This is a genomic window from Acinetobacter sp. BSP-28, assembly GCF_044130285.1.
GTDB lineage: Bacteria > Pseudomonadota > Gammaproteobacteria > Pseudomonadales > Moraxellaceae > Acinetobacter.
Window position 1 is genome coordinate 115343 of record NZ_JBIQOB010000005.1, and the last position, 86695, is coordinate 202037.

Annotated in this window: 80 protein-coding genes, 8 tRNA genes and 2 pseudogenes; 60 read left to right on the top strand and 30 right to left on the bottom strand. The window is 42.2% G+C overall.

The window, feature by feature from the left end; all coding sequences use genetic code 11:
* Positions 1–508: 508 nt before the first annotated feature.
* Entirely contained in the window at positions 509–679 is a 171-nt protein-coding gene (locus ACE01R_RS05240) for a hypothetical protein (protein WP_162622360.1), read from the top strand.
* Positions 680–705: 26 nt separating this feature from the next.
* Here the strand turns inward: ACE01R_RS05240 and ACE01R_RS05245 are convergent, their stop codons facing one another.
* From ACE01R_RS05245 to msuE, 4 genes are all read right to left on the bottom strand, one after another.
* Complete coding sequence (locus tag ACE01R_RS05245; RefSeq protein ID WP_395548650.1) at positions 706–1074, bottom strand: hypothetical protein; 369 nt, start codon at positions 1072–1074, stop codon at positions 706–708.
* Positions 1075–1583: 509 nt separating this feature from the next.
* Positions 1584–2999, bottom strand: a complete 1416-nt coding sequence (locus tag ACE01R_RS05250; RefSeq protein ID WP_395548652.1) for a PQQ-dependent sugar dehydrogenase — start codon at positions 2997–2999, stop codon at positions 1584–1586.
* A 314-nt stretch (positions 3000–3313) separates the two neighbouring features.
* Complete coding sequence (sfnG, locus tag ACE01R_RS05255; RefSeq protein WP_395548655.1) at positions 3314–4420, bottom strand: dimethylsulfone monooxygenase SfnG; 1107 nt, start codon at positions 4418–4420, stop codon at positions 3314–3316.
* Positions 4421–4455: 35 nt separating this feature from the next.
* On the bottom strand, positions 4456–5190 hold the full coding sequence (msuE, locus tag ACE01R_RS05260) for an FMN reductase (RefSeq protein WP_395548669.1): 735 nt from the start codon (positions 5188–5190) through the stop codon (positions 4456–4458).
* Between the two features lie 374 nt (positions 5191–5564).
* On the opposite strand from msuE, the gene ACE01R_RS05265 reads away from it, so the two are divergent.
* Entirely contained in the window at positions 5565–6215 is a 651-nt protein-coding gene (locus tag ACE01R_RS05265) for a response regulator (protein WP_395548685.1), read from the top strand.
* A gap of 99 nt (positions 6216–6314) precedes the next feature.
* Here the strand turns inward: ACE01R_RS05265 and ACE01R_RS05270 are convergent, their stop codons facing one another.
* Together ACE01R_RS05270 and ACE01R_RS05275 are read right to left on the bottom strand one after the other, a co-directional pair.
* Positions 6315–7082: a hypothetical protein gene (locus tag ACE01R_RS05270; protein ID WP_395548708.1), complete on the bottom strand. Its 768-nt coding sequence runs from the start codon at positions 7080–7082 to the stop codon at positions 6315–6317.
* 425 nt (positions 7083–7507) lie between these two features.
* Entirely contained in the window at positions 7508–10999 is a 3492-nt protein-coding gene (locus ACE01R_RS05275) for a PAS-domain containing protein (RefSeq protein ID WP_395548752.1), read from the bottom strand.
* Between the two features lie 182 nt (positions 11000–11181).
* Between ACE01R_RS05275 and ACE01R_RS05280 the strand changes: the two genes are divergently transcribed.
* The 3 genes from ACE01R_RS05280 to ACE01R_RS05290 all read left to right on the top strand — a co-directional run bounded on the left by ACE01R_RS05280 (position 11182) and on the right by ACE01R_RS05290 (position 14222).
* Positions 11182–11511: a DUF485 domain-containing protein gene (locus tag ACE01R_RS05280; RefSeq protein ID WP_395548760.1), complete on the top strand. Its 330-nt coding sequence runs from the start codon at positions 11182–11184 to the stop codon at positions 11509–11511.
* A gap of 4 nt (positions 11512–11515) precedes the next feature.
* The gene (locus ACE01R_RS05285; RefSeq protein WP_395548778.1) at positions 11516–13231 is read left to right on the top strand and encodes a cation acetate symporter; all 1716 of its coding nucleotides are present in this window, start codon (positions 11516–11518) and stop codon (positions 13229–13231) included.
* 295 nt (positions 13232–13526) lie between these two features.
* Entirely contained in the window at positions 13527–14222 is a 696-nt protein-coding gene (locus ACE01R_RS05290) for an ion channel (protein ID WP_395548821.1), read from the top strand.
* A 49-nt stretch (positions 14223–14271) separates the two neighbouring features.
* Here the strand turns inward: ACE01R_RS05290 and omp33-36 are convergent, their stop codons facing one another.
* Positions 14272–15159: a porin Omp33-36 gene (gene omp33-36, locus ACE01R_RS05295; protein WP_395549500.1), complete on the bottom strand. Its 888-nt coding sequence runs from the start codon at positions 15157–15159 to the stop codon at positions 14272–14274.
* A 1355-nt stretch (positions 15160–16514) separates the two neighbouring features.
* Between omp33-36 and ACE01R_RS05300 the strand changes: the two genes are divergently transcribed.
* Positions 16515–18224, top strand: a complete 1710-nt coding sequence (locus ACE01R_RS05300; RefSeq protein ID WP_395548840.1) for a diguanylate cyclase — start codon at positions 16515–16517, stop codon at positions 18222–18224.
* Between the two features lie 21 nt (positions 18225–18245).
* On the top strand, positions 18246–19946 hold the full coding sequence (locus ACE01R_RS05305) for a hypothetical protein (protein ID WP_395548841.1): 1701 nt from the start codon (positions 18246–18248) through the stop codon (positions 19944–19946).
* A gap of 99 nt (positions 19947–20045) precedes the next feature.
* On the opposite strand, the gene uvrA is transcribed toward ACE01R_RS05305, so the two are convergent.
* Positions 20046–22877, bottom strand: a complete 2832-nt coding sequence (gene uvrA, locus ACE01R_RS05310) for an excinuclease ABC subunit UvrA (protein ID WP_395548842.1) — start codon at positions 22875–22877, stop codon at positions 20046–20048.
* 245 nt (positions 22878–23122) lie between these two features.
* Here uvrA and ACE01R_RS05315 point away from each other — a divergent pair, with 245 nt between their 5' ends.
* Together ACE01R_RS05315 and ACE01R_RS05320 are read left to right on the top strand one after the other, a co-directional pair.
* Complete coding sequence (locus ACE01R_RS05315; protein ID WP_395549501.1) at positions 23123–23476, top strand: DUF1304 domain-containing protein; 354 nt, start codon at positions 23123–23125, stop codon at positions 23474–23476.
* A 64-nt stretch (positions 23477–23540) separates the two neighbouring features.
* Positions 23541–23882 carry a GlpM family protein gene (locus tag ACE01R_RS05320; protein ID WP_395548844.1) on the top strand — a complete coding sequence of 114 codons (342 nt, stop codon included), beginning with the start codon at positions 23541–23543 and terminating at the stop codon, positions 23880–23882.
* 162 nt (positions 23883–24044) lie between these two features.
* Here ACE01R_RS05320 and tenA read toward each other — a convergent pair whose 3' ends face one another.
* Positions 24045–24719 (bottom strand): thiaminase II, encoded by a 675-nt coding sequence (gene tenA, locus ACE01R_RS05325; protein WP_395548846.1) that lies wholly within the window; start codon positions 24717–24719, stop codon positions 24045–24047.
* Positions 24720–24957: 238 nt separating this feature from the next.
* Here tenA and ACE01R_RS05330 point away from each other — a divergent pair, with 238 nt between their 5' ends.
* The 4 genes from ACE01R_RS05330 (at position 24958) to ahpC (ending at position 28977) form a co-directional block, all read left to right on the top strand.
* On the top strand, positions 24958–26043 hold the full coding sequence (locus ACE01R_RS05330; RefSeq protein ID WP_395548847.1) for a DUF475 domain-containing protein: 1086 nt from the start codon (positions 24958–24960) through the stop codon (positions 26041–26043).
* A 148-nt stretch (positions 26044–26191) separates the two neighbouring features.
* A complete protein-coding gene (locus ACE01R_RS05335) occupies positions 26192–27556 on the top strand; it encodes an MFS transporter (RefSeq protein ID WP_395548848.1) in 1365 nt (454 codons plus the stop codon).
* Positions 27557–27607: 51 nt separating this feature from the next.
* Positions 27608–28198: a single-stranded DNA-binding protein gene (gene ssb, locus ACE01R_RS05340; protein ID WP_395548850.1), complete on the top strand. Its 591-nt coding sequence runs from the start codon at positions 27608–27610 to the stop codon at positions 28196–28198.
* A gap of 215 nt (positions 28199–28413) precedes the next feature.
* A complete protein-coding gene (ahpC, locus tag ACE01R_RS05345) occupies positions 28414–28977 on the top strand; it encodes an alkyl hydroperoxide reductase subunit C (RefSeq protein ID WP_395548852.1) in 564 nt (187 codons plus the stop codon).
* Between the two features lie 71 nt (positions 28978–29048).
* On the opposite strand, the pseudogene ACE01R_RS05350 reads toward ahpC, so the two are convergent.
* Positions 29049–29171, bottom strand: a pseudogene (locus tag ACE01R_RS05350) (LysR family transcriptional regulator); the annotation flags it as partial.
* A 9-nt stretch (positions 29172–29180) separates the two neighbouring features.
* Entirely contained in the window at positions 29181–29813 is a 633-nt protein-coding gene (gene ycaC, locus ACE01R_RS05355) for an isochorismate family cysteine hydrolase YcaC (RefSeq protein WP_395548853.1), read from the bottom strand.
* 307 nt (positions 29814–30120) lie between these two features.
* On the opposite strand from ycaC, the gene ACE01R_RS05360 reads away from it, so the two are divergent.
* The 3 genes from ACE01R_RS05360 (at position 30121) to ACE01R_RS05370 (ending at position 33561) form a co-directional block, all read left to right on the top strand.
* Positions 30121–30996: a pirin family protein gene (locus ACE01R_RS05360; RefSeq protein ID WP_395548855.1), complete on the top strand. Its 876-nt coding sequence runs from the start codon at positions 30121–30123 to the stop codon at positions 30994–30996.
* Between the two features lie 429 nt (positions 30997–31425).
* Positions 31426–32724, top strand: a complete 1299-nt coding sequence (locus ACE01R_RS05365; protein ID WP_395548857.1) for an FAD-dependent oxidoreductase — start codon at positions 31426–31428, stop codon at positions 32722–32724.
* Positions 32725–32727: 3 nt separating this feature from the next.
* Positions 32728–33561: an SAM-dependent methyltransferase gene (locus ACE01R_RS05370; protein ID WP_395548859.1), complete on the top strand. Its 834-nt coding sequence runs from the start codon at positions 32728–32730 to the stop codon at positions 33559–33561.
* Between the two features lie 80 nt (positions 33562–33641).
* Here ACE01R_RS05370 and ACE01R_RS05375 read toward each other — a convergent pair.
* Positions 33642–33717 (bottom strand) — tRNA-Thr (locus ACE01R_RS05375).
* Positions 33718–33857: 140 nt separating this feature from the next.
* Positions 33858–34085, bottom strand: a complete 228-nt coding sequence (locus ACE01R_RS05380) for a hypothetical protein (protein WP_291354094.1) — start codon at positions 34083–34085, stop codon at positions 33858–33860.
* 186 nt (positions 34086–34271) lie between these two features.
* Here ACE01R_RS05380 and ACE01R_RS05385 point away from each other — a divergent pair, with 186 nt between their 5' ends.
* The 3 genes from ACE01R_RS05385 to ACE01R_RS05395 all read left to right on the top strand — a co-directional run bounded on the left by ACE01R_RS05385 (position 34272) and on the right by ACE01R_RS05395 (position 35083).
* Positions 34272–34412: a hypothetical protein gene (locus ACE01R_RS05385; RefSeq protein ID WP_395548921.1), complete on the top strand. Its 141-nt coding sequence runs from the start codon at positions 34272–34274 to the stop codon at positions 34410–34412.
* A 62-nt stretch (positions 34413–34474) separates the two neighbouring features.
* Positions 34475–34696 (top strand): hypothetical protein, encoded by a 222-nt coding sequence (locus tag ACE01R_RS05390; RefSeq protein WP_395548929.1) that lies wholly within the window; start codon positions 34475–34477, stop codon positions 34694–34696.
* Positions 34697–34825: 129 nt separating this feature from the next.
* A complete protein-coding gene (locus ACE01R_RS05395) occupies positions 34826–35083 on the top strand; it encodes a hypothetical protein (protein WP_395548934.1) in 258 nt (85 codons plus the stop codon).
* A 378-nt stretch (positions 35084–35461) separates the two neighbouring features.
* Here the strand turns inward: ACE01R_RS05395 and ACE01R_RS05400 are convergent.
* Positions 35462–35551 (bottom strand) — tRNA-Ser (locus ACE01R_RS05400).
* Positions 35552–35672: 121 nt separating this feature from the next.
* On the opposite strand from ACE01R_RS05400, the gene ACE01R_RS05405 reads away from it, so the two are divergent.
* A complete protein-coding gene (locus ACE01R_RS05405) occupies positions 35673–37553 on the top strand; it encodes a potassium transporter Kup (protein ID WP_395548936.1) in 1881 nt (626 codons plus the stop codon).
* 686 nt (positions 37554–38239) lie between these two features.
* Here ACE01R_RS05405 and ACE01R_RS05410 read toward each other — a convergent pair.
* A pseudogene (locus ACE01R_RS05410) lies at positions 38240–38377 on the bottom strand (hypothetical protein); the annotation flags it as partial.
* Positions 38378–38632: 255 nt separating this feature from the next.
* Here ACE01R_RS05410 and ACE01R_RS05415 point away from each other — a divergent pair.
* Positions 38633–39739 (top strand): DNA/RNA non-specific endonuclease, encoded by a 1107-nt coding sequence (locus ACE01R_RS05415; protein ID WP_395548938.1) that lies wholly within the window; start codon positions 38633–38635, stop codon positions 39737–39739.
* A 69-nt stretch (positions 39740–39808) separates the two neighbouring features.
* Positions 39809–40054, top strand: coding sequence for a hypothetical protein (locus ACE01R_RS05420; RefSeq protein WP_395548939.1), 246 nt, complete (start codon positions 39809–39811; stop codon positions 40052–40054).
* Between the two features lie 71 nt (positions 40055–40125).
* Here the strand turns inward: ACE01R_RS05420 and aqpZ are convergent, their stop codons facing one another.
* Complete coding sequence (gene aqpZ, locus ACE01R_RS05425; RefSeq protein WP_395548941.1) at positions 40126–40815, bottom strand: aquaporin Z; 690 nt, start codon at positions 40813–40815, stop codon at positions 40126–40128.
* A 133-nt stretch (positions 40816–40948) separates the two neighbouring features.
* Positions 40949–41950 (bottom strand): AraC family transcriptional regulator ligand-binding domain-containing protein, encoded by a 1002-nt coding sequence (locus ACE01R_RS05430; RefSeq protein WP_395548943.1) that lies wholly within the window; start codon positions 41948–41950, stop codon positions 40949–40951.
* 105 nt (positions 41951–42055) lie between these two features.
* Between ACE01R_RS05430 and ACE01R_RS05435 the strand changes: the two genes are divergently transcribed.
* On the top strand, positions 42056–42652 hold the full coding sequence (locus ACE01R_RS05435) for a hypothetical protein (RefSeq protein ID WP_395548951.1): 597 nt from the start codon (positions 42056–42058) through the stop codon (positions 42650–42652).
* 375 nt (positions 42653–43027) lie between these two features.
* Here the strand turns inward: ACE01R_RS05435 and hisF are convergent, their stop codons facing one another.
* Positions 43028–43789 (bottom strand): imidazole glycerol phosphate synthase subunit HisF, encoded by a 762-nt coding sequence (gene hisF, locus ACE01R_RS05440; protein ID WP_300043432.1) that lies wholly within the window; start codon positions 43787–43789, stop codon positions 43028–43030.
* Between the two features lie 110 nt (positions 43790–43899).
* On the opposite strand from hisF, the gene ACE01R_RS05445 reads away from it, so the two are divergent.
* The 3 genes from ACE01R_RS05445 (at position 43900) to ACE01R_RS05455 (ending at position 46022) form a co-directional block, all read left to right on the top strand.
* The gene (locus ACE01R_RS05445) at positions 43900–44850 is read left to right on the top strand and encodes a homoserine kinase (RefSeq protein WP_395548962.1); all 951 of its coding nucleotides are present in this window, start codon (positions 43900–43902) and stop codon (positions 44848–44850) included.
* 14 nt (positions 44851–44864) lie between these two features.
* Positions 44865–45488 (top strand): DUF1294 domain-containing protein, encoded by a 624-nt coding sequence (locus ACE01R_RS05450; protein ID WP_395548998.1) that lies wholly within the window; start codon positions 44865–44867, stop codon positions 45486–45488.
* Between the two features lie 141 nt (positions 45489–45629).
* A complete protein-coding gene (locus ACE01R_RS05455) occupies positions 45630–46022 on the top strand; it encodes a DUF4870 family protein (RefSeq protein WP_395549016.1) in 393 nt (130 codons plus the stop codon).
* A gap of 310 nt (positions 46023–46332) precedes the next feature.
* On the opposite strand, the gene ACE01R_RS05460 is transcribed toward ACE01R_RS05455, so the two are convergent.
* Complete coding sequence (locus ACE01R_RS05460) at positions 46333–46692, bottom strand: helix-turn-helix domain-containing protein (protein WP_291354068.1); 360 nt, start codon at positions 46690–46692, stop codon at positions 46333–46335.
* A gap of 97 nt (positions 46693–46789) precedes the next feature.
* Between ACE01R_RS05460 and ACE01R_RS05465 the strand changes: the two genes are divergently transcribed.
* Together ACE01R_RS05465 and ACE01R_RS05470 are read left to right on the top strand one after the other, a co-directional pair.
* On the top strand, positions 46790–48121 hold the full coding sequence (locus tag ACE01R_RS05465; protein WP_395549099.1) for an APC family permease: 1332 nt from the start codon (positions 46790–46792) through the stop codon (positions 48119–48121).
* Positions 48122–48163: 42 nt separating this feature from the next.
* A complete protein-coding gene (locus ACE01R_RS05470) occupies positions 48164–49576 on the top strand; it encodes an NAD(P)/FAD-dependent oxidoreductase (RefSeq protein WP_395549103.1) in 1413 nt (470 codons plus the stop codon).
* Positions 49577–49665: 89 nt separating this feature from the next.
* On the opposite strand, the gene ACE01R_RS05475 is transcribed toward ACE01R_RS05470, so the two are convergent.
* The 5 genes from ACE01R_RS05475 to hisB form a co-directional block, all read right to left on the bottom strand.
* Complete coding sequence (locus ACE01R_RS05475) at positions 49666–50568, bottom strand: DMT family transporter (RefSeq protein WP_395549142.1); 903 nt, start codon at positions 50566–50568, stop codon at positions 49666–49668.
* A 67-nt stretch (positions 50569–50635) separates the two neighbouring features.
* Positions 50636–51367, bottom strand: coding sequence for a 1-(5-phosphoribosyl)-5-[(5-phosphoribosylamino)methylideneamino]imidazole-4-carboxamide isomerase (hisA, locus tag ACE01R_RS05480; RefSeq protein ID WP_395549173.1), 732 nt, complete (start codon positions 51365–51367; stop codon positions 50636–50638).
* 67 nt (positions 51368–51434) lie between these two features.
* On the bottom strand, positions 51435–52112 hold the full coding sequence (locus tag ACE01R_RS05485; RefSeq protein WP_395549219.1) for a 3'-5' exonuclease: 678 nt from the start codon (positions 52110–52112) through the stop codon (positions 51435–51437).
* Positions 52113–52221: 109 nt separating this feature from the next.
* A complete protein-coding gene (hisH, locus tag ACE01R_RS05490; protein ID WP_395549228.1) occupies positions 52222–52839 on the bottom strand; it encodes an imidazole glycerol phosphate synthase subunit HisH in 618 nt (205 codons plus the stop codon).
* A complete protein-coding gene (gene hisB / locus ACE01R_RS05495) occupies positions 52839–53432 on the bottom strand; it encodes an imidazoleglycerol-phosphate dehydratase HisB (protein ID WP_395549245.1) in 594 nt (197 codons plus the stop codon). The genes hisH and hisB overlap by 1 nt, the downstream gene beginning before the upstream one ends.
* Positions 53433–53528: 96 nt before the next feature.
* Here hisB and ACE01R_RS05500 point away from each other — a divergent pair, with 96 nt between their 5' ends.
* From ACE01R_RS05500 to ACE01R_RS05535, 8 genes are all read left to right on the top strand, one after another.
* Entirely contained in the window at positions 53529–53906 is a 378-nt protein-coding gene (locus ACE01R_RS05500) for an acetyl-CoA sensor PanZ family protein (protein WP_395549301.1), read from the top strand.
* 197 nt (positions 53907–54103) lie between these two features.
* A tRNA-Phe gene (locus ACE01R_RS05505) sits at positions 54104–54179 on the top strand.
* Positions 54180–54313: 134 nt separating this feature from the next.
* Positions 54314–54389, top strand: a tRNA-Phe gene (locus ACE01R_RS05510).
* A 271-nt stretch (positions 54390–54660) separates the two neighbouring features.
* Complete coding sequence (locus ACE01R_RS05515; protein ID WP_395549345.1) at positions 54661–55188, top strand: hypothetical protein; 528 nt, start codon at positions 54661–54663, stop codon at positions 55186–55188.
* A gap of 78 nt (positions 55189–55266) precedes the next feature.
* Positions 55267–55716, top strand: coding sequence for a hypothetical protein (locus ACE01R_RS05520; protein ID WP_395549373.1), 450 nt, complete (start codon positions 55267–55269; stop codon positions 55714–55716).
* A gap of 18 nt (positions 55717–55734) precedes the next feature.
* The gene (locus tag ACE01R_RS05525; protein ID WP_395549380.1) at positions 55735–56448 is read left to right on the top strand and encodes a hypothetical protein; all 714 of its coding nucleotides are present in this window, start codon (positions 55735–55737) and stop codon (positions 56446–56448) included.
* Positions 56449–56476: 28 nt separating this feature from the next.
* Positions 56477–57211 (top strand): class I SAM-dependent methyltransferase, encoded by a 735-nt coding sequence (locus ACE01R_RS05530; RefSeq protein ID WP_395549392.1) that lies wholly within the window; start codon positions 56477–56479, stop codon positions 57209–57211.
* 269 nt (positions 57212–57480) lie between these two features.
* A complete protein-coding gene (locus ACE01R_RS05535) occupies positions 57481–58011 on the top strand; it encodes a hypothetical protein (protein WP_395549407.1) in 531 nt (176 codons plus the stop codon).
* 95 nt (positions 58012–58106) lie between these two features.
* Here the strand turns inward: ACE01R_RS05535 and ACE01R_RS05540 are convergent, their stop codons facing one another.
* On the bottom strand, positions 58107–58790 hold the full coding sequence (locus tag ACE01R_RS05540) for a hypothetical protein (protein WP_395549409.1): 684 nt from the start codon (positions 58788–58790) through the stop codon (positions 58107–58109).
* A 398-nt stretch (positions 58791–59188) separates the two neighbouring features.
* Between ACE01R_RS05540 and ACE01R_RS05545 the strand changes: the two genes are divergently transcribed.
* Positions 59189–59461 carry a hypothetical protein gene (locus ACE01R_RS05545; protein ID WP_395549411.1) on the top strand — a complete coding sequence of 91 codons (273 nt, stop codon included), beginning with the start codon at positions 59189–59191 and terminating at the stop codon, positions 59459–59461.
* A 203-nt stretch (positions 59462–59664) separates the two neighbouring features.
* Positions 59665–60534, top strand: coding sequence for an SAM-dependent methyltransferase TehB (gene tehB / locus ACE01R_RS05550; protein ID WP_395549413.1), 870 nt, complete (start codon positions 59665–59667; stop codon positions 60532–60534).
* 240 nt (positions 60535–60774) lie between these two features.
* Here tehB and fadA read toward each other — a convergent pair whose 3' ends face one another.
* From fadA to ACE01R_RS05565, 3 genes are all read right to left on the bottom strand, one after another.
* Positions 60775–61947, bottom strand: a complete 1173-nt coding sequence (gene fadA / locus ACE01R_RS05555) for an acetyl-CoA C-acyltransferase FadA (RefSeq protein WP_166170684.1) — start codon at positions 61945–61947, stop codon at positions 60775–60777.
* Between the two features lie 12 nt (positions 61948–61959).
* On the bottom strand, positions 61960–64113 hold the full coding sequence (fadB, locus tag ACE01R_RS05560; RefSeq protein ID WP_395549415.1) for a fatty acid oxidation complex subunit alpha FadB: 2154 nt from the start codon (positions 64111–64113) through the stop codon (positions 61960–61962).
* A gap of 502 nt (positions 64114–64615) precedes the next feature.
* Entirely contained in the window at positions 64616–65665 is a 1050-nt protein-coding gene (locus ACE01R_RS05565) for an AAA family ATPase (RefSeq protein WP_395549417.1), read from the bottom strand.
* 190 nt (positions 65666–65855) lie between these two features.
* On the opposite strand from ACE01R_RS05565, the gene uvrC reads away from it, so the two are divergent.
* The 3 genes from uvrC to pgsA all read left to right on the top strand — a co-directional run bounded on the left by uvrC (position 65856) and on the right by pgsA (position 69256).
* Positions 65856–67655 (top strand): excinuclease ABC subunit UvrC, encoded by a 1800-nt coding sequence (gene uvrC / locus ACE01R_RS05570; protein ID WP_395549420.1) that lies wholly within the window; start codon positions 65856–65858, stop codon positions 67653–67655.
* Between the two features lie 110 nt (positions 67656–67765).
* Positions 67766–68560, top strand: coding sequence for an acyl-CoA thioesterase (locus tag ACE01R_RS05575; RefSeq protein ID WP_395549422.1), 795 nt, complete (start codon positions 67766–67768; stop codon positions 68558–68560).
* A gap of 108 nt (positions 68561–68668) precedes the next feature.
* A complete protein-coding gene (pgsA, locus tag ACE01R_RS05580; protein ID WP_395549423.1) occupies positions 68669–69256 on the top strand; it encodes a CDP-diacylglycerol--glycerol-3-phosphate 3-phosphatidyltransferase in 588 nt (195 codons plus the stop codon).
* Between the two features lie 922 nt (positions 69257–70178).
* Here pgsA and ACE01R_RS05585 read toward each other — a convergent pair.
* A complete protein-coding gene (locus ACE01R_RS05585) occupies positions 70179–70448 on the bottom strand; it encodes an oxidative damage protection protein (RefSeq protein ID WP_395549427.1) in 270 nt (89 codons plus the stop codon).
* 11 nt (positions 70449–70459) lie between these two features.
* The gene (gene argH / locus ACE01R_RS05590) at positions 70460–71890 is read right to left on the bottom strand and encodes an argininosuccinate lyase (RefSeq protein WP_395549435.1); all 1431 of its coding nucleotides are present in this window, start codon (positions 71888–71890) and stop codon (positions 70460–70462) included.
* Here argH and ACE01R_RS05595 point away from each other — a divergent pair.
* The 19 genes from ACE01R_RS05595 to ACE01R_RS05685 form a co-directional block, all read left to right on the top strand.
* Complete coding sequence (locus tag ACE01R_RS05595; protein WP_395549437.1) at positions 71881–73038, top strand: sensor histidine kinase; 1158 nt, start codon at positions 71881–71883, stop codon at positions 73036–73038. The genes argH and ACE01R_RS05595 overlap by 10 nt on opposite strands.
* Before the next feature lie 52 nt (positions 73039–73090).
* Complete coding sequence (locus ACE01R_RS05600; protein WP_395549439.1) at positions 73091–73831, top strand: LytR/AlgR family response regulator transcription factor; 741 nt, start codon at positions 73091–73093, stop codon at positions 73829–73831.
* Between the two features lie 106 nt (positions 73832–73937).
* A complete protein-coding gene (gene hemC, locus ACE01R_RS05605) occupies positions 73938–74855 on the top strand; it encodes a hydroxymethylbilane synthase (RefSeq protein WP_395549441.1) in 918 nt (305 codons plus the stop codon).
* 1 nt (position 74856) lies between these two features.
* Entirely contained in the window at positions 74857–75636 is a 780-nt protein-coding gene (locus ACE01R_RS05610) for a uroporphyrinogen-III synthase (protein WP_395549445.1), read from the top strand.
* Entirely contained in the window at positions 75633–76475 is an 843-nt protein-coding gene (locus ACE01R_RS05615; protein ID WP_395549447.1) for a hypothetical protein, read from the top strand. Before ACE01R_RS05610 ends, ACE01R_RS05615 begins: the two co-directional genes overlap by 4 nt.
* A 7-nt stretch (positions 76476–76482) precedes the next feature.
* Positions 76483–77676, top strand: a complete 1194-nt coding sequence (locus ACE01R_RS05620; protein ID WP_395549448.1) for a heme biosynthesis protein HemY — start codon at positions 76483–76485, stop codon at positions 77674–77676.
* Positions 77677–77687: 11 nt separating this feature from the next.
* Positions 77688–78116: an acyl-CoA thioesterase gene (locus ACE01R_RS05625; RefSeq protein ID WP_395549450.1), complete on the top strand. Its 429-nt coding sequence runs from the start codon at positions 77688–77690 to the stop codon at positions 78114–78116.
* A 144-nt stretch (positions 78117–78260) separates the two neighbouring features.
* Positions 78261–78587, top strand: a complete 327-nt coding sequence (locus ACE01R_RS05630; protein WP_395549455.1) for an H-NS family nucleoid-associated regulatory protein — start codon at positions 78261–78263, stop codon at positions 78585–78587.
* A 180-nt stretch (positions 78588–78767) separates the two neighbouring features.
* Positions 78768–79511, top strand: a complete 744-nt coding sequence (gspN, locus tag ACE01R_RS05635) for a type II secretion system protein N (protein WP_395549456.1) — start codon at positions 78768–78770, stop codon at positions 79509–79511.
* Entirely contained in the window at positions 79511–80350 is an 840-nt protein-coding gene (locus ACE01R_RS05640) for a type II secretion system protein N (RefSeq protein ID WP_395549457.1), read from the top strand. The genes gspN and ACE01R_RS05640 overlap by 1 nt, the downstream gene beginning before the upstream one ends.
* Positions 80351–80393: 43 nt before the next feature.
* Positions 80394–82640 (top strand): type II secretion system secretin GspD, encoded by a 2247-nt coding sequence (gene gspD / locus ACE01R_RS05645; RefSeq protein ID WP_395549459.1) that lies wholly within the window; start codon positions 80394–80396, stop codon positions 82638–82640.
* A gap of 69 nt (positions 82641–82709) precedes the next feature.
* Complete coding sequence (locus ACE01R_RS05650) at positions 82710–83411, top strand: FHA domain-containing protein (RefSeq protein ID WP_395549460.1); 702 nt, start codon at positions 82710–82712, stop codon at positions 83409–83411.
* An 86-nt stretch (positions 83412–83497) separates the two neighbouring features.
* Positions 83498–84169: a phosphoglycolate phosphatase gene (locus ACE01R_RS05655; protein ID WP_395549504.1), complete on the top strand. Its 672-nt coding sequence runs from the start codon at positions 83498–83500 to the stop codon at positions 84167–84169.
* A 116-nt stretch (positions 84170–84285) separates the two neighbouring features.
* Complete coding sequence (gene trpE, locus ACE01R_RS05660; protein ID WP_395549461.1) at positions 84286–85779, top strand: anthranilate synthase component I; 1494 nt, start codon at positions 84286–84288, stop codon at positions 85777–85779.
* A 98-nt stretch (positions 85780–85877) separates the two neighbouring features.
* Positions 85878–85953, top strand: a tRNA-Thr gene (locus ACE01R_RS05665).
* Positions 85954–86007: 54 nt separating this feature from the next.
* Positions 86008–86091, top strand: a tRNA-Tyr gene (locus tag ACE01R_RS05670).
* A 38-nt stretch (positions 86092–86129) separates the two neighbouring features.
* Positions 86130–86205: transfer RNA gene (locus tag ACE01R_RS05675), tRNA-Gly, on the top strand.
* 15 nt (positions 86206–86220) lie between these two features.
* Positions 86221–86295: transfer RNA gene (locus ACE01R_RS05680), tRNA-Thr, on the top strand.
* Between the two features lie 149 nt (positions 86296–86444).
* Positions 86445–86695 (top strand): GTP-binding protein (locus tag ACE01R_RS05685; RefSeq protein ID WP_395549464.1); only part of this gene is annotated, 251 nt, incomplete at its 3' end.

Below are 86695 nucleotides of genomic sequence, written 5' to 3' on the forward strand. Positions count from 1 at the left end.
AGAAAAACTAAAATTTAGTGAGTTTTTTTGTGAGTAATAATGCATTAACGTGGTTGGGGCTCTTACTTGGATTCCTACTCTATCCAATAATTATGTTCTTTCTGCTCGCTCAAAGACACAGTGGTTTAAACTATATTAATGATTTATCTAGTTTTAATAAAATAGTTGTTTTCATATCTTGTGCTTTAATATTTCTCATACCAACTTGGAATGAAAGATGTCTTATAGACAGTGAAGGGAAAAGCCCACATTGGTATCAAAGATATTTTGTGCCTTTGATATATTTCATAATTGGAACCATTTTTACAGGAATGTTCTTCATTTTAATTATTAGATAGCTTTTCCAAATGACCTCTATAGCTAAATTACTTTTTTATGATACATTCTTATAATTATAAGATATTGATATAATTAACTTTATTAAAGATATTCTTCGTAACATGCAAAATCAGTTTAGCTATATCTAACATAATGGCTGTTATACGAAATAAAAAAGGAAGGAAAGGCAGTGGGAGATTTTTTAATATTTATTGGACTAATCATCAGTATTGTAGGGACGTTTATTGGTCCTCATGTATTTCGTGAAAAAGTAAATAATCATATGGATGCAAAGGCAGCAAGCTTCTTAGGAATGTTACCTGGTGTCTTAGTTATGTTTGTTGGTTCTTTCTTTAAATAAAAAACCTATAGCCATCAAGTATATCTTTAGAGTGAATAGCCACCGATCTGACGATTTAAACGTCTTTTTAATACAAAAAATGAAATAAAGAGAATGGATAGGATTAATAAAAAACGTATTACATAAATCGGAAATACTAACGATTTCTCCCAGCGTTTACTTACATTCGGATCAGTAATAAATACAAAATTATCATCTGAAGTGGTTCTCTGAAAAATAATTTTTTTTATCAAAATATTAGATTTTGAAACTGAGTTAGTATCAATTATTTCGCCTTCTATTTTTATTATATTTTTCAATTGGTTGATCTCACAAAAACTCTCATTTTTACTTTCTAAATATGCACAATTAGCTATGTGTTTTTTCTTATCTTCAACCAAAATTAGAGATGTCATTCTCCCCTGTTTTATATCAAAAGCAGGACATTTTAAATGGTTTATCGCATAGACATTTTAATTGGTGAATAACATCAAAAAATGAGATTATCTTTATGATAATTAAAGAAATTTAAAAATTCGTATAATGGCCATTATGTTAAATAGAGGAGCATACTTAAGTACTTGTATATTATGTTTGTGATTGATCAATAAAAATTCAATTTGATCCTTTGTCGTGAGTTATTAATTCTTCCAGGGCCGAAAGAATCCACATATTTTACGAATGAAAAATGGCCGACTCTGTACGCTGTGGCGCACATCAATTTAAGGATTTTGCGGATGGGCGCAGCCGAGTTTTTTTCCTATGATGAATTCATACAGGAACAGGATGTTCCGGAACATAAAACAACAATAAAACGTTCAGACACCAGGATCGTGAAGCAAGACAGGAGTCATGCTTAACTACCCCATACGAAAAAGCCCGACAGGATGTCGGGCTTTTTTTATATCATTTTATTAAGCCACAATTACTTTGCTGCCTGTTCTACGGCAGGTGGTGAACCTACAGGCTCTTGGTGAGCAGAAGCGGGACTTATCTTTTTATTGATGGACCGATGATCAATCATTGCACCCATGGGTGATACACGCCAAATCATATTGCCCACATCATCAGCGACCAATATCGCTCCGAAACGATCAACCGCTACCCCAACAGGCCGTCCAAGTGCCTCACCTTGATCATTTAAAAAACCGCTTAATACATCTTGGGGCATACCCGAAGGTTGGCCATTTTGAAAGGGCACAAAAATGACTTTATAGCCGCTATGCGGTTTACGGTTCCATGAGCCATGCTGACCAATCACTGCACCACTGCGATATTGCGGCATTAATTGAGCCGTATAAAATGTCAGGCCTAAGGAAGCCGTATGGTTACCCAGAGCATAATCGGGCTTAATCGCACGTGCGACCAGCTCAGGGTTTTGAGATTTTACCCGCGTGTCTACATGTTGGCCATAATAACTATAGGGCCAGCCATAAAAAGCCCCATCTTGCACTGAAGTCAGATAATCGGGCACCAGGTCGTTGCCAATTTCATCGCGCTCATTCACCACCGTCCATAACATGCCACTCTGCGGTTGCCAGTCCATCCCATTCGGGTTACGCAGCCCTGTGGCAAAGGGTCGTGCTTTGCCACTGACGATATCAAACTCCATAATCAGAGCACGCCCGACTTCTTTATCGAAGCCATTTTCCGCCACGTTACTGTTTGAACCCACCGTAATATAGAGTTTGCTGCCCGCAGGGTTGGCAATGACGTTTTTGGTCCAATGATGGTTTAGGGAACCACCGGGTAAATCCAGGACTTTGCTGCCGCTTGCGGTAATTTGAGTTGCGCCTTTTTGGTAAGGAAAGCGCATTAAAGCGTCCGTATTGGCCACGTAAAGCGTATTGCCGACCAGTGCCATACCAAACGGAGAGTTCAGATTTTGTAGAAATATGGTTTTTTGATCAGCCACACCGTCGCCATTGCAATCACGCAGCAAACTAATACGGTTGGCACTTGGATGTGATGATCCTGCACGCTTCATCATCAGCGTCATGATTTTGCCTCTAATGCCCTTGCTGTCATCGGGTTTGGGCGGTGCATCGGTTTCGGCTACCAACACGTCACCATTCGGCAACACATACAGCCAGCGCGGATGATCAAGTTCTTTGGCAAAGGCTTGTACTTTCAGACCCGCAGCAGGGGTGGGCATAGTATCGGCAGGCCAGCCTTTGGCAGGAGCAATATTCACCGTAGGGAACAAACTTGATTTGGGTTCAGGCAGATGAGGTTGGGGGCCATAGCTGTCTGAAATTGGGGACCTGGATGGTGATGCGCATCCTGTTAATGCCAATACAATGGCAGAGCCCGCAAGGGGCAGTAAAAATTGAGCAGACATCTTTATTTCCAGCTTATTTTTTGTCGCTATCGCCTTACTTTAAAATTTCGTTCAGGCAGCCACCATGTTGTTCTTGTTTTTTCTGGTTGCCAATTGGTTATTGCCTTTGGGCGATGAGTTATGCCAGCCATGGCAAAAGAAACTTTTGATTCGCACGGAAGAGTGGATTGCTATTTTTTGCATGGAACTCTTCTATTTAAGCTGCAATTTCTGAGGCACAAAAAAATCCCCCAAGCCGAGCCTTGAGGGAGAATTGGAGATGCCATTTCATTATTATAGTTTGAGTCCGTGCAAGGTCTGTTTGATTACCGAGATTAAGCAGACTTAGGCGTAACAACAGCGAGCTGCTGCGCTTCCAGCTCACGGACCAATGGCAACACTTTTTGTCCAAAATATTCAACTTCTTCAATGAAATGCAAGAAGCCAGACAAAACCAGATCTACCCCCACTGCTTTCAGTTCAACAATACGTTCCGCAATTTGTTGCGGCGTACCAATCAAATTGGTTTTAAAGCCATCGTTGTACTGCACCAGATCTTCAAAGGTCGATTTTGCCCAGTTACCTTCACCCTCTGATGTTGCAGCACCCGCTTCACGGGTGGCATCACCAAAAGACTTCACGGCTTGCACATTGGCTTTAGCCACAATTTCCTGCAATACAGCTTGAGCTTCTTCTTCAGTATCACGGGCAATAATGAATGCATTGACACCAATTTTCACCGCATGGTTATTGGCTTTGGCTTTTTCACGGATATCATCAATTTGTTTCTTCAACTCTTCCGGTGTATTGCCATTGGTAAAGTACCAGTCTGATACACGCGAAGCCATATCTCGCGCTGCACGAGAGCTACCGCCCTGGAAGATTTCAATATGTGGTTTTTGCACCGGCTTTGGACTTAGGGTGTAATCTTTGAATTGATAGTATTGACCCTCAAAAGTGAAATTATCCTGTGTCCAGACACCTTTTAAGCTGCGAATGAATTCTTCTGAACGTGCATAACGCTGGTCATGTTCAGGCCATTCTTCGCCAATGGCATCAAACTCACCACGGAACCAGCCACTGACTACGTTAATGGCAATACGCCCATTGGTTAGGTGGTCAATCGTTGCCAATTGCTTTGCAGCCAGTGCCGGTTTCCAGGGACCTGGCAAAATTGCAGCGATCACTTTGAGTTTTTCCGTTTTCGCCAGGATGCCATGACTGAAGCTAACCGATTCGTGCTGGTTTTCTGCATTGTAACCGGCAGTAAAACGAATCTGGGTCAAGGCATATTCAAAGCCGCTTTTTTCTGCGGCTTGCGCCAAACGGACGTTATAGTCATAACTCCAGTCTGTGCGCTGTTCAATATTGCTCACCACCAAACCACCACTGACGTTTGGCACCCAATAAGCAAAAGTAATGTTTTTATTTTGTACTGACATTCTGTCTACCCTCAGGATGTAATTTTTTAGTGCTCTTAAGCCACCTGTGACTTCGGTGTTTTTTTGCTGTGCAGGCGCGCTTCGGCAGCATCCAGACTTGGCACAGCAGCAGAAGGAAGTACTTCTTCTTGTTCAATCTGTTTGTTGATACCCAGGTTCTGGTTGGCTTGCTGAGATTTCTCTTTCACGACTTCAGCACGTTGGCCTTTGGCAGGTGCCCACTCAAGGATTGGCAATGCACGTGCTACAGCAAGGGTAATGCGGTCACGCAGCAGTTCACTGTGAATGGTATATTCAGGGGTAAAGTCTCGGTCTGTTGCATAAACGCCGATTGGTAAAGTCTGTGCCTGGAAAAAGCTGAACAGTGGACGCAATTGATGTTCAAGCACCAAAGCATGACGCTCACTACCGCCAGAAGCTGCAAGGAGTACCGGCACATCGACCAGTGCAGTTTGTTCTACAAAGTCAAAGAAGTGTTTGAAAAGACCGGTGAACGAGGCACGGTAAACCGGTGTACCGACAATGAGGGCATCCGCTGCTTCAACAGCTGCCAAGTCATCTTGCACACGTTGCGGCAACTGGTTGCGGTAAATTGCACCGCCAAGTAAAGAACCGATTTCGCTAAATTTAATAAAATGAACATTGATTGGTGTTGCTTCACCTAATTCATCAATAATGGCTTGTACCAAAGCTTCGGTCTTAGAAGGATTGTTTAAGCCCCCTGATACAGCAACAATATTCAACGGTTTTTGCGCATTTAAAATAGACATTTTTGAATAACCTAAAACATAAAATCTCGGAATAGCTTTATTAATCAACAGCAGCTTTACTCTGTAAAATAAGCAAATCGAGAAAAGTTATCTTATTTTCAGATATCAAGAAAAAAGTTACTAAAATGTGCAGTTATCTTCTTTAGTACTTTGATTTTTATATTTATCTTCATTGTTAATAAGCATTTTGAATTAGTTGATAAAATTTATATCAAAATATGATTAGGTTTGATGATTTTGCGAAAAACCTTAAAAAAAGACGTTTTTTGAGAAAATAATCTCATATCAGATGAAAAAAGTTATTGATTGCATATCCTTAATAGTACTTGTGTGGTTAGAATAAGCTTAATGTGCACAAGATCCTCATGTTGCTTATGAATATTTTAATCGTTGATGATCATCCACTGTTTCGTCATGCCTTGATTCAAGCCGTTCGTTACAGCTTGCCGCAAGCGCAAATTCAGGAAACAGCTACAGTAAATGAGTTTTATGAACGCTTAGATAATGGGCCGGAACCAGATTTGGTTTTACTGGATCTCAATTTACCGGGAGCTTCAGGCTTTTCGGCTTTAGTACACGTTCGTGCACAATATCCGTCCATTCCGATTATTGTGGTTTCTGCGCATGAAGAAGTGTCGATTATTCAACGTGCCATAGCACATGGTGCGATGGGATATATTCCGAAATCTGCGCATCCAAGCCATATTGGTGAAGCGATCCGTCAGGTACTGGAAGGGGAAATCTGGTTACCGCCAAATTTACCTGCTAACATGAATTTTGACCCGCGTGCAGCAGATGAAACTGCATTAGCAGAACGTATCCAGTCACTTACACCGCAGCAGTTCCGTGTATTGATGATGGTGGCGGAAGGTTTGCTGAATAAACAGATTGCCTATGAACTGGACGTTTCCGAAGCGACCATTAAGGCCCATGTCACGGCCATCTTCCGTAAACTGAATGTACAAAACCGTACTCAGGCCGTATTGGCCATCAGTGCCCTGAATATCGAAGAAAAGAAAATGTAATCTGCTGCATACAGCATTGAATGAAGAAAAAGGCACTTGATTAAAGTGCCTTTTTTTTTGAGCAATGCCTTTCAATGTTAAAGCATTTAGCGCTTTACATTAGGCGACGCAGCTTTGTCTGGGGGTATTGTCGGTGCAAAATAAAGGATTTAATGCACATTGCAGGTCATCAATTTGCTCTTGAGTGACATAGGCTTTCTCTTTCAGATATTCAGCCACACTGTCATCGCGCAAACTTAAGAAGGCTGCATCATATACGCCTAAATCGACAAATAAAGCTGCCGTTTCCAGACTGTTAAAGCGGTCTAAATAGACATCACTGCCATATAGCAGAAAAATATGATCTTCATTGGCATGAGCATGGATTCCTAAGTGCTTTGCCAATTCCAGAGGTGGGGTTTTAATAAATAGCAGATCAGAGAGTTCATCAAATTGGGTAGTATCCAACAGATCCTGATTGGTTTTGACTTTTCCAAGCCATGCCTTAAATACCAGCACTGCACCACCACGCAATAACATGCTCCAAATCTGGTGACGTACTGTATCGGTTAAGTCCTTAGATTCGGCTGCTAAAGACTGGACCAGCTTGTCTTCCTGTTCAGCGAGGCGATCAAATAGCCCTAGGCCTTGCGGTTTATAGGCAGCCGGGCTAAAGACATCAAAATTCAACTCATCGAATACCTGTAAAGCAAGCGGAACAGCACTTTGATACAAGGTATTCAACGCCTGAATGTGAGTGTCCTTCAAGTGACTGGGTTTAAATAATTCGGTCCATTGAATTTCGGGTAACAGGGCATTGGCACCATATTGACGATAAAATTGTTGCGATTGATCTACGCCATGACTTCCGGCTTCAGAAATGTTCATCTTAAACTCCTGTATTTTCTATGATGATCAGTTTCTTAGGCAGTGTTTTGAGGCAGACTGATAGAGCGATTAAACTGATCACTTATTGCTCCCATATATGAGCCAGGACAAGGACAAACGGAATACGACTAAAGTTATATAATGGATTTTTATTGTAAAAATATTTTTAATAATAATAACTTGCAAAATTGTAACTAATTATACAAGTGTATATTTAAATTTTGATCCTATTTGCCATAGGAAATCCCGGGTTGGAGTTTTTGGCCAATAAAGCAGTGGCTAAAATAAAGAAATTGAGCAGTTTTGCCTAGAACGGAAAATAAATTGTCAGTGAGGTTAATAGATGGTGTATTTGTGTAATAAAAATGCCCATTTCATATTTGTGAAATGGGCATTTGATTGAGAGTGAGTTTTGAATAAGAAACTTAAGAACCGGAAATTTTTAAACCCGATAACCATGAACGCAGCGATGCCGGTTTTAACGGTTTTTTCAGCAGTACAATATTCAATTCTTTCAAATGCTGTGGCAGTTCAGGATCGGAATCTACGGTAATCAGTGCCACTGGAACCTGTTCCTGACGGTTCTCAATAATAAAATCGAGACCAATTTTATTATTATTCAAATGCTGATCGACCAGCCACACCTGAATATTTTCTTGCTGGATGAGTTCTAGAGCCTGTTCCGGTTCAGTGGCTTTAAAGACCTGATAGCCCCATTTGGTCAGCAATGTCGACATACCTTCCAAAATGGTTTCATCATTGTCCAAGCATAGAATCTTATAGGCTTTGCTCTTCAGTGGTGTCGCCTGCACTGGTGCTGCCACCACTTTAGGCGCATCCACGATTGGCACTTCAATCATGAAACAAGAGCCTTTGCCATATTCAGAATAGACATGTACCGGATAGTCCAGCAGGCTGGTCATGCGCTGTACAATGGCCAGGCCGAGTCCAAGACCTTGCTCGCCCCAAGGCGAAGTATGGCCGCAGCGCTCAAACTCCTGAAACAGTTTTATACGCTGTTCTTCTGCAATTCCTGGACCAGTATCCCAGACGCCAATACGGATATGGCGCGGTCTTTCGCTAGAGCGAAGTACCCCCACCACAACCTTGCCTTTAGCGGTATAGCGCAAGGCATTGCTGACAAAGTTTTGAATAATCCGGCGAATCCACTGTGGATCGGTATCGATCCAGAACTGTGCATCATGCACGCTGAATTTAATGCCACGTTGTGCGGCAATGGATTTAAATTGCAGCTCCAAATCACTTAATAAATCATGCAATGGATAAGGCTGACGTTTCGGCTGGATGGTACCGCCTTCCAGACGGGCAATATCCAGCAGGGCAGACAACATGCTTTCTGCTCCATGCAAGGCACGATCTAGCTGCTGCAGGGTCTTGCGGTCTTCATCCGACTGCACGCTTTGTTCTAAAGCTGTACTAAACAAACGCGCTGCATGCATCGGTTGCAACAGGTCGTGACTGGCCGCTGCAATGAAGCGGCTCTTGGACATATTGGCACGGTCGGCCTGTTCACGGGCCAGTTGCTGTTCAGAAAGTGCATCGGCCAGCTGTTGGGTCCGGTCTTGTACCCGTGCTTCAAGTACGGCTTCATTTTCACGGAAAGCGGTAATATCGGCAAAGGTGGTGACGAAGCCGCCGCCTTCAATCGGATTGCCGCGCATCTGGATGACACGGCCATCTTTACGGATCCGTTCAAATTCATGTGCGCTGCCCATGGCCATCCAGTGAATGCGTTTACGCACGTGTTCTTCGACCGAACCCGGCCCGCATTCACCGCGCTCGGCGTTATAACGGATCAGGTCGGCAATCGGACAGCCGACATAGACAATATCTTTAGGATAATCAAACAGTTTCAGGTATTGATTGTTCCAGGCCACTAGACACATATTTTCATCGACCACGCTCACCCCTTGGGTCATATGGTCAATCATGGTCATGATTAGGTTCTGGTTAAAACGCTGCCACTGAGATGCCTGATCCAGAATATTGGCGACCTGACCCAGGGCCAGACCATTATTCACCATCGCCGTGGTGAGTAGGGTACGAGCAGAAGCGGCACCAATCGTTCCCGCAAGATATTGTTCAGTGAAGCGCCACCACATGCCATTGGCATTGCTATTTTCATTCAGTATCACGTTGTTTTGGGCACAAAACTGGCGAAAAGCTTGGGTGGCTGGTCCTTCGCCGGTAATCCGTTTGGCTAGGGTAATTAAATCGCCAACTTTTAGACGAGCTACGTCCTGATGAGAGTAATTGATCTCACTCGAGGTACTGTGGGTCGGCAAAGGTTTGGTTTCATAATAGAAAAAACTTTCCGCCTGAATTTGTTCGGCAATACTGGGACGGAAAATTCGAGACACCCAGATATATAGCACGATATTCAGACCCAATGCCCAGGTCACGCCATGGGTGAGGGGAGCAAAAGATTGAAAACCAAACAGGGCTTCGGGACGTAACCAGTTCATTCCCAAAGGACCTGCAAGCAGGAATTGTTGGGTAAATTGACTATATTCAGCTGGCAGGCTACGCAGTACTGTAGGTAACAGCAAAGTATAAGCCCACATGGCAAAGCCGGCAATCAGACCTGCATATACGCCCTGTTTACTGCCACCACGCCAATACAGGCCACCAATCAATGCTGGAGCAAACTGTGCCACGGCACTGAAGGCCAGCAAGCCAAATACTGAAAGCTGGTCAATGTCATTAAAGAAATGGAAGAACAGGAAACCCAGCAGCATGACCGCTAAAATACACACCCGACGGGTAAATTTCAGCACCAGCGGCAAACGTTTGTCATGACGTGAGAGTATGCCGGTACGCCAGAGGGCAGGCATAATCAGGTCATTACTGAGCATAATCGACAAGGCCACGGAAGATACCAGCAGCATACCGGTAGAAGCAGAAAAACCACCCAGGAAGGCCAAAAGGGTCAACCATTCCTGATCATAACTGAGCGGTAATGACAGCACAGCAACATCAGGAATCGCAAGAAAATGCGGTGCGGCATGTAATGCCCAGCTGGCAATCGGAATAATGGCAAGTGTGGTCAGAATCAGATAAGTGGCAAACCAGCGACGTGCACCCCGAATATGTTTTTCATCCCGCAATTCAACCACCGCGACATGGAATTGGCGTGGTAAGCAGATAATCGCTAAAGCTGCGAGTAAAGTTTGTACCCAAAAGGTTTCCGGAACGCCAAACAGCTGAACCTGTTTAAAGGTATCAGCAACATCACTGGAAATTTGTCCCAGATTTTCAGGTGCATCAAAGACAAAAAATAATGCCACACACAGCAAGGCAAACAGTTTAACAAAAGACTCAAAGGCTACGGCCAGCATTAAGCCGCCATGCTGTTCAGTGTTGGCAATTTGCCGGGTACCGAAAATCATGGCCAAAATGGCTAAAATCCCCGTCAGGAAAAGCACACTATTGGTGGTGCCTTGTATGCCGGTATTCTGTTGCAATACCACCGCAGCACTCAAGGCGATGGCTCTCAGCTGCAAGGCTAAATAGGGAATAATCGCGATGACTGCAAGAATTGTGACTAAGGACGCCAAAGGACCGCTTTTGCCATAACGTGCAGCGACAAAATCTGCAATGGACGAAATGGCATGATGCTGACGTACACGGCCTAAACGGCGCCAGATATCATAACCCACACCGACAAAAATCAGGGGACCGAGATAAATTGGCAGGAAGATGATGCCTTCACGAACCGCAGCCCCGGTTGCACCGTAGAAGGTCCAGGATGAGCAATATACCCCTAAGGTTAGACTAAAGAGTAACATGCGACCGCGGGTACTGAGGCGACTCGCGTGTTTTTCACCAAAAAAAGCACAGATAAAAAGTAATGCGATATAAAGGGTGAGTACCCCGATAATGAGCCAACTATTCATATTGCCTACAGCATAAATTTATGTCGTAATAATACCCTATCTAATAATCTCAACGCTTTAATTGATCAAAATTTAACACCAAAGTCTTAATTACAAGAACCCAATAAGATTGTTAAGTTAGATAACGAAATAATTCGAATTAAAAAATAGCACCTAGGCTGGGTGCACACAGGAGCATGATTATGGATGAGGCACATGTAGAACGTATTCTACAGAATCCCAAATTTAAAGAAATGGTCAGCAGAAAAAGCAGATTAAGTTGGACATTAACAATCATCATGTTGATTGTTTATGTCGGCTTTATGCTTTTAGTTGGTTATAACAAAGAATTCTTAATGAGTTCAGTTAGCGGTGGCGTTACCACTTTGGGTATGCCACTCGGCTTGGGCATTATTGTATTGTCTTTCATTTTATGTGGTGTTTATTCGTATATTGCAAACAATAAACTAGATGCATTAAATGAAGAAGCAATGCGAGAAGTTGAAGCAATTGCGAATGAGAAAGGACAGTAATCAGATGAAATGGAATTCATTGAAAGCGAAAGCAGTTGCTGCTTCTACGCTACTGATGTCAGGTATGGCAATGGCGGGTCCGGATTTAGGTGCTGCTGAACAGCAAGCAACTAACTGGCATGCGATTATTATGTTCGCGATTTTCGTGGGCTTCACCTTGCTGATTACCAAATGGGCAGCAAGACAAACCACCAGTACTGCAGATTTCTATACTGCCGGTGGCGGTATCTCAGGTTTCCAGAATGGTCTGGCGATTGCCGGTGACTATATGTCAGCTGCGTCATTCTTGGGTATTTCCGCAATGGTATTCAGCTCAGGCTTTGACGGTTTGCTTTACTCACTAGGTTTCATGGTGGGCTGGCCAATCGTATTGTTCCTGGTAGCAGAGCGTTTACGTAACCTGGGTAAATTTAACTTGTCTGACGTGGTTTCATTCCGTCTGGAAGAAAAACCGGTACGTACTCTGGCTGCGTTCAGTTCACTGGTGGTCGTGGCATTCTATCTGATTGCACAAATGGTAGGTGCAGGTCAGCTAATCAAGCTTCTATTTGGTTTGAACTACAACATTGCTGTCGTGATTGTGGGCCTTTTGATGATGGCTTACGTGATCTTCGGTGGTATGTTGGCAACCACTTGGGTACAGATCATTAAAGCGGTGATGTTACTTTCAGGTGCAACCTTCATGGCTTTCATGGTAATGAAAGGCGTGGGCTTCAGCTTCACCAACATGTTTGAACAATCGATTCAGGTTTTCTCTAAAGTAAATGATATCAGCCTTGCAGAAGCAGGCAATATCATGGGACCAGGTAAGCTTGCAGCGAACCCGATTGATGCGATTTCTTTAGGTCTTGCGTTAATGTTCGGTACTGCTGGTCTTCCACACATCTTGATGCGTTTCTTTACCGTTAAAGATGCCAAAGAAGCACGTAAATCAGTGGTTGTAGCTACAGGTTTCATTGGTTATTTCTACCTTTTAACCTTCATCATCGGTTTCGGTGCGATCCTTTACGTATCAAACAACCCGCAATTCCTTGATGTTGCGAAAATGGCAGTGACTGGCAAGTTAGAACTTGTTGGCGGTAACAACATGGCTGCGGTTCACTTGTCTGATGCTGTTGGCGGTGACTTGTTCATGGGCTTCATTTCAGCAGTAGCATTCGCAACGATTCTTGCAGTTGTGGCTGGTTTGACATTGTCGGGCGCTTCAGCAATTTCGCATGACTTGTATGCAAACGTATTCAAGAAAGGTCAAACGACTCCTGAATCTGAACTACGTATGTCTAAAATTGCAACTTTAGGTCTTGCAATCTTTGCCATGATTCTAGGTATTCTATTCGAGAAACAAAACGTTGCCTTCATGGTGGGTCTGGCATTCTCTGTAGCTGCGTGTGCGAACTTCCCTGTACTGGTACTGTCTATGTTCTGGAAAGGCTTGACTACGCGTGGTGCAGTAATTGGTGGTGTAGTCGGTTTGGTTACTGCAGTGGTATTGATCGTACTGGCTAAAGCGGTTTGGGTAGATACTTTGGGTATTTCTGATACACCAATCAACCCATTCAATGGCCCAGCAATCTTTGCAATGCCATTATCGTTCCTATGCTGCTGGTTATTCTCTGTGACTGACAGCTCGGCACGTGCGCATGCAGAACGCAAAGCTTTCGATGCACAGTATGTACGTTCACAAACAGGTATTGGTATCTCTGGTGCGTCAGATCACTAAGATCCAGTTAATTAAAAAAGCCCCGTCAGGGGCTTTTTTATGGCATCGAGAATAAGGCAAAATTTGATTTTAAGGCTTATCTGAAAATAGATATTCCTTGTATCAATGTCCCTTCTGCAGAGCATAAGCTTGACTTCATCAACATTGAGCATGCCCAAATAACGGGTCTTTTCAATCATTTTCATACAAATGTTTCGCTTGCAGCATGAAGCATTCGTGCTAATTTGATTAAAAGGCGCATAAAAAATTGCTGAAAAAATTCAGTCATAAAAAAGGCAATATTCTGGAGCAGTAAATGCAGGCTATTATTGATGTGTGGAAGGTGTTTCGCTTATTGCCTTCAGCTTGGCTACTTTTATTACAATTTATCATTCTGATCTTATCTGTTGCAGTTAATTACAGCACGCCTTACCGTACGCTCACCTGGCTATTGGGAGTACTGGTTTTACTGGTGATTGCCAAAGTCATTCGGCAAACGCCCATGTTTACCATTTTGGGCTTAAGTTTTGTTAGTGGTGCCGTGATTTTTTCTTCCCTGATTTTATTAGGCATAGAAAATATCTGGATTCAGGTCATCGCCCATGGTTTTGAGGCTGCTGCTTATTTTAGCGCGGCCTATGGTCTGTTGCGTTATATGTTTGAAGACCGCTATTTAACCCAAGATGAACTGTTTGCTGCTGGTGCGGTATTTACGCTGCTGGCTTGGGGATTTGCTTTTTTGTATAACGTTTGCCAGTTGCTGGTGCCGGGAAGCTTTCAGAACCCGAATGTTGCAGGTTTACAAAGCTGGCTTGATTTATTGTTCTTGAGCTTTAGTCTGCAGTCTGCGACAGGTTTGTCAGATTTAATTCCCAGAAGTGCCCCAGCACGGGTATTGGCACTGCTGCAAATGTTTTGTGGGGTCATGTATCTGGCACTTATTGTGTCACGCTTAATTGCCTTGCAATATATTGCCCGTTTACCCAATCATTCTAAAGATAAAGACCAATAAAAAAGGACGCTTTATGCGTCCTTTTTTGAATTCTTTTTCTAATTAAAAATTAGAAACGGAATTTAGCGTTTACGCCAACAGTTTCTGTATCGTATACAGAACCTTTTTCAGCATTAGCATTTACGTAAGACGCACCAACTGCAACAGCAGGAGTGATGAAGTAATTTACGTTCGCACCCCAAACTGTAGGATGAGTGTTACCAGAAATACGAGCTTCAGCATAAGAACCACCTACGCTTAATTGTGGATTCAAGAACAAGTCAGTTTTGAAACCATAAGCCTTATATTCAGCAAATAACATGTTAGTTTCGAAACCGATAGACATGTTTGTACCATCAATTGCACCTACGTATTTAGTACGTGCAGTAAGCGCATCTTGGTCTTTACCAATTGTGTCAGATTCTAAAGCAGCTTTAGCAACACCATTGTTTAGGATGTTGAAAGCATCATAAGAAGTTTGGTTAGTAGCACTTGTATAACCTACAGCAACCAAGAAGTTAGGAGCTACTACAGCACCAAGTTCTAATGCATAACGGTCGCCGTGATCATCAGCTTGGTTGTTTTTGTTGTCAGTGATAGTGTTGCTATAAGAAGCGCTAGCATATACAGGAACAACTTTAGTTGGAACATAAGCTTCAGCTTTAGCCCCAATAGTGTGAGAAGTGAAATCAGAATTTTCTACATCAACGTCGTATTCACCGTAGTTATAAGCTACAGACACGTTAGACGCTTGGTTTAAGAAAGCTGCTTCAGCCAATGGACCTTTAGAAGAATCAACATTTTTAAAGTAATAAGTACCTTGTACAGCACCAGTAAAGTTTTTGTCATTTACAGTGTTGTCGATGTATTCTGATTGACCTTGTACTTCTACTTGGTACGCTTGAGCACCGGTCATGGCTAATAATAAAGCAGTGGCTAAACCGAGTTTTTTCATAATAATTTCCAGTTTTATTGCAAATGGATTAAACAATAAGCATTGTATTGTAACAAATCATTAAGTCAATGAACTAAAAGGACATTATTTTGTTTAATTTTTGTTATAAATAATATTTATGATTAAAAAATATACAATCAACTTATTTTATGACAACTCTAAAAATTGTTTCCAGAACAAATGAATATCGCATTTTCAGAACAGATCTTTTCAGAAATAAACAAAAAATCAATGGATTTTTACAGTGTAAAATCATATTAATTATTAATAATTAATTGTTAAATCCAATTAATATGTATTTTCATTACGTGAACTATTCACCATATTTCAGATATTTATTTGACTTTTGCAATAAAATCGTCACAAAATGAGTAGTATTTGATTAAAAAACAAACATAATAGTTTTTATTTTGTGATATATTTCGCAATAATTATCAATTGGTGTGATTGAATTTAAATCCTACTACTTTAATAGGCTTTACTTATCTGTTTGTTTTTATCATAATATCTCTATCAATTCATACTACATTGAAATAATGTGATGATGATCTGATTCTCCATAAACAAGTTTTTGTTTTTATATGCCCAACTTTCCCCAAGGTTGGGTTTTTTTTTATTTAAAATAAATTCTTAGCAAGAAAATTAACAAGACTAAAAACAAAACCCATTTCTAATCCTTAAATCGTTAATTTTTTAGTATAAGATAAATTTAAAATGCACCAATATAGTGCGATATTGATGATATTTTTAGTTTATTTATTAAGCTCTGAATATAAAAAACCCCAATTTTCAAAGAAAATTGGGGTTTTTCGCCAAAATCTTCGGAAAAATTAAATAATCTGCTGAGGAATATATTTAATTTGCCCTAATGCGGTGCATTATGCACCTATTTGTGGCATGTGTAAATGTTTTCTTATAACTGTCATTGAAATATTTTTAGCCATCTGTAATTTATACAAAATCCAAGAATGAAATTGGATAATTCATTTTATAGAGATTTACAGGTTGAAGCATCGATGGTTTGAATTAGATTGCTGGCTGATTTAACGGTATTTCCATGCTTTGCAAAGTTTTAAAGGGTGTCGTGAAAAATGATCTTTTATTGCAGGGGAAAACGGAGAGCAATTTGGCTGAGCCATATATAGGAGCAGTATCTAAAAACTTTAGTAAAAAATTTGAGCTTTTTTAACTTTTATTTGAAAAAATATTATAAGTAATTGATAACATAGAAATGTTTAAAAATTTTGATTAAATTTTAACTCTTTTTACATCAAAATCATGTAATATATACAACTGTATTTTGAATATGATTATCAAAAATGATTGGTCGGCTGTGTTATATGGAACGTATTTGATTCATGTACAGATTACGCTCGGAACATATCAGCCGACGACTGTTCTGGTCGATGATCATTATCACCTTGTCTCTTCTCTTTTTATCTGTTCCTTTAATTGTCAGTAGTTATCACAGCTATCAAAAAGCAGATCGTGTCTTAACTGAAATTTCTGCGCTACGTGCGGTTGCAGATTTAGCCAATAAAGTTTCACGCGAGAGAGCACCTGCCAATAAGGTGATGTCGAGTAATGCTGATGAACTTGCAGCAAATATAAAAGAATTAAAAGCTTACCGTAAAGAAGTGGACGTTCAGATTGAACAGACAAGCGCAATTTTAAAGGCCGCAGGTTTTACAGTTCAGGCTCAAGCATTATCTTCCCATTTAAAAGCTGCTCTGGCACGAGGCCGTAACGCGGTCGATGCTTATAGTGCCTTGCCTCGATCTGAACGGAGTGCAAAACAGCTGGATCAGGCGATTCAGCAAATGTTTAAGGCCTGGGATAGTTGTAAAGCAATTTTGGAAAATGTATTAACACATGCTGATGCTGAAGCTAAAGGAACTTCGGTTTCAGACTACTACACCCTGATTTTAATTTTGGCTGATTTGCGTGATCAGGCGGGTCGAACTGCATCGAATATTATGGCGGCTGTGACGTTTAAGGAAAAAATACCTGAAGATAATTTGGCTCGATCATCACAGACGCAACATCAGGCCCAGTATTTATGGGCTTTGGTGAATATCATACAGCCTGAACAGGATAAAACACATCAATATTTAGCATTGCATCAGCAAGTAAAAGCACAATTTTTAGATCGGGGTATTCCAATTGTTGCTCGCCTGATGAATGAAAGTATACACAATCAAGCATATTCCTTGACTGGTACGCAACTCACGGAAGCAATGGTTGATAAATTTGTAACAGTGGTCGATCTGCAAGGCTATATTTTGGATTACAGTGTTACGGTGGCTCAAACACAAAAGAAACAAGCCCAGCAAAAACTGATTTTAACTTTATCGGTAGCACTGATTTGTTTTGTAACAGTTATTTTTACCATGATCTATGCACGTAATCATGTTTTTATCCCTTTAATTAAAGCCAAAAATACCATTATTCGTCTGGCACAGCATCATGTTATAGAGACTGAGCGGGAACAATTATCTGCTGAGCCAGTCACGTTATTGAATGCTCTTAAAGAATTAAAGCGAGTGTTACAGCAGCGGGATGCGCTGGAATTTCAGCTCAGAAATATAGCCAATACTGATAATTTGACTGGTGTATCTAACCGTTTGGCTTTAGATGAATATATCCGTTATCTGGAGAATAAACCGAATCAATTGAAGCAAACTGGCTTAATTATTTTTGATATTGATGACTTCAAGCATGTGAATGACACTTTTGGGCATATTATCGGTGATGAGGTCATTAAACTGATTGCAGAAAAATTACAATTTAATGTGCGTACTTCGGATTTGATTGTGCGTTATGGGGGCGATGAGTTTTTGGTTTTAATTGAGCAAACCACTTTTCAGGATGCGTGGGTTATTGCAAATAAAATTCTTCAGGAGATTGGCAACGCTGAACTGTATATCGCTGAACTTAATCAGAATATTCAGGTTTCTGTCAGTGCTGGCGTGGCGGTTGGCGCAGCATCGTGGATGGCATTACTGGAAAAAGCTGACAAGTCTTTATTTCAGGCTAAGGCAAATGGCAAAAATAAAGTGGCGGGGTGATTTTAAGGGGGAAATTATTCTATGGATATTCGAAATAAAAGAGTTCGTTTAAAAGAGTTACTTGAACAAAATATAAGAAATGAAAAAATTGGAACAGCAATTGCGATTACAGGTTCGTGGGGTGTAGGTAAGACCTATTTCTGGAACAAGTTTTTAGAATCAGAATTGTCCGAAGAACGAATTTATAAAAAGGATAATGTCTTTAACCGAAAATATGCTTATGTTTCGCTATTTGGATTGGAATCCTTAAGTGATTTAAAAACACAGATTTATAGCAATATTGAAAACTATCACTCCTCAATTGAAGTTCCAAAATGGCTTAAGGGATTGCCTTCAATTTTTAAAGATACACGTATTAATCAATTAGGCATTAGTGCACCAGCCAAACTTATTGATAGTTTGATGTTCAATCAGGTTAAAGAAGCAATTATTTGTTTTGATGACTTTGAGCGTATGTCAAACAAACTTGATATAAAAGATGTAATGGGTTTGGCTAATCAACTGAAGTTAGAACGTAATTGTCAGGTTGTTTTGATTTTGGATGAGTCAAAAACAGAAGAAAAAAACAAAGAAAAATACACTGAATACAAAGAAAAATTGATAGATGAAACAATCAAAATTACATCTGTTGAGCCTTTGATTCGTGCGCGAGCAAAAGAGGAGAATATTGATGAGCCATTAATAAATCTGATGGTGAAATTTGCTAATGAATTAGAAATCCATAATTTTAGATTTTTTCAAAAAGTTATTAAATTATATAAACAATTTTTAGAACAATTACCAAGCGAAGTTGCTGAATCGACTAAAGAAATAATTTTGATTCGAATTTTACAAGGATATTTTATTGAGGATTTTGGACTTACATGTGGGTTAAGTTGGAATGATTTTACTTTTAAAATGGCTGTTAGAAGACAAATAGCTAAAAATAATGAGGCAAATCAAAGTGAAAAAGAAAATCTAAAATTATCCAAGCTTAGGAACATTTCATCTTCATTTGAGAGAGATGATTTATGGATGATTGAGTTTAAAAAATGGTTTGAACAAAGCAATAAAATAGATTTTGAAAGCTTGAAAGAGTTAGCTCAATCAGATTTGATAAATACTGAACAAGAAATGGTTAAGAATGGATTTTGGATATTGTGTAATGAGTTTTGGAATTACCAATGTGATGAAACTTTTATTCAAAGATTTTTTGAATCGAGCATTAAAAATATTGGTTTGCTGAGCTTAGGTAATTTAGATTTTGCGATAACTATTTTGGAACAATTAGGTGGGGAAGAAGAATCAAAAAAGTTAGAGAAAAAAGTAAAAAATTGGATATGTGAAAAACTTGAGCTCGATCGAAAATTCTTCAGAAGTATAAATTCTTTTAGACATGGTGAACATCGTTTTGGTGATTATATTGATGAGGTGCTATTAATAAACCCAAATATTGGAGCACCTTCATTTATTGATTCAATTTATGCATATTTTATAAATCAGCAGTATTCTGAACAGCATGAGTTTGTGATTGTTAATGCTAGTAAAGAAGAGTTGAGATACTTTATTGAGTTTGATTTTTTTGAAGATGAAAGATTTGTAAATATAACAATTGCACATTTAGTAGAGAAATTTTCGCAAGATAAAAAGCAGCTCATTATCGAAATTTTAAAAGAAAAGGGAAATAGGTCAGATTTCCAAAAAAAATATACAGATTATCTAATTTCAAGATTAGATAACTAAATCTCCCCTAACCCCTCTTTACGAAAGAGGGGGAGCCATCCTTCTTTAAAAAGTTGGAAAACTCCCTCCTTTTTTAAAGGAGGGTCGGGGTGGATTAAATTATTTCAACAACGGCTTCAAGAACTTCGCTGTATGTGAAACCTTAGATTTCACAACTTCTTCAGGTGTACCTTCAGCAATAATCTGGCCACCGCCAGCACCGCCTTCAGGACCCAAGTCAATCACCCAGTCAGCAGTTTTAATCACATCCAGATTATGCTCAATCACCACAATGGTATTACCCTTGTTGCGCAGCTCATGCAGAATGTCGAGTAGCTTGGCAATATCATGGAAATGCAGACCTGTGGTTGGCTCATCCAGTACATACAGCGTTTTACCAGTATCGCGTTTCGCGAGTTCACGCGCGAGTTTGACACGCTGTGCTTCACCACCAGAAAGGGTGGTCGCAGACTGACCTAAACGGATATAACCCAGACCCACTTGATTTAAAGTTTCCAGACGACGGTGAATCACAGGAATGGCATCAAAGAAATGCATCGCATCTTCAACGGTCATTTCCAGTACATCAGAAATGTTTTTACCTTTATAGCCGACTTCCAAAGTTTCACGATTATAACGCTTGCCATGGCAGGCATCACAAGGCACATACATGTCCGGCAGGAAGTGCATCGCTACTTTAATCATGCCATCACCCTCACAGGCTTCACAGCGCCCGCCTTTCACGTTAAACGAGAAACGTCCAGCGGCATAACCACGTGCTTTGGCTTCAGGCGTTTGCGCAAACAATTCACGAATTGGCGTAAATAAACCGGTATAAGTCGCCGGGTTAGAACGTGGCGTACGACCAATTGGGCTTTGATCAATGTCTACGACTTTGTCGAGGAATTGCAGACCATCAATCGAGTCAAACTTTTCGGCTGTTAATGTGGTTGCACCATTCAATTGCGTTGCGGCAAGTGGTAATAAAGTACGGTTAATCAAGGTCGATTTACCTGAACCCGATACACCGGTGACACAGGTCATTACGCCTAAAGGAATGGTTAAATCAACATTCTGCAAGTTATGACCGGCAGCACCCATCAGCTTGATTTGCTCTTCCGGTTTTGGCGGCTGGGTACGTTTTTTGGGCACTTCAATTTTTAATTTGCCTGAAAGATATTGACCTGTCAGTGAGTTTTCATTGGCTGCCAATTCTTCATAGGTTCCTTCGGCAATGATATGACCGCCATGCACGCCAGCACCCGGGCCAATATCAATAATATGGTCGGCGGCACGAATCGCATCTTCATCATGCTCAACGACTAAAACGGTATTGCCTAAGTCACGTAAGCGCACCAAGGTTTCAAGCAGACGATCATTATCGCGTTGATGTAAACCAATGGATGGCTCATCAAGGACATACATCACACCCATCAAACCCGCACCAATTTGTGAAGCCAGACGGATACGCTGTGCTTCACCACCAGACAGGGTTTCGGCAGAACGGGACAGGCTGAGATAATTCAGACCAACTGAAACCAGGAAGTGTAAACGCTCACGGATTTCCTTGAAAATCTTGTCGGCAATTTCACCTTTGGCACCTTCAAGATTTAAATCCTGATAATAGCTTTCGGCATCACCAATCGACATTTTGGTAATCTGCGCGATGGTCTTGTCTTTGACACGAACATTGCGGGAAATTTCATTCAGACGTGAACCGCCACAGGCATCACAGGCTGCATTCGACAAATATTGTGCTAAATCATCACGTACATAGTTCGATTCCGTTTCGCGGTAACGACGTTCCAGATGCGGCAAAATACCTTCAAAAGGTTGCACCCGGTTATGTTTACGACCGCGTTCATCGACATAACTTAAATCGACTTTTTCTTTGCCTGTACCGTAAAGGAATTTCTTTTTGGTCTCTGCATCCAGCTCATTCCACGGCGTATCTAGCGAAAAGCCAAAATGCGCGGCGACTTTTTCAATCATGCTGTAGTAATAAGGACGCTGTCTGTCCCAGCCACGAATCGCGCCCTGGCTAATCGAAATTTCAGTATTGGGAATCAGTTTCTCTGCACTGAAATGGCTGCGGGTTCCTAGACCATCACAGACCGGGCAGGCGCCAAAGGGATTGTTGAACGAGAACAGGCGTGGTTCCAGTTCGGCAACCGCACGGTCACATTCCGGACAGGAGTGCTTGGCAGAGAATACGCGCTCAGGTTGCTCGCCTTTCATCCAGGCCAAAATGGCAATATCGCCCCCTAGGCGCAGCGCAGTTTCAAATGATTCGGCAATCCGGTTACCCAAGTCATCACGTACTTTAAAACGGTCAACCACCACTTCAATGGTATGTTTTTTCTTTTTATCCAGTTCGGGTGGCGTATCAATTTCAACGATTTCACCATCCACACGTGCACGGACAAAACCCTGACTTTGCAGTTGTTCAAACAGGTTGCTGTATTCACCTTTACGTTCACGCACCACCGGTGCAAGCAGCATTAAAGCAGTACCTTCTTCCAGACTTTTTACCGCATCGACCATTTCAGATACGGTTTGCGCCACCATCGGCAGGTCATGTTCAGGACAATAGGGTGTGCCGACACGGGCATATAAAAGACGTAAATAGTCGTAAATTTCCGTGATTGTTCCCACAGTTGAACGCGGGTTATGGCTGGTAGATTTCTGCTCGATGGCAATTGCGGGACTTAAACCTTCAATCGAGTCGACTTCAGGTTTTTCCATTTGGGAAAGGAACTGGCGTGCATAGGCAGAAAGTGATTCCACATAACGGCGCTGACCTTCGGCATATAAGGTATCAAAGGCGAGGGATGACTTACCTGAACCCGAAAGCCCCGTAATCACCACAAACTTGTCGCGTGGAATATCGAGTGACACATTTTTTAAGTTATGGGTACGTGCACCTCGAATACGGATGTGACTTTGGCTCATGCAATGATCCTAGAAAATTCATCAAAAACTTATATATGATAGCGCATGAAAAATGTTCAAGCTTTATTTAATTAAAATAAAACGTCAGTCTGTGTCGGGCTGCTCAAGGATTTAAACTAAATACATGGGGAGAGCCTTTCACTGTACCTACAAGTCATAGATTTAGATATTGAAATTCAGTTTTTCGACCGATTCACAGTTAAAATGCAAAATATTGTCTGAAAATAAAAAATGGAAATCTCATGATTATTACAAAAGTTCTCATTGCCCTGATTGCGTTATTGCATATTTATTTTTTAATCTTGGAAATGTTTTTGTGGGATAAACCGATTGGAATGAAAGCCTTTGGCAATACTGCGGAAAAGGCAAAACTCACCAAGGTGCTGGCACAAAATCAGGGTTTGTATAATGGTTTTTTAGCAGCTGGCCTGATCTGGTCACTGTTTGCTCCAGTAACTTATGCGCTAGCACTGGCCAATTTCTTTTTGGGCTGTGTTCTGGTTGCAGGCATTTATGGCGCAATCACAGCAAGTAAAAAGATTATTTATATTCAGGCATTACCAGCCTTGCTTGCCTTGATTGTGGTGAATTTATTTTAAGTAAAAGATATTTTGCAGCTTAGACTATGCGGCTTAATCAATTGATTTGTTGGAATGGGTAGGCATGCTGGCTTTATTTTTGAAATGTGTTTTAGGGGCAGCAGTGGTGTTAATTATTTCCCTGCTTTCCAGAAGTAAAGCTTTTTATATTGCCGGTCTGGTGCCGCTTTTTCCGACTTTTGCCTTAATTGCCCATGTGATTGTGTCACAGCAGCAGGGTGCAGAGGCTTTGCGTAAAACGGCATTATTTGGTTTATGGTCTTTGATTCCCTATGCCATCTATCTGTTGATGGTTTATATACTAGCAACAAAAATGTCGATGTGGTCGTGTTTAGGTGTGGCAACGGTTTGCTGGATTGTAGCTGCGGCAGGACTGATTTATGGCTGGCAGATGTTTCAGCAGTAAAAACCAATCCCTCCCCTTGCGGACTCAAAATATATTTTGAGAATCCTCACCTTTTTCAAAGGGAGGAGCTTTTAAAATTCAGTCCCACTTTCAAAGCGGAAGTAAAATAACCTTGACCACAAATTGAAGGATAGGAGGAATTTTGATACGGACGATCGAATTTTATAATTCATCCAAACCCAACCACTGTCTTTGATCATAAGCGCTATCCCAGAACAGCCATTCCAGTTTGGCAGCCGTCGTATAGGCATGATGCATTTTCTCTAAAGTATCGGCATCGCAACGTGCTGCGACTTTATCAATTGTGGCAATCACATTGCGTACAGCCTCATTAAACTCTTCACCTGAATAGGTATCGACCCAAGCTTGGTACGGATTATTTTCTATAGAATTTTTGACAATATCGTTACCCACTTCTGCATAAATCCAGAAACAAGGCAGTAAAGCAGCCAATACTACCGGATAGCTTTCTGACCATGCCGTTGCGGTTAAGAAGGAAGTGTAATGATGACAAGCCAAAGTCAGTGGCGTGGTTCTAAATTCTTCTTGGCTAATGTCAAATTCCTGCATAAAGTCAGCATGCAGGCTGCGTTCTACCACAATGGCAATCTTGGCGGCATCTGAAAATTGCATGACATCCTCCGCTGTAAATGCTTTTGCAGCACAGACCGCCAGTGCACGGCCATAAGCCAGTAAATAATGCGCATCCTGAATTACATAATGACTAAAAATGTCTTTGCTCAAAGTCCCTTGTGAAAGTTCTTGGTTAAATGGCAGGGCTAAAGTTTTTTCGTATAAAGCCAAGTTGCGTTGCCATACATCTTGAGAAAAGCTCATGTCATCATCCTGTCGATGTTAAAAGAAGAATTTACAGAAGGCGGGACTATAACAAGAGTTTTCAACTCAAGATATGCAGTAGAAAAAATAGTGTATTTGTACTCAAAAAAAAATCATACGAAGAACTTTGGCTTAACAGGAAAAAGTCGTCATAATTGTGCGCATAAAATCTTAAGTGCTCTTGTTAAGTTTTACAGAATTCACTCGATATAAATATCTGTCTATAGGTCGATCTATCATGATGAAACATTTTGGTTTCTCAATCATCTTTACGATCGTGTGTCTTGGTATATCTGCATATTGGGGCTTTACGCATGGCCCAGAAGCAGGTTTAAAGACCATGTTCACGGCACTGACCATTACTGCCATTCTGGCTGTCATGGAAGTGTCTCTTTCTTTCGATAATGCGGTGGTTAATGCCTCGGTACTGCGTGGTTGGGATCATTTCTGGAAAATGATCTTCTTGACGGTTGGGATCATCATTGCCGTATTTGGTATGCGTTTGGTGTTCCCGATTGTGATTGTGGCCGTGACTGCTGACATGGGCATGATGGAAGTGGTCAATATGGCCCTGAATGATCCGATCAATTATTCTGAAAAGCTGATGGCGCATCATGCGGAAATTGCAGCCTTTGGTGGCTCATTCCTGTTACTGGTGTTCCTGAATTTCTTTCTGGACAGTGAAAAAGATACCCATTGGTTCAAATGGCTGGAAGCGCGTTTATCCAATCTCGCCAACGTACCGGCAATGTCAGCATTTCTTGCTTTAATTGGTTTGCTGATCATGGCAGCCAATGTTGCAGAAGCAGATCGCCTGGTGGTTACCATGGCCGGGATTTGGGGGATTGTGATTTACATCGGGGTTCAGGTGTTAAGCCACTTGTTAGGTGGTGAACCTGAAATTGATGAAAATGGCAATGCAGTGGCACATGATGCCAGCGGGGCATCTACAGGAGTCATTAAAGCCGGTTTAGGCGGTTTTATTTACCTGGAAGTACTGGATGCATCGTTCAGTTTTGATGGTGTCATAGGTGCTTTTGCCATTACTTCGGATGTGGTGATCATTATGCTCGGTCTGGCGATTGGTGCTATGTTCGTGCGTTCTATGACCATTTATCTGGTGGAAAAAGGCACTTTGGATGCCTATATTTACCTTGAACACGGTGCGCATTATGCCATTGGTGCTTTAGCATTCATTATGCTGGCCAGTGGTACTGGGGTGCACGTACCTGAAGTGGTCACCGGTTTAATTGGTGTCGCATTTATTGTCTGGGCAGTGATTGCTTCCATTCAATATAGTAAACGTCAAGAACGAATCGGTTAATCGTTTTTTAAGAAAAATGGTTACAATAGGGGCGCATAAAAATGCGCCCTTTTTTATGGTGGCTCATTCCGGAATAAATCAACATCCATAACATGAATGTTGTAGGATAGCCGATAGAAATTAAACTCATAGACCTAAGCTTATTGATATGATGAATGCTTTAGAACGCCGTTCAACCTTTGCCTTAAGCAGTATTTTTGCACTGCGTATGTTGGGTTTGTTCATGATTATTCCTGTGTTTTCCGTGGCAGGACAGTCATATCAAGGGGCAACCCCGGCGCTGATTGGTTTGGCCGTCGGGGTATATGGTTTAACACAGGCCATTTTACAGATTCCGTTTAGCTTGCTGGCCGACCGTTTTAGCCGTAAGCCTTTGGTGATTATCGGTTTATTGCTGTTTGCGCTAGGCGGTGCAGTCGCAGCAATGTCCGAGAGCATTTATGGCGTGATCATTGGCCGTGCCATTGCCGGTGGTGGTGCGGTTTCTGCGGTAGTGATGGCGCTTTTGGCCGATGTGACGCGTGAAGAACAGCGCAGTAAAGCCATGGCGGTGATGGGCATGAGTATTGGGGTATCCTTTATGGTCGCCTTCAGTCTGGGACCTTGGCTAACCAGTCTGGTGGGGATTTCCGGCCTGTTCTGGGTGACGACCATTATGGGTTTAGCTGCCATTTCGATGCTGCTATTTGTCCCTAAGGTCACCCGTCATCATAAAAATTACCAGCAAGGCTATGTGGCACAGCTGAAACAGGTGTTGAAAATGGGCGATTTAAACCGTCTGCATGTTTCAATTTTTGCCTTGCACCTGTTGCTGACCGCGATGTTTGTCTATATGCCATCGCAACTGATTCAGTTTGCCGATATTCCCTTATCCAGTCATGGTCTGGTGTATCTGCCACTGCTCGTTATTAGCCTGTTTTTTGCTTTTCCCAGCATTATTCTGGCGGAAAAATATCGCAAAATGCGCGGCATTTTCCTGACGGCAATTGGTGGAATCGTATTGGGCTTGCTGGTGCTGATTTTTGGTTATGAATCTAAATATGTGTTATTGGCAGGCTTGGGATTATTCTTTATTGCCTTTAACGTGATGGAAGCCTTATTGCCTTCTTGGTTATCCAAATCTGCGCCAATCCAGTCTAAAGCGACAGCCATGGGCGTGAATTCCAGTAGCCAGTTTTTAGGGGCATTTTTCGGTGGCATGATTGGCGGTCAACTCTTGTTACTAAATAATACCTCACTGGGTTGGGGTATTTTGGCGGGGATTGCGGTGGTCTGGTTATTGATCAGCTTTAGTCTGGCCCAGCCGCGCTATCTTTCATCATTGGTATTGGCTTTACCCGAGACGAAACAAACGGATGAGTGGACTTCTCAACTTTTGGCGATTCGTGGTATTGAAGAGGTTGTGGTGATGTCCGACCAGCAATTTGCTTATGTTAAAATTGATAAACAGTTGATAGATGAAGCTGCGCGACAAGATTTAACGCAGTTGTTGGGTAAAGAGGTAGCCATTTAAGCATAACTCTTATAAAGTAAAATATAGAAATAAATAGGAAGTGTACGTCTGATGCGTGGTGTTAATAAAGTTATTTTAGTTGGAACTTTAGGTAAAGATCCTGAAACCAAAACTTTTCCAAATGGTGGTTCTCTGACTCAGTTCTCAATTGCAACGAGCGATTCGTGGACTGATAAAAATACGGGTGAGCGTAAAGAACAAACTGAATGGCATCGTATTGTGTTGCATAACCGCTTGGGTGAAATTGCACAGCAATATCTACGTAAGGGTTCTAAAGTTTATATTGAAGGTTCATTGCGTACGCGTCAGTGGACAGACCAAAGCGGCCAGGAACGCTACACCACAGAAATTCGTGGTGAACAAATGCAAATGCTAGATAGCAACCGTCAGCAAGGTGAACAAGCTGCGGGTGGTGACAACGCCGGTTATAATCAGCCACGTTTCAACAATAATCAAGGTGGTGGTTATAACAACAATAATAACAACCAAGGCGGTTATGGCAATCAGGGTGGTTATAACAATAATAATAACAATCAGGGCAATAGTTATGGCAACAACAACCCGGGTGGTTTTGCGCCAAAACAGCAACCTGCACCAGCAGCAGCTGCACCAGCAGATCTAGATGATGATCTTCCATTTTGAGTTGTAATTAAAACGGCAAGTCATCTTCAAAACCCTTTGTAACAGCAAAGGGTTTTTTATTGTCTAAGCCAATCAACTCGAGAAACAAGATAGAAATTTTAAATCTAAAAAACCGATAATTTTTATAAAAAAGTACGGTTTTACCTATTTTAGAATCTTTCGTATTCTAGCTTCACAAGATAAGCAATCCCAGAAACGAGCTAGAGGAATATCTCATGAGTTTAATTAATACTGAAGTGAAGCCATTCAACGCAACAGCATATAAAAATGGTGAATTCATTCAAGTCTCTGAAAAAGACATGATCGGAAAATGGTCAGTGGTATTCTTTTATCCTGCAGATTTCACTTTCGTTTGTCCAACAGAATTAGGCGATTTAGCCGATAACTATGCTGAATTCCAAAAAATGGGTGTAGAGATTTATTCAGTATCGACAGATACCCATTTCACCCATAAAGCTTGGCACGATTCTTCTGACGAAATCAAGAAAATCCAGTATGCAATGGTGGGTGACCCAACCTGGACTTTGGCGAAAAACTTCGAAGTGTTAATTGAAGCTGAAGGTCTGGCAGACCGTGGTACTTTCGTGATTGACCCAGAAGGTAAAATCCAGATTATCGAAATCAATGCCGGTGGTATTGGTCGTGATGCTCAAGAACTGCTACGTAAGGTCAAGGCAGCACAATATGTCCATGCGCATCCAGGTGAAGTTTGCCCGGCCAAATGGAAAGAAGGTGATGCTACACTTGCTCCTTCAATCGATTTGATTGGTAAAATCTAAGTTTAGGTTCACAATCTCCGCAAAAATCCAGAACTTCGGTTCTGGATTTTTTATATGCATCATCTGTCAATTTAAAGTGCATAACCTGAATGATCTTTGGCTAAATCTCTTAGACCTCGAATCAGATAATCAATCAGTTTTTCCATCACCAGCCGTTGCCCTTTACGCGAAGCATAGACCAGTTGCACCATGCCTAAAAAAGATCAATTTTGTTTTTGCGTGCTGTGCTGGTTATAGCTATTAATCAGGTTACGATAATCGGGAATATGATTGGAGAACAAGGTACCCAAACCTTCAATATCATTACGCCAGTCACGGTGTAATTCACAGGCAGCACCAAACCAGGTCATCAATTGCGCACCGGCACTGGACATACGGTCCCAGGCTGAATCACGGGTTAAAGGGTTAAAGGTACCTGAAGCATCGGTAATCACGAAGACTTCAAAATCTTCTTCAAGGGCTGAAAGTGCAGGGAAGGCGACGCAGACTTCTGTCACCACGCCGGCAATAATCAGCTGTTTTTTACCTGTGGCTTTCACTGCTTTGACAAAGTCTTCATTGTCCCAGGCATTGATCTGGCCGGGACGGGCAATATAAGGCGCATCCGGGAACATCTCTTTCAGCTCTGGAACCAAGGGACCATTTGGACCTTGTTCAAAACTGGTGGTTAAAATGGTAGGAAGATTAAAGTATTTAGCCGCTGCAGCCAGGGCCAAGACATTGTTTTTGAATTTATCGGGATCAATATCACGAACCAGTGAAAGCAATCCGGTTTGATGATCGACCAATAAAACCGCTGCATTATCTTTGTCTAAACGAACGTATGGTTTACCCATTTTTCTATTCCTGTTTTGTCATGAAGAAGGTGGAAGTATTCAGTGCAAATCAGTCATCTAAGTTCCGATCTGTTTTTTATAGTAATGAGCTCAAAGCAGAGCATTAAGTCCCTAGAGCAGGATAGATAATCATAGCTATGGGACAATGATGATATTTATGTCAATTAAATGATTTTTTGTATTAAATTTGATGATAAAAATTCGATTATCCTATTGTTAGGACGCTGTATATTGCAATGTGGCTAGGCTGGAATCTTTAAAAAATCTAAGATAAACGCATATTGTTTCCTAGAGATAGGAGTTTGAGATGAAAAAAATTATTGGCGTTTACCGCAACCAGAACACGCATTGGGTGGGTGACGGCTTTCCAGTGAAAAACCTGTTTTCCTATGACCGTTTAGGGCAGGCGATCAGTCCATTTTTACTTTTGGATTATGCGGCACCCTACCATTTTAGCCCAACGACGCAGCAGCATGGAGTCGGTTCTCATCCACACCGTGGTTTTGAAACCGTAACCATCGCCTATCAGGGTGAAGTGACTCATAAAGACTCAGCAGGTGGCGGTGGAACCATTCAAAGCGGTGATGTGCAATGGATGACGGCAGGTGCAGGTTTAGTACATGAAGAATTTCATTCCCCAGACTTTGCTCAAAATGGCGGCCTGTTTGAAATGGTACAGCTTTGGGTGAATTTGCCTGCAGCAGACAAAATGACCGCACCGAAATATCAGGCGATTGCAGCCAAAGACATTCCAGTCATTCAGTTTGAACAGGGTGCAGGGCATATCCGGGTGATTGCCGGAAACTATGCCGAACAGGTTGGTCCCGCTTCAACCCATAGCCCGGTCAATGTCTGGGATGGCGAATTAAAAGCCGAGCAGGTTCATCATCTGCATGTCCCTGTCGATCATAATGTATTGGTGGTGGTGTTATCGGGTGAAATGCAGTTGAACGGAACACAGCATGTTCAGGACAGTTCGATTGTGATGTTTGCCAAAGATGGAGAAGCAGATATTCAGCTTGAAGCGCTTCAGGATAGTAAATTTTTGGTACTCACAGGGCAGCCGCTCAATGAACCAATCCAAGGCTATGGTCCCTTTGTGATGAATAGCAAAGATGAAATCATTCAAGCATTTAATGATTTTAATAGCGGGAAGTTTGGTGAAATACCGGTAACATCTTAAAACGGTTTTTGTATCTATCCATTTAAAAAGAAGAAGCCCTTAAAAATTTAAGGGCTTTTTTGCGAACTGAAGTTTCTTACTATTAGCCTATTGGTATAGTAGTAGATGATTAAAATGTGAAGATATTATCAATTTATTATGCTGCGTATCATAATGCCAATTTCGTTTTTTGTAAAACGTTTGTTATAAAATTAGTCAATATATATTCCTTTTTTTAAAGGGTTTTTAATATTTATGCTGATATAATTTTAATTATTTTTTGTATTTATTTTGGAATAATTACTGCATAAATAAATGTAAATTTCTACTTTATATTCATCATGAGGAGTTTTGTTAAAAAGGCACATTCTGGAATATTTTAATACCGCCTTTTCCGTTTGCTTGGTTCATAATTTCATAAATCTTATGTGTAACTGACGGATAATAATTTTGGATATTGCAGTTATTGGCAGTGGCATGGCTGGGCTAGCTACCGCAAGAATTCTTAAAGATGCAGGGCATAGTGTTACTATTTTTGAAGCCTTAACGGGTCGTGGTATGGATAGCCATAGCATTGAATTCGAGGATGGCCTGATTGATGCACCCCTGCGTGTCATGAACCCGCATTTGTGGAAAAACACCCTGAGTCTGGCGGCTTATCTGGGTATCCAGACCTTTCCAGTACGTACCTATATGGCATGTAGCTGGTTATTTGAAGATCGCACCGAAACCTGGCTAACAACATCGCGTAGCCGTATTGGTAATTTTCCCATCATTAATAACCGTAAAGGCATTCAGCAATATGGCTGGCGTCTGGTTAAAGGCATGCTGCAGCTGAAGACGGCCATTGCGAAATTCTTCAAATCGAAAAACCAGGACATTACCCTGGCCGAATTCATCAATAATAATGATATTGAAGAAGTTTTTTGGCATGGTGCTGTAATGCCTGTGCTGTATACCATTTGTACCTGTAACCCGAAAACCATTGGTGAATGGCCTGCCAAACCCCTGTTGATTTTCTTGCGTCAATTGACCGATGGCGATGCCTTACTGCGTCTACAGGGTGGGACACCAGCCTTGGTGGACAAGCTGATCGAAGGTATTGAAATTCGTGGCGGTTCAGCCATTACCCATATTCAACAAGATGAAGAAGGGGTATTGATTGAAAACGAGCAAGGCGAACAGCTGGCATTTGACCGGGTGATCGTAGCCACACCGACCAATAAAATTGAAACATTCCTCGATAATGAACAATTTGCTGATGATATTGCGCTGTTAAAGAAATTTAAATTTGAGCAGGGTCAGCTGGTCATTCATACTGATCAATCGGTGATGCCGCCAAAACGCAAAGATTGGGCGGTACTCAGCTACATGATGGACCGTAAATTTACCCGTCAGCAATTTACCGTATGGCTGAATTCGGTTGAGCCAAGTTTAGTGGGTAAATCGCCGGTATTCCAAACCTGGCAGCCGGTGACGGATATTGACCCGAAAAAAATCATCTCCTCAGTGACTTTAACCCGTGCTGTAGTGGATTCACAAACAGTGGCATTAAATAAAGAGCTGCAAGTCCGCCATAAAGATTTAAACCGCAAAGTGTTTTATTGTGGTTCGTGGTCTTGTGATGGCTTACCTGTGCTTGAATCTGCCGTGACTTCGGCCATGCATATTGCAGAAATTTTAGGTGCACCATTGTCGTTTGCCGGATTAAAACCTAAAGTTGAGGTTGCCCCACAACTCGGCTACTAAGATATGAAATGGCTTCAAGCGATTCGGCAGAAACTTCCTGAACATAAATACGCGATTAACGCAAAACAGTTAGGAGATGATGCAGTACTCGCCTGGAGCAATTTGGGCTATTGGGATGATGCAACATCGTCCTATCCAGAAGCTTGCCGTCAATTGGCAGATCAATTGGCGCAAGCGGTAGCTTTAACTTCCAATGACCACCTCCTGGATTTAGGCTGCGGGCAGGGTGCAAGTTTGTTGTATTGGCAACAGCACTATCAAGTTCAGCATATTGAAGCGGTGGAATTACAAGCCAGTTGCGTTATTCAAATTCAAAAACATTTTCCGCAAATTTCGGCCATTTACCCGCAATCCTTTTTAAATTTAAAGCAGATTCCTTTTAAGCAGCCCTTTGATGTGGTGCTGTGTATCGATGCTGCCTATCATTCCAATTTAAATTCATTCCTGGATTCAGTGGACAATGTTTTAAATTCAAAAGGCAGACTGGGTTTTCATTATTTAATGCTGTCCGAGCAATGGCTGAATTTAAATGCACTACAAAAGCAAAAATATAAGTGGCTGCTCAAGGCTGCAGATGTGAATCTGGAGCATTTGATGACGGCATCGGGATTAGAACAGACATTGCAGCAACATGATTTTAGCGACATTGAAATTCGGGATTTGTCCAAAGCCGTTTTATACGGATTTGCAAACTACTTTCAACATTTGCAGCAATTGCCACAGCAGGGCACAGGGCTGGATGCCTTTAAAATTCGCATGACCGCAAAGCTCTGTCTGCAGCTTTATCAGGATGGGTTGGTCAATTATGTACAGATCAGTGCGAAAAAGAATGCCTGAGACTGGGGTAATATTCTAATTTTTAAAAGCAAAGTACAAAAACAACAAAGCCTCACTAAAAAGCGAGGCTAAGTATAAAATGGTGCCGGCACACGGATTCGAACTGTGGACCTACTGATTACAAGTCAGTTGCTCTACCAACTGAGCTATGCCGGCAACTTGCAGAGAATAATAGCGAATTTTATTGAAAACGCAAGCCAAAAAATGAGCGATTGGATAGGGTGAAGGGATTTGGATATTCTCAATCACCCTCTACATCCGCTATTTAAATTCATGTCCTATTTTAATTAAACCGGTTATTTGCTCCTTAAAATCTGGTCCAGGTCTTGCGCACATTCTTCCAGGGTTAAAGCCATATCGATTTGCATTTGTGGTTTAAGTTCGCTGGCCAGTTTGCGCCATTGTTCGATCAGTCGGAGGGCTTTTTGAATTTTATGTTTATTAATATCCTTGGCAATCGTTGGAGTATAACCACCACGTTTAGCATTCTTGATCTGTTTGACATAATTATTGCTGGTATTCATATTTACTCCCGAATAGCAGTTTTTCTATGTGTTCAATGTGCTTTTATAGATCGACTTAAGGCTCTGTTATATGATTGTTATCATAGAAATATTGCATTTATATGATCTTATTTCAATAGGTTCATTTACCTTCTGAACTTGCTAAGTAATAGCGTGCAGTAATTGTGCCATTTATGTGACATGTTAATGAAATATCTGGCTTTGAAGGCTTTTGGTAAGCAATGTGAAGCTGATTTCATCGCAGTTGTTGCAGATCAATCATCTAGAGACATCATATTTACAATGATGGAAATTGAAACACAGCGGAAGTTGGAGGATTCAATTTAAGGCGTAGATTAGTGCTGATGTAGCGTAATTGATCAATGGTAGTGCACAGGATAGACATAACCATGACTGAACTAGATAACCAACAGCCAGACCAGCAGAAACAGCCTGTTCCTTTAATTCAAAATCCTGATCAGCAGGAACAACCTAATCCACCCCATCCTCAACCGGATCAACCTAAACTCCCCACTCCCCAAGCGGATCAACCAGATCAGCATATCGGGACATCCAATCCGCAAAAAAAACCGAATGAACAGCCTGAAAATCCAATCAGACAACAAAAATAAAGGCTTTTCTGCCTGTCTTGAATTGGCAAACCAGTTCTTATACCTTCATCCTTAGGGATAAGCGACTTTTTCTGGGTTAGATGGTGTGATGAGGACTATTCATCAATAGGCTAAAGGAAGATACATAAGATGACAAAACAGGCCAAAATTATCAGTACTGTCGTGGTACTTATCCTTATAGCCATTGCCGCATTTCTGTATTTTCAGTCCATGAAAAAAGAGGAGTTTGGTGGTTTTGAGGAGGGGACAGAGCAATATTATGGCTATCGCTATGCGCAAGACAATCTCAAATCTGTAGATCAATGCGATGATGACAAAGATGATCCCTCCATGAATTTCAATGAAGAATTTTTTCAGGGATGCCAGAAATATTTTGAGAATAAATAAAGGTTCAACGCGAGGTGAAAGAGAAAAACCCGTATCTCAGCTCTTTTTTGTTTAAGTGATTATTTTTAAAAATATAAATACATAAAAGGGAACATTAGCAAGGTTACCTCATCTGGCTGTAATTCTATGTGCTTCATTTTAAGCATATGATTTAGAGAGGTCTATTTTAGCTATTTTAACGGTTTTATTGCCGCTTTTTCCTCATAGCTTGCAGGGGAGGAGTTTAGGCTTAATCCATAATTAAAAAATTCAATCATTAATGAACGATATCAAGCCATTTTAATCATTTTTTCTTAATAGCATAAGACAACAAAAAAGGCCTAATTCTAAAAGAATTAAGCCTTTTGAGATTCCATTGGATGTTATGGAATTGAATCTTGGCGGTGAGAGAGGGATTCGAACCCTCGATACGCGCAAACGTATACACACTTTCCAGGCGTGCTCCTTCAGCCACTCGGACACCTCACCATTGCGCCGCGATAATAACGAAAAAAAACTCCTCTGCCAAGTTGAAACAATTGATTTAGAGCAAAAGTTTTTGCTCAGTGATATGATTGCGAAAAAATAGTGTCTAAAACGAAGACGAAATATGCAAAGTACTGCACAAAAAGCCGCCTTGCCTGTGATTACCCTCGCAGCGCTTGGGGTGGTATTTGGAGACATTGGCACCAGCCCATTATATGCCCTCCGGCAATGTTTCCTCACAGCGCATCTGGCGATTACTGAGGCATCAGTTCTTGGAATTTTGTCCCTGATTTTTTGGTGCATCATGCTGACGATCAGTTTTAAATACGTCACCATTATTATGCGTGCAGACAACAATGGTGAAGGCGGGATCATGTCTTTATTGGCATTGAACCTGCGAACCACACGTATTGCGGACAACAAGAAAATTTATCTGATTGCCCTAGGCTTTATTGGTGCTTCGTTATTTTTTGGTGATGGCATTATTACTCCGGCAATTTCCATATTATCGGCAATTGAAGGTTTAAGCATTGCAACGCCCATGTTTAACCAGTGGCTCATGCCTTTGGCGATTGGTATTTTAACCGGTCTATTTATCATACAGCGTCATGGTACAGCTACCATGGGGAAATTCTTCGGTCCCTTAACTCTGGCGTGGTTTTTATCGATTGGTGCTGTGGGTGTCTGGAGCATTATCCAGACCCCATTTGTATTGACCATGATCAGTCCGCACTGGGCTTTTAATTTTGTTGTTCATCAGCCTTATGTTGCTTTCCTGACCATGGGTGCGGTGATTCTGACCATGACCGGTGGAGAAGCGCTCTATGCAGATATGGGGCATTTTGGTCGCTTACCGATTCGTCTGGCCTGGTTCATTATTGTTTTACCCTGTCTGCTTTTAAACTATGCAGGACAGGGGGCATTATTACTGCGTAACCCGGATGCGATTGCCAATCCGTTCTATATGCTGGTGCCGAGCTGGGCATTGTATCCGATGATTGGTCTGGCAACTGCAGCAGCAGTCATAGCCTCGCAAGCTGTGATCACGGGCGTTTTCTCCATGACCAATCAGGCGATCCAGCTGCGCTATTTACCCCGCTTAAGCGTGCATCACACGTCGGATGTTGAACAGGGGCAAATCTATTTGCCGTTCATCAATTGGGTGCTGTTTATTTCGGTGGTCATCCTGATTTTATTGTTTGAAAACAGTGCCAATCTCGCTAGTGCTTATGGCGTGGCTGTGACCATGACCATGCTCTGCGGTACCATTTTGATTTCATTTCTGGCTTATGGTTTCTGGCGCTGGCCGGTATGGAAGGTTTTATTATTTACCGTACCATTTTTGCTGCTTGATTTGATCTTTGTTGCATCAACGTCATTAAAAATTATTTCTGGAGGATGGGTACCAATTCTGATTGGTGCAGCAGTGTATACCATTTTAATGACCTGGAAAGCAGGACGGGAAATTGTGTTGGCGCGTTTGGAAAAAGATGCCTTGCCGATAGATCTGTTTATCAAAAGTATTGGCATGAGTGCTGAAACCCAATTTGTTCCGGGTGCTGCAGTCTTCCTGACCGGTACGCCGAATATTGTGCCGCATGCCATGTTGCATAATATTAAGCACAATAAGGTTCTGCATGAGCTGAATATTATGGTAACCGTGAATACCCGCGATATTCCTTATGTGAAACAGGAAGAACGCAGTAAAATTGAAAAACTGGATAACCGTTTCTATCGTATTTCACTGTATTACGGTTTTAAAGATCAGCCGAACATTCCTGAAGCACTTGAACAAGCTTATCAGGAGTTAGGTTTTGAATTTGACATGATGCAAATGAGCTTCTTTATTTCCAGAGATCGACTGATTCATACTGTGGGCGAAGGCTTATCACCATGGCGTGAAAAGCTGTTTATTTCGATGCAGCGCAATACCAGCCCTGTCAGTGACTTTTATCAGATTCCGCCCAATCGCGTGGTTGAATTAGGTAGTCAAATCGAAATCTAAGCCTTAGATATTGCAGGCAATAAAAAACCAAGGTGGAAAATCCTTGGTTTTTTATTTGGAGGATGAAAGCCTGAAAAAGAGCGTGATTAGTTCTCTGTTGCGTCTGCTGCTGGAGCTTCAGGAGATGCATTAACGGGTGCATCATTCATTTCAGCTGATGGTGCTGCTTGTACCGCATCGCCTGGTTGAGTCGATTCTGGTGTTGCTGCGAAAGCTTCATGCATTGCATTTGCTTCAGCTGTATTGACTGGTGCGGCCGCAGTTTCTTGATCTGCCACTTGTTCAGCTTGCTGTGCAGCTAATTCTGCATTCGGTTGCATCGGATCTGTATTTTCAGATGCAGCCTGAGCTGTTTGCTCAATAGCAGGAGCATTAGCCTGTGCTGGAGCAGGCTCAGTTGCCTGTTGTGCTGCGGTATTCAGCTCTGCTGTTTGTGGTGCAGTCACATCAGCAGCAGTTTGACCTGCTGTTTCAGATGCAGCCTGAGCTGGTTCTGCCGTTTGTGCTGTAGTATTTATATCCGCCGCTTGAGTTTCAGTTTGCGGTACTGTTGTATCTGCAGCTGAGCTGGTTTGAAGTTCTGTTTCAGATCCGACTTGGGTGGGTGCTGCAGCCACTTGGGTATCATTGCCTGCATTCACAATACGGATTTGACCACTGGCGACTAAATCTTGAATGGAACCGGCCTGACCATTTACGGTAGTAGTGACTTTTGCTTTAGATAGACTTTCTAAAGTATCGCCAGGTTGAATTGCCGGTTCTGCGAATGCGGTTGCGCTCATGAGTCCTGTAACCAGACTTAAACCTAAAAGCTTAGAATGCATAAAATACTCCGTAGGAATCATTATTCAGATTTTTTGCGTATTTTTACCTTGTCATATTCATAATCGGTTTTTCAATCAAACATACGCAAAGCCATTAAGAGTCTTTATAAAAGCTTTAGAAAATTAGACAGACTGTTACAACAATTGTGCTTTTGTTAATCAGTTTTAGGCTAATTGTTAAGCAAACAAAATTTGCTACATATACTTCATTTTCACTGCTTGTTAAGCTCGTGAAAAATGGGAGTTCGTCTCAAAATGGCAACTAAGAAACGTAAAACTGGTCAATCTGTAATGCAAATTTTAAAGCAGAATAGTTTAAAAATTATTTTGGGTTTAGTGGCAACCAGCAGTTTTGCAATAGCCTTTGGACAAGAAAGAATTCAGCAGTTGGTTTCATTACCCTCTGCATCAAACTCTGCATGTCTGGATCAGTTTTATCGCGATATTCCGCCTTATTTGGCCAAAGAAAGCCTGAATAAAAATACCTTTCCGCTGTGCTTTAATGGCTTTAATGTGATGTATTCGGGGGTATCGAAAACGCCTTTGTGGGTGGCGGAAGCCTTGACCCCGCAACGCCTGAGCCAGAAAATTCCACGTGAAGACAGCTTTCATGAAGAAACAAGGGTAAAAGCAGAATATCGCGCGACCTTGGCGGACTATAAAGCTTCAGGCTATGACCGTGGACACATGGCACCGAATGCCGATATGCCGAATAAAGATGCACAGTTTGACAGCTTCTCATTGGCCAACATGGTGCCGCAAGCACCGAAGAATAATCAGCAGGTTTGGCGAGAGCTGGAAGAAGCGACTCGTGCCATTGTGACCAAGCAGAAGCAGGATGTATATATTGTCACTGGGCCAGTGTATTCAGCTAAAAAGCTGAAGACGATTGGTAATGGCGTGATCGTTCCAACCGCGACCTATAAAGCCATCTATATGCCAAAAACAGGCGCGGCCGGTGTCTACTATGCCGACAACACCCTGAAAGATACTGCACCGAAAGTGCAGGTGATGAGTATCTGTGCCCTGGAAGATCTCACTGGAATTAATATTTTTCCCCAGCTCACAGAAGATCAAAAGCGCAATACTTACAATTTGCCATTAAAGGCAAGTGCAGTGAAAGCAACCCAGAAAATTGCCTATTCACATTGGGATGCAGAAAGCCAATGTGCTGAAGAAGTCAGTGCAGATGCGCTTAGCGCTTTGCAGAAAAAGTTTAAATCTTCATCTGTAAGTTCAACGACTCCACAATCGGCTGAGAATAAGGGCAGTGCACCAGCAATCGATCCAAATACTCAAGATGCGATTGTTAAACAGTTGATTGAAGGGCTTTTGCAGTACATTTTACAGTTGTTGAAATAAGCCTTTTTTAGGTAGGATGAGAGTCATCATCTTACCTTTTTAATAACAACAAAGATCAGTGAGAATACAATGTTCAAGCCTTTTGAAAATGGTACCGAATCGCATGCCATTCACGACTTAACCTTAGAAAACCAAGAAGATTGTGTCAGTATTTATGGCAATTTACAGCTCACCAAGGACCAGGCTGGTTTGCAGGCAGCGAAAGCCTTGCAGGCTTTTATAAATGCTGTGGTCAGTGCTCTGGAAAAAGAAGCCAACCTTCCGGAAAAAATTGATCGTCAAGATGAACAGGAAATTGAAAATCCATTTTTATAAATAGTGCTCATGTTCCATGTGGAACATAAAAAAAGCTCACCAGATGTGAGCTTTTTTTATTGTTAGAATTTTTAGTCTTTTTCAGGGGCAATCACTTTATAAATGAGTGCGCCAAGAATGGCGCCAAAAAGAGGTGCAACCCAGAATAACCAAAGTTGGCTTAAAGCTGCAGTTTCGGCAAAAAAGGCCACACCGGTACTGCGTGCCGGATTGACCGAAGTATTGGTCACTGGAATACTGATTAAATGAATCAGGGTCAGGGCTAGACCAATAGCAATGGGGGCAAAACCGGCAGGTGCACGTTTATCCGTAGCACCCATAATCACAATCAGAAAAAACGCAGTCAATACGATTTCAATGATCAGTGCTGAGGTCATTGAGTATTTACCAGGAGATAATTCAGCAAATCCATTACTGGCAAAACCACCGGTACCGACGAAACCCGCCTGGCCTTGGACAATCAGATAGAGAACCAGACCTGCTAGGGTCGCCCCAATCACCTGAGAAATAATATAAGGAATCAGGTCTTTGGCATCAAAACGGCCACCGAACCATAAGCCTACACTGACTGCGCGGTTAAAGTGGCTGCCAGAAATATGTCCTAAGGCATAGGCACCGGTCAGCACAGTCAAACCAAACGCCAGTGCAACACCGGCAAATCCAATACCGAGTTCCGGAAAGGCTGCTGCAAGTACCGCGCTGCCACAACCCCCAAAGACTAGCCAGAATGTTCCAATCAATTCAGCAAGATATTTATTCATTTTATTCTCCAGACGCTGTTATTCATTTTCTTTTTATCATTCAGTATATTTTATATTGATCGGAAAACTGCTGATTTATTAATCATAACATGATGAATAGATATGACATGCGCATGACCAGTTGGTGGCATTTTTATGCATATTGTTGCTGTCGCCATTGCTGCGGTGTCATGCTTGTCCACTGCTTAAAAGCACGCTGGAAGGCACTTTGCTCGGAATAGCCGAGCAATAAGGCAATTTCTTGCAGGCTGAGATGCCGATCTTTTAAATATTGCTCCGCCAATAAATGTCGTACTTCCTGCATACGCTGCTGATAGGTGGTGCCTTGTTGTTGTAAATGGCGTTGCAATTGCCGTACCGACATACTGAGCTGCTTGGCAATCGGTTCAATTTGATACAGGTTTTTTTGCAGTCCGGTGAGAATAGCTTGTTGTAGACGTTCATCTAATTGGGTGGAATTCGGAAGTTTATCCAGGAGTGCCTGAGCTTGCTGCATCAGCAAATGTTGCAGGGTTTGGTCTCCTTGACGAAAAGGCTTGGCGAGCTCGGCAACTGGTAAAATAATTTGCGCCACAGGCTGAGAAAAACGGACTTTGCAATGGAAATACTGTTCGTATAACGCGACATTCTTGGGTGCCGGATGGGTAAAGTGAACCTCATGAATATGAATATCTTCAAATTCCATAGAATATTTCAGGAACTGAAACATCACGGCAATTGCGATTTCATTGCTGACTTGAGTGGTCAGATGAAAAGGAACACTTCCCCAGCCAATGGCCAAATAATCCCCCAGCATGTCGGCTTGTAAGGGGCTGCCATCATAGATCAAACGATGCAGGTCATGATAACGATACAAAGCTTCACCTAAGGTATTACAGGACAGGGCAATATAGGCAATAATGCCGAGATGTTTGGGTTGTACATATTCGGCGATCTCTAAGCCGAGTGCAGGAATTTTTAAATGCTGATCTACATCGGTCAGTAATTCGCGCCAAAGACAAAAGTCAAAGCGTTCCAAGTTCTGAACTTGTTCAAGTTTTTCAGAAATGGCTAAGCCTTTGGCCTGACTATAGGCATAAAGTAAATGCCCAAGTCCGCCATATACAGAGCCTGTGTAATCTTTAAACTGATGCATATTGATCTTTTTATTGTCGTAATTTGTCAATGAAGTTTTATTTTAAGGTCAATATTTAGCACATTTCATTGCCTATATTCAATACAGAATAGGGAGAAAGCGATAATGTGGAAAGGTTTCTTGTTGGGTTTGGTGGTGGCCAATGGTTTTGAATGGGTCGCCCATAAATATGTTTTGCATGGTAGGCATCGTAGTGGAAAGCCGCGCTATAGTCCTGTGCCTGACAGTATGAAGTCGCATTGGGAACATCATCGTGAAGTACGAAAAACAGATTTTTATGACCATGGCTATGTTGAAGGGCTTACAAATTGGCGCACTAAAAATGAAGTTATTTCACTGACTGTGGTCGCAGGCGTTTTTGGTACGCTATTTTATCCGATATCCAAAGGTATGGCACTGTCTACGGTATATAGCGCCTGTAATTATTATTATATTCATCGTCGCGCTCATTTAGAGCCAGAGTGGGCGATGAAAAAAATTCCCTGGCACTATGATCATCATATGAACTCCAATCAGGATGCCAACTGGTGCGTGACCAAGCCCTGGTTTGATTACATTTTGGGAACTCGGGTGATTTCATCGGCAGAATTGCAGGAGAAAAATCCATTAGGCATTCTGCTTCCCGACACAGTTTCAAATCTGTTAAACGGATTATCGGAGCGATATTTTCCGGCAAAATGGGTGAAAAATCAGGATAAATGATCATTTTTTCATAATGAATTGTCAGTTTTATTGGTTAGGAATATGTGGTTATAAAATAGCCAGGGGTCCCTGTTTTCAAGACTTTGTCGTAATTTGTCAATGTTTTCGGTATTAATCGTCAATGTTTTGGTTATTTTTTTGTTATATATTTGTTTGCATCATCAGGTTGACCAAGTTAGCCTGACGAAGCACTGTATATGTCATTTTATTGTTTTCTTTTCAAGAAACCACGCTGTAGTTTTCTTGGTTTATAGGGAGTCTTCAAGACTCCCTTTTTTTATCTGCAATTTTTGTGCGGGCTTGATTTCAGAGCTGATCTATAAATAAAAAAGAGTGGGGGAGCCACTCTTTTCTGAATAGACAAGTCTTAATCTCTTAGAGACGCATTTCAATGCCTTGTGCAGCCAGATATTGTTTGGCTTCCGGAATGGTGTATTGACCAAAGTGGAAAATAGAGGCTGCAAGTACAGCATCTGCACCGCCTTTGAGAATACCATCGGCCAAATGCTGCAAGTTACCTACACCACCCGAGGCAATGGTCGGAATAGTGACACGGTCATTAATGTTACGCATTAACGCCAGGTCATAACCTGCTTTGGTACCATCGGCATCCATAGAGGTAATTAGAAGTTCGCCCGCGCCGTAATCGGCCATTTTCACAGCCCATTCAATCGCATCAATACCGGTTGGTTTACGACCACCGTGGGTGAAAATTTCCCATTTGTTGTCACCAGTTTTCTTGGCATCAATGGCAACAACAATACACTGTGCGCCAAAGCGTTGCGAAGCTTCCTGAACAAATTCCGGGTTAAATACCGCAGCCGAGTTAATGCTGACTTTATCGGCACCGGCATTCAGCAACAGACGGATATCTTCCACCTTGCGCACACCACCACCTACGGTTAAGGGAACAAATACGCTTTCTGCCATGCGTTCAACGGTACGATAAGTGGTATCACGACCGCTTGAGGTTGCAGTAATGTCCAGGAAGGTAATTTCATCGGCACCTTGTTCGTTATAACGGCGTGCCACTTCGACCGGATCGCCTGCATCACGAATATCAAGGAACTGTACGCCTTTCACCACTCGACCATTATCTACGTCAAGGCAAGGAATAATACGTTTAGCAAGCATAATTTTTTCCAAAAATAACAGCCGATTATGAAACTTCGCCACGAAGGTGCTACACCTTGGTAGTTGTAGAAGGTATTCTATCAAAATTATGTAAGTTTTTTTGCAGGTTTTCTATGTCGGTTTATACCACTTTGACTTTACAGGAAGTTCAGGCGTTTGCAGCACCTTATGGATTAGAGGTGATTGACCTGATTCCGATTCAAGGAGGTATTCAGAATACAAACTATTTTTTAGTCTGTGAAAATGCTACGCAGTATGTACTGACGGTTTTTGAAGAAATGGATGAGCGAGGTGCAGGGGAGCTGGTTCCCGTGCTAGAGCATTTGGGCAAACAGGGGGTAGCTGTTCCGGTTCCACTGAATTATGCGGGCAAAGCCATTCATAGCCTTAAAAACAAGCCTGCGCAGATTGCTCCACGCATGATGGGGCAACATCCCATGCCATCAACCTTGGAACAGGTACAGGCCATTGCTGTGGCTCAGGCGAAAATCCATATTGCCTTACAGGATTTTCCACTGGAACGTGCCGAATATCGTAACCACGATTATTGGCTGCAAGTGGCGAAAGAATTAAAACCAACGTTAAATCCGGCTGATGCCATTTTACTCAGTGAAGTTCTGGGGCTGTATGATGCGCTCACGGCAGTGTATCCTAACCGTCCCAAAGGCTTTATCCATTCCGATTTGTTCCGCGACAATACTTTGTTTGAAGGCAATGAATTAAAAGGAATTCTCGACTTTTATGAGCTCAATAAAGACGAATTCCTGTTTGATATTGCCATTACCTTAAATGACTTCTGCACCGAATATCCCGAGGTTCATTTAAATGAAGCAAAAGCCCAAGCCTTTTTAGAAGCCTATGAAACGGTGCGCCCGCTGACTCAGGATGAGAAATCCTGCCTGGAAATCTATTTGGCTATGGCGGCAGCACGTTTTTGGTTGATGCGTTTACAAGTCGCACAAAAAAATGCACAACAAGGACGTACAGGAGATGATATTCTTCAGAAAAATCCTTTAGAAATGCGCAATATGCTTGTGGAACGGTTAAAATTTGTGACGGCTTGATATAGGAATAAAAAATGCGTGATCAGGGGCGTTTGGTCGAATGGTTTGATGAAAAAGGCTATGGTTTTATTCAGCCCAATGATGCCGCGAAAGATCGCGTGTTTTTACATATCAAAGACTTTGCCCGCCAAGGACCACGCCCGATTGTGGGTTGTGCGCTTGAATATACGGTATTGCTGGATGGGGATGGGCGTTATCGTGCCCAGCAAGTCACCTATCTTAAAGCTTCACAAACCCAAAAATTATCCAGCAAGCCAAAAATCTCCAAGCAATCTGCGCAAAAATTGAAACCGATGCAAATTGCCTGTGTCGGTTATATTCTGGCTTTAGCTGTGTTTACCATAGCGGGCTTATTAAGTGGCATGGTGCTGTTATTTATTAGTGTGATTAATGCCATAACTTACTGGATGTATGCTCAGGATAAAGAAGCTGCCTTACAGGGTAATCGCCGTGTGCCTGAGCAAACCCTGCATCTGTTATCTTTTCTTGGAGGCTGGCCTACGGCATGGCTAGCGCAAGAAAAACTGCGTCATAAAACACAAAAACAACCCTTTAGAAAGATTTATTTTTGTACTATAGCCTTAAACATACTTTTGATTTTATGGCTGATTTCTCCTTTTAATGTACTTAAATTTTAAGGAGAAAAATAAACTTCTTTCATAAGTCCCTTTTATTTCTCTTGCGCAAACTTGAAATACATTTCAATTCAGCTCAGGGAGAAAAATAAAGAGGGTGTTAACAATGATGAAAGACGTCTAATGAATTTATAAGGTACAACAATGAATTATTCTATCGATCAAGATCCTAACCGTACGCTTACTTTAGTCCTTTATATTCTGTATATCATTGCCATTTTTACGGGTGGTTTGCTTGCCGTGATTGCACTTGTGATTAACTACATTAAACGCAATGATGTGCGTGGTTCCATTTTTGAAAGCCATTTTACCTGGCAAATTCGAACCTTCTGGTGGTATCTGTTCTGGAATATTATTGCTTTTATTCCGTTCTTTTTCTTATTTTTTACCGGTGAAAATACCGACCTTTTCGCGGGCGTGGCACTTCTTGCAACCACGTTCTGTGTTACGGTCATTGGTATTTCCTGGATCTGGATTGTCTATCGTGCTATTCGTGGCATTATCCGCTTGAATGATAATCAACCGATGTATCAATAAGTAGCTTGATTAATTTTAAAGGTGGCTCAGGCCACCTTTTTTATGCACCTTAATGTACCAACCATTAAAAATTGTGCGTTACTTTAGCTACTTTATAAAAATAAACATTACCTTTTTAATTTTTATAATATACTTTTTTAATTAAAATATTGTACGTTTTTAATATTTATATTTTACATTTTTATTTTAATTATTTTACGTTTTTAATATTTAAAAATTACTTTTTTAATAAAATAAATATACATTAATGTACATTTATTTTTATAAATTTAATTTCTGCTTTTATTTTGAATTTTGGTTAATTTTAGGCTTAAGAATAAAAGCGACCGCGGCGACGACGTAGCCCTAAAATATGAATGGCACGTACCAGAACGGCATATGAAACTGCATAGCCAAAGCGTTGTTCAAACAAAGGTACAAGATCGCTGATGTTTTGAAATTTTGTATTTTTTACAAATACTTGAAATTCATTCCAGTTTTTAATGTGGCTGGGAGCACCACGGTTTTTTGCTGGTTTTGGTAGTAAATCTCCTGTTTCTTCTTCCAGCTTAATCCAGGCATCTAAAGTCACACGAGAGATGTTGAATTCTTTGCAAACTGCTACCTTGTAATCGGTTTTTTTATACATTTGAATGGCTGCTTTTCGGGTTTCTAAACTGTACTTTGGCATTTACTCTCGCCTGAGTTAAATATTTATATTTTTATTATATGGCATAGTCATTGCAAATGAACAAATAACTCAAATAAATAATGTTCAGGTGGCATGCATGAAAAAAACGCAAGTTTCTTTCAAGAAAATGTCTTTATGGCAAGTGGTGATTATTGGTATCGCGTATATGACACCGATGGTGGTGTTTGATACTTTTGGTATTGTTTCAGGGATCACGGATGGACGTGTACCTCTGGCCTATATTTTAGCCTTGGCTGCAATGCTGCTAACCGCTTTTAGTTATGCACGTTTTAGTCGTATTAGTGATAAACCGGGTTCAGCCTATACTTATACAGCAGAATCTTGTGGTGCAAAGGCAGGATTTTTTGTCGGTTGGTGTTCCTTACTGGACTATATTTTACTGCCATTAGTCAATGCATTACTGGCAGGGATTTATTTGGAAGCAGTGATTCCAGATGTGCCATATTGGGTTTGGGTGAGTCTGTTTGCCGGACTTGTTACATTAATCAATTGTTTCCGCATTAATATCTTAGCCAATCTCAGCTTGATCTTTGTCTTGGCACCGCTGCTGTTGATGGGGCTATTTGTCTATCTGGTCATTCAAGGTGTTGGATCATCACAAGGTTATGAGCATGTGCTCACGGTTGCTCCGTTATTTAATGGTAATACATCAATTCTGCCATTGATTGCGGGTGCATCCATTCTGTGTTTTTCATTCTTGGGTTTTGATGCCGTGACCACCATGTCACATGAAACCAAAGATCCAAAACGTACCATTCCGCGTGCAGTTATCTTGACCACTTTAATGGGTGGAACAATTTTCATCACTGCTTCGTGGTTTATCCAACTGTATTTTCCGAGTAATGTGCGTTTTAACAATCCGGATGAGGCATTACCGGAAATCGTGCTCTATGTCGGTGGGGCATTATTCCAAGCGGTCTTCCTCTGTGCACAAATCATGAATACCTTTGCTTCAGGGCTTGCAACCCATGCCAGTGCTTCGCGTCTTATTCATATCATGGCCAAAGATGGTATTTTCCATAAAAGCACTTTTGGTCAACTGCACAGTAAATTAGGCACCCCGCTGTATGCAGTCCTTACCATCGGTCTTATTTCCTTAACGGCGATTGCTCTCGATTTAGCCACTGTGGTCAGCATGATTAGCTTTGGCGCATTGATTGCTTTTACGGCAGTAAATTTCTCAGTTCTTATGAAATTCTATGTGCTAGAGAAACAACGCCAAGGCTTTAAAAATAAATTTATGAATCTGATTTTGCCGCTGATCTCTGTGGCAGTAATCATGTGTTTATGGTTCAACCTGGAACGATCAGCCCTTCTTTTTGGCTGCGGATGGTTGTTTATTGGGGTGGTAATCTTCCTTTATAAAAAACTGAAAAAGCAAAACATTGTGATTGGCAATGCGTACTAGATCCACATTTGAATATAAATTGAACAATAGAGAGTGAACAAAATGAATATCAATAAGCCAGTATTTCTAGAAGATGTTGAATTTAAAGTCAGCCGTAATAAGCAAAGTGGGAAAGAATGGAACTGGGTCAATCCTAAACATGGCGAGTTTGATTTCCCTGCGAATTACTATGAAAGTTCACTGGAACAATGGCACCAGTTTGATACCTTGAGTGCCGATATTGAATGTGATGTCGTGGTGATTGGTGGCGGCTTGCTGGGCGCTTCTACCGCTTTGCATTTATCCGAGCAGGGCGTAGAGGTTGTGCTGGTTGAGAAAAACCGGATTGGCAGCGCAGCTTCAGGTCGTAATGGCGGACAACTGACTCCCGGCTTAGCTCGTTGGGAAGCTTCCGAGATGATTGAGCGTTTCAGTTATGCAGATGCCAAAAAACTCTGGCATTTCACCTCAACTGAAGCGATGTCCTTAATTGATTCGATTGCGGATCAATATGATCTGGATTTACAGCGTAAGCATGCTCATATTACTGCCGCCGTGCATGAAGGGCATTTGGTGGGTTTGACTCAGGGTTCAGATGCCCGCAAATTTTTGGATGAATCACATACTCAAGTGATGGGTAAACATGAATTGATGGAGCATATTAATTCTGACAACTACTGTGGCGGTTTACTGGATACATTGGGTGGACATATTCATCCACTAGCTTTAAACCGTGGTTTGGCTTATGGCTTCTGTAAAAATGGTGGCAAGATTTATGAGCAAACAGAAGTGCTTTCTGTTGAAGAGCGGGAAGATGGGATTTATGTAACTACTTCTGGCGGTGTGATTAAAGCACGTAAAAGTGTGGTGATGGGCGTGCATCATGCATTGTTTAAACTATTGAAAGAACATAACCAAACTACGATTCCATTCTATACCTATGTCTGTACCACAGCACCTTTGGAAGTTAATTTAAAAGAGTTGCTACCCAGCGATGCACCGGTGTATGACACACAATTCCAGATTGATTATTACCGTGGTGTATCTAAAAACCGTTTACTATTTGGTGGAGAAGGTACAGGTTCTTGTTGGAATCCTGAAAAAACCCATCAATATTTATTGGGTCGAATCAAACATGTGTTCCCCCAGCTACACAATGTAGAACTTGATTTTGTCTGGAGCGGCACAACTGATCTGACCATGAATGGTGCTGCGGACAGCCGTAAATTTGGCAATAAATTCCCGATCTATGCTGTGCAAGGATGGAGTGGTCATGGTGTGGCACAAACAGTGCGGATTGGGAAAGCTATTGCCGATGATTTCTGTGGAAAAGCCGATGATTTCAATATGCTGAGCAGTATTCAGCATCAAGATATTTTATTTGGTCGTGCTTTAGCACCTGTGGTGATTCCCATGGCAAAAAGTGCATATGGATTAGGGGCTTTAATTAATCCGGGGAAAATGGTGTCATTTTAAAGATCTCTTTTTTACCAAAAACTAAGGGTGGATCTTCCTCTCCCAGTGGGAGAGGGCTAGGGTGAGGGTGATAGAGGGAAATTAAACTTTTAAGGACTTACTTGCTCATTCTTCTTTAAAAACTTCGGTTTCCATTCGCTGATAATTACACCTAGCACCACCAATACACCACCTAAAATTGCCAATAAGGGTAGACGCTCACCCGCAATACGTCCAATCAACGCAGCCCAAACCGGTTCACCTGAGTAGATAATCGCAGCCTGAGCAGGATCAACTTCACGCTGTGCCCAGTTCATTACCAACTGAATGGCTGCACTGGCAAAACCTAAGCCAGCTAAAATGATCACCAGCGGCCAGGAAAAAACCGGATTCCAGCTTTCACCCGCCAAAGGCATCATGCAAAAGGCAAAGATGGAGGCAAAGCCGAGTTGAATCACGGTGACACGGCGCACATTGACTTTACCGGCAAAAAAACCGATCAGAATAATTTCCAAGGCAATAGCGATTGAACCCAGAATGGTAATGATCTGGCCAAAGTTCAGCTGGATTTCACCAAAACCGTTGCCGGTTAAAAAGACCAATCCTAAAAAAGCCAGTGCTGCCCCACACCAAGTCATGATTTGTGGCGTTTTACGGAACAGTAACCATAAAAGTATGGGCACTAAAGGTACGTATAAAGCCGTCAGGAAAGCAGATTCACTGCTGCTGATCGTTTTCAGCCCAATGGTCTGGGTCCCATAACCCACTGCAATCACCAGACCAATTAAAGCCCCTGCGGCAATTTCTTTAAGTTTGATTGCAGTTAAATCTTTCCAGGAAAACAGGCTGACAAACAACATGGCAGCAGCAAATCGGCAGCCGACAAAAAACATCGGACTGGCAAAGTTTAAGCCGTATTGCACGGTGATAAACGAGCCCCCCCAAATCAGGGTAATCAAAATTAAGGCAAGTTGCGGCGCTTTGGCTTTTAAGTAAGAAGGGGTATTGGACATGGTTACATAAGGAGATTTTCAAAAATAAAAAAGAGGTCCGAAGACCTCTTAGAGATACATCACGGAATTAAAGTGACTGTTCATCTAACAATAATTGCGCTTCACGAAGATTAAGCGTGCCTTCGTAAATTGCACGGCCGGTAATCGCGCCTAAAATGCCCGGTTTACCTTTTAAGTTACGGACATCATCAAGATTGGTCACGCCACCAGAGGCAATCACAGGAAGACCTGAATAAGTCGCCAAGTTAACAGTTTGCTCGATGTTTACACCCTGCATCATGCCATCACGTGCAATGTCGGTATACACAATGCTTGATACGCCAGCATCAGCAAAACGTTTAGCTAAATCTGTTGCTTTGACATCAGTCACATTCGCCCAGCCATCGGTTGCCACCATGCCGTTCATGGCATCGATACCCACAATGATATGACCTGCAAATTTCTTGCATGCTTCTTCAACAAATTCAGGATTTTGAACTGCTTTAGTACCAATAATCACAAAAGACACACCGGCATCCAGGTAATGCTCAATGGTTTCAAGCGAGCGAATACCACCACCAATTTGAATTGGTAGCTCTGGTTGTGCTTTGGCAATGGCTTCCACCACAGGTTTATGAATAGGTGTACCTGCGAAAGCACCGTTTAAATCCACCAAATGCAAGCGACGCGCGCCTTCATTTACCCAATGCTGTGCAGTTGCAACTGGATCGTCAGAAAACACGGTATCGTCTTCCATACGGCCTTGTTTTAAACGGACACATTTGCCATCTTTCAGGTCAATTGCAGGGATGATCAGCATGCTTACGCTCCTTGCCAAATCTTATTGAATTCATTGTGTTCCATCTTAACAAAGTATTGTTAAATCTCTAAGCACCAGTTGCAGCTTTTATTTTGTTTGGACGAATACGTAATTTTAATGAGGTATTGGGAATGTGTTTGGGCAGCAAGCCTAAGCGCAGTAATTCTTCAAACACTAAAACAGGGGCATAGGCATCGGCAGCAGCATATTCAATCTGATGTTGAGTCAGCGTTTTACGTGCCCAGTTCGAGGTGCTGATTTTTTTACTTTTGAGAAAATTGACCTGAAATAGAAGCGCCATGGCATTTTTCAGTCCCATCGGGTTGCTGAAACCAAAAGCTTTAAAGCATTTCGACAGTTCAATCACACTGTTCAGTTCAATACCTTTTTTACGGAATAGATGGGCGTCATTCTTTAAACCAAAGCCGACTTTAATCTGGTCGCGATTTTCAAAAACAGGTTTTAGGAACTGCAAAATTTCAACGTTAATCTGAAATAAATAGGCTTTTTCCAAAGTCGCTAATTGAATCAGATGCGGACCGGTGGAAACTTCACCTTTTTCAAAGGTAGGTTTGGACTCAGTATCAAAACCAAGTAATGCACAGCTTTTCAGCTCTTGTTCAAGGGAAAGGCATTGTTCAATGTTGTTAATGACCTGAATTTGTTGCAGTGGAAGATTTTGAAATACAGGAAATTCTTGAATTTGTTCTTTGCTAGGGAGTGTTTGAAGCAGAAGCTCTTCCATGATGATCGATACAGTGATTTATTTTAAATTCAGCTTAAACGCTTTCCAGTTTTTAGGCAAAAACAAAGCTCACCGAAGTGAGCTTTGTTTAAAACTGATTGGAAGAGCTTTAGATATCCCATTCCACAAAGTTTTTCAGCAACTGTAAACCTGCAGTATGACTTTTTTCCGGGTGGAACTGGGTCGCAAACAGGTTTTCTTTATGCAATGCTGTGCAGAACTCTAAACCATAGTCACAAGTCGCTGCCACAATGCTCTTGTCTTGAGGTTCAACATAGAAACTATGCACGAAATAGAAACGTGCATCCTGTTCAATGTCTTTCCACATCGGATGGCTCGGGTCTGCCTGATGCACCTGGTTCCAGCCCATGTGCGGCACCTTGAGGCCATCCATGTGTGGGAAGTGTTTCACTTCACCTTCAAAAATACCCAGTGCATCGGTACCGCCATTTTCTTCAGAGCGTTGCATAAGCGCTTGCATGCCGACACAAATTGCCAGAACAGGCTTGTTGAATACGGCATTGCGTACCACTTCATCAATACCGGCTTCATGCATGCCTTGCATACAGTCACGCATGGCACCGACACCCGGAAAGACGATTTTATCGGCTTGGGCAATCAGTTTGGGATCATTGGTGACATCTACAGTTGCGCCGACATGTTCCAGGGCTTTGGCTGCAGAGTGTAAATTTCCCATACCATAGTCAAGAAGGGCAATACGGGTCATTACAAAGTACCTTTGGTTGAAGCAACAGTATTTTCTGCACGTGGATCGACTTCACATGCCATACGGAGTGCGCGGGCAAATGCTTTAAATACGCTTTCGATCTGGTGATGGCTGTTTTTGCCTTTTAGGTTATCAATGTGCAACGTCATTAACGCGTGATTTACAAAGCCTTGAAAAAATTCAGAGAATAAATCTACATCAAAACGACCAATCATCGAACGTGTAAATGGAATATCCATAAACAAGCCCGGACGACCTGATAAATCGACCACTACACGACTTAAAGACTCATCCAGTGGTGCATAAAAATGACCATAGCGTTTTAAGCCTTTTTTGTCGCCAAGTGCTTGCGCAAATGCTTGTCCGAGTGTGATCCCGCAGTCTTCTACGGTATGATGATCATCGATATCCAGGTCACCATCACAATGAATATCAATGTCAAATAAGCCGTGTCGCTTGATTTGATCAATCATATGATCTAAAAATGGAATACCTGTATTAAGAGTGCCTTGACCTGTACCATCAAGATTCACACGAACTCGGATTTTGGTTTCGTTAGTGTTTCTTACCACTTCACTGATACGTTGCGTCATAGACACGTTCCTCAAAAACGTCAAAAATGATGATGTAAAATGTTTTTTCGCGATGACGAAATCATCGCATATTAGATTGCTCAGGAGGGTTAATCAATGCCTATTACCGTACATGCTTATACTTCACTAGAAAATGACGAAGTGCGCAGCCAGCTTGAGCGACTGTATGACACTAGCCCTGAATTTGGAGATGGGCAGGATGCCATTGAACAACTAGAGCAAAACTTGTCTCAGTATACCTTAGTTTACACAGCAGAATTTAATACTAAACTGATTGGGGCAATTTGGTGTACCGGACAGGGGGAAAGCCGGACGCTGGAAAACATTGTAGTCCATCCAGCTAACCGTGGACGCGGGGTAGCAGAACGACTGGTCAGTGAAGTCTGCCGAATGGAAGAAGAAAAAGGCGTGAAGACGTTTGAACCGGGCTGTGGAGCCATTCATCGTTGTCTGGCGCATTTAGAAAAAATTTAAGCTTGTAGCTAATCTAAAAAAGCAGCGTCTATGCTGCTTTTTTTATGTCTGAACATAGCCGGGGTTAAAGAATGAATTGAGTTTTAAATAAAAAATAAGCAAATAAATGCTAATTTGCTGTAAAAATAAACGTTTGTTTAAAAAATCCCAAAACCTACTTGACTGAAAAACACTTAAACTGTTTAATACGCGGCATCGGCGTGATAGCTCAGTAGGTAGAGCAACGGATTGAAAATCCGTGTGTCCCCAGTTCGATCCTGGGTCTCGCCACCATATTCAAAATCTATTTTAAGATTTCAATCCCTGATCCCATCAGGGATTTTTTTGGGTAAAAAATATTCGATCAAATAAAAATATGCTGAATTATATTGACTATTGAGAGCAGATACGGCTTAATACACGGCATTGGCGTGATAGCTCAGTAGGTAGAGCAACGGATTGAAAATCCGTGTGTCCCCAGTTCGATCCTGGGTCTCGCCACCATATTTAAAAAACCTCAAACATTGTTTGAGGTTTTTTTTTGCCTCTCTGTTCTGTATCGGGGCTTATCTGTGCCTACAAGATACGGCAAAGCTCTGGAAAGAGCTGGATATTAAGAATAGATTGGAGCGAGTGAAAAAGACCGTTTATCCGGGTTAAGGTGAGCAAAAACAGATTTTCATGTAGGCTATAACGTATACAGGTGTAATGAAAAGTATTTTTCTTGCATGGTGTGAAGCTGCATTGTCTTGAAATTACGTTATGAGTCAAGCTTATGAATCTGCTAAAAATCTCTACTTTGCCACTGATATTAGGCTGTACGGGGAGCACGCTGGTACATGCCGATGACACTGTGACCTTACCGACACTGCAAGTCTTGGCCGAGCCAGAATTACGTACAGAAACCGGGGTTGTGCCGTATCAGAATGATGAGATGAATCGCCGTGCCTTACAGCATCAAATTATTCGTAATTCACGTGACGCACAAAACTTTATGATTGATAGCCATGTGGTTGCCAACCTTGAACTTCAGCCCCTACAATCACAGCCAGACCTGAATTCTTTAGCTCCCTTACTGCAACAGCATGTGTTGAATATTGCTCAGGGTCTACAGTCGAGCGATCCCACACAAGGTTTGTATATTATGTTGCAACCTTTTAGCATAGATCGTAGCAACAGTATGCAGCACATCGACCGTGGTACGCATATACAGATCGACCTGAATAAAATCAATATTGGTACGCTTGAACATTCTATAAATAATCCTCCTGCATCAGGGGTGATGACACCTAAAATGCAGTAATTTTTCTTGTTTTACATCTCCACAGCTTGAGGTTTTTTTACTTATAGAATCAAAGTAATAATAACTGGAGACTACGCAATGAAAAGAATCGCTCTCCCTGTATTCACTTTTTTATCGGTGTTAGTCACGGCCTGTGGTGGTAGTGGAAGTGGTGATCACTTTAACTCTTCTTTTGAAAAAACCTTTAGCTTTGGTAATCAAACCTATATTTGCCGCAGTGAAAAAGCGGCTGATGCCTGTGGTGGTGCAAATCAAGATTGTTCAGCCTGTGAGCTGGAATCACCTTCTTCAGTGGTCATTACTCAGTTATGTATTCAGCCAGTCATCAATACCCATAAAGTGACAGTCAATGGCTGTGTGGTACAACTAAACAATGATACCCAAACCGGACTGTGTACCGCGGAAGGATTAAGGCTGCTGTCAGGAACCAATTTCACCAGGCAGCAAGTCAGTGCAGGGGTATTATTTCCTACTGGAAGCGTGAATATTCCTGTCGGAAACCTGACTGAAACCATCACTTGTAATTAAGTTGTGTATTTAAGTCGCATGAAATTTCTTGCCACGCTGGTGATTGGCATACTGTGCTTTGCATTGGGTTATTTTGTTGCCCAGTCCAAGCCTGAATCTGAACCGTCTGTTCCTGAACATCATCAGGATATTGCTGTGGAAAATTTTATCCAGACGATTCAGCAAAAAGCGCAGGCTCAGCCTGAAGACCGGCTTGTCTTGCAGCAACAGCTAAAAAATCAGAAAAATCAGGTGAATAACATTATAGATCAGGCCACACCTGAGCAGATTAACAAGTATCTGGCACAGGCTTTTCCGGATAATGATTTATCTAGTGTCCATAACAAGCACGCGTTTGCCAAACGTCTGGTCAATGAATTTGTCGATGCAAAAAATGATCCGCATGAAAGCATGACCGGTCAGGCCAGCGTGACGGCACAGCAACAAAACATAGCCAATAATCTGCTACCAAGGCAAGTTTACGCCGGACAACAGTTATTTGCCCATTTTGATACTTTGGGAAAAACCCCGAATAATGAGCAGGTTTTTGTGCGCTGGAGCAACCAGTCCACAGGTGAAGTACTGTTTTTTATGCCGCAGCGCATCAGTGCCAATCGGGAACAGAACTGGGTCAGTTTTAATCCTGCCAAGGGCTGGAAAGTAGGGACATACGATGTTAAATATTATCAACTGAATGATCAGCTGGTGCCGATTGCCCAGACCAGTTTTAGAATTGATCAGGTAATTGATTAAATTGATAAATATTTTTGAGCATCGTTAAATGAAAGATCTTTTTTCCAGCAATAGTTTGCGTTATAAACAGGCCCGGCCTAGTTATTCCGTCCAAATTGTCAAAGAAATTTTAAAGCATGTACCTGAACGAACTTTTGCCTGGGATTGTGCTGCGGGTTCTGGCCAGTTTACCCAGCTTCTGGCACCGTATTTCGAGCATGTGGTAGCGACCGATATTAGCGAGGCTCAGTTACAGCAGGCACCTTATTTTGACAATGTCAGCTATCAGCTACAGGCAGCAGAGCAGACCACCATTCCGGAACAGTCCATCGATTTGGTGACGGTGGCACAAGCCATTCACTGGTTTGATTTCGATGCATTCTATAAAGAAGTCAAACGGGTGCTTAAACCTCAAGGGGTGCTGGCGGTCATTGGCTATGGCCTGATTCAGGTTCAGGATGCGGCAATCAATGCTTTGGTTCAGCAGCTGTATGCTGAAACCTTAAAAGATTATTGGGACAGCGAACGCCGTTATATTGATGAGCTGTATCAAAGCATTCCGTTTCCTTTTCATGAGCAGGCTGTTCCAGATTTGCGCCTAGAATATCAATGGACTCCGCAGCAGCTGCTCAGCTATTTAAAAACCTGGTCAGCACTAAAGCATTATCAAGATAAAAATAATGATGATCCACTTCAGCCGATTTCAGCGGCTTTGCAAGCGGTGCCTGAACACTTAGATGTAACATTTCCTGTACTTCTACGCGTAGGAATGCGAGAAAAATAAAGGTTGTAGCGGAAACCTTGTGCTAGTGAGGCAATATAAGCAGGGGAATATAAAAATCTGATTTATAAAAGTATGATCCAGAGACAGGCTTTTTAAAGCAACAGCTCTTGTATTTATTAAGAGGTGAAAGGAAAGGTTTTTTTAAAGAAAATTAGAATGTCCTGCAAGACCACTGGTCCGGGGCAAGTGGCTGAAAGGCGCATAAACTATACAATTACAGGTGTCGACGGTTGTTTATTTACTTCAATTCATTGTTGAGTAGAACTGCCATGAAGCTCCTAAAAAATTTGTCCTGTGCAATTGTAGCGATTGCCACAAGCTTTTCTGTTTCCTCCACTTTTGCCGATATAGCGGATGCACCTGGATTAAGTCCCTTAACGGATGCCGAATTAAGCGCTGAAACCACGCCAGTGATTGAATATCGGGAAGATCCTCAAAAAGAAAGAGTTTTGCAGCATAGAATTATGCAGATCCAAATGGATACCCAAAACTTTGTTGTAGATCCGACTATTTTGATGACCATAGATCTGGTTCCTGAGGCACCTATGCCAGATATCAACAGTTTGCCAGTGGCATTGCAGCAATATGTTCTGGCCATTGCACAAGGTTTGCAATCAGCTGATCCAAGAGAAGGCTTGTATATTATACTCGCGAATTTTGGTATAGACCGTAACGCAACCACTGTGCAAATTGCTCGAGAGCAACTTTCACTGGGTGTTTTGGAAAATACTTCGCTAAATGAAGCAATCAGACAGTTGCAACAACAGCGAATCAATACACCGAATAATACTATTCGCTAGCTGGGCAGTATGTGGATCACAATATTTTTCACTATAACTGAAAAAGGATGCTCATTAATGGCATCCTTTTTTACGGTTAAAATGCGTTATGCAAATTAAGCCGCAGATTTTTTAAACCAAGAGAAGAATGATTTTTTCTCAGCTTTTACTTCAGTTTTAGCCGCATCTGCTTTTTCAGCAACTGCTTCTTTTAGGTCAGCTGTTTTTTCTACAGTCGCATCTTTTGCTTCAGTTGCTTGAGCAACAGTTGCGTCTTTCACCTTAGCTGTTTTTTCTACTACAGCATCTTTAGCCTCTACAGTTTTAGCAACAGCGGCATCTTTAGCGACTACAGTGTTATGAGCTGCAGTTTTTGTTGCTTCTTTTGCTTCAACCGCTTTTGCTACAGTTGCGTCTTTAGTTGCTACAGTTTTAGCTACAGCAGCATCTTTAGCGGCTTCTGTTTTGTGAGCGGCAGTTTGAGTGGCAACGACAGCTTTTTCTTTTGCTGCTACGGTTTTAGCAACAGCTTTTTCATTTGCAGTTACAGTTTTAGCTACGGCTGCATTTTTAGCTGCTACAGTTTTGTGTGCAGCAGTTTTGGTTTTAACTTCCGCTTTTTCTTTTGTTGTGGCAGCTGCTGCTTTAACAGTGCTTGCTGTCTGAATGGTGTCTGCTTTTACTTGTGCTTTTAATGCGGCAACCTTGGCAGCTGGCGTGGTTTCTACAGCAGTAGCAGCCATAGCAGAGGTTGTACCTGCAACTAAAGTGATCGTCAAGACAGTTTTAATAGTATTCATGTGGATTACTCAATCGTGAGAATAAAGAGGTTTTTTGTACGGCTTATATTAACGCTAGAGATATTAATTTTTTAAAAGTTAACAAGTTAGTTAGCTTTGATTGTGTGAATATTCAACTAAATTAACAGAGTGATAACACGATGTTGCAGATGGGTTACATATCTTTGAATTTTTAGTTCCATCGGGGTTTGATTAAACAGGAATTAATATGTTTGAGAATGGCGATGATTTAATTTTTCTTGAGCTTTGTCCCGCAAAACGATCATACAGTTGAACAAACAGATTTCATCTTTTTAAACATGACAGTTTTGCAATCTAGCTGTCATTTATTATTCAAATTCTATTGCTAGATTAAAACAGTCATAAAAATCACAATATGAAATCCAGGCAGGTGAGTCATGAAAACCATACACGTTTTTGATGATATTCAGCATGTGTATAGTGAGTTTGTTGCGAATAAAAACTATCCAAAACTAGAAAGCTTAAACAACAGGGGTAAAAACCGCTTTTTCTTCAATCAATACTTTGAAATGATTGAAGGTTGGCATCATACCGAGCAGATTGTGATTCAGTTCAATCAGCAGTATTATAATTTGGACACCGGTAGCGCCCCCGACTTTATGGACAAAGAAAAATATATGGAATGGTTGCGCGAACAACTGTTGCATTAAAAAAATATTTATCTCGCTTTTAAAGTTTCCCAAAAACTGTCCGTATCGGGCAGTTTTTTTGCTTTTCTATAGGGCTTTTAGTTTGCCCAAATGGCATATCGTTAGCTTATTTCATTCTGCTGTGGAACGGGCTATGCTAAAAACATAGATCATCAACTGATTAATTTTAGCCCAACCACCGATGCTTTGGAGCGCAGTCTTTTATGCAACAGCTTATGTGTTATAAAGAACTCCCTGTCTGGACACAGCAGAGTATTCCGCAAGGGTTTAAAAATCAGCACAATACCAAAGCCGGTACCTGGGCAAAGCTGACAGTATTCAAGGGTGAGCTGAATTTTGCCATGCTGGATGAATCGGGAGCCGTAAAGTCCGAGCATGTCTTTAGCCCAGAGCAGCAACCGCCTTTTATTGAGCCGCAGGCGTGGCACAAAATTGTTTCTGCCAGTGATGACATTGAATGTCAGCTACAGTTTTACTGTCTGCCACAGGATTATTTCACTAAAAAATATCAGCTTTCACCTACTCACTCGGAAATTCTGGCTGCTACGCCGTATTTGCAAGGTGGCCGTGCCCTGGATGTTGGCTGTGGGCAGGGGCGTAATGCGCTGTATTTAAGTCAGCATGGTTTTGAGGTGGATGCCTGGGATGTCAATGAAAACAGCCTGCAAAAGTTAAGGCAGATTATTCAGAGTGAGCAGATTGATAATATTCAGGTGCAACAGCGTGATTTAAATGCAGACCCAAGTATTACCGGCCGTTATGACTTTATTTGCTGTACTGTGGTGATGATGTTCTTGCAAGCCCAAACGGTGAAACCTCTGATTAAGAAGATGCAACAAGCGACTGTTCCGGGAGGCTATAACCTGATTGTCTGTGCGATGAATACGGACGACCTTCCGGCACAGCCTGACTTTCCATTTGCCTTTAAGCCATGGGAGTTAAGTGCTTTGTATGAGGGTTGGAACATTATTAAATACAATGAAAATGTCGGTGAGTTGCATCGGGTGGATGCACAGGGAAATCGGATTAAACAGCATTTTGCAACTTTGCTGGCGCAGAGGGTTTCACTGTAATTTATTTCACAATGGAAATTCCCTCTCCTTTTTAAGGATGAGCGTAATTACGCGCAAGAGGGAGAGGATGAAATTAAAAAATCCCCTCATCCTAGCCTTCTCCCAAAGGGAGAAGGAACTTTCAATATTAATTTCACTGCCAATTAATGTTTACTTTTTGATTTATGAAATAGATCTATTAAAATTCAAAACATAAAAAACCCCGCAATAAGCGGGGTTTTTTATCTAGGTATTTAAATCTTAAACACGTTCGATAATCGTTGCGATACCTTGACCAAGACCAATACACATGGTCGCAAGACCGATTTGTGTATCTTGTTGCTCCATAACGTTCAGCAATGTCGTTGTGATACGCGCACCAGAACAACCCAATGGGTGACCCAGCGCAATCGCACCACCATTCAGGTTCACACGGTCTTGCTGGTCATAAATGCCTAAGCCTTTAAGAACCGACAAACCTTGAGCAGCAAACGCTTCGTTTAATTCAATAGTTTGAATGTCAGCAATCGACAAGCCTGCACGTTTCAGCGCTTTTTGCGTAGCTGGAACTGGACCATAACCCATGATCGCAGCATCACAGCCTGCAACCGCCATAGAGCGGATGACCGCACGTGGCTTAAGGCCAAGCGCTTGCGCACGTTCAGCAGACATCAACAACATTGCAGATGCACCATCAGACAATGCTGAAGATGTTGCAGCAGTCACTGTACCGCCTTTCGGGTCAAATGCTGGACGTAAAGCCTGGAATGCTTCAAGGTTGGCATCTGGACGAATCACTTCGTCGATGTCGCACAGGATTTTGAAACCGTTCTGGTCGTGACCTTCAACACCAATAATTTCGTTTTTGAAACGACCTTCTTGCGTTGCAGCCCAAGCGCGGCGGTGAGATTCAACACCAAACGCATCCTGTTCTTCACGAGTGATACCATTCATACGACCCAACATTTCAGCAGTTAAGCCCATCATGTTAGATGCTTTTGCATAGTGCTTAGACGCTTCAGGGTTGATGTCGATGCCGTGCATCATGCCAACGTGACCCATGTGCTCTACACCACCAATGATGAAGATATCACCCTGGTTGGTTGCAATTTGCGCCGCCGCAGCATGGATTGCCTGCATTGAAGAACCACAAAGACGGTTAATCGTTTGACCTGCAACAGTTTTAGGCAAGTCAGCCAATAAACCAATGTTACGGGCAATGTTCATACCTTGTTCAAGCGTCTGGTTGACACAGCCCCAGATCAGGTCTTCAACTTCGTTGACATCAAACTGGTTACGGGCAACCAAAGCACGAACCAATTCAGCAGACAAGCTGTCAGCACGTACATTGCGGAACATACCGTTTTTGGATTTACCCATTGCTGAACGTACACCATCAACGATGACAACGTCACGCGGATTTAAAGTAGCCATTCACGTTGCTCCTTAACCGTAGAATTTTTTGTTGTTAGCAGCCATGTCGCGCAACATTTGTGGCGCTTCATAAGCCTTACCTAAGTGAGCGTATTTGTCGCAAAGTGCAACGTATTCAGCAACACCAGTTTGGTCGATGTAACGGCATGGACCACCGCGGAATGGAGGGAAACCTACACCCATGATCATCGCCATATCTGCTTCAGAAGCAGTTGCTACAATGTTGTCTTCCAGGCAACGAACAGTTTCGTTACAGAAAGTCAGCATCATACGGTCAATGATTTCTTGAGCATCAAATTCGCGTTTGTCGCTTGTCGCAACAGAAGCAACAAGCTCATATGCAGTTGGATCAACCACTTTCGCTTTTTTGCCTTTACGGTCTAATTCATATTTGTAGAAACCAACGTCATTCTTTTGACCCAAACGTTTTGCTTCGTACATAGTTTGAATCGAACCTTTGAAGTCCGGTTTCATGCGGTCAGGGAAGCCTTCGGCCATCACTTCTGCACCGTGAACACCTGTGTCGATACCCACAACGTCCATCAGGTAAGCAGGACCCATCGGCCAGCCGAAACGTTCCATCACTTTATCGATTTGCTGGAAGTCTGCACCATCTTTAAGAAGAAGGTCGAACGCACCGAAGTAAGGGAACAATACACGGTTCACAAGGAAGCCCGGGCAGTCATTCACAACGATAGGTGTTTTACCCATTTTCTGAGCAAGAACCACAGTAGTTGCAATCGCTTCAGCAGAAGTTTTCTCACCACGGATGACTTCTACAAGTGGCATCATGTGCACCGGGTTAAAGAAGTGCATACCCACGAAGTTTTCAGGACGTTGCAGGTTTTCAGCCAGGCGAGTAATTGAAATGGTTGAAGTGTTAGAAGCAATGATCGTGTTTTCACGAACATTCTTCTCGGTTTCAGCCAATACAATGCCTTTCACTTTAGGGTTTTCAGTTACCGCTTCAATCACGATGTCCACTTCTTTAAACTCTTCGTAGCTTAAAGTTGGACGGATGCGAGCAAGGGTTTCACCCATTTGCGCAGGTTTCATTTTCTTGCGTTCAACTTGTTTTGTTAACAAGCCATTCGCTTCTTTCATACCCAGTGCAAGTTGTGGATTACCAATGTCTTTCATGATGATTGGTGTGCCTTTGCTTGCCGCTTGGTAAGCAATACCACCACCCATGATACCAGCACCAAGTACAGCGGCTTGGTTTACAGGATGAGCACCTTTTTCATATTTCTTAGAAGTTTTCTTCACAACTTGGTCGTTGATGAATAAACCGATCAACGCGCCAGCTTGTGGAGTGATCGCAGCTTTAGCAAAACCTTCAGCTTCTACTTTTAAAGCTTCGTTACGTGGAAGGCTTGCACCTGCCTGTAATGAATCAAGCAGAAGTTTAGGCGCAGGGTATTGAGCAGGGTTTGCTTTCGCAAGTACCGCACCTTTCGCCGTATTGAACGCCATCATTTGTTCAAGCGGGTTCAATTTAATAGGGTCTAATTTTTCTTGGCGTTTTGCTTTCCAGTCTACACGGCCAGCAAGTGCTTGTTTAACCAAGTCAATTGCAGCGTCAGTAAGTTTGTCTGCAGCCACAACCGCATCAACAGCACCGTCTTTAAGGGCAGCAGCAGGTTTTTTAGGCGCAGCCATTGCCATCCATTCAACCGCATTGTCGATACCAATAACACGGCTTAAACGAACAGTACCACCGAAACCAGGGTAGATGCCCAGTTTGATTTCTGGAAGGCCGACTTGAGCTGCTTCTGACATCACACGGTAGTCACAGACTAAGCACATTTCAAAGCCGCCGCCCAATGCCATACCATTGATTGCAGCAACTTTAGGAATCTCTAGATCTTCAAATGCATTGAAGATGTCGTGAACAGGCAAAGCCCAATCCACAATCGCTTTTTCGCCTTGAGCGAAGTTTTCACCAAATTCAGTGATGTCTGCGCCAACGATAAATGTTGATTTACCTGAAGTAACAACTAAACCTTTAATCGCGCTATCTGCTTTTACAGCTTCAATGGCGGCTTTAAAATCTTCAATTGTTGCACGGTTAAATTTGTTGACCGACTCACCTTGTAAGTCAAAGCGGAATTCTGCAATTCCGTCCGAAAGCATTTGGACGGTAATGGCATTGCCAGCGTGGATCATGCCTGATCTCCTTTATTTTGGAGGACTTCTAAGTTGATGTTGTGAAGCATGTACGCATTTCCCGCGCACATTTATGCTTCGCCAATCTTACGATAACTATATCCAAAAAGAACATAACAAGTTGTATCAAGCCGTGACGCTAGGGTCATCAATTTTTTTTCAACAATCCCGGGTGATTGGCCGCCTTATTTTTACTGTATTAGGTAAAAATGTGATGAACTTTTTGTTTAGATTAAGGTTTTCTAATAATTTCGTGCTTATTTATATCGGTTACAACCTGGCTATTTCAAGTTTTTTATGGGCTTGTTTTAGTCAAAATAGTCAATCAGCCAAAATTTTCAGCTCCACGAGGTGATGCTTAAACTGAAGTTTTAAGCTAAAGATCACGGATCCGCAGCTTTGAAGGGAATGTGCAGTTTATAAAAGCGAGGCACATTTGCAGTCAAATACCTGTTTGAGCATTTGACTGCAAGGATGATAATCAGAAAGATTCTAACAATGATTATTCGGGCTGAATGATCAATTGCCCATCTGCATAGCTCAAAGTGAGCTGTGCTTTTTCAGGATAATTTAAAAAATATACCGCCATAATCGGTTCCAGTTCAGTCCGCATTTTGCGCGCCAAATGGCGTGCGCCAAAACGGATATCATGATCTTTATAAAAGTGTGCTTTGGCTGCATCGGTCAAAATCACCTGACGTTTTTGATGTTGCAGGCGCTGATTCAGTTTTTGCAGTTCAATGTCTACCAGTTTAGGCAGGGCATCATCCTGTACCGCCTGATAATGTAAAGTCCGATCAATACGGTTTAAAAATTCCGGATCGAATTTTTTAAACATGACTTTTTCAATAATGGTTTTGGTCGGTATTTTTTTCAGACATAGATCCTGCATTTTCTTAGGCAAGAAATTCAGTTTATCCAGATATTGCTGTGCTGCCTGTGCACCGACGTTACTGGTCATAAAAATCATGCAGTTGCGAAAGTCGATGGTTTTGGTGCCGGACGTCAGGGTGAGTTTTCCGGTATCCAGCACATTCATTAAACCGCGAATCACCTCGGTCGAGGCTTTCTCCAGTTCATCAAACAGTACAATCCCTGGACGGGTGTGTGAACCGGCAATCGCGGTTTCATCAAACAGGCTATGCCCTTCTTTGGAACCGACATAGCCGGGAGGTGCACCAGTAATGGCGGCGGCATAGTGTTCCTGTGCCAGGGTATTCATATCGATGCGACAGAAGGCATCCGGGCGACCATAAATAGCTTCGGCAATTAAACGCACGGTTTCGGTTTTACCGACTCCGGTAGGGCCGAGCATCAAGGTTACCGATAGCGGGCGTTCAGGACTGGAAAAATCGGCTTTGACCACATGCAGCATTTTTTCAATTTCTTGCAGTGCTGCGTCCTGTCCAATAATGCGCTGCTTCAACAGCTGCATGACCTCAAGCGGTTCAAAGTGAAAACGCGGCTTGCCAATCAGTTTATCTTTTTCAGATGTGCTATGCGTTGCAGTGTCGGGTTTGACGATATGCATGGCGTGATTGGGAGTCGTCATTCAGTTTGATCCAAATTGTTCAGATGGCCTGAGCATAGCAAAATACGCGCAATTTACTTATAGCTTTTAGCAATCAAGTGATTGCTGGAACTTTGTTTGATGATGAGGAAAATCCCGGATTGGCTTGAAAATGGCGTGAAAACCATCACATCATGTAGCAAAGCAGACATCATTGTGAATAAGGCTGAATGTGAACGAAAACGCACGTGAAAATATTGAAAAAATTTTAGCCCATATGACCACTTTGCCCGGGGTTTACCGGATGTTGGGCAAAGACGGTGAACTGCTGTATGTCGGTAAAGCCAAGAATCTAAAAAACCGCGTGTCGAGTTATTTCGTTAAAACCATCGAACATCCTAAAACCCAGGCTTTGGTGGCGCGGATTTATGATATTGAAACGCTGGTGGTGCGCTCGGAAACCGAAGCCTTATTGCTGGAACAGAACCTGATCAAGCTGCATCGTCCACCGTACAACATTATGCTGCGTGACGACAAATCCTATGTCTATATTTTTGTTTCCAGTGACAAGCCATACCCGCGTATTGCGGCCGGTCGTGGCAAGGGCAAACATCAAGTCGGCAAGTTCTTTGGGCCTTATCCAAGTGCCTATAATGCCCGGGATACGCTGGTGGTGTTGCAAAAGTTGTTTAATGTACGCCAGTGTGAAAACAGCTATTTTGCCCAGCGTAAACGTCCGTGTTTGCAGTATCAGATTAAACGCTGTACCGCACCCTGTGTCGGGTTGATTTCGCCTGAAGATTATCAGGAAGATGTGAATAACTCGATTCGCTTTTTACAGGGTGATACCAAAGAATTGAATCAAGAATTGATTCAGAAAATGGAAGAAGCCGCTGAAAAACTCGAATTTGAAAAAGCTGTATTTTATCGTGATCGTATGGCACTGCTTCGCGATGTGCAATCGCAACAGGCGATTTATAAACTCAAAGGTGAAGCCGATATCTTGGCGATTGCCTATCATGCCGGAGTGACCTGTGTGCAGATCATGCATGTGCGTAACGGCAAAATGTTGGGCGGTAAAAGCTATTTCCCGGATATGCTGGGTGATGATCTGGGGCAAATGTTGTCAGACTTCATGGCAAACTTCTATTTTCAGGTCGCCGATGAAGTGCCTGCCGAGCTGATCGTCAATGTCGAGATCCCCGATCGCAAAGAGTTGGAACAGGCGCTACATCAGGAATTCGGCAAGAAAGTGCAGATCAAGCACAATGTTCGGGAAACCCGTGCCGAATGGCTGGAACTGGCAAATATGAATGTACAGCATGCTATTAAAGGCCAGTTAGCCAATCATTTTGAACTGAATGAACGCTTTCATCAGCTGGAACAGGTGGTGGGGCGTCCGATTGACCGGATTGAATGTTTTGATATCTCGCATACCATGGGCGAAGCTACCATTGCTTCCTGTGTGGTGTTCGATGCCGGTGGGGCGCGTAAACGCGATTACCGCCAGTTCGCCATTGATGATATTACCGGCGGTGATGACTATGCGGCCATGCGTCAGGCACTGACCCGTCGTTATAAAAAAGCCATGCTGCCGGATTTACTGCTGATTGATGGCGGCAAAGGTCAGTTGCATATGGCGATGGAGGTGATGCAGGAGCTGGGGCTGGATGCCTTTATGGTCGGGGTATCCAAAGGAGAAGGGCGTAAACCCGGTCTGGAAACCTTGCATTTTACCGATAGCACAAAAATCCAGTTGCCAGAAGACCATAAAGCACTGCATCTGATTCAACAGGTACGCGATGAAGCGCACCGTTTTGCCATTACCAAACACCGTGCCAAACGCGACAAGAAACGTGGCTCATCGGTACTGGAAGTGATTCCCGGACTGGGGCCGAAACGCCGCCGTGATTTGCTCACCCATTTTGGCGGTATTCAAGGCGTGCTCAAGGCTTCAGAAAATGATTTGAAACTGGTTCCCGGTTTGGGAGATGTGATGGCCCGTACCATTTATAAAGTGCTGCATGAATAAATTCAGGCAGATTGACCGAAATGCTCACTGACGCATGAGTCATTGATCATTCACAACAATTAAAAATAAGTGAAAGATAGAGCAAATCAAAAAACTCCAAAGGACACAGGATGTCACTGCGCCAATTATTCACAGCAATTGAACAGAATGAATGGATCAATATTCCGCAAGGCTGGCTGCAAGGACGGACCATTTATGGTGGTCTGGTCGCAGGCATGATGATGCAAAAAGCCTTACTTGCTGTTGCAGATGCGGACACACAGTTGTTAAGTACCAGTGTGACCTTTGTCGGTCCAGTGCAAATGGCCCCGGTCCGGTTGAGTGCTGAAATCTTGCGGCAAGGCAAGTCTGTGACCACGGTTGAAGTACGACTCTGGCAAGATGATGCCGTGCAAAGTATTTTGATTGCCAGTTTTGGTACCCATCGCCAGTCGACTATTTCCGTGCAACAGGAACGACTTGCACCTGAATTTCCTATGCCTGAGCAATTAAACATTGCGGAGCATCATCCTTTGGCACCGGAATGTTTTGGGCAGATGGACCTGGTCTGGGTAGATGGACAATATCCATGCACTGGCAGTGTGAAACCTGATTTTAGTGGCTGGATGCGTTTTAATCCGGATCGGCATGACAATCGGGAAATGACCGTCGCCGACTTGATGGTGGCCTTTGATATGTGGCCGCCAGGGGTATTGCCCATGTTTAACACATTCGCACCGGCCAGTTCGCTGACCTGGCATGTGACTTATGTTCATCCTCTAAAAAATCATGTGCATGATTGGTTTAAATATAAAGTATTTACCGATTATGCTGCAGAAGGCTATTCCACCGAATATGCCCACCTTTGGGACGCAGAAAATAGGCTGATTGCGATTTCCAGACAGACAGTTACCGTGTTTGCCTAGTGACACTTTATAGCAATTCGTATAAAGTGACTCTTATTAACGATGAATCAATCCTCAAAATATGTGTGGTTTTTCATTGTACATAAAGGGGAAAAATTGGCGGTGTCTATGACTACAGGTCGCATCCTGAATATTCCAAATATCTTGACTTTGGCGCGTATTGCTTTAATACCTGTTTTTTTGCTGGTGGCATATTGGCCACCTGCAGTTGGTGTCGCAGGTCATGATACAAATATGACTCGTCACATTATTTTAACGGCCATTTTTGTGATTGCTGCAGTAACAGACTGGTTCGATGGCTATTTGGCGCGCTCACTCAATCAAACTTCTGCATTCGGCCGTTTTTTGGACCCTGTAGCGGATAAGCTGATGGTTGCGGCTGCATTGATTGTTCTGGTGCAATGGCAACCGAGCATTTCTATGGCTTTTGCTGCCATTGTCATTATTTCACGTGAAATTACGGTTTCTGCCTTGCGCGAATGGATGGCAGAGCTTGGGGCACGTACCAGTGTTGCTGTATCGACTGTAGGTAAATATAAAACCGCTTTCCAGATGATTGCGATTTCAGTATTTTTACTGAATTGGCAGCCGTTTGAAATGTTGGCTTATGCCTTACTTTACACGGCGGTCATTTTGACATTATGGTCAATGTTTATTTATTTAAAAGCCGCATGGCCTTATTTAAAACAGCCTTAAGCTTAGATTTAAAAACTCAAATAAAAAACGTCCTGAATGGGCGTTTTTTTATTTCTAGGCTACTTTTTTGGAAAGATAACCATTAAATATAGTAGATAAAAAAAATCCTAGATTTTGGGGGAAACCTAGGATTGAAATCGGGAATATTTATAGTTGTAATAAGATGGATAACCATCTACTTGAGATCAAGTATAAGAGAGGAAAACCGCTAAATCATGTAGGTTATTGTGTTGTAATGTATAGTTTTATTTAGAAATGTAGTTTTGAATTACAGTTATTTCTAAATGTTTAAAAAATTTATGAGATAAGTGGAATTTTTAAAATAAAAAAATGAATAGAAAATTAATGTTTAAGTTGTATTTTTCAGTAAATATAAAAATCCCGAGAAAAGATGGTTTTTGACAATGAAACTACCCTGGAACAAATATCGTCAGTATTGATTTAATTTAGTAGCTTCCTCCTTTAAAAAGGGGGGTAAGCATTAAAAGGAGTCTCTGACGAGGCTTTTTTTAATACTTGCCTGCGCATAGCATAACTACTTGTCTTCTTACGGAATATATTCCTCAGGGTGGAGAAGTGCTCCATAAGAAGAAAAGCCCCTGTTTCAGGAGCTTTTTTTAATGCCTGTCTACGCGCTTCGCTTATCTTAGGTAATTTTTAGAGCGGCTTAAAAAAAGAAATCCCCAATAATGGAGATTTCTTTTCAGATTAAAGCCTGCGCGAGCAAAGCATAGCTTCTCGTCTTGCGGTGTAGCGGAGCAGTGCTCCTAAGCTAAAAAGGGAATCTTTTGAGATTCCCTTTTGACAGTCAAAACTACGCGCTTCGCTTGTCTTGAGTAAAATTTAAAGCAGCGCTCTATCTAATTACGCTCAGGCACAGCCTTCGCCTTGCGTTCGGGTGGGAGCAGTGCTCCACTGATCCTCACTCAGGCTTTAGGCCTTCAGCTTTTTCTAAAGTTTCATCATTGCTGAAGAATTTTTCACGTTGTTCTTCAAGAAATTTTTTCGCAACCGGTTCAAACACATTTAAACGCTTCTCGTTAATGAGCGTGGTTTGATGTTTGAGCCATTCTTGCCAAGCCTGTTTAGACACAGTGTCAAATAGTTCTTGACCCTTTGCACCCGGGAATGGTGCAAAGTCTAAACCTTCCATTTCTGTTTGATACTTACGGCAAAATACTTGTCGAGACATATCAGTTTTCCTTAAGCGTAAAGTTTTTCTAAACGAGCGTAGGCACGGGTAATGGCTGCTTCAACCTGTGCAGGTGCAGTACCACCAATGTGGTTACGTGCATTGACAGACGCTTCAAGAGTCAAGGCTTTTTCAAACACGTCAGCTTGAATCAAGTCAGAGAACTGTTGAAGTTGCTCAAGTGTCAATTCAGACAGGTCTTTACCTTCTTGCACACCTAGCGCAACTGCTTTACCGACAATTTCATGTGCATCACGGAATGCCACGCCATTTTTCACCAGATAATCTGCCAGGTCAGTTGCAGTTGAGAAACCACGTAACGCAGCTTCACGCATGATTTCAACATTTGGAACCAATGCAGGAATCATGTCAGCAAATGCCATCAATGAACCACGAACCGTATCGATTGCGTCAAATAATGGTTCTTTGTCTTCCTGGTTGTCCTTGTTATACGCCAATGGTTGACCTTTCATCAATGTCAACAGGCTCATCAAGTCACCGTATACGCGACCAGTCTTACCACGAATCAACTCAGGCACATCCGGGTTTTTCTTTTGCGGCATGATTGAAGAACCGGTACAGAAACGGTCAGGAATGTTCACGAATTTGAACTGCGCAGAGGTCCACAGGATCATTTCTTCCGACATACGCGACAGGTGCATCATAATTAAAGATGCAGCAGCATTGAATTCAATACCGAAATCACGGTCAGAAACAGCATCCAGCGAGTTTTCACACACGGCTTCAAAGCCTAAAAGCTGTGCGGTGTATTCACGCTCGATCGGATAGGTGGTACCTGCAAGTGCAGCAGAACCAAGTGGCAAGCGATTCACACGTTTACGGCAGTCAATCAAACGCTCAGAATCACGTACCAGCATTTCAAACCACGCCATCAAATGGTGACCGAAAGTCACTGGCTGAGCGGTTTGCAGATGGGTAAAGCCCGGCATAATCGTGTTGGTATTTTTCGCCGCCAGACCCAAAATGCCTTTTTGTAATTTTTGCAATAACTCTAAAATTGCATCAATTTCATCACGTACATATAAACGGATGTCTGTTGCCACCTGGTCGTTACGGCTACGGCCAGTGTGCAATTTTTTACCAGTGATGCCAATACGACTGGTCAAGCGCGACTCAATGTTCATATGCACATCTTCTAAATCAATGCGCCATTCGAAATCACCTGCTTCGATTTCAGCTTTAATGGTGTTTAAACCGTTAATGATGTCATCACGTTCCTGTTCAGTTAAAACCCCTACTTTGGCAAGCATGGTTGCATGGGCAATAGAACCTGCAATATCTTGTTTATAAAAGCGTTGGTCAAATTGAACAGATGCTGTAAATTCAGCAACAAATGCGTCAGTAGCTTCAGAGAAACGACCGCCCCACATACCCGAAGTTTGGGCTTGTGACGGATTTGAGGAATTAGAAGATGTGGTCATATCGGCTCAATAAAATAAAAAGCAGTAATTTGAACAAGAGTATAGCAAATTCAGAATCACTTGCCGAAAAACAAGTCGATCCAACTTCGACGTATACAGATGATGGGGAAAACAATCACGCCTATTTTTTTACGAAAATAGGGCATTGGCAACATCTAATTGAATTATTTATTGCCAGCAATATTTTGGCGGTCATCTTGGCCCTGGCAGAAGCACAATCCTGGACGGCTTTAAGTGTGGGTCGTCTGCTGCAATATATATTGTTCATTGATTGGGTTTTACTGGCTTTTGTTGCCTTGATTGAGCGCCTGCAGAGAAAAATTCAGCACTTCAGTTTTGGGCAGACCCTGGTTGCGGGCTTTGTTTTGCTGCAGATTATCGTGTTATTGACCACGGTGGTGCTGAACGGTGTTATTTTCTTTGGACAAAATTTTCAATTCCAGCATTTGACGCTACAGGTTTTGTTCGATGGAACGGGACTACATCTAAGTTATGGCGTACTGATTGGAAGCCTTTGTTTTCGTTATTTATATATGCGAGAACAATGGGCGTGTCAGCAAAACAGTGAGTTGAATGCACGGATTCAGGCCATGCAGGCGCGGATTCATCCACATTTTTTATTTAATAGCCTGAATACTGTGATTAGTTTAATTAGCATTGATCCAGATAAAGCTGAACAAATGTTACTGAATTTATCACAGTTATTTCGTGCCAGTTTTAAAGAACTTAAACTGGTCCGCTTAAAAGATGAAATTGAACTGTGCCAGCGTTATCTGGCTATTGAACAGATTCGCCTGGGGGATCGCTTACAGGTGGAATGGAAATATGATGAAGAAGTACTTTTTTCTAAAATACAAATTCCACTATTAACTTTACAACCTTTAGTGGAAAATAGTATTTTTCATGGAGTTGAAAAATTTCTAACAAAGAGTACGATAAGCATATTGATTGAAATATTGCAAAATCAAGTCAATATAGTCATTACTAACCCTTATACACAGGATAAAATAAATTTACGACAGGGACATGGTATTGCAGTTGAAAATGTTAAGCAGCGGCTTGAGGCTTATTATGGGCGTTCTGCAACTTTTCAGACATACGCGGGGAAGGGAATATTTACCACAGTTGTGCAATATCGATATAAATAAAAGATCATAGTTAACCTATAAAAAAAATCATGGTAACTGTGAAGGAGGAGAAATGGACATCCTGATTTGCGATGATGAACCTCTCGCCGTAGAGCGCTTGTCACGTTTAGTTACGCAATTGGGACATCAGGTGGTTGCTACTGCAAGTTATGGGCAGCAAGCAATTGAAATGACTCAATTCTATGAGCCGGATGTAGTACTTTTAGATATTCAAATGCCTGAAATGGATGGCTTGAGCTGTGCCGAATATTTGCGCCAGCTTGATCCTATGCCCGCCATTGTTTTCTGTACTGCTTATGATGAACATGCTTTGGAGGCATTTAAGTCGCATGCAGAAGGCTATTTACTGAAACCTGTGATGCAGCAGGAATTGCAACAGGTATTAGATCATTTAACAAAACTGACTCAAGCACAAATGAGCACTTTAAAACAAAAAGAAGATATGGACGAACTCAATATAAAACGCCACCAGATTGTGGCGAAAACCTATCGTGGTGTGGAACTGGTTCCTGTAGAAAATATTTATTATTTTTTAGCAGATCAGAAATATGTCACGGTACGGCATAAAAATGGCAGTGTGCTGATCGATGAAACTTTAAAAGATCTGGAAAATGAATTTGGCGACCAGTTTATTCGAATTCATCGCAATGCCCTGGTTTCAGTGCATTTTCTGGAGGGTCTTGAAGTGATCAGTTCGGGACAGTATCAGGTGCGTTGCCGTGAACTGGAAGAGCGCCTGGCCGTCAGCCGACGTCATCTGCCCAATTTAAGAGAACGCATCCAAAAGATGTAAATCTGTTTTCATGAATTTAGGTGACACGATAGTGCAAATTTACTTGCATTTTCCAGTCAGCGCGTTAAGTTTACACTAACGCACTTATTAACTGTTTCCTGGATTTATGAAGATTTTGAAGATTGCAACTCGACAAAGCCCGCTTGCTTTATGGCAGGCGGAACATATTCGTGCCCGTTTAGAGGCATTGCATGCTGATCTTAAAGTTGAGTTAGTGACCTTCGTCACCCAGGGCGACAAAATCTTGGATACACCTTTGGCCAAGATTGGTGGAAAAGGACTCTTTGTTAAAGAATTAGAAGCAGCACTGCTTGATGGCCGTGCAGACTTGGCGGTGCATTCAATGAAAGATGTGCCGATGAAGTTGCCTGCCGGTTTATCACTCGCTGTGATTTGCGAGCGTGAAGATCCGCTGGATGCCTTTGTGTCTAATACTTATGCAAGTTTTGAAGAGTTGCCACAAGGCGCTAAAGTGGGTACATCAAGTCTGCGTCGTAAAAGCCAAATTTTAAAAACCCGTCCTGATTTAGAGATTATTGATTTGCGTGGCAACGTGGGTACGCGTTTATCCAAACTGGATGCAGGTCTTTATGATGCCATTATTCTGGCAAGTGCAGGTTTGAAGCGTTTGGGTCTGGCTGAACGTATTCGTCATACGTTGCCAGCGGAAGTGAGCTTGCCGGCAGTTGGGCAGGGAGCGCTTGGTCTGGAATGTCGTGCAGAAGATCAGGCTGTGCTGGATCTTATTTTACCGCTGCTACATAGTGAAACTGATGTTTGTGTACGTGCAGAACGTGCATTTAATGCCTATTTAGAAGGTGGCTGTCAGGTGCCGATTGCAGGTTATGCCATCCTTGAACAGGGGCAGGTGCATCTGCAAGGTCGTGTGGGTAGTGTAGACGGCAAAACTTTACTCAAAGCGGAACAGGTGGGTGATAGTGCCCAAGCCGAACAAATCGGGGTAGCTTTGGCTAAAGAATTATTAGCCCAAGGTGCGGGTGATTTGCTGAAAGCCCTATATTAATATGCTCTTTATCAATACACGTCCGCAAGACCGTGCAGAAGAATTGAGTCATGCATTGCGCCTGGCTCAAATTGACGTGTTGGATTTACCTTTACTGGAATTGCTGCCACAGGCTTGGTCAGCGGATTTGTCTGAACTTTATCGGCAGTTGCCTGCTGCACAGGTGATTGTGGTGGTCAGTCCCACGGCCGTGCAAATCGGCATGGATTATTTAAAGCTGTCGGGCATCACGTTGGATCAGCTTAAGCATATTCAGTGGATTGCTGTTGGGGAGCGCACTGCTCAGGCTTTAGCGCAATATGGTATTTCTGCTGAAGTTCCTCAGGTTGAAACATCGGAAGGGATGTTACAACTTCCTGTTTTACAATCCCTCCATTCAGGTCAGTGTCTGGCTTTTTGGCGTGGGGAAGGGGGGCGCCTGTTTATGATAGATCAGTTAAAACAGCAAGGCATGCGAATTCTAAATTTTGTATTATACCAGCGCCGTTGTCCTGTATTTACTCAGCCAGATTTAGCCAACGTATTATTTTTATTAGAAAAACAAAAACAGTATGCTATGGTGGTGAGTAGCGAAGCGAGTTGGCTGAACTGGATTCAGCTCATGCAGGATCAAAAACAGTTGATTGCAAAAGGGCATTATCTGGTTTTAGGAGAGCGCTTGTATCAAGTTGTTTCGAATTATAAAAAAAATCAGGCAACATGTTTTAATATCACGCGACTACCTGATTTAAAAACAGATTCAATTTTGCAGAAGCTTGTTGTTGTGCAAGGGAACACATGAAGAAAATACTCATTTTATTATTTATTTTAAGTCTGCTCTGGATTGTTAAATTGAGTTATGACTTATTTAATCTTACTGCACAACAAACAGAATTAAATACCAGTCTGCATCGAATTGAACAGAATAATGCAAATTTAAATGATCAATTTGTCGCTTTACAGCGCAAAGTCATGCTGACAGGAGAGTCTGCACCGGCAAGTTCACAGGCTGCAGAGAATTTAAAAGCCATTCAGGCGGCAAGTATTGATCCAGTTGTGGTGATTAAACAGCAACTAGAATTAATTGAATTTATGTTGCAGCAACAACAGCTTACCTCAGCTCTGGATAAATTAACCCGTTTGGATCAAAGTCTTGAGCAATATGCCCTTGCGGCACCATTGAAGCAAAGTCTGCATCAGGTTATTGCCAAAGATCATCAGCTTATTCAGCATTTTGTCAGTGAGCGGATGGCTCAGCAAATCAAAGTGGATGCGCTGATCCGGCAACTTGATGCTGCCTTGGCTCAGGAATTACAGGCACCCCAATTAAACGCGAGCCAGACATCGGGTAAATTTTTCTGGCAACGTTGGCTAGTGATTGAGCCTGCAAAACAACCTGCTACGGCGCTTATGCAGCGTCCGTTAATTTTAAAAGAAGCGCAGCTCCGACTGCTCATTGCGCAACAGGCCTTAAAACAGGGGCAATATTTAGAGTATCAAAAATCCCTGACTGAAATTATTCAATTGTTAAATCAAATTCCTGATGAGAAGTCGCGACAGCTGATCCAGAATATCCAGAAGATCAAAGGATTTACAGTTGTGCCTACGCCTAGTTTAAATACGCGTGCATTATTGGGGTGATGAGTCAATGAAGCAGATTTTACTGGCCTATGCTTTTATCAGCTTAATCATTATCGCAGGCTTAAGTGTTTTAAGTTATGGCTATGGTGCAGGTTATGTGTATTTATATTGGCGTGAATGGCAAATTCAGACCAATATCTGGATGATATTTATTATTCTGGCCAGTTTAAGCCTGTTGATCCAGTTATTGTGGTTGCTCATTAAACGTTATTTAACCCGGGAACAACGAAAGCTGGAAACAGTTTTTAATTTTAAAAACTTGCACCCTTATGAACAGTTGGCAGTAATTTGGTTATTAGAGGCAGCACAAGATCAACACCAATTTATTCAAAACGTATTTTCTCAATCGGGTTTATTAAAGGGCATTATAGGTTCACGTTTGTATTGGATGCAGCAGCAGTATCCTCAAGCCCTTGCAATTTTAAATCAAAGTAATGCGATGGCATTTGAATTGGCAGAAATACAGCGCATAGAAATTTACCTGTCGCAAAATGATGCCGAGCAGGCATTAACCCATCTTGAATTCTTAAATCAGCACGAGCTGTCACCCTGGTTAAATGATGTAAAAAGTGCTTATGATTTAAGATTAACCAGTTTGTGGGAAAAGTATGCGATTCAGTTCCCCTGGATGTATTTACGTTCGACCAAATATGGACATTTGGGTACAGAAAAAAAACGGGAATGGTTACAGCAGTTACTGGTTAATTTTGACCAGGCCAATATCGAGAGTTTGCAAAATTTGCAACAGCGCTATTTAGACTTGCAAGACCAAATTTATAGCCGTGATTATGAGATCAAGGTGTTATGGTTAAAGCTGTTATCACGTATGCCGGAAATGAGCCAGCAACATGAAGCCCTGGTATTACATTTACTGGATCAACAATTTAACCAAGACGTTTTTTATTTATGGTTTCAGCAGCAACTATTAAAGCAAAATCCAGATTATTTAATGGTTGAACAGCGAATTGACTATTGGGAAAGTAAATATCCTTCTTTGCCCGTATTTACCTTCGCAAAATGGCATGTATATACCGCGACGGAAAGAATGGCTGAGGCTGATCAATTACTTGAATTATACCCAGATAATGTCATGATGAGTTATTTAAGAATTAAGTCTACTTTAAAAGGTCAGGATGATTTGATTAAGCAGTTAAATTTAATTTTTGAAAATAATGCAAATTTTGTAGAAATAAAAATATAAAGGTAAGAAATATGCTCAACCTGTCCGATTATGCGGTCATTTATGATCAGTCTGTTGCCTGGGGCGATATGGATGCCTTTGGGCATGTAAATAACGTCATGTATTACCGTTATATCGAGAGTGCCCGCATTTTCTATATGGATGCCTTGAATATTTTTGAACAGGACGTTTATACGGTGGTTGCATCGAATCAATGTAAATATATCAGTCCGCTATTTTATCCAGACCGGCTTAAAATTGGTGTGCGTGTTGAGGAAATTCGTAATAGTGCATTCCGTATGAGCTATTTATTATGGAGCGAGTCACAACAAAAAAATGTTGCTGTGGCAGAGGCGGTGATTGTCTGTGTAAATAAGGAAACAATGCTTAAAATGGAAATACCTGAAATTATTCGTCATAAAATGACAGAAATTGAATTAAGGGTAAAACATTTAATTTAAAGTTAATAGTTTAATAAAGGGTAAGTTGTAAAATCTGTTTAGCGAATTGTTGTTTATTTAAAAAAATGTATTGAATGTTTTAAATAATAAAAATATTATGAGCTGGTTTTAAATAAAAAATATAAAACCTTTTTTGGAGTTAATATGATGCCAGACATTAGTAATTTATCAGTTGAAGAGTTAAAGCGTTTACAAGTTGAAGCTGAAGCATTAATTGCTTCTAAAAAAGATCAGGCGGTTGAAGATGCCTATCAGCAAATTTTAGATATTGCCGATAAAGTAGGTTTAACCATTGAACAAATCCTGGAATTTGGTGCAACTAAACGTAAGAAAAGTACGCGCAAATCTGTAGAGCCGCGTTACCGTAGCAAAAAGAATGCAGCAGATACCTGGACAGGTCGTGGCAAACAACCTCGCTGGTTGGTTGCAGAACTTGAAAGTGGTGCAAAATTGGAAGATTTTCTTATCTAAGGAATTATTCATCAGATAGTCATCCAATTGGATTAGATTAAAAAACCAAGCTTTTCAGCTTGGTTTTTTTATGGCTGTTTTTATATCTTTGAATTGGCGTTGAGAAAAAAGTGTGCATAATAAGAGTAGAAATATAATATTAGCGTTTAGGGAAGAATAATTGATGTGGGTCGTGATGGGATGATAAACAAACCCAAATACATCACGTGGTGGATTTTTTCCATCAGTGTTTTTTTAATTTTCGTATTACTCCAAATTCCAGCGGCTTGGCTCATTTCAAAATTTTATAAAAACAACCAGGTTTTACAAAATGTAAGCGGTAATATTTGGCAGGGGCAAGCGGATTGGCATAAGGGGAATTTGACCGGGTCGTTGAGTTGGAAAACACGACCCCTGGATATTTTTTTGCTGCGTTTAGGGGCAAACATAGAGTTACATAGTGGCCATACCCAGCTTGAGGGTATTGTGGGGTATGGTTTTGGCAAAAAAATAATGATTCATAACTTGAATGGTCAGGTTGCACCGGAAACGCTTAAACATCTGGTGGAATGGCAGTGGCCGGTCAATGCCATTCAATTGCAAGATATAAATTTTAATTTTAAAAAAGAACAAGGCTTTGCTCGGGCAGATGGTCAATTGCAATGGGTGGGTGGCGAGTTGATTTATAACTATGCCCAGCGTCAGGATCGAATGAATATCCCTTCCCTGAAAGGAAAATTATCGGATGAAAATAATAAGCTGCGCTTTGATATTCGGGATCAGCGTGATCAAAAACTGATGGCATTAGAATTGAACCAAAACTTGATGCTTGATGTGCAATTGACTCAGCGTCTGCTGCTGAATATTTCTTCCTATAATGGTAAAGCGGGTTTGGACACCTATGTGATGAGTTCGCGCCAACCTTTGTTTAAAGGTGGCTTCTAATGAATCAATGGCTGGAAAAAATTCAACAATTCAATTGGAAGCAGGCAGACCGGATTGCTCCGATATTGTTAATCCTGCTGATTTTATATTTATGTTGGAAGTTGGCGAACATTTTTTGGCTGCTGGTGGCGCCGCCTCAGGTCATGCAGCTGGAACGTGTTGAGCTGGGTTCACAGCAGCCGCAGGTAGCGAATATTTCTTCATTTGCACTGTTTCAGGAAGCAGGCAGGACAGCGGCTGCAGAAGACAATGTTAATTTGATTTTGCAAGGTGTGGTGGTCGGTTATCCAAATCAATTTTCCTCCGCAGTCATTAAAGTCAATGAGCAGTCTGATCGCTATCAGGTCGGTGAGAGTATTGCACCTACATCTTATCAGTTGGCTGAAGTGTATTGGGATCGGGTGGTGTTGCGTCAAAGCAATGGTGCTACGCGAGAACTACAATTTAAAGGCATGGAAAATGGTCTGGATCAAAGCATTATTCCGCCTGTAGCAACCAGCTTGCCGATGAATAATCAGGCTACTCCGGCGATGCCCAGTCAGGAACAAAATGCTTTAGGGCAAGCAGTACAGAAGATACAGGAAGACCGCGATCAATATTTAAAAGATATGGGGGTCAATGCAGCAAGTGGAGGCTATGAAGTTACGGTCAGAACTCCAGCGACATTGCGCAGTAAGCTGGGGCTTCAACCCGGTGACCGGATCATGTCTTTAAATGGGCAGGCTGTCGGGCAGGGGCAAAGCGATGCCCAGTTGCTGGAACAGGCTCGACGTGAAGGTCAGGTCAAAATAGAAATAAAGCGTGGTGATCAAGTGATGACCATTCAACAAAATTTTTAAGTGATGCATCGTCACCTTACAGGATTAGGAAGCACGGAACTTTATGGCTTTATTTAATCATCATCGTCCAGTTTGGGCTTTATTCGCGGCTGCACCCCTGATTGCTATGGTGAGTACCTCTACTCATGCGCAAACATGGAAAATCAACTTACGAGATGCTGATTTAACTGCATTTATTAATGAAGTGGCTGATATTACCGGGAAAAATTTTGCTGTTGATCCGCGTGTGCGTGGCAATGTTACGGTCATTTCCAATAAACCTTTAAATAAAGCCGAAGTCTACGATTTATTTCTCGGGGTATTGAACGTGAATGGTGTGGTCGCCATTCCTTCAGGCAATACCATCAAACTGGTTCCGGATAGCAATGTCAAAAGTTCGGGGGTTCCTTTTGACAGCAAGCACCGTGCAACTGGTGATCAAATTGTCACACGGGTGATCTGGCTGGAAAATACCAATCCGAATGACTTGATTCCTGCCATACGTCCATTGATGCCGCAATTCGCCCATTTATCGGCAGTGGCTGGAACCAATGCGCTAATTGTGTCAGACCGTGCCAGTAATATTTATCAGTTGGAAACCATTATCCGTAATCTGGATGGTACGGGGCAAAATGATGTCGAAGCTGTGACTCTGCAATCCAGTCAGGCTGAAGAAATGCTTGGTTTGCTGGAATCGATGAGTTCTACCGGCGCAGCGCGAGATTTAAAGGGTTCTCGTATCCGGATTATTGCTGATACCCGTACCAACCGTATTGTGCTGAAAGGCGATACTGCGACGCGCAAACGCATCCGTCAGATGATTGAAATGCTGGATGTGCCGGCAGCAGACCGTTTGGGTGGGTTAAAAGTATTTCGCTTAAAATATGCCAGTGCAAAAAATCTTGCGGAAATATTACAAGGTTTGGTGTCTGGCCAGTCGGTATCTGGTTCGTCTAATTCAAATAGTTCATCAAACAGTAATATGATGAACAGTTCTGGCAGTGGTTCTTCCAACAGTAGTTCTTCAAGTATTTCGACCCCGGCGATTAATTTGGCCGGTGGTTCAAATAGCAATGCGCAGAGCATCACCAGTTTTAATGCCAACGGCGTCAGCATTATTGCCGATGACAGTCAAAACTCTTTGGTGGTGAAAGCTGATCCACAACTGATGCGTGAAATTGAATCCGCCATTCAGCAGCTGGATATCCGGCGTCAACAGGTTCTGATTGAAGCTGCCATTATTGAAGTGGAAGGTAATGATGCTGATCAGCTGGGTGTGCAGTGGGCTTTGGGTGATCTGACCAACGGCGTCGGCTTAATCAACTTTAGCAATGTCGGTGCAAGTATTGCCGAGCTTGCCGCCGGATATGTAGCCGGTGGTGCGGCAGGTGCTGCGGCCAATTTGGGAACCGGTACCTCGTTGTTACTTGGTGATTACAGGGAAAGTGATAACGGTTCACGCAAACTTTATGGCGCATTGATTCAGGCGCTAAAAAGCAAAACTAAGTCCAATCTGCTCTCGACGCCGTCCATTGTCACCATGGACAATGAAGAAGCTTATATTGTTGTGGGTCAAAACGTGCCGTTTGTCACTGGTTCTGCAACCACGACTTCTGCAGGGTTGAATCCTTATACCACGGTGGAACGTAAGGATGTTGGCGTCACGTTAAAGGTGGTGCCGCATATTGGGGAAGGTGGCTCGGTGCGTCTTGAGGTCGAGCAGGAAGTGTCTGCTGTGCAGCCCAAAGGCGAAGCTCAAGATTTAATTACCAGTAAGCGTGCCATTAAAACCTCGATTCTGGCTGAGCATGGCCAGACCATCGTTTTGGGTGGCTTGATTTCCGATAACTCGATTCATTCGCGTCAGGCTGTACCGGGCCTAGGGGCTATTCCTGGTTTGGGGCGTTTATTCCGTGCAGATGCCAAATCCAATGAGAAACGCAATTTGCTGGTATTTATCCATCCAACCATTGTTGGAGATACGAATGATGTGCGCCGTTTGTCGCAGCAGCGTTATAGTCAGTTGTACAGCTTGCAGTTGGCCATGGATCAGGATGGTACCTTTGCAAAATTACCTGAAAATGTAGAAGATATTTATCAGCAGCGAATTCCGGTCACACCATCAGCAGCGAAAGTCCCTTCTTATCAAACCCTGCCATCGGCAACCCAAAATCAACCGAAAGCAGCTGCGTTTACCACACCAGTGGCGATTGAGCCGGTAGTGCAAAAACAAAGGGTAGCTAAGCCTGTCACTGAGGTTGAAAAAACCAAAAATACGGTGACTACGACCACGATTCGTTCTGGTTCTTAACAGCGTGGCTAAAGAATTGAATATTCGCCATGATATGATGATTAAAAATCACAAAGAGAAGTGCATTTCATGACTTGGAAAATACAAGCAATTACCGGTGAATTAACGGGACAGGAAATCAGCATCGACCGTGATATGTTGGTCGGTCGCCATCAGAGTGCAGATCTCGTGTTGCAAGCAGGGGAGATTTCACGCAAGCATGCGGCTTTCTTGCTTAAAGACCAGGCCTTATGGCTGCAAGATTTGAATTCATCGAATGGCACCTTCGTCAATGATGTGCGTATTGAGCATGAAACCTTGTTAAAAGAAGGCGATATCATTCAATTTGCAGGTTTGAAATTTTCCGTGCTTGCGCCAGCTAAAGATATTGAGCCTGTTTTGACTGAAACAGAAAGTGTTCCGACCAGCGCGCAACCTGCAGAGGCGGTGGCGGTTTCTGAAACTGCGGCAGCAGCACCGGTTGAGCCAGAAGTAAAGACTGCAGCGCAGCAAATGAATGATCAGGGTATGCCTGAACTGACCGAGCGTGATGCCAACGTTCAGGTCAGTCGTGATGGTATGCCACAAGGTGTTGCCATCCCGAAACCTGCACCAATTCCAGAAGGTGTGGACTTGAGTGCAATTCCCGAGAAGCAAACCCCCATCGCGGTTGAAACACCAGTATCACGTGTAGAGCAAGTCAAAGAAGAACAGAAGAATGCATCACTAGGTTTAATCTCGATTATTGTGTTGATTATCCTTGCAATCATTGCCTGGTTATTCTTTAAATAAACCTGCACGCGACATACAATTAAGGCATGCAATCGCATGCCTTAATTGTATGGGTATGGGCTAATATAAATTGTGAGAGGGAAATGATGTCTGTAGCAAAACTTGAAAGCCGTGAACTGATTTTATTTGACTTGGATGGCACTTTGGTTGACTCGGCATCAGATTTATATCGGGCTATGAACATGAGCCTGAATGTCTTGCAATTACCGACCGTGACTGAGCAACAGGTGCGTACCTGGATTGGCAAGGGAACCTCTCTTTTTTGCCATAGCACTTTGCAATATCTCACCGGAAAGGTGGATCCGGAACAACATCAGCAATTGTTGACGACTTTTTTAAATATTTATAATGCAGATCCTTGTGTGGATACCCAACCTTTTAAAGGGGTGGTTGAGTTTCTCGATTGGGGCTTAAGCAACAATAAGCAAATGATTTGTGTCACCAACAAACCCGAACAGCCGGCACGTACGATTGTCGATGCTCTCGGCATGAGTCATTATTTTGTTGATGTGATTGGTGGAGACCGTTTTGAAGAGCGTAAACCCCATCCACGACAGCTGCTGTTTTGTGTTGATGAGTATGATGTCACTGCGGCAGAAACTTTAATGATTGGTGATTCCAGCAATGATGTGGAAGCAGCAAGACGTGCAGGAGTTGATTGTATTGTGGTGAGCTATGGCTATAATCATGGTGAAGATATTCATGATTGCCAGCCGCAACAAGTGGTTGATGATTTAACAGAATTACTCGTGCAATAAGTGAAAATTAAGGATAGCGAAATGAGAGATTGTATGGTTTTTCGATGGCGAAACTAAGTCAAATTACAGGAAAATAAACTTAAACCAGCCATATCGAAAACATATAGAGAATACTCATGACAACACAAACTCAATTCGAGCAGTTAAAATCTGACGGTTACAACCTGATTCCGGTTTATCGTCAGCGTTTAGCTGATACCGAAACACCATTATCCGTATTTGCGCGTCTGAAAGACCACAGTCAGGCCTATTTGTTTGAATCGGTTGAGGGTGGAGAGAACTGGGCGCGTTATTCCATTATCGGCCTGGGTGAGTCTACTGTTTTTTCATGCAATCGCGGTATTTTAACCGTTCAGCAGGTGGATGGCTCGATTGAGACTCAGCCGTGTAGCGACCCATTTCAATATATTCGTGATTTTCAGGCCCAGTTCCATGTGCCGACGCAACAGGATTTACCGGATTTACCGAGCTTCACCGGGGGATTGGTAGGTTATTTTGGCTATGATTCGGTACGCTATATTGAACCGCGTCTAAAAAATGTGCCTGAAGCTGATCCGGTCGGTTTGCCTGATATCTGGATGATGCTGTCTAAAACTGTCATTGTGTTTGATAACTTAAAAGATACTTTATTCCTGATTGTTCATGCAGATGTCAATGATCCTGATGCCTATGTCAAAGCCCAAGCGCAATTAGATCAATTAGAAGCTACCTTGGCAATACCGATTAGTTTGCAAGCAAAAAAACATACAGCACCCCATTTTGAGTCTTTGACTGGACACGACAAATTTATCGAATCTATTGCCAAGGTGAAGGAATATATTAAAGCTGGTGATGTCATGCAGGTCGTTCCAGGGCATCGTATGGTATCGGACTTCGATGGCGAGCCTTTACAAGTTTATCGCGCACTGCGTCATCTGAATCCATCACCTTATTTGTTCCTGGTACAGGGGCAAACTTTGGATAATCACAAACCCTTCCATATTGTAGGATCTTCACCGGAAATTTTATCGCGTCTGGAAAATGGCATTGCGACCGTGCGTCCTTTAGCCGGTACACGTCCGCGCGGTAAAACTAAAGAAGAAGATCTGGCACTTGAGCAAGACTTGCTTTCCGATGAAAAAGAGATTGCAGAGCATTTAATGCTGATTGACCTGGGCCGTAATGATGTCGGTCGCGTATCAAAAATCGGGAAAGTGCAGGTTACGGATAAAATGGTGATCGAGCGCTATTCCCATGTCATGCATATTGTCTCGAATGTGCAAGGGGAGGTGCGTGATGATGTTGATGCGCTGGATGTGTTTAAAGCCACTTTCCCGGCCGGTACGCTTTCAGGTGCACCTAAAATTCGTGCCATGGAAATTATTGACGAAGTAGAGCCGGTCAAACGCGGAATTTTTGGTGGAGCTGTGGGTTATTTAGGCTGGCATGGTGAAATGGATATGTCGATTGCCATTCGTACCTGTGTTATTCGTGAAAATAAGGTCTATGTTCAGGCTGGTGCAGGTCTGGTTTATGATTCAAATCCTGAATCTGAATGGAATGAAACCCAAATAAAAGCTCGCGCAGTGATCAAAGCGGTTGAATTATCATCAAACGGGTTGATTTTATGAGTTTTTGACGGTTTTTTTGAAAAAAACACTTGCAAGGATTCAGAGTTTTGCTAAACTGCACACCGTTCCGATACGAAACGTACGAAACACTAAGAAACGCCGGCATAGCTCAGTTGGTAGAGCAACTGACTTGTAATCAGTAGGTCCACAGTTCGAATCCGTGTGCCGGCACCATCTTAGAGAGTTTGGTAGTTAAGTAAAAGAACGACACTGAAGTAAGTGTAAAATGGTGAGATTCCCGAGCGGTCAAAGGGAACAGACTGTAACTCTGTCGCGTAAGCTTCGAAGGTTCGAATCCTTCTCTCACCACCAATTTTAAGACTTCAATAAGTGGTTTGTACCAACATCGTGCGGGAGTAGCTCAGTTGGTAGAGCGGTAGCCTTCCAAGCTACATGTCGCGAGTTCGACCCTCGTCTCCCGCTCCATTGAAGTTTTTATTTGCTCTTATAGCTCAGTGGTAGAGCACTCCCTTGGTAAGGGAGAGGTCTCGAGTTCAAATCTCGATAAGAGCTCCAGATACAGTTTGGCAACATTGTTGCAAAGATTTTAAAAAAGCAGGCTTATTAGTCTGCTTTTCAAGTATTGGGTGTTTGATTTTTTAAAGCGATAAGTCGATGCTGAGTTTTACTCAGAATTGTGTTCGACGTAAACGAGGAATATAAACATGGCTAAGGCTAAGTTCGAACGTAATAAGCCACACGTAAACGTGGGCACAATTGGTCACGTCGACCATGGTAAAACTACTTTAACTGCTGCAATTGCAACAATCTGTGCAAAAACTTACGGCGGTGAAGCGAAAGATTACGCAGCAATTGACTCTGCACCAGAAGAAAAAGCACGTGGTATTACAATTAATACTTCACACGTAGAATACGATTCTCCAATTCGTCACTACGCTCACGTAGACTGCCCAGG

Excerpts from the sequence above, each read along its gene's own strand:
- ACE01R_RS05245 (WP_395548650.1), bottom strand. The coding sequence starts at position 1,074 with ATGACATCTCTAATTTTGGTTGAAGATAAGAAAAAACACATAGCTAAT.
- ACE01R_RS05250 (WP_395548652.1), bottom strand. The coding sequence starts at position 2,999 with ATGTCTGCTCAATTTTTACTGCCCCTTGCGGGCTCTGCCATTGTATTG.
- sfnG (WP_395548655.1), bottom strand. The coding sequence starts at position 4,420 with ATGTCAGTACAAAATAAAAACATTACTTTTGCTTATTGGGTGCCAAAC.
- msuE (WP_395548669.1), bottom strand. The coding sequence starts at position 5,190 with ATGTCTATTTTAAATGCGCAAAAACCGTTGAATATTGTTGCTGTATCA.
- ACE01R_RS05265 (WP_395548685.1), top strand. The coding sequence starts at position 5,565 with ATGAATATTTTAATCGTTGATGATCATCCACTGTTTCGTCATGCCTTG.
- ACE01R_RS05270 (WP_395548708.1), bottom strand. The coding sequence starts at position 7,082 with ATGAACATTTCTGAAGCCGGAAGTCATGGCGTAGATCAATCGCAACAA.
- ACE01R_RS05275 (WP_395548752.1), bottom strand. The coding sequence starts at position 10,999 with ATGAATAGTTGGCTCATTATCGGGGTACTCACCCTTTATATCGCATTA.
- ACE01R_RS05280 (WP_395548760.1), top strand. The coding sequence starts at position 11,182 with ATGGATGAGGCACATGTAGAACGTATTCTACAGAATCCCAAATTTAAA.
- ACE01R_RS05285 (WP_395548778.1), top strand. The coding sequence starts at position 11,516 with ATGAAATGGAATTCATTGAAAGCGAAAGCAGTTGCTGCTTCTACGCTA.
- ACE01R_RS05290 (WP_395548821.1), top strand. The coding sequence starts at position 13,527 with ATGCAGGCTATTATTGATGTGTGGAAGGTGTTTCGCTTATTGCCTTCA.
- ACE01R_RS05300 (WP_395548840.1), top strand. The coding sequence starts at position 16,515 with ATGTACAGATTACGCTCGGAACATATCAGCCGACGACTGTTCTGGTCG.
- ACE01R_RS05305 (WP_395548841.1), top strand. The coding sequence starts at position 18,246 with ATGGATATTCGAAATAAAAGAGTTCGTTTAAAAGAGTTACTTGAACAA.
- uvrA (WP_395548842.1), bottom strand. The coding sequence starts at position 22,877 with ATGAGCCAAAGTCACATCCGTATTCGAGGTGCACGTACCCATAACTTA.
- ACE01R_RS05320 (WP_395548844.1), top strand. The coding sequence starts at position 23,541 with ATGCTGGCTTTATTTTTGAAATGTGTTTTAGGGGCAGCAGTGGTGTTA.
- tenA (WP_395548846.1), bottom strand. The coding sequence starts at position 24,719 with ATGAGCTTTTCTCAAGATGTATGGCAACGCAACTTGGCTTTATACGAA.
- ACE01R_RS05330 (WP_395548847.1), top strand. The coding sequence starts at position 24,958 with ATGATGAAACATTTTGGTTTCTCAATCATCTTTACGATCGTGTGTCTT.
- ACE01R_RS05335 (WP_395548848.1), top strand. The coding sequence starts at position 26,192 with ATGATGAATGCTTTAGAACGCCGTTCAACCTTTGCCTTAAGCAGTATT.
- ssb (WP_395548850.1), top strand. The coding sequence starts at position 27,608 with ATGCGTGGTGTTAATAAAGTTATTTTAGTTGGAACTTTAGGTAAAGAT.
- ahpC (WP_395548852.1), top strand. The coding sequence starts at position 28,414 with ATGAGTTTAATTAATACTGAAGTGAAGCCATTCAACGCAACAGCATAT.
- ycaC (WP_395548853.1), bottom strand. The coding sequence starts at position 29,813 with ATGGGTAAACCATACGTTCGTTTAGACAAAGATAATGCAGCGGTTTTA.
- ACE01R_RS05360 (WP_395548855.1), top strand. The coding sequence starts at position 30,121 with ATGAAAAAAATTATTGGCGTTTACCGCAACCAGAACACGCATTGGGTG.
- ACE01R_RS05370 (WP_395548859.1), top strand. The coding sequence starts at position 32,728 with ATGAAATGGCTTCAAGCGATTCGGCAGAAACTTCCTGAACATAAATAC.
- ACE01R_RS05380 (WP_291354094.1), bottom strand. The coding sequence starts at position 34,085 with ATGAATACCAGCAATAATTATGTCAAACAGATCAAGAATGCTAAACGT.
- ACE01R_RS05385 (WP_395548921.1), top strand. The coding sequence starts at position 34,272 with ATGAAATATCTGGCTTTGAAGGCTTTTGGTAAGCAATGTGAAGCTGAT.
- ACE01R_RS05390 (WP_395548929.1), top strand. The coding sequence starts at position 34,475 with ATGACTGAACTAGATAACCAACAGCCAGACCAGCAGAAACAGCCTGTT.
- ACE01R_RS05395 (WP_395548934.1), top strand. The coding sequence starts at position 34,826 with ATGACAAAACAGGCCAAAATTATCAGTACTGTCGTGGTACTTATCCTT.
- ACE01R_RS05405 (WP_395548936.1), top strand. The coding sequence starts at position 35,673 with ATGCAAAGTACTGCACAAAAAGCCGCCTTGCCTGTGATTACCCTCGCA.
- ACE01R_RS05415 (WP_395548938.1), top strand. The coding sequence starts at position 38,633 with ATGGCAACTAAGAAACGTAAAACTGGTCAATCTGTAATGCAAATTTTA.
- ACE01R_RS05420 (WP_395548939.1), top strand. The coding sequence starts at position 39,809 with ATGTTCAAGCCTTTTGAAAATGGTACCGAATCGCATGCCATTCACGAC.
- aqpZ (WP_395548941.1), bottom strand. The coding sequence starts at position 40,815 with ATGAATAAATATCTTGCTGAATTGATTGGAACATTCTGGCTAGTCTTT.
- ACE01R_RS05430 (WP_395548943.1), bottom strand. The coding sequence starts at position 41,950 with ATGCATCAGTTTAAAGATTACACAGGCTCTGTATATGGCGGACTTGGG.
- ACE01R_RS05435 (WP_395548951.1), top strand. The coding sequence starts at position 42,056 with ATGTGGAAAGGTTTCTTGTTGGGTTTGGTGGTGGCCAATGGTTTTGAA.
- ACE01R_RS05445 (WP_395548962.1), top strand. The coding sequence starts at position 43,900 with ATGTCGGTTTATACCACTTTGACTTTACAGGAAGTTCAGGCGTTTGCA.
- ACE01R_RS05450 (WP_395548998.1), top strand. The coding sequence starts at position 44,865 with ATGCGTGATCAGGGGCGTTTGGTCGAATGGTTTGATGAAAAAGGCTAT.
- ACE01R_RS05455 (WP_395549016.1), top strand. The coding sequence starts at position 45,630 with ATGAATTATTCTATCGATCAAGATCCTAACCGTACGCTTACTTTAGTC.
- ACE01R_RS05460 (WP_291354068.1), bottom strand. The coding sequence starts at position 46,692 with ATGCCAAAGTACAGTTTAGAAACCCGAAAAGCAGCCATTCAAATGTAT.
- ACE01R_RS05465 (WP_395549099.1), top strand. The coding sequence starts at position 46,790 with ATGAAAAAAACGCAAGTTTCTTTCAAGAAAATGTCTTTATGGCAAGTG.
- ACE01R_RS05470 (WP_395549103.1), top strand. The coding sequence starts at position 48,164 with ATGAATATCAATAAGCCAGTATTTCTAGAAGATGTTGAATTTAAAGTC.
- ACE01R_RS05475 (WP_395549142.1), bottom strand. The coding sequence starts at position 50,568 with ATGTCCAATACCCCTTCTTACTTAAAAGCCAAAGCGCCGCAACTTGCC.
- hisA (WP_395549173.1), bottom strand. The coding sequence starts at position 51,367 with ATGCTGATCATCCCTGCAATTGACCTGAAAGATGGCAAATGTGTCCGT.
- ACE01R_RS05485 (WP_395549219.1), bottom strand. The coding sequence starts at position 52,112 with ATGGAAGAGCTTCTGCTTCAAACACTCCCTAGCAAAGAACAAATTCAA.
- hisH (WP_395549228.1), bottom strand. The coding sequence starts at position 52,839 with ATGACCCGTATTGCCCTTCTTGACTATGGTATGGGAAATTTACACTCT.
- hisB (WP_395549245.1), bottom strand. The coding sequence starts at position 53,432 with ATGACGCAACGTATCAGTGAAGTGGTAAGAAACACTAACGAAACCAAA.
- ACE01R_RS05500 (WP_395549301.1), top strand. The coding sequence starts at position 53,529 with ATGCCTATTACCGTACATGCTTATACTTCACTAGAAAATGACGAAGTG.
- ACE01R_RS05515 (WP_395549345.1), top strand. The coding sequence starts at position 54,661 with ATGAATCTGCTAAAAATCTCTACTTTGCCACTGATATTAGGCTGTACG.
- ACE01R_RS05520 (WP_395549373.1), top strand. The coding sequence starts at position 55,267 with ATGAAAAGAATCGCTCTCCCTGTATTCACTTTTTTATCGGTGTTAGTC.
- ACE01R_RS05525 (WP_395549380.1), top strand. The coding sequence starts at position 55,735 with ATGAAATTTCTTGCCACGCTGGTGATTGGCATACTGTGCTTTGCATTG.
- ACE01R_RS05530 (WP_395549392.1), top strand. The coding sequence starts at position 56,477 with ATGAAAGATCTTTTTTCCAGCAATAGTTTGCGTTATAAACAGGCCCGG.
- ACE01R_RS05535 (WP_395549407.1), top strand. The coding sequence starts at position 57,481 with ATGAAGCTCCTAAAAAATTTGTCCTGTGCAATTGTAGCGATTGCCACA.
- ACE01R_RS05540 (WP_395549409.1), bottom strand. The coding sequence starts at position 58,790 with ATGAATACTATTAAAACTGTCTTGACGATCACTTTAGTTGCAGGTACA.
- ACE01R_RS05545 (WP_395549411.1), top strand. The coding sequence starts at position 59,189 with ATGAAAACCATACACGTTTTTGATGATATTCAGCATGTGTATAGTGAG.
- tehB (WP_395549413.1), top strand. The coding sequence starts at position 59,665 with ATGCAACAGCTTATGTGTTATAAAGAACTCCCTGTCTGGACACAGCAG.
- fadA (WP_166170684.1), bottom strand. The coding sequence starts at position 61,947 with ATGGCTACTTTAAATCCGCGTGACGTTGTCATCGTTGATGGTGTACGT.
- fadB (WP_395549415.1), bottom strand. The coding sequence starts at position 64,113 with ATGATCCACGCTGGCAATGCCATTACCGTCCAAATGCTTTCGGACGGA.
- ACE01R_RS05565 (WP_395549417.1), bottom strand. The coding sequence starts at position 65,665 with ATGACGACTCCCAATCACGCCATGCATATCGTCAAACCCGACACTGCA.
- ACE01R_RS05575 (WP_395549422.1), top strand. The coding sequence starts at position 67,766 with ATGTCACTGCGCCAATTATTCACAGCAATTGAACAGAATGAATGGATC.
- pgsA (WP_395549423.1), top strand. The coding sequence starts at position 68,669 with ATGACTACAGGTCGCATCCTGAATATTCCAAATATCTTGACTTTGGCG.
- ACE01R_RS05585 (WP_395549427.1), bottom strand. The coding sequence starts at position 70,448 with ATGTCTCGACAAGTATTTTGCCGTAAGTATCAAACAGAAATGGAAGGT.
- ACE01R_RS05595 (WP_395549437.1), top strand. The coding sequence starts at position 71,881 with ATGTGGTCATATCGGCTCAATAAAATAAAAAGCAGTAATTTGAACAAG.
- argH (WP_395549435.1), bottom strand. The coding sequence starts at position 71,890 with ATGACCACATCTTCTAATTCCTCAAATCCGTCACAAGCCCAAACTTCG.
- ACE01R_RS05600 (WP_395549439.1), top strand. The coding sequence starts at position 73,091 with ATGGACATCCTGATTTGCGATGATGAACCTCTCGCCGTAGAGCGCTTG.
- hemC (WP_395549441.1), top strand. The coding sequence starts at position 73,938 with ATGAAGATTTTGAAGATTGCAACTCGACAAAGCCCGCTTGCTTTATGG.
- ACE01R_RS05610 (WP_395549445.1), top strand. The coding sequence starts at position 74,857 with ATGCTCTTTATCAATACACGTCCGCAAGACCGTGCAGAAGAATTGAGT.
- ACE01R_RS05615 (WP_395549447.1), top strand. The coding sequence starts at position 75,633 with ATGAAGAAAATACTCATTTTATTATTTATTTTAAGTCTGCTCTGGATT.
- ACE01R_RS05620 (WP_395549448.1), top strand. The coding sequence starts at position 76,483 with ATGAAGCAGATTTTACTGGCCTATGCTTTTATCAGCTTAATCATTATC.
- ACE01R_RS05625 (WP_395549450.1), top strand. The coding sequence starts at position 77,688 with ATGCTCAACCTGTCCGATTATGCGGTCATTTATGATCAGTCTGTTGCC.
- ACE01R_RS05630 (WP_395549455.1), top strand. The coding sequence starts at position 78,261 with ATGATGCCAGACATTAGTAATTTATCAGTTGAAGAGTTAAAGCGTTTA.
- gspN (WP_395549456.1), top strand. The coding sequence starts at position 78,768 with ATGATAAACAAACCCAAATACATCACGTGGTGGATTTTTTCCATCAGT.
- ACE01R_RS05640 (WP_395549457.1), top strand. The coding sequence starts at position 79,511 with ATGAATCAATGGCTGGAAAAAATTCAACAATTCAATTGGAAGCAGGCA.
- gspD (WP_395549459.1), top strand. The coding sequence starts at position 80,394 with ATGGCTTTATTTAATCATCATCGTCCAGTTTGGGCTTTATTCGCGGCT.
- ACE01R_RS05650 (WP_395549460.1), top strand. The coding sequence starts at position 82,710 with ATGACTTGGAAAATACAAGCAATTACCGGTGAATTAACGGGACAGGAA.
- ACE01R_RS05655 (WP_395549504.1), top strand. The coding sequence starts at position 83,498 with ATGTCTGTAGCAAAACTTGAAAGCCGTGAACTGATTTTATTTGACTTG.
- trpE (WP_395549461.1), top strand. The coding sequence starts at position 84,286 with ATGACAACACAAACTCAATTCGAGCAGTTAAAATCTGACGGTTACAAC.